Genomic DNA, 115,343 nt, shown 5'->3' on the forward strand with positions numbered 1-115,343 from the left:
GTTCAAACATAGCTTAACATACAAACGTGCCCCAAACGGAACAATGGAGCGCGGTAGTACGTGCGGCATCGCGATCATACTACAGCACACGGTAGAAGTCAAAAAGAACAGGAAGCGTATGCGACAGCCTGCAATCACGCAGTACATCGATACTTATTGGGACAAACTTGTTCGTCAACAGCCGGAAGATCGAAAAACCCTAATTGGCTTGCCCCATACGTTTATGGTGCCAACCCACGACCCAACTTTTCAAGAAATGTTTTATTGGGATAGTTTCTTTATTGCCTTGGGCTTGGGTGGCACGCGCTACGAAGCAGCGATTGTGGGCATGGTTGAAAATATGGCCTATCTCTATCAGCGTTTTGGGGTAATTCCCAATGCCAGCCGCTATTATTTTCTTTCGCGCAGCCAACCACCGTTTTTCACTCAATTGATTTGGCTGGCCTACCAGAGCAAACAGGCTGCTGGCGATGCAGATTGTGCAACCTGGCTGCAAACCATGATGGCCTTGGCCGAGCAAGAGCATGCCAGTGTTTGGTTGGCAACTGCGCACCCGCATCAGCGCCAAGTGCATCGCGGCTTGTCGCGCTATTTTGATATTAATTATCTCGATACCTTGGCCTGCTGTGAAAGCGGCTGGGATCATTCAACCCGCTGCAATGGCCAATGGATGAGCCATTTGCCAGTTGATTTGAATAGTATTTTGTATCTGCGCGAGTGTGATTTTGCCCAAGCTGCTCGTTTGCGCGGCGATCAAGCGGCGGCTGAACAATGGGAAGAACGCGCCGCCGAACGCGCCGAAACCATGCACGCAGTCTTTTGGGATGCAGCCAGCGGCTTTTTCTACGATTACAATTATCTCAACGAAGAACGTGATTTGGAAAACCCCTCATTGGCTGGTTTTTACCCACTGTGGGCTGGCTGGGCAAGCGCAGATCAAGCGGCGCAGGTTGTTGAACAATGGCTACCCCAATTTATGCGCTCTGGTGGCTTGGTCACCACGCTCAAAACCCATTCAAGCTATCAATGGGCAAGCCCCAATGGTTGGGCACCGTTGCAATGGATTGTGGTTGAAGGTTTGCTGCGCTATGGCTATCAACAACAGGCTCGCGAGGTAATGCAAGCTTGGTGCTCGCTCAACGAAACAGTTTTTGAGCGCACCAATGCCATGTGGGAAAAATATAACGTGGTTGATCCAGCAGGCGAGGTTGAAGGTGGCAAATATGGCTCGTTGCCAGGCTTTGGCTGGTCGAATGCAGTCTATCTCGATTTCAAGCGCCGCGTAGAGCAAACGACGATTGAACGTTGGCAACTTGGTGGCTAATTAGATTCCCTTGCCCCAACCCCTCGTCCGTGACTCGGGCGAGGGGCTTTTGTATGTGTGGTGTGTACATGAACTCGCTTTGGAGCGCTGGAACCTCAACAGTTCTCTCATTCTGTCAAAATTAGCTAGCCAACATTATTAATCAGATATTCGATCAAGCGCGCCATCGATGTTAGATCGGCTAAAGCCACGTGTTCATTAATGACCCGTACATTGCTATCTGGGCGCTGAATACCCATTGCCACAGCTGGCACATTCATACCTGCGGTAAAGAAGTGTAATGGCACCGAGAAGGGCGCAAGCGGCACAACTTGCGGGGTAGCACCATAGACCTGCTCAACTGCGGTTGCCAAGGTATTTAATAAGGGCGTGCTTAGGGCATTCATGGCAGGTGGATACGCGCCTTTGACAATTTCCAAATGCACATCGTGGAAATCGGCGCTATTGAGATGCTCGCGCAACAACCGCACAACTTCGGTTGGCCGTTGTTCTGGCACAAGGCTAAAATCGAGCAGCACTTCGGCACTCGCCGGAATCGTTGGGGCGGGGCTATGGCCAGTATCAACGGTTAAATCGGCAACATTGCACGTTGGGTTGAAGGTTTCGGCGCGAGCCAAGCCAGCACCACTCATTCCGAATAAGAATTGAGGCATGCCCCATGCCTTCAGTCGCGTCGCTTCATCAAGCTGCAAACCACGGGTGAGCTTATTGGCCTCGCGCGAAGGTGGCACAACCGCATCATAAAAGCCGTCAATCGTGACTTCTTCACCATCATTTTTAATCTTATTAACTGCCCAGATCAGCCGCCAAGCAGGGTTTGGCACGCTGGTGGCCATATCTGCGCCAATCGGAATTTTGGCTCCCTCAGCGCGTAAACGCACCAACAAGCGCCCACGCACCCCAGCATACAGATACGGCAAGCGTGCATGATCAAGCGTGCCACCATAACCCATAACTAAATCGGCAGTTAAATTGTTGGCTTGATCGGCAATCAAATTGGCCAACGATGGACTACCACTCAGGCCATCGCCTTCAATTAAAAAGGTAATGCCAACTGGTAGCTCGCCAGTTTCGGCCAAAATATGGGCCACTGCTGCAATCCGTGCCGCTAAATTGCCTTTATCGCTGGCAACACCACGCCCGTACAATAGGCCTTCGCGCTCGGCCAAGGTAAACGGCTCATGAAACCAATCACGCCAAACGCCAGTTGGCATCACATCGTAGTGATTAAAAAAGAGCAAGCGTTGAGCGCTTTTGCCAGCCCGATGGGCTAAAATAATCGGCGCACCTTCTGTCGGGTGAACGCTAACCTGAAAACCAAGGCCACGCAAAAGATCAGCAATCGGCGGCGCAGCGTGTTCTAAGGCCGGTTCGTCGCCAGTAACACTTGGTAAGGCTACCAAGGCACGGACATAATGCAAAATTAGGTCATCGAGAGTGGATAGGGGAGCAACCACGGAGCTTCCTCGCAATCGCACGCCGAACAATATCAAGCGGGTATCTTCATTATAACGGATAACCGCCAAGCCAAAACGACAATCACTAGCAGACTTTGCCCCAATCAGCGAATGTCAATAGCGAAGTTCAGCCATGGGTAAACCAATTCAGCCAAAATTGATCATAAGCAAGGGTCAAATTCAGCCAAAAAATCCCACTAGCCTAGCGATAACAAGGCTTGATAGTTTTGACTGTGGTTTAATTGTTGCTGTGGAGGATACCTATGATCGAGCTTAAATTAGCCAATCGCCACCAACTTGCGACAACCAGTACGCAGATTCAGATTCGCCCACTGCATTCATTTGCTGAATTCAAGCAGGTCTTGGATTTGCGCTATCGCGGCTATGGCCATTTTGCTACGCCTGCGCAAGCGCTTGATGCACTCGACATGGCTGAGCATAGTTTAATTTTGGTGGCAGAGTTGGCCAAGCGCGGGATTGTTGGCACGTTGCGGCTGCTCGATGGCAGGCGTGGCCCAATTGAGCTTGAGCAATTTGTGCCAATTAACCCGCTTCCCCAGCTGCATCAGCGCTCGTTTGTGGAAGCAACGCGCTTTACGATTCGCCATTGTCGTGAATTATTGACAGTTAAATTACTTTTATGTAAAGCATTATGGATGTATAGCCTGCAACAAGGCCATGAGTATCTGGTGATTTCGTCAACCCAACGCTTGCGAGCGTTTTACCGCATGCTGCTATTTGAGGATCTAGGCGCTGCGGGCGTGTATCGACACCCAACCTTAGGCCAAAGCGAACATCGCACGTTTATCTTGCCAGTGCAGACGGCGCTTGAGCGCTATCGCGCAGTGCAACACCCGCTCTATGAATTTATGCAGCAGCCACAACCAAATATTAGCCTTGCGCCAAATAATACTCGTTATAATTAATCGCAATTGATTCAACCTAGTGGAGTAACTCATGATTCTTTCGGGAACCCGACCAGCGGTCATTCATAGCGTCCAAGCGGTTAGCTTGCATGGCAGCGTTTTTTATGATGTGATGTTTGCCCACGATGAGCAACCTGAGCGTTTGATCAAAGCGCGGCTTGGTAGCGAAGTGATGTATGCCAACCCACAAGTTGGCGATTTGGTAACGATTAGCTACCTGATGAATATGCCAACCCAAGTTAGCAAACGCGACTAGGAAGCTAGAAAAATCCCCTCACCCCAACCCCCTCTCCCAAAAAAATGCGGGAGAGGGGCTTTAACACCGTATTATTAACATCAACCGTTGACTAGCCCATTGTGTTCACGCAAATCGCCATCAGCAACAGCTTGCGGCGCAGCAGTTGGCAAGCGATTGTAGGGCAATTTACTCAGCAGCGTGCCCATAGCACAGGTGTCGGTCAGCGCTGAAAAGGTTAATCCTGCACCGATTCCGGCGGCAACCCAGCGCAAACGTGGCCAAACCAAGCTGCCAAGCATACTGGTTAAGACAATCCCGCCAGCTACGCCACGCACTTGGCGCTCCAACGCCCAGCGTTGACGACCACGCTTAACCGTTTCGCCAGCGGCCAGCCACGCTTGAATGCCACCATCAAGAATATGCAGGCTCGGCACATCGACGTGCTGTAATATATTCGCTGCTTGCTGCGAACGCTGACCACTGCGGCAGACTAGAACGACTGGGGCTTTGAGGGTTGCGCTCAGCTGTTGACTTTGCTGCGCAAGCTGATCAAGCGCCACATGCAGGCTGCCAGCAATATGCAGGCTTTCAAATTCGGCGGCAGTGCGCACATCAAGCAACACCAGCTCGTTGCCAGCTTGAAGATACTGTTTAACATCTTCAACAGTGAGAATAAATGCTAATTCCATGCCCACAACTCCATAAGTACAAAAAAAGTCGTTAGGCACTCTCATTACACGGTTTGCGCTGGTTCTGGAAGACTTTCCAGCATGTGAGTAGGCTTGGTTCGTGGGACAAGCATAACGCTCTACGTTTAGTATACCCTAAATTTTTTCATGCTAACGTTTTGCGTTCTGTTCTGGCTTGACAAACAAATTTTTCGGCGTACCATTTGATTAGTTAGATTAACTAAGCAAATAGTTGCAATCTATCAGCAGTAGTTTGCATGGTCGCAAGCACCCACAGACTGCTGTTTTTTGATGTGGACGAATTTGGACAGGCTAATTGCGAGGGTATTTCATGGCAGCGACAGCGCAAAATTCAGAGCAATCACCAAAAGGTGGGCTTGACTACAAATGGAAGGTATTAATTTCGGTGATATTCGGAATCTTCATGGTGATTCTGGATACGACTGTCGTCAACGTGGCATTTCGCACGGTGCAGCAAGATCTCGGGGCCACGATCAACGAAGCTCAATGGATTTTGAGCATTTATGTGTTGATGTTGGGAATTAGCACGCCAATTTCGGGCTACATGGCCGATCGTTTTGGCCTCAAACGCACCTATGTGATTGGGCTTTCGATCTTTGTGTTTGGCTCGTTTTTGTGTGGGGTTGCGCCAACGATTGAAACCCTCGTGATTGCGCGGGCAATTCAGGGGCTTGGCGGTGGTTTATCGACTCCGCTTGGCACGGCATTCATCTATGGTGCGTTTCCACCCAACGAGCGTGGTAAGGCCTTAGGTGTGTTTGGGATTGCCATGGTGCTCGGGCCGGCGTTGGGGCCAATTTTGGGTGGATTGTTAGTCGATAACGACCTCTGGCGCTGGATCTTTTTCATCAATGTGCCAATTGGCATTCTTGGGGTCAGCTTGGCAGTACGCTGGCTCAAACCAACTCCGCCAACAGGCAAGCCCAAACTCGACGTTTTAGGCCTGATCACCTCAACCGTTGGTTTTGGTGCTGTGCTCTATGCAGCCACGATTGCCGCCGAACAAGGCTGGGATTCGGGCAACGTAACGCTGTGGTTTATCATTGGTGGCATTAGCTTGGTCTTGTTTGGCTTAATCGAATTGTTCGTCGCCAAAGAGCCATTGCTGGATTTACGCTTATTCAAAAAGCCAACCTTTGCCATGGCCAATTTGGTTGGCTGGGTCAGCGTTTTGGCCTTGTTTGGCGCAGAATTTTTGTTGCCCTTGTATCTGCAAGTGTTGCGGGGCCGCACAGCCTTAGAAACAGGTTTTATCTTGCTGCCATTAGCAGTAGCCGCTGGTTTTGCTACGCCAACCGCTGGCCGCTTGTACGATAAAATTGGCCCCCGCCCATTGATCGTTACTGGCTATGCGATTTTGATTTTGAATACGTGGCAACTTTCGCAGCTTCAAGCAGATACCTCAATTGGCTGGATTATGTTTTTGCTGGCGCTGCGCGGCTTGGCACTGGGCATGACCGTCCAAACAACCTTCGTCACGGCACTTTCGGATGTTGATTTGCCCAAAGTACCCCGCGGCTCAGCCTTGATCAATGCGACACGCCAAGTCATTCAATCGATTGGTGTGGCGGTGTTGGCAACGATTCTGGCCAGCACAACCTCGGTTGCAACCAAAGAATTTCAAGAAGAATCGCAGGCACGGGCTGCTGAAAATGCTCAGGCAGGAATTCATACGCCAGCATTTGGCTTGTGCGAAACGCCGGGCGTTGATCCGGCCAACAATTTGCCAGCAGGCGTGGCGCAAGCTCCAGCCGAAGTGCAAAACCAAGTTCGCAGCAGCATTCAAACCGCTTGTTCTGAACAAGTTGCTGGTTTCGAAAAAACCTATCACTTCACCTTCTATGTCGCGATGGTCGCGCTGATCCTTGGCTTGTTCTTGCCTGGCTGGCCGCTCAAATGGGCTGGCAGAGGTGGCAATGCAGAATCGGCGGTGGCTGCTGGTCACTAGGAGATAACAGCATAACGATTACCGCAATGGCGCAGAGTCTTAATTTGGCTCTGCGCCTTTTGGTTAATTACATTCATTGCACAGAGGCTAATTAATCGCATTTTTGGCCTAAAACTTGTAAACCAAGCCAGTCATTGACGGTATAATACCAACTCTATATCAGGAGGAACTTACAGATGAAACGCCTCAATCTTGTGGCTCTGTTGAGCCTGCTGTTGGTTGTGCTGGGAGCGTGTGGCTCGGAAGCAGCAACCCCAACGACAGCACCAACGACTGGTTCAAGCACTGGTTCAACGACCGCTCCCGCAACTGGCAAAATCGATCTTGCTGGCCGCGAAGTAACCATCGCCGTCGAAAACTTGTACCCACCATTCAACTATATCAACCCCCAAACGGGCAAAGGCGAAGGCTGGGATTACGACGCGTGGAATGCGATTTGTGCCGAATTGAACTGTAAACCAGTTTACAAAGAAGCCTCATGGGAAGGCATGATCCAAGCGGTCAGCAATGGTCAATTCGATGCTGCTGCCGATGGGATTACAATTACCCCAGACCGAGCCAAAGAAGTGGCCTTCTCAGATGGCTATATTAAAATTAGCCAACGCTTGTTGGTGCGCAGCGATGAAACCCGCTTCGCCAGCATGGACGAATTCGCCAAAACCGAATTTCGTTTAGGCACCCAAACTGGCACCAGCAACTACGAAACCGCCAAAGGATTGCTGCCAGAAGCACGCATCCAAGGCTTTGAAACCTTCCCGTTCGCGGTCGCAGCCTTGATCAACGGTGACGTTGACGCGGTGATTATGGACGAAACCGCTGGCCAAGGCTATGTTGGCAATAACAGCGAACAATTGAAGTTGGTTGGCGACCCAATTAAGAGCGATGAATTGGGCTTTATCTTCCCAAAAAACAGCGATTTGGTTGCGCCAGTTAATGCCGCCCTCAAAACGCTGCGCGAAAACGGCAAGTTGGCCGAGCTGGAAAAGAAATATTTCAGCGCCGATTTCAAATTGCCCGAATAAGCTTTCTTAAGCTTCAGTGGTGTGGCCCAGGCTACACCACTGAGTTATTCCATCCTCGCCTATGGATCAACAAGGAGTCCGAATGGCTGCTGACCTTCCGCCTTCAACCTCGCTGAAACCTCCAACCAAAAAACGCTTTAATTGGCGCACATTTCCTTGGTGGCTGGTCGCAATTGGTCTGATCATCGCCTACATGGGCTTTCGGATTATCAGTGACCCTGTATATACCCGGATCTTCGAAACGATTCTGACCGGACTTGGCGCAACGCTGATGGTCACAGTTATTTCATTTATTTGTGCATTAATCTTAGGTTTATTGCTTGGGCTAGGGCGGGTTTCGCGTAACGTACTCATCCGCAATCTCTCAATTGGCTACATCGAATTTATTCGCGGTGTGCCCATTTTGGTGCTGATTTTTACGATTTCATTTGCAATCGTGCCTGCCTTATCCAATGGACTTGGGTTGAATGCCAGTAATGTTTCGCTGACAGTTCGGGCAATTATTGCCTTAGTATTGATTTATGCGGCCTATATTGCCGAAATTTTTCGCGCTGGCATCGAATCAATCAGCCGTGGCCAGATGGAAGCTGCTCGTTCGTTGGGCTTGACTCATGGGCAAGCGATGCGTTATGTCATCTTACCGCAAGCATTTCGCAACGTGCTACCAGCCTTAGGCAACGATCTGATCGCTATTCTCAAAGATTCGTCGTTGGTTTCGGTCTTGGGCGTGCGCGAAATAACCCAAGTTTCACGGCTTTCGGTTAGCTCGTCGTTTAAATACGAAGAAACCTACTTTATTCTGACCGCCTTTTATTTGACCATGACTTTAGTGCTTTCATTGCTGCTGCAATGGTTGCAACGAAAGATGAGCAGCAATGTCCACTAAACTTGCCACTGCCAACCAACCAATGATCAGTATCAGCAATGTTAGCAAGTTTTTTGGCGATTTTCGAGCCTTAGACGATGTGAGCCTCACGGTTGATCGCGGCGAGGTGTTGATGATTGTTGGGCCTTCTGGCTCAGGCAAATCGACCTTATTACGCTGTATCAACTATCTCGAAGTACCTGATGCTGGCGAGATTATTATCGATGGCAAGCATGTCACGCCTAAAGAAATCGATGGCAAGTTTGTCAGGCTCAAAGAACGGGGATTAAACGCAATTCGTGCCGAAGTGGGCATGGTATTTCAGCGCTTCGAGTTGTTTCCGCATCTCACGGTATTGGAAAATATTTGCTTGGCGCAGCAAAAAGTGCGCAAAAGCTCACGCAGCGAAAGCGAAAAGGTTGCCCGTGGCTTGCTCGAAAAAGTCGGCATCCCAGAGCAAGCCAACAAATATCCACCCAAGCTTTCTGGCGGCCAACAACAACGGGTGGCAATTGCGCGCTCGTTGGCGATGCAACCAAAAGTCATTCTGTTCGATGAGCCAACCTCGGCGCTCGACCCAGAGATGATCAACGAAGTGCTCGATGTGATGTTGACGCTGGCCAGCGAAGGCATGACGATGGTGGTGGTTTCGCACGAAATGGGGTTTGCGCGCAAGGCAGCGCATCAAGTGGTCTTTATGGATGGCGGCACAATTGTCGAGCAAGGTACGCCCGACCAAGTGTTTGGCGCACCGCAACATGAACGCACCAAGCTATTCTTATCGCGGATTTTGCACTAAACGCTAGCTAAGGCCAAAATCATGGCCCACACACCCAAGCCGCTAATTCCCAGCCAACGATGCCAACGCGAGCTAGCGCGCCGAAAGGGAAATAAGGCCAGAATTGGCAGAATTAAACTTGCCAGCCACCAACGTTCCTGTTGATACCACCACGCCCACGCTACGGCTGCACCAGTGCTGAGCCATGTGGCAAAAAAAAGCGCATGATGCAGCCAACGCCAACGCCCCAAGCGCAAGTGCAAATATTGCACACTTGCACCAAGCGCCAAGGTACCACAATAGACCGCGCAAGCCAGATAGAGCATTATTTCAGTTGCTCGGCTACATCGGCTAGCGCTTTTTGCAAGCGATCAAGATAGCCGTTGAATGGGGCTTGGTTGAGGTCAATCGTAATTGGCACATTCAAATCGACCGCCACGCTGGTCGAAATTGCTACGGTTTGGTTGAAGGTAATCGGCACGTTGGTCGAAACTGGTATCGTCACATCAATTGGCACAGGGATCGTCAACGAGCCAAAGCCAGTATCAACTGGCAATTCAATCGTATCTTTGATTTTAACTGAGGTATTGATTGGAATATCCAGCGATTGATTGATCGGCACATCAAGCTTGATCGGCACAGTTTGATTGATCGGCACTTGATAGACCAATGGCTCACGACGTGCTTCATCAAGCGCAGTTTGCAATTGGCTTAGTTGTTGGCTAGCGGTTGAGCGCACCTGAAACAGCGTGCTAATGGTCCAAACATGCAGCGCCAACGAACCGATCACCAATAATACTAAAGTCCATAATGAAACACGTCGTTTTTGCATATGCTACTTTCTGGTGGCAGAACGTCGCCGCCACCACCAAATGCCCAAAATTCCCACCAGATTGCCTGCGCCAAGCGCCAGAATCATAGCCCACAGCGGTATATCTTGGGCTACAGCTTGTGCCAACACGATCATTTAACAATCAACTCCCGTGGAAAGTTGGTCAAACATTCTGCGCCATTGGCGGTCAACAACACATCATCTTCAATTCGCACGCCGCCAATTCCGGCAACGTAGGTGCCAGGCTCAACTGTAAAAACCGTGCCAATGGGTAAGGCCACTTTGTTGGTGCTGGCAATATAGGGCGGTTCGTGAATTTCCATGCCCAAGCCATGGCCAGTACGATGGATGAAGTAACGGCCTAATTCTGCATCTTCAACGACTTGGCGCGCCAAACGATCGACCTGTGCGCCACTCATGCCTGGTTTGGCTCCAGCGCAAGCAGCCCGATTGGCGGCTAAAACCGTATCATAGAGCATACGTTGTTGCTCAGTTGGCTCGCCTACGCTCACCGTGCGGGTAATATCCGAGCAATAGCCGCGATACAAAGCGCCGCCATCGAGAATCACCAGATCGCCAGTTTGAATTTGGCGCTCGCCGGTGGTGTGATGCGGATTAGCACTATTTGGGCCACTCGCTACAATCGTGGCAAACGATGGGCCTTCGCCACCAGCAGCTTGCATGGCTTCTTCCCAAATACGGGCAATTTCGCGTTCAGTTCGGCCCGGCTGAATCGCCTCGATTGCCGTTTTCAGCCCAGCCTCGACAATGCGCACGGCCTCGCGCATCAACTCAATTTCATCGCTGCCTTTTTGCATACGCAAGCTGGCAATCGCCGCGCTGGCATCAATGCTATGGATTCCAGCAACTTCTTCTAAGGCTCGCAATTCCATCACGCGCATCGTCGTGTATTCTACGCCAACCGTGCGACCAATCAAGCCAGCGGCAGCGTTGCGCAAGGCATTCATCGGGCCTTCATCATCGCTCCATGGAAACCAACGCACCGCAATCTCGCCGCTATATTCGTCTAAAGCACGCGGTTGCTCCAAGGCTGGCAACACAATATTGATGCTTTGGGCATCGGCAGCGATTAACGCCAAGGCCAAACGCTCGCTCAAATGCAAGCTCAAACCAGTAAAATAGTGTAAATTAGCTCCAGGCATCAGCACCACATAATCCATCCCTTGTGGGCGGGCAGCGCTGGCCAACCGTCGAATTCGCACACCACTCATTATCCAAACCTCCACCAAGATAGAATATGCTCAGTATAGCACTCTCACTCAAGAATTTAGGCAGGCTTACGGCCTAGCGCCAGCAACTCCAAATGGTTGGAATAGAAGCTTGGTTGGTTGAACATACTAGCTGGATTTGTTGGATCAATCAATGTTTCAACTTGGGCCAGCATTGTTGGCTCAAGCTCTGCCTCAACATGGTGCAGCAAATCAATTAAATACTGATGCATAAAGGTTTGTTCATCAACGCTCAAAGGATATTGGTGATCGATGGTATACGAACGCATTGCGCATTCGCTCAAGCCAGCATCAGTGAAATAACCCAGCAAATTACGCCCAAGCTCATATTTTTGCAACTTAATCGGCTCATCGGCAATATCAGCCAATTGGGCATTGCGAATTGCTAGCTCAATTTCCGGCGGCCATGGCAACACATGATGATGCATTGTATCGTTTTCCAGAATTGCCACCCAACCGCCAGGCTTGGTTACCCGCGTCAACTCGGCGATTGCTGCTTGCGGCTCGGGCAAGCTATACAAACTATGTGCACACCAAATGAGATCAAAATAATCATCAGACCATGGCAACTGACGAATATCAACTTGCTCAAAGCTGACGCGCTGGGCAACCTTTGTTGCACCAATTGCGTTTTGGGCCAAATGCAAATAGGCGGGCGACGCATCGGCAGCAACAACCCTGCCACTTGTGCCAACCCGTTGGGCAAGTAAAGCTGAATAAAATCCATCGCCACTGCCGAGATCCAGCACCATCATGCCTTCATTCAGCGGCAACGAATCGACAATTGCAACCAACGAAACTGCACACGCTCGATGAAATGCTTGCAACATGGGGGCATACGCTGGTAATTCATCATCGCCAAGCGCAGCTTCATTGCCAAATGCATGCTCTGCTGCCATCGCACTACTCCTTGCCATCAACAAATGCTAGGCTGGTTAAATCAAGAAGCATACCGCAAATGAGCTTGTTGGATTATTAAAAACCAAATGACGCAAGCATTGCTGCCTGCGCCATTTAGCCTCACCGATATGAGTTTGAAAACTAGCGACCTTGATAGAGCGAGTTGATCAATTCGCCATCAGTGGTGTCGCCGCTTAATTCCCAGAACATCGTGCCGCCAAGACCCTTTGCTTTCACATAGTCGGTCTTGACTTTCATAATGGCTGGATCATCGTAAGTCCAGAATTGGCCGTTGCCGTAGAGCCAAGCAGCGCCAGCAGCGCTATTTGAGTAGCGGGTCAACCCTTTGGTTTTGAGCACTTTGTAATCTTCGATGCCTGCTTCGTAGGTGGCTGGAGCAGCCGAGCCAGGTTGGAACAAACCATTGTTGGTGCTTGGCACATTTTGCCAGCCGCGACCATAGAATGGCACGCCAACCACAACTTTATTGGCTGGAGTTCCACCGTTCAACCAAGCATTCACGCCTGCGTCAACCGAGTAGATTGGGCCTGGATCGCCAGCGATTGAGTACAAGTTTGATTGGAAGTTGGTGTTGGCTTCCCAAGCACCGTGCAAGTCGTAGGTCATAATGTTGATGAAATCGAGGTATTGGTGAATCTGACCAACTTGAATCTTAGCGATTTTAGCTGGGTCTGCTGGAGCAGCAATCGTCAACAGCAAGCCTGGGCGAACTGCATTCAATTGGCTGCGGAATTCGCTCAACAAGGCGGTGAAATTTTGGGTATCTTCTGGGCGGAAGTTACAGGTGTTGCCACATGAACCTGGATATTCCCAGTCAATATCGATGCCATCGAATACGCCAGCCCAGCGTGAATCCTTGATGAACAAGTCAACACATGATTTGACGAAGGCAGCGCGGTTTGCTGGCAACGCAGCATCCGAGAAGCCAGCCGACCACGTCCAACCGCCCAACGAAATCATCACTTTCAAGTGGGGGAATTCTGCTTTGAGCTTGCGCAATTGGCCGAAGCTACCGCGCAATACGCCAGTATCCCAGGTGTCGGCTACTCCATCGACGCTTTCAGCAGCGCTATATGCTCGATCATAATCGGCGTAGGTGTCGCCCAATTGGCAGCGGCTATTGACAACATTGCCAAACGCATAGTTGATGTGAGTCAACTTAGCAGCTGAACCGCTGGTTTTGATGTTGCGCACGTGATAGTTGCGACCATAGACACCCCATTCGGCGAAGTAGCCGATGATGCGCTTGCCGCCGCCTGGCGTGGTGGTTGCGGTTGGCAACACAGGCGTTGCCGTTGCTGGGCGTGGGGTTGCGGTTGGGTTGTTCGGCGTTGGGGTTGCAGTGCCTGGTCGCGGCGTTGCGGTCGCAGGTCGCGGCGTTGCCGTTGCTGGCCGTGGGGTTGCGGTTGGATTATTGGGAGTTGCGGTTGGATTGCTTGGTGAAACCGCACGCCACAACGCTGGCACATCAACCGGATTCCAATTGGGCAATGAGGTGTGGGCTTGAATACATTCATATTCGCCACCAGCATAACTTACCCGATTGCCAATCGCATAGGCGTGATTGTTGCCATCCCAGGCTGGGGCAGCAGCTTGAACTTTTTGCTGACTCAAACCCATCAGCATAACAAGAACGGGAATTAAGATAAAGGCTAGGAACCGAAAACGACGATGGATCACATTCATAATCGTCACTCCTTCGTGCTTATCGAGAGTTCATCCGTCACGAGCGTTCCAAAATGCTAGCCAACTCAGAGGGTTACTAAATAATTTCATTGGAATTACAAAGACTTTAACTGATTTTTAAACATTTGTCAAGGGTTTTAATTAACAAAATTTAAGCTCCTGCACACAGCGAGGTCATGCTGTTAGCAAGCATTTTGGGCTAAACGTCGGTTAGGCAATCAGGTTGAATCGATCACAGCAATCAATTATCTGCATATATTCATAAAGTAATTATTTAAATTGATTAATAAATATCAATTAGCATGGCATTCATGCTAAAAATGTAAGTTTTAGCCTCAAACAGGCTATTTAGCTCAGTACAGAGTAAAAAGCATTTTTTGCAGCAGATTATTGATTAAATTGGGCTTGGGCTGAAGTGAGCTATGCTATAATCAAGCGCACTGAGAGCAGCATCGCCGTAAACAATCACCTTCTGCAATTCAAGCATCGAATTAATCAACGAATCAGCCAATTTCTACGCTAGTGTGCCGCTAAAGCCGCCAATGTAGCCGATTTGGTATATCAATATTCTAGTAATAGAATGGTCTGGTCTGGAGCAAGGAGTCTGGCATGTTAGCCAATGTGTGTCTGGTGGAGAGTACCCGGGTTCTACAAATTATGGCCAAAACCCAATTTCGCGGCGCAGAGCAATTGTTAACTCAATTCAATTTATCAACTGCAATTAGCATTTGCAGCACCAGTTTTCAGCTATTGCAATGGCTTGAATATCAACCGCAAAGCTATGCGCGCTTGATTTTAATTGATCAACGCTTGGCTGACGGCATAGGCATTGCCGAGCTAATGCCACAAATTCGTTCGGAGCATTTCAAGCATCGGGCCTTGGCCGATGATGCCAAAATTATTGGCTGGAGCCGCGATGAACAAGCCCAAGAATTGTTCTATCGGGCGGGACTTGATGGCTTTATTTCCAAAAATCGCCAATCGCATCAATTGATTCGCGATATTGTGACCGTATTTGCCAATCAGACCGAACAACCGTGGCTGCAACTGACTTAAACAAATGCGCCACCAGTTGATGCTGGTGGCGCATTGCATTTTAGGCCAAAACTGCTTGCTCAATCGGTGGCAACGAGCTTTCGTAACGAGCAAAGATGCGGCGATAATGGTTGGATGTGCGCAGCAAGTGTTCGTGATCGCCTGCCGCCACAATTCGCCCACCATCGAGCACCAAAATCACATCGGCCCAGCGAATTTGCGAAAGTCGATGGGTAATCAATAAGGTAGTTCGGCCACGTTGGGCCTCGCGAATTGCGCGTTGAATCTGGTCTTCGGTCGCGCTATCAATCGCGCTGGTCGAATCATCCAAAATCAAAATCCGTGGATTGCTCAAAAAGGCACGGGCCAAGGCGATGCGTTGGCGCTGACCACCAGAGAGGGTTACGCCGCGCTCGCCAATTTCGGTATCGTAGCCATTGACAAACGAGCTAATAAAATCGTGAGCTTGGGCGGCCTTGGCGGCTTCGATAATTTGTTCGCGAGTGGCGTTGGGCGCACCAAAAGCAATATTCTCGCCAATTGTGCGCGAAAACAAGAACACATCTTGCTCGATTTTGGAGATTTGCGAGCGCAAGGTATCGAGATTCCACTCGCGCACATCAATGCCATCGATTAATACGCGGCCTGCTTGCACATCGTAGGTGCGGTTGACCAATTGGGTCAGCGCACTTTTGCCAGAGCCAGTTTGGCCGACAATTGCCACGGTTTGGCCGGGCTTTACGCTGAACGAAACATCATGCAAAATTGGCTGGGCTTCGTAGCCAAATTGCACATTTTCGAAGCGTAGCTCACCTTCAATCGTTGCTTGATGGCCGGTAACATTCTCGTCAAGCTCGGTTTCTTCCTTGATCACATTCAGAATCCGGCCTGCGCTGGCAATACCTGTTTGAACCAAGGTAAAGGCAAATAACGAGATGAAGGTTGGGAAGCGCAACAAGCCAATCAAGCTCATTACGGCAATAATATCTTCGATCTTAATGCGACTTTGATTGAACAAAATCATTGAGTGCAAAAAGGTTAAACCGAAGGTAATGCCAAACAGCAACAATGGAATATAGCGGGCTTCGATGCGCCCTTGTTGCACAAATAAATCGCGGAAACCACGAGCGTGGCGGCGATATTTAAGCCGTTCAAAGCCTTCACGGGCGCTCGCTTTGACCACTTCAATCCCCGAGATGGTTTCTTCGAGGCCAGCATTCAGCTTGCCAAATTGCTCGCGCTGCTCAGCAATAACGGGGTTTAAGCGCCGCACATAGCGCCGAACAGCGATGATATAACAAGCCACAAAACCAAGCGGGATTAAGAGCAATTCAACTTTGATAAAACCTACATATGCCAGTGGAACCACAATCCCCAAAATGCTTTCAAAGATCATGGTGCTGCCAGGCACGATCATGCTGGCAAGCTGGCTGGTATCGTCGGTGGCGCGGGCCATCAAATCGCCGACGCGTTGGCGATCGTGGTAGGCTTGGCTTTTGCCCAACAAACTGGTATACAATTCTTCGCGGGCATCGGCCTCGAAGCGAGCAGCAATAGTTTCGCCAGCCAAACTGCCGAACCACAAACAAAAGCCATCAGCAACCAAAAGGGCCAAAATAATCAGCGACATTCTTAATAATAGCGCAGCGTCGAAGGGTAGAGGCAAGCCGTCAGCATCGAAGGATACATTAAACAAGCCCGCAACATCGCCGATTACGACTCGCGCTTGCGAGTAGGTTACCCACGAGCCAAGAAAACAGATTAACACTACACAGGCTAAAAACCAATAGCGCCAAACATGCGCTATAATCCAGCGAATTGGGCTACTCCGTGGGTAGCTATATTCATGTTCAACCGAAAATTCACGTTTGGCCATTAGGTACTCCCAGATTTAGCACACGATGGCATCGTTTGGCCATCAATCTCGCCATCATTTGATCGTATGCCATCCAACACATTAGAGCTACAGTCTAGCTTAACCAAGTTTGGCCAAGCTGAGATCGGTCTATCTACTGATTCGCTCGTTGTTTGGAGGAAAAAATGCGTCGTCTGATTGGAGTATTAGCGATCGGCATGATTGTGCTTGGAGCTTGGCCACAAGCAAGTTTTGCCCATAACCTATGTTTTGAGCAAACAGGCTTTTGCTTGCAAGAGCCATTTAGCGATTATTGGGATGCCAATGGTGGCCTACCAGTTTTTGGCTATCCGCTTGCAGCAGCTGCCGATGAGGTTAATCGTGATACAGGCCAAACCTATCATACTCAATGGCTTGAGCGCAAACGCTTCGAAGTGCACCCAGAAAACGCTGGCACACCCTATGAAATTCTGCTTGGGCTGCTTGGCAAAACCCGCCTCGAGCAACTTGGGCGGGCAATTGAGCCAACAGTCGAGGCCAAGGATGGCTGTCTGTGGTTCAAAGAAACTGGGCACAATGTTTGTGATCAGGCCCAAGGCATAGGCTTTAAAAGCTATTGGCAAAGCCATGGCCTGAACATCAATGGCTTGAGTGCCTATGAGCGCTCGTTACAATTATTTGGCTTGCCCCTAAGCGAAGCCAACGTTGAAACCAACGCCAACGGCGACACGGTAATAACCCAATGGTTTGAGCGTGCGCGATTTGAGTGGCATCCCAATAATAGCGCTGAATTTAAGGTTTTGTTGGGTTTGTTAGGCAAGGAAGTCAGCACGTACTCAGCTCCTGAACCAAATCCAAGCAATACTCCAATGCCAACCAACACGCCAACAGCAACACCAACAGCACACCCAATTACCCTAACGCCAACCGAAACTCCATTGCCACCACAAGTCAAAGATAGTGATGGCGATGGAATTCCTGATCATCGTGATGAGTGTCCTCGTGATGCAGGTGTGCCATCACGCAACGGCTGCCCCTATACGCCAACCTCACTGCCAACGCCAGAGCCAACCAGTTCACCGCAACCACCACCGCCAACGCCCAGACCGCCAATACCTGCACCGATATTGCCAAACCCCTAGCTTGCCATGCTATTCAAACAGTTTTGGCTAGCGAGGATAGATCGAGAATAATCCAATAATTGTGCTTTAGGGAATGCAGGGAGATTAAAGCTCGCTGCATTCCCCAGCTTGAGGCGGGGCGAAGGAGTGGCGATCATGATAAACGGCTATTCATTCAAAGGGCTGATTGACGAAGAGCGCCAAGGTATGGTAGCATCTAGCACAATTGAATAGCCGAACAGTGATGAGGCCATGTTGTTTGGGTAACACCATCAGGGAAGCAGCGCCATAGATTGCGAGCGTTGCTGGCACGCAACCAAACAATACCCCCTCTGAGTTCATCGCCGAACGCTCCTAGCTAGTAGATCGATGCGTTTTGTCCCCGCTACCGGACAACTTAAGCAAATTAGTGCTTGCTAATTTGGAAATTAGGTGGAACCACGAGGTTTATATTTGCCTTCGTCCTATGTGTGTTGGACGGGGCATTTTTGTTTAACCGCGCTCTAGGAGGTTTTGTATGGGTTATGGCTATGGCTATGCACCACCACCGCCACCACGCCGCCGCCGCGGTTGTCTGTTTGGTTGTTTAACAACGCTGACTGTGTTGGTTTTTTTGGTTTTGGGTGGCTTGTTGGGAGTCTATTTCTATTTACGCCCCATGCTCAGCGAGCAAGCAGGCAACACCTTGGGCGGCCAACTCGAACAGCAAATTGATCGCAAGCTCGATGAGCAACTTGGCGGCCCCAACAGCGAAATTCCTGCTGGTTTTCAAGGCACTGTCCAAGTGACTGATAGCGAAATCAACCAGTTTTTGCAGGCCAATCCCAATGAAATTAGCCCATTGGATAGTGCGACGGTACGCTTTACACCAGGCCGTTTGGGCGCAACTGTTGGCGCGTATGGCATAACTGGCACAGCAACAGCAGGCGTGCAAGTAACTACCGATGGTCGGGTTGATGTTGTTGATGCCCAAATTGATGGCGCACTTGGCTTCTTGCTTGACCCAGAGCAATTATCTCAAACCTTAGAGGCCAAGCTCAACAATCAACTTGCTGCCAATGGCCAACGAATTACCGCAATCGAGGTGAGCGACGGCGTGCTAACCGCCACCGTTGAAGCACAATAACCAAAGGATGAATTATGAGGGATGAGGGATGAAAATATGGCTGATCCGCAAAAGATTTTGGATCTAGCACAAATTTCTTCATACTTCATCCTTCATCCTTCATAATTCCAGAAGGGGGGTGATCGTTCTGGACGAAAGTGATACTGACACCATCAATCACTTAAAGGAGCAGAACTATGGTGGAATACTTAATTGCCTATGCCCCGGTTCAGGGCGACGCTCCCTGTGCTGCCGAAGCTCGTGAATGGTCGGATCGGGCGGCGATGGAAGCCGAACTCCAAGCTGAGGGCTGGCACTTGATCGAAAGCGCTGAATATCGCGCTGCAATGCTCAAATTAGTCTATCAACGCGATTTGGCGCAACGCCCAGAAGCCCCGCGCCATCTCATGCCGTGTTGGTAAGGTTATAAGGATGAATTATGAGGGATGAGGGATGAAATAGCTAAGATTCCGAGCGAAATATGAGTTTCATCCTTCATAATTCATCCTTCATACTTTTATTGAGGAGTTTCCCAATGGCACCAGTTAACCCAGATAATGATCCACTGTATCGCTTGCGTCACTCGACGGCGCACGTGTTGGCCCAAGCTGTACTTGAAATTTTCCCTGAGGGCAAAATTGCAATCGGCCCGCCAGTTGAAAATGGCTTTTATTACGATTTTGATTTGCCACGGCCATTAACGCCAGATGATCTCAAAGACATCGAGGCCAAGATGCGCAAAATCATCAAGGCCAAACATCGCTTTGCCTATCGTGAAGTTTCGGCAGATGAAGCCCGCGAATTGTTCAAAGACCAGCCCTACAAGCTCGAATTGATCGCTGGTTTGGCAAAGGGCGAAGATGAATATGGCGAAAAAGCCGCCGCCGCCGACACGATCATCTCGACCTACAAACATGATTCGTTTGAAGATTTATGTAAAGGCCCACACGTCGAAAGCCTGAGCGAAATTCCCGCCAATGGCTTTAAGTTGTTGCGGGTTTCGGGCGCATATTGGCGTGGCGATGAAAAACGCCCAATGTTGCAACGGATCTATGGCACGGTTTGGCCATCGAAAGAAGAGCTTGATCATTACTTGTGGCAGCAAGAAGAGGCCAAAAAACGCGATCACCGCAAGCTTGGCCGTGAGTTAGGTTTATTTACCTTCTCGCAAAAAGTCGGCGCTGGCTTGCCGTTATGGCTGCCCAAGGGCGCAATTCTGCGTGATGTGCTTGAGCGTTTTCTTCGCCAAGCGCAAATCGACCGTGGCTATTTACCAGTCGTCACGCCGCATATGGGTAAGATCGATCTCTACAAAACGAGCGGTCACTGGTACACCTATCGCGATGGTATTTTCCCACCAATGAGCGAAATTGCCAATGACGACCCGGAAAATCCCGAGGGCGAAATTTATCTGCTCAAGCCGATGAACTGCCCACATCACATCGAAATTTATGCCAGCGAACCACGTTCGTATCGCGATTTGCCCTTGCGCTTGGCCGAGTTTGGCACGGTCTATCGCTATGAGCATAGCGGCGAATTAACCGGCTTGCTACGAGTGCGCTCGTTCACGGTCGACGATTCGCACTTGTTTGTCACGCCCGACCAACTTGAAGCAGAATTTTTGAAAGTTGTTGACTTGATTCTGTTTGTCTTTGGCACGATGGGCTTGAAGGACTTCCAAGCGCGGGTTGGCTTGCGCGAGGTCGGCAATCCCAAGTACATCGGCTCTGACGAAGTGTGGGAAAAAGCCCAAAACGCGATTATTAATGCTGCCGAAAAGAAGGGCTTGAATTATGTGGTGGTTGAAGGCGAAGCAGCATTCTACGGCCCCAAACTCGACTTCATCTTCCGCGATGTGCTTGGCCGCCAATGGCAACTTGGCACGGTGCAAGTCGACTACAACTTGCCAGAGCGCTTTGAAATTGAGTACACGGGCGAAGATGGTCAAAAGCATCGGCCAATTATGATTCACCGTGCGCCATTTGGCTCAATCGAGCGTTTTGTAGGCACGTTGATCGAACAATATGCAGGTGCATTCCCGGTCTGGTTGGCACCAGTTCAAGTCACGTTAGTGCCGATTACCGACCGCCACGTGGCGTATGCTGAATCAGTGGCAGCCAAACTTAATGCTCAAGGCTTGCGGGTTGAAGTTGATGCCAGCAACAACCGCATGAATGCTAAAATTCGCGATGCCCAAAAGCTGAAAATTCCGTATATGTTGGTGGTTGGCGATAAAGAAGAGGAAAACGGTGCTGTCGCGGTACGCCAACGCGCTGGCGGCGACCTCGGCTCAATCAGCGTCGATGAGTTCATCGCCCGCATCAAGGATGAAGTGGCGAACTACCAATAATTTAGCGGCTGCCGCAAGCGATCAGCAATCTGATCGCTTGCGGTTTTTTTATTTACGTGGTCGTGGAACTAGTGGAGTTAAGGAATCGGGATCACGAGAAATATTAAGATCGAGCCTTTCGTTATTTTTTAAATTCCGATCACCAGTTAATATCTCAGGCTCAAATCGCTTCATTTTTCGATAATAATTTGCAATGTATAGAATCATTGCGTCACCAAAGGAAATTTTTTGTTTAGCTAAACCCTTCCACATTTCCGATATTTTTTGTAATTGTTGTTCTAAAATAGTATGTTCGGTAAAGGCTATCCAAGGACTATCACCAGATAATTGTCTTTTTAAGATATCTAAAAATGGCATTGCAATTACATTTCTATCATACTCGTTTTTTATCTGAGCAATATGGTTACCAGTTTCAATAATTGTGGCTAATGGTAAAACGATTGTTTCCTGCTTGCGAATAATTTCTTGAATTTTTTGATCGGCCTTTGAGTAATCCCAAAATATATCATTACTTCCACAAGTATCTTTACCTGGAATTTTCAGATAGACACATAATACCGAGGTGTCCATAATATAAATTTTTCGCATATTATTCCCCTTGCTCCTGCGTATCCTCAATTGCTTGATCAAGTTTGCCCGTTGTTGCCAAATAACCAACGCCACCACTTGCCAAAAGCTTTGGCAGTGCATCCACATTATCAAGCAAGGTCAATTCGCTATAGCCTTGTGGGTTACGATGCGCAACCGTGATAAAGCCAATGTAATCGGGGGTCATTGCATCAAGCAAGGCCGGATTATGGGTTGTAACGAGTACATCAATCTGGCGTTTGACGGCGATTTCGCGCAACATCTCCAATAGTAATTTAGCGCGTGATGGGTGTAGACCATTATCAACTTCTTCGATAATTAAATTGCTGCCTTCTGGCCGTGTCAATAAAGCTGTCAGAATTGCCAAAAAGCGCAGGGTTCCATCAGACATACGACGACTATCAATATTAAAGGTTTGACCATTGGGCCATGTTTCTTCGCAATACAGCATTGCATTTCTGCCAAGAAGGCCAATTTTCTCAACCCACACCTTACCAACATCATTTTCGGGGAGTCGAGTAAGATACTCAGTAAGTTGTTGCTCAATCTTTTGACGTTTAGCATCGTCTAATGCAGCAAGCACTCCGGCGAGATTGGAACCATCATTTTCTAGTAAATCAGAAATTTCTGCAAAGTGATTTATATTTTTTGGTATTACATCTAAATTAAGGATATTTGTAAAAACATTATTAATATATTTAATGTATTTTGATACTTCTTCAGAAAAAAAATAAATTAATGTTTTATTAATAATTGAAATATTTGACGGAATTTTAATTTCAAATTCTCCATCCTTTATTATCTGTAGCTTATTATTCTCGAATAAAATAGGTTTTGTATCAAATTCAATTCCACTTTCTTTTAATTTAATTTTTTCGGCTGTAATTTGAATATTATTCATAATATTAATTCTTATTTTATATGTAAATTCCTTTTCAATTTTATCAGTTTCATTCTGATGAAACTCAACTTCTAATTCAAAGGAATCGCGCCCATACAATGGTGCAAATTCTGCTCCACCCCTTAAATTACTGAGAGCTTTTTCTAATTCTTCGCCATCTGCTAAGGCTTTTAATAAACTCAAAGCATCAAGCACATTTGATTTGCCGCTCGCATTCATGCCAATTAAGACCATAATTTGGTCGAGGTAGAGGGTTGTATCTAAAAAGCTTTTCCAGCGGCGAAAGGTAATTGAGTGAATCATAAGCAACCTCAGGCATAGGGAGCATTTGGCTCATTATACTCTAGATAAAAAAACCGCCAGGTGCTTGGGTTTACCCAAGCGCCTGGCGAGAAGATGAGCCAACGAACTAAAGTTTAGTTGCGGCCAACCACGGGCAAGTAGACAGTGTGAGCTGCGCTGACTTGTTTGGTTACAATCGTCTTGTTGCCATAGCTATCGCTTACTTCCACCCGAACCGTGTAGGTCATGTCGGGGTCAGTATAGGTATGGCCAACTGGCGTGCCAGCTGGAGTGGTAACGATGGCTGAGCCATCGCCGAAGTCCCAGCGATATTCGACTGGCACAGCATCATACTCTGAGGTCAGATCAACATCGAACATGGTTTGTGAACCATTTGCTGTGGTCAAAATCGTGCCGGTTGCATCATCCCACAAGACTTTGAAGAAGGTTTCGAGCAACTCTTGGCGGCTGGTGGTGTCACTCAGGTTGTTGACCCCTTCTAAGCCGAAGGTGGTGTAGATCGAGCGACCCAAATAGCTGATGCCTGGGTTTTCCAAGGTTGGTTGAGCGCGATGGAAGCGACCAGTCGTCGCTTCTTCTTCGCCAGCAATCGAGAACAATGAGCGAATCAACTCATCGCGATTTGGATCGAAGTCGGTGCCATACAGCGATTCAAGTGCATCAACACTGCGTTGGTTGCGAGCGCCGTCGCCCAAGCTAGCATTGATGTTAATTTCCATATCTTGGAATACTTCTGGCGCTTGAGTCGTAGCGGTCAATGGTTTGGTAACCGTAACCACGTTTGATGAGTTGATGTTGGGGCGCAAGAACTCACCACTCAATACACTGGCATAGAAGAATGATTCAGTGTCTGGGCTGGTTGAATTGAGCACTTGAGCCAAATTCTGACCCATCGCGATGATCGTACCGCCGTTATTTGCGTATTCGGTCAAGCGATCCATATCCAAGGCGGTCAATGGAGTGGGAACCGTAAACGCACCATTGCGTTGATCGTAGTTACCAGTGAAATAGACAATGGCTTTATATGGATACAATTGTTCAGCTGGTGGCAAGAAGGTGGTAACAGCGCCAGCCAAATTATCAACATCCAAGACTTGATAGCTCAAGCCAATTTCTTCAAGTGTTTCGGTGTAGTAGCTGGTTACATCGATATACTCTTCACCGATTGATGAGCTACCGTCGTTATCAATTACTAACACATCAACATTGGCAGCAGGCTTGGTTACCCGTGCCCAAGCTGGCATGTGGGCATCGTGGGTTGGGCCATCAAGCACAATAAAGCCTTGATTATCGCCATAGCCACGGCCAGCCAAGCTGTTGAAGGTAACGGTGAATTGAGCGCTGCCATTGGCTGGAACAGCAATGCTGTTGGTTGCTAAGGTAACGCCAGCCATTGGGGTAATGTTGTTGAAACCACCACCAGTATATTGGGTGCTGATGCTATAGGTTTCGGCAACATTGGTTGCGTTGGTGACGGTCACCAAAATTGATTTGGTTGTGCCGCTCAAGACTTGGCCAAAGCTCAAGCTTGGTGGGCTTAAGAAGACACCTGGGTTTGAGGCTTTGCTCAAATCGATCCGGCCAGCGCCCATATCCAATGGTTGGGCTGGTGAACCATCAGCGACTGTAACCCCAATGTACTTCGAGGTGCTCATCAAAGCCGATTTGATTTCGTCGTTGGTCCAGCTTGGGTGGGCTTGGCGTAACAAGGCTGCCGCACCAGCAACGTGAGGTGCTGCCATCGAGGTACCCGATGCAGTGCCATAGCCAAGGTGACGGGCTTCGCCGGTTGCGCCTGGGGTGTAGCCATGTGAAAGGATATTCACGCCAGGAGCGGTTACGTCTGGCTTCAAGACATCGCCAACGCCTGGGCCACGGCTGCTAAAGCCAGCAATTACGTCTGGGGTGCTAGCGGCAACATAGGTCGATGGGTTAATTGAAGCAACTGATGCGCTGCCATGTTGGCCATACCAGTTAAACAAGCCAGTCCCTGGCGTAAAGCCAATCATAATCACTGGGATGGTTACTTGAGCGCCAACAGCACCAGCGCCCATGTTAATCAGCGTATTGCCATTGGCTGCATTGTTGTAAATCACAACGTAGCTAGCACCAGCATTTTGGGCATTGAGGGCCTTGACCCCAAACTCACAATCGCCACGCTGAATCAAGGCAATTTTGTTAGTAAATGTGCCGGCAGCAAATGCGGTACAACCAGTCAAGTTTGCTGGGGTAGCTGCACTGCCTGGCATATATGGTAAGTTTACAATGCTATTAACAGGTGCGCCAAACGCCGCTGCTGCAATCGGAATCGTTTGCAAGGTTGGCGAGATTGGGGTTGGTTGGGTTACATCCAAACGACCAGCAGCAAACGTGCCTTGGGTCGTGCTAGCTGCTACCACAATATACTCATCTGATGGGTGATCCGAGGTGCCTTTGTTGGGGCCAGCATTGCCAGCAGACATTGACACAAAGATCCCAGCATTTGAGGTGTTGATCAAGGCAGTATCAAGGGCATCGAATTCGCCGCCCAAGCTGCCTGGGCCACCACCCCATGAGTTGTTAACCACGTCGGCTTCGTCAGCCACAATATCTTCAAGGGCTTCAATCCCTTCAGCATTGTAGAACGAGCCAATCCCGTTGACACTCGCATAGAATACCCGATAGCTCATGATCCATGCTTTGGGAGCGACACCGCTCATTGATGGCAAGCTCAAGCCGCTAAAGGTTGCGGTGACGACATCGCCAGCTGCAATCCCTGCGGTGTGAACCCCGTGAGGCGTGCCATTGGTGCCTGGCCATGGGTTTTGGTCGCCATTGGCTGGGCCGTCCCAATCGCGGAAGTAGGCCCGTGAAGCAATGATTTTGCCGTTGTTATTTTGGGTCAAACCCACGCCGTTGGCTGGATAGCCATCTGGGTAGCTGTAGCCGACACCGCTGAACATTGGCGCATCTTTGTGCACGCCACCGTCCATCGAGGCAACCTTAATCCCAGCGCCAGCATTGCTACGGCCCCCAATTTCAGCACTATTCCACAGGGCTGGCGAACCAATCAAGGTGTTGCTCAAGTGCAAATCTGCTTGTTGTGGCAAGTCAAGGTGCACAGCTTTGACATTTGGCAATGAGGCTAAAATCTTACGGGCATCGTCACGTTTGGCATCGCCAACGTTAACGGTCATCCCGTTAAAGACCACGCTATAACGCAGTTCGTCTTTAGCACCAAATTCATCGACGAAGGTTGCAACCTTTGAGCCTGGCAATGCTTTGCTCATATCTGCCACAAAGAGGTTTTGTTCAGCCTCTAATTGCGCCAGATAGGCCTTGGCATCAGCAGCCTTAAGATCTAAACGTTGGTTGGCGGTACGAGCCTTGTTGGTGCTTTTGCTCCAAGCAGCCAAAGCAGGTGATTCCAACTCTACAATCAAACGTGGCGAAGCTGACACAGCTTCAGCAACACCATCGCTGGTTATAGGATTTGTATCAACCGTTACTGGAACTTTTTGCGCTGTTGTAGCGACTGGCTGTGCAAATAAGCTAATCACCAAGGTGAGTAAGCTGAAAATTACAGCCCAACGTGGAAGGAAACGATTCACCAGTCCTCCTTATAGCGCTTTGCCAAATCCTACCAAATGACCGTGGTTAGTAGTGGAGTTACCTGTGGATATTTCATTGAGGTAGGCGGCGCTAAAAATGCAGATACTGAATATTATGCACTGAACTGTGGAGTTATGCAAATAGGCTTAGCGAAGCTAGCAGCAACTGAACATAGACCTACGATTAAGTGTCGCAGATGACAGCGAAGCCGCATTGTTAGTGGCTTCGCTCCGCAATTGAGCAGCATGGCCGCTGGGCCTCAAACTAATTTATTGGCCAGCTTGGTTCAAATATTCAACCGCAGCTGGGGTTAATTCGAGCTTGGCGGCCTTGATCAGATCGTTAACTTGATCAAGATTGGTGGCACTTGCAATTGGCGCAGTAATGCTTGGCCGCGCAATTTGCCATGCTAAGGCAACTTGGCCAGGGGTCGCTTGTACCTCAGCAGCAACTTCATCAAGTGCCTTGAGCAGCGCCCAACCTCGTTCATTAAGATATTTTCGCACTCCTGAACCACGAGCGCTTTGGCCCAAATCTGCTTCACTGCGATATTTACCAGTTAAGAAGCCTGAGGCCAAGGTCGAATAGGGAATTACGCCCAAAGCTGCTTGTTGGCAAACTGCTTCCAAATCGCCTTCATAGCGGTCACGATCATAGAGGTTGTACAAGGGTTGCAGGCTTTCGTAGCGGGGCAGATTATGCTGCTGGCTAATATCCAGTGCTGCTTGCAAGCGTTCAGCACTATAATTCGAGGCCCCAATTGCCCGAACTTTGCCTTGTTGAATCAGCTCGCCAAACGCGCTCAGGGTTTCTTCCAAAGGCGTTTCAGCATCATCAACATGGGCTTGATAGAGATCAAGATACTCGGTTTGCAGCCGTTGCAATGAGCCATCAATCGCCTTAGCAATATTGGCCTTCGATAAGCCGGTGCCAGCGCCAACTTTGCTCAAAATAAGCAGATCGTCGCGGCGTTGGCGTTGTTTAATCCATTCACCAATCAGCGTTTCCGATTCGCCACCCTGATTGCCCTCAACCCAGGCCGAATAGACATCAGCCGTATCGATTGCATTTAAGCCTGCATCGATAAAGGCATCAAGCAAACGAAAGGTTTGCGCCCGATCAACCGTCCAGCCAAAAACATTGCCCCCAATTACAATCCGTGGAATTCGCAGTTCCGACTTACCAAGTTGACGTAGTTGCATCAAAAAAATCCTTCCATACGCACAGCAATTGTTGCTAGCTGGTTGATGGATTAATAGTAGCACTAGAAATTCCGCTCAGCCATGCAATTTGCTGTTTAATCAACAAAACCCACCCTTTTTCAGGATAGGTTTTGTTGACTATCAATTAACAGCTGAAACGTTATTGCAACTCAGCCAAGAAACTTGTGCCATGCAATGGTGCTTCCAGCCCAAAGATCTCCGCCAGCGTTGCCGCCAGATCGCTCAGGGTTTGGCGTGTACCTAAATTAGCAGGTTTCGCCAAGGCTGGGCCAAACACCAACAGCGGTACATACTCGCGGCTGTGGTTTGAGCCAGGCGTGGTTGGGTCAACACCATGATCAGCCGTAATCACCACCAGATCGCCATCTTTAAGTTTGGCTTGAATTTCAGGCAAGCGTTGATCGACAGCATGCAAGGCGTTTGCATAGCCAACCGGATCATTGCGATGGCCATAGATCATATCAAACTCGATCAAATTGGCGAACAAAAGGCCTTCAAAATCCGCATCAAGGAATTCGATAATGGCATCCAAGCTAGCAGCGTTATCAACAGTATGGTTTGAAACGCTAATGCCGCGATTGCCAAAAATATCATCAATTTTGCCAACAGAGTAGACGCTTTTGCCAGCTGCTACCAATTTATCCAAAATGGTTGGCGTTTCTGGGGTTAATGCGTAATCGTGGCGGCGAGCTGTGCGTTTAAAGGTTGCTGGGCTATCGCCAATAAATGGCCGCGCAATCACCCGCCCAACTGCATGCTCGCCCACTAACAGCACGCGGGCTGCTTCACACATCGCGTACAGTTCGCTTGGCGGAATCACATCTTCATGGGCTGCAATCTGAAACACGCTATCTGCCGAGGTATAGACAATTGGCGCGCCAGTGCGAATATGCTCCATACCCAATTCTTCAAGAATTTCGGTCCCCGAGGCTGATTTATTGCCAAGCACATCGCGGCCAATCTGTTGTTTAAACGGCTCGATAATTTCAGCAGGAAAGCCATCGGGATAAACTGGAAATGGCGTTGCCAAGACAATGCCCATCATCTCCCAGTGGCCAGAAACCGTATCCTTGCCCTTGGATAAGGGTTGCATTTTGCCATAGCTACCCTGAAATTCTGCTGGGCAAGCGACACCCTTGATTTCGCTGACGCAACCAAGCCCAAAACTGGCCATGGTTGGCACGTTTAAGCCATTGACTGCTGCCGCCGTATTGGCCAGCGAGTGGCTGCCAACATCGCCATATTCAGCAGCATCAGGCGCTTCGCCAATGCCCACACCATCCAAAACAATGACCGTTACGCGCTTAATATCCATCCAAATGCTCCTTATAAGCTGTAAAGGGGTCGGGAGTCAGGGGCTGGGGATCGGTTGCCCGTGCTGTGCCAACCACCTGTTGCCAACCGCAATAATGTTCCGAGAGCCAATAGCCAAGAGCCATCGTTTCTCTGCGCCTCTGCGTTAAAACTCCTCTTCCTGCTCTTCGCGTTCTTCGCGGTTCCGCACGAGGAGCTAGCGGTCAGGGGCTGGGGATCAGTTGCTTGTACAATTCCCAACACCATTGCCAACCCCAATGATTTTCCGCTAGCCGTTAGCCTTTCATCCTTCATCCCTCATCCTTCATCCTTCATCCTTCATCCCTCACTATTATACGAGATCGACCTGAACAAACGAACGATGGTAGAATACTCGCCGGATTCATGTAGTTGAGGATGGATACCACTATGCGGCGTTGGTCGATCACGAGCTTATTATTGTTGCTGATCTTGGCAAGTTGCGGAGCCGAACAAGCTGCCCCAACCACGCAAGGCCAAGCAGGCAAACTCAAAGTTGTTAGCACGGTTTCGCCAATTACCAACATTATCTACAATATTGGTGGCGATAAAATTAGCTTAACTGGCATCGTTCCCGAGGGCGTTAATTCGCATACCTTCGAGCCAGTGCCTTCTGATGCCAAAACCTTGGCCCAAGCAGATCTGATTTTTATCAATGGGCTTAATTTAGAGGAGCCAACCCATAAATTGGCCGAAGCCAACAAGCAACCAAGCGCCGAAATCATTTTGCTCGGCGAGCAAACGATTACGCCAGAGCAATATGTCTACGATTTCTCGTTTCCCAAAGAGGCTGGCAGCCCCAACCCGCACCTCTGGACGCACCCGCTCTATGGATTGCGCTATGCAGAAATTGTGCGCGACAACTTAGTGCGCCGCGATCCGAGCAACGCCGAGTATTACAACGCCAATTATGCCGCCTTCAAAACCCGCATCGAAGCCTTTGATGTAGCAGTTAAAAAGACGGTTGAAAGTATTCCCGCTGAAAACCGCAAGTTGCTCACCTACCACGATTCATGGGCTTACTTTGCGCCGCATTATGGCATGACCGTGATTGGGGCAATTCAGCCAGCCGATTTCTCCGAGCCATCGGCCAAAGATGTTGCCAATTTGATCACCCAGCTTCGCGAGCAAAACGTGCCAGCGATTTTCGGCTCCGAGGTATTTCCTTCGCCAGTATTGGAGCAAATTGGCCGCGAAACAGGCGTAAAGTATATCGATAGCTTGCGCGACGATGATTTACCTGGCGAAGTTGGCGCAGCCAATCACTCCTATCTCGGCTTGCTCACCGAAGATCTACGCATTATGGCCGAGAATCTTGGCGGCGACCCAAGCTTGATTGCCAATTTCGATACCAGCAACATTCCTGGCAGCGATAGCAACGTCATCCAACAGCAATAGGGAGCAAGGCTTGTATGCAGCCAATTATTGAGTTACGCAATGTCGGGTTGCGCTATGCAGAGCGCCTCGTGCTCGATCAGATTAATATTCATCTGCACCATGGCCAATTTGCGGCGCTGGTTGGGCCAAGCGGTGCTGGCAAAACCAGTTTATTGCGCTTAATTTTAGGCTTGCATGCTCCCAGCCATGGCCAGATTTTGACGCATGGCAAGCATCCAGTCGATGGCCAAATCCCCACGATTGCCTATGTGCCACAGCTTGAAACGGTCGATTGGAATTTTCCGGTGACGGTTGAGCAGGTTGTGGCCATGGGCTTGGTGCGCCAAGCGAATCCGTGGCCGTGGTTGCGCAAAAGCGAGCGCCAAGCAGTGCAAACAGTGTTGGCCCAACTCGAAATTGAGCAACTAGCCAAACAGCATATTCGCAATCTTTCGGGCGGTCAGCAACAGCGGGTCTTTTTGGCCCGGGCCTTGGTTGCCAAGCCAGCTATGTTGGTGCTCGATGAACCGACGACTGGGATTGACCCACGGGTGGCCGAAACAATTTTGCACTTGCTGGCCGAGCTAAATCAACAAGGCATGACGATATTAATGACGACCCATGATTTGAATGCGGCGGCGGCCCATGTGCCATGGATTATCTGCATGAATCAAACGATCATTGCCCAAGGCACACCCGAAGCGGTGTTTACGCCCGCTGTGCTTGAGCAAACCTACCATAGCGAGATGGTGGTGGTGCACCATGAAGGGATGTTGTTAATTCAACAACGTCCCCATGGCCATAGCTACCGCGATTTGATTCCCAACCCAATCATTGGCGAAGTGCTGAACCCAGCCATGGAGAATACAAGTGAACCAGCTTTTAGAACCGCTGAGCTTTAGCTTTTTTCGCTATGGCATTGTTGCCGCGCTGCTCATCGGCAGTTTGTGCGGCCTGTTGGGCGTGTATATTGTGTTGCGCGGCATGAGCTACATTGGCCATGGCTTATCGCACGCAATTTTTGGCGGCGCAGTCGTTTCGTTTGTGCTGGCGTGGAATTTCTATCTTGGGGCTGGTTTATGGGGTTTTGCTGCCGCAGTGTTAATTAATCAAACTGCACGGCGCACCAAAATTAATGCCGATGCAGCAATTGGCATTGTGACAACAGCAAGTTTTGCCATTGGCGTGGCCTTAATTAGCCGCTACCGCAACTTTACTCGCTCGTTCGATGCTGCCTTGTTTGGCAATATTCTAGGCGTAACCAGTAGCGATCTCTGGGCAATCGGCGGAGTGTGCATCATGGTTGGGCTGGTTGTATTTTTCAGCTACAAGCAATTGCTGTTTATGACCTTTAATAATGATGTGGCCCAAGTCTATGGCGTGCGCACCAACTGGCTGGATACGCTGTTTTCGTTGATGCTGGCTGCAACGTTAATCGTTTCGATGAAAATTTTGGGCGTGACGTTAATCGCTGCTGCCTTGGTTATTCCACCAATTACTGCACGACTCTTGACCGATAGTTTTCATCGCATGTTGGCGATTTCTACGCTTATTGGCGGTTTAACTGGTTGCGTTGGCATGTACCTGAGCTATTTCTTCGATCTTGCCTCGGGAGCCACGATTGTATTGACTCAAACTGGCTGTTTTATGCTAGCCTTGGGTATCGCAGCCTTGCGCAAACAACTGCGTAGCCGCATGATTCACACCCACGTTTAGCGCGCCAAGGCACGCAACTGGGTCGGATGCTCGATATAACGCGTCAAGATGCCCCGTAATTCAGCCAATGAGAACGGTTTCGCCAGAAAATCGGTAAAACCTGCTTCGCGGCAAGCTTGGCGCGTGTCTTCACCTGCATAGCCACTGACGGCAATCACCGGAATATCAAGGCACTGCGGATAGCCACGCAGTTGTTGCAACAGCTCAAAGCCGTTTTCACCAGGAAACGAGAGATCTAAGAAAATCAACTGGGGATGGAGCGTGGTAAGCGCAGCTCGCATTTCATCGCCACTACTGACCGTAACTACCGTATGCTGCGAGCGCGACAAAATGCGCACCCAAAACGCTTGCATCAAGCCACTGTCATCAATTGCTAAAATAGTTGCCATCGACTTCCTCCTTGGCAATGCTACATCCACTCTAAAATGCAGCCTCGCTCGCAATAGCACAACTTCAATAGGGATAGTCTACCCCTAACTCGTAGTCACAAATGAGGCACAATAGTGTTGTCTTCGGCCTACGGAGAGTAATATGACCATGGGGGACAATTGGCCTATACACTGTAGTTTTTCGCAGATATTGGGATGCAGAGGTTGGAAGATCCCCTCACCCCAACCCCGCTCCCACGCGGCGGGCGAGGGGCTTTCATGTCGTAGTTTTTGCATGATTTGTGGTGAAAACGGGTGCTCGCCCGCGTGTTCAGTGGGAGCGGGGGCTGGCTTTCAAGGGTTGGTGTTAAGATCCCCTCTCTCGTGCGCGGGCGAGGGGCTTTAACGCCGTGGTTCACCCCCAATTCCTTCGTGAAAACCGATGTTCCCCCTCGCCCTCGTCCAGTAGGAGAGTGGCTTTTTTCCGCAGATCGCTGGGAAACTATCGTTGACTCCCCCTCGCCCGCGTTTTCGTGGGAGAGGGGGTCGGGGGGTGAGGGAATACTTGCCACCGTCAATCGCTCAAAACCTGCCCTTGAAAGGCGGGGGCTGGGAGGTCAGGGAATCATCGCTGGTTAAAAACTCATTTGGGCTAAATCGTGAGTGCTGGTTGTCCACAGCAGGCTATCCAAAACGATAGCTTGCACGCCAAGCGCTTGCAGGCTGGGGAGGCTAGCAAGGCTGGGAGCACTACAGATTAATGATTTATCGCTTAGTTCGCGCAGCCGTTCAACCCCCCAAAGCAACAATGGCTCAATCGCCGGCCCGAGCAAGCGCCCATAGTGCGTGCCATGTTTGGCCCGCGGCCCCGAACCAAGCATGATGCCATCGATTGCTTGGGGAATCGTGGTTAATTGGCTAATTTGATCGGTCGCAACGTGCATCAGCAACGGCGCTTCCCATTGATTGCGCACCAATTCGACCCAGCGCGCAAGGTGCTGCAATTCGCTACTTTGCTCCAAATCGAGCACAACCGCCGCCCACTCGCCTTCCTGCAAATTACGCAATAATTCTTGTAAATCGTGCAGGGTGCGCGGCTGTAGCGTTAGCAAAACTGGCAGATCGATGGTTTGCCAATGGGCTGCATCGCGTTGCGCCCGCCGCCATGTGCGCGTTGACGAGCGATACAACACGCCGCCAGTAGTTGGCAGCAGTTGCAACGCTTGATCACGGGTTCCCAGCGGATCGGTAATAATTGCCCCAAGATTAGCCATAGTTGCCAAGCGATCCGTGCCCGCGCCAAAGCCACCACAGCGCCCAAGCACAGCGTTGGTGAGCGTCAAGCCATAGGGGTTGTGCGGCGCAAGATCAATTGGCATCGCTTGGGGTTCCTTGGGTTTGATCGTGCTTTTTCAAGGCTTTTTCAATATCATCGACCAACGTGCGCGCTTCTAAAAGATCCAAGTGGGTTTGTTCATGGGCATATTGAATCGCCGCCAAACGATCGCCGCGAATCAACAAATCCAAAATATCTTGGCGCACATCATCGCGAATGTTGGTTGTGCGCACATGACGATCCATCGCTCGTGCCTGAAAGCGCAAGCGTTCGCGATAGGTTTTGGTGCGCATAATCAGCAGGGTAATTAAGCCAATTGCCCCGATAATGACGACCAGTGCGCTCATAATTCCATCCATATGTATGCCCTCGGTACGTTAAGCTTGCGGCCATTCAAGGCTGGCAAAAGCTTGTTGGCCCGGCCCTTCGGATACCCAAACTCCAACCATTTTGAGGGTATTAACCCCATCGTGGCGCAAGCGCTCGCTTAATTCGGCACAAAAATAGCTTGCCAATAGCTCAGCCGTAGTGTTTTCAATTGGCAGCATAATCACTTCGGCCAACGGAAAAACATAATATTTTTCTTCGTAGCGCACCGTAATGTGCTGCTCGTCTTGGCTATAGGCAATTTTTGCATTCTCAGCGGCCAACAACACCCGATGATCGAGCGTGCGCGCAATTTCAGCGGCATGTTTTTTCAACACGCCAAAATCTACCACATACTTATCTTCACCCAAAAAGCCTTCGACCTCGACGGTTACGCGATAATTATGCCCATGCAGGCGTTCACATTTGCCGCGCATGGTAATAAAATGCGCCGCTGCAAACCCAAGCTGATCCTTGGTTACTTGCAAGCGATAAATACGTTGGCTCATGCCAGAGACTCCTCAATGTGGCAGGTATAACAATGTTGGCACAACCGAAACGGTACGCCTGTATGACACGGAGTAACCAGATTTTCCCGCGAGCCACAACAGCGACAAACACTGAGATTTTCAATATCATCAGCGCGCCAAAGTTGCGCCCGCAGCTCCAATTTGGGAATTGGCTCAGTGCGGAGAATTGCTAAATTGACACAAACCGCCGCCGGAAAAATTTCCTCGACGTTGGCATACAGCAATTGGGGATTCCACACCACCTCGTCACCGACACAAATATCTTTCATGCGTGGATGTTGGCGAATTTTAAATTTCATAATGTCACAACGGCTACTAGGAATGGGCTGATTGATAAACAGTGCTAGTCATATTCTAGCGCATCTGTGCAGCGGTCGCCAAATCCGCAGGCGTTACAGCGCCATGGTTCGTCGTGCGAACGTTCAACCTCGGTTAATGTCAGATCATCACGCATCATGTCGAGCGTATCGATCAACGCCTGATAGAGGTGATCAGTCCAATCGACCTGGAAGGTATGCTGGGCGTAACGCAACAAACCATAGCGCGGGGCAACGCCAGTTGCTTCTTCAAGCAACAAACAATACGCCGCCAGCTGCAAAATATCGCCCTGACGTGGGCTAGTTGCTTGGCGCTGTGGCTTGACCTCAACCGGAATCAAGGCCTTGCCATCAGCCAACACATAATCGGGCTTGCCAGTTAATTGATAACGGGCCGAAAATAAGGGCTTGCTCAATTCACGCCGATTCGTATCGTGATAGACCACCGTGCGCCAAGGCAGGCCCGTGCTGGCGCGCACTACATTGCTTCGTCGCCACAGCCACAGGCCAAGCAATCCCAAGATGATCGCCAGCCAAATCATGCGAATACCAAGGCTAAGGCTGCTAGCAACAACAAACCAATGGCTACAGTGCGCAACCATTGGCTTTGTTGAAGGTCTCGGCCATGGCGTTGATGCGCCACTTCGCCTTGAGCTAAACGTTCAGGAAATCGTCCTTGCCAGCCGCATTCACGCCGCAGCCACCAAGCTCTGGCACAAAAATCATATTCGCCAAGCTCGCTGGCGCGGATAATCGGCTTATGCTCTGGCATTGGCTTACGGTCTAACGATTGGCGTTGGCGTTGGCGGCATGGTAATCGCTGGCTCGCCACTAATGATATTGCGCACGTCTGAAACCGTAACTAACAGCATCAAACCAAGCAACATCATCATCCCAATTGCATGCACCACTGCTTCGCGTTCGGGTGGAATTTTTTTGCGTCGAATGGCTTCAATCAAGGCAAAAATAATGCGGCTACCATCAAGCGCTGGAATTGGCAGAATATTGATCAAAGCCAAGTTCAAGCTCAACAAGGCAGTAAAATTCAGATAATCGCGCAAGCCTGAGCGGGCAACTTGCCCGGTTAAGCGGGCGATACCAACTGGGCCAGCTAAGCCACCTTCTGGCGCTGGATTCGTGCCCAGCAAACCGCCGATCAACATCGCAAAACCCATAAACATTTCGCCGAGCAAGCGAAAACTATAGGTAAAGCCGTTGATGATTGCTTGAAAAATATTAACTGATTCGCGGGGATTGCCCAAGCCAACGCCAAAACGATAGCGTTGCGCTTCGGCACTATATTGCGGCGTAACGCTCAAGGTTTGTTCTACGCCATCGCGTTGGACAACCACACTGACTGGTTTACCATCACTGGTTTCGACCAACTGCCGCACTTGTTCATCGGCGCTAATTGGCGAGCCATTGATCGACACAAACACATCTTCAACCACAAAGCCTGCTTTGGAAGCAAATTCGTCGGTTGAAGCAACCATCACTTTATCAAGGTTGGGGAAGCCCCAAATTGCAAAAATGATTGCAAACATAATGATTGCAGTAATCACATTCGCAATCACGCCCGCAGCCATCACTGGAATTCGGCGGCGCGGCGGCGCAGAAGCAAGGCTATCGGGGTCGTCGAAGCCGCCTTCTTCGCCAGCAAAGCGCACAAAACCGCCAAGTGGCAGCCAGTTGAGCGTAAATGGAATGCCCTTGCGCACGAACAACACTTTGGCGCGTGGCGGTAACCCAATGCCAAATTCTTCGATCTTAATGCCCATTTTGCGGCCAACCCAATAGTGGCCCAGCTCATGAACAACAACTAAAAAGCCTAAAGCGGGAATAACCGCAAGCCACGCCAAACTGCTAAAATCCATAAAGATCTCCCGTGGATAGTGGTGTACGGCTACGCAAGCCGCGATTGAATCTTACTTGAGTTACCTAGTAGCGTCAACCGCTTTTGATGAGCAAGTTGTTAACAAGGATGAAGGATGAAGAGCATAGAGCATAGAACATAGAGCATAGGGGTCGGGGGTCAGGGGCGCAGAGAAAGGATGAAGGATGAAGAGCATAGAACATAGAACATAGAGCATAGGGGTCGGAGGCTAGGAGTCAGGGGTCAGACGCTGATTTTTATCAATAGAACCATCATTCGTGCAATTCGTGGAATTCGTGGCTAAAACTTGTACTTTGTGAATCAATAGCTTAATCGTCAATTCCTATGTTCTATGCTCTTTGTTCTATGTTCTCGTTTGTTCTATGTTCTAACTTTACCCAACTTAGCAATTTGGATTATAATCAACGTGCTGGCCAATACAGAAGTAGGGCTGAATTGGTCTTGTCGTTTTCATTTTTGCGGGAGGTCGAAGATGCCCTTCTACCACAAACTTGGCAACATTCCACACAAGCGCCATACCCAATTTCGCAAGCCAGATGGTTCGTTGTATTCGGAACAGTTGATGGGAACCAAGGGATTTAGCGGGGTCGAAGCCCTGTTGTATCACCATTACCCACCAACTGCGATTCTCAAAGTCGAAGATCTCGGTTCAACCGCGATTGAGTTGGAGCCAGATGGAGCGTTGCGCCATCGCCACCTCAAAACCTTTGCCCACAAACCAGGCGGCGATCCCATTGGTGGCCGACGGATGTTGTTGGTCAACAACGATGTTCGCATGGGAATTGTCCACCCAACCGAGCCTCAAACCTATTTCTATCGCAATGGCGAAGGCGATGAAATGCTCTTCGTTCACGAAGGCGAGGGCGTGCTCGAAACGATTTTTGGCAATATTCCCTATCGCCGCGGCGATTATTTGGTGATTCCGATTGGCACAACCTATCGGGTTAACACCAATGGCACGCCAACCAAAATGTTGGTGCTCGAAACGGTGGGCGAAATCACCACGCCCAACCGCTATCGCAACGAACATGGCCAATTGCTTGAGCATGCTCCGTTCTGCGAGCGCGATATTCGGGTTCCGATGGAGCTTACGCCGCACGATGAAAAAGGTGAATTTGCTGTGCATGTGCGTGCCCATGGCCGCATGACCAAGCATGTGCTCGATCATCATCCATTTGATGTGGTTGGCTGGGATGGTTATCTCTATCCATTTGCCTTTAATATCGAAGATTTCGAGCCAATTACTGGGCGGGTGCATCAACCACCGCCAGTTCACCAAACCTTCAGCGGGCCGAATTTCGTGGTCTGCTCGTTTGTGCCACGCATGTTTGATTATCATCCTGAGGCGATTCCAGCACCATACAATCACTCAAATGTTGAGAGTGATGAAGTGCTGTATTACGTTGAAGGCAATTTTATGTCAAGACGTGGCGTTGATCTTGGCTCAATCACCTTGCATCCATCGGGCATGCCGCACGGGCCACACCCAGGCACGGTCGAGGGATCGATTGGCAAGGCAGCGACCGAAGAATTGGCGGTGATGGTCGATACCTTCAAGCCACTGTACCTGACCAAAGAAGCCTTGAGCATCGAAGAACCAAGCTATACCTATTCGTGGGTCAACCACTAAAAACTGCAACCGCCAAATCGAAGGCTCGCCAATCAATACCCCTCTTCCGTTTGTTGGAAGAGGGGTGTTCGTTTAATAGGTTGAGCATGAATCAGCCAGCATTTTTGCGAATCACACGGCGTAGTACAATTTGGTTATGCAGATCGCGCCAATCCTAACTTGGTAACGATCCCATGCTTAATCAAACTTCGGTGCTGACTGTGGCCTTTGCGCATGATTGACAAGCATTCGACAACTCGCTACAATAGCACCACTAGGCAGTGGTGACACCAATGCACGATGAATCTCTCATTGATCAACTCAGTGATTTAGGCTTAAGTCGCTATGAATCAACGGCCTATTTGGGGCTACTCGGTCGGCAATCGTTCTCGGCGGCGCAGCTAGCAACCCATACCAGCATTCCGCGCCAGCGGATCTACGATGTGTTGCAATCGTTGTCCAGCAAAGGCCTTGCCCATGAACGCATGGGGCCACGCCGCACCTTTGTGGCGGTTGCGCCAGAACAAGCCTTGCCAGCCTTGCTTGCCGAGCGGAGGAGCGTGATGGAACGCGAATTGGCCGATGCCCAAACCATCGCTCAAAGCCTTGTCGCAACCATGCAACCGATCTATACCGAAGGCAGCAACGAAGATAATCCGCTGGATTATATTGATGTGTTGCTTGACCCACGCCAGATTAGCGCTCGTGCTTGGACGTTGGCCCAACAAGCCGACCACGAAATTTTGGCCTGCTTCAAACGGCCACTGGTTTCGAGCCTAGAGGAAAATGTGGCTGAAGTGCGCGAACCACGCTCGCGCGGCGTGCAATATCGGGCTTTGTATGAACTGAGCGCCTTGGAAGATGAGCAATTGCGGCCAGTGTTGGCCCAATTTCGCAGCCTTGGCCAAGAATTACGGTTCGTGCCACAACTGCCAATTAAAATGAATTTATTTGATGGTCGGGTGGCTTTGCTTTCACTGCAAGATCCCATCACGGGGCGACCATCAATCACGGCATTATGTTTGAATCACCCATCGCTAGCGCAAACCCTGCGGGTAGCGTTCGAGGCATTCTGGGCGCAAGCCCAGCCCTATAGCGAGTAATTGTTGCGGCGTTTTCATCAGAAGGAGCCTATCAATGACGATGGCAGAACAAGAAACCACCACTACGACTGATCCTTTAGCGTTACGTGGCATCGATTATGTCGAGATGTATGTTGGTAATGCGCGTCAAGCGGCCCATTACTATCGGACGGCCTTTGGGTTTACGCCGGTTGCCTATGCAGGCTTGGAAACTGGCACCCGCGACCGTGTTTCGTTTGTGATGCAACAGCGGAATATTCGCTTGGTCTTGACTGGCGCGCTCAATCCAGATTCGCCAATTGCCGAGCATGTTAAATTGCACGGCGACGGCGTAAAAGATATTGCGCTCGAAGTTGAAAATGCGACTTCGGCGTTTGAAGCAGCCTTGGCCCGTGGCGCAACCGCTGTGCTTGAGCCAACCGTCTTGGAAAGCAAATGGGGCAAAGTCGTCAAAGCGACCATTCGCACCTACGGCGATACAGTCCATACCTTTGTTGAGCGCGACGGCTACACTGGCACGTTTATGCCAGGCTACAACAAAGTCAAAAATCCACCAAAGTCGGAATCAACCGGCTTGGCAGCAGTTGATCATATTGTGGGCAACGTTGAGCTTGGCAAAATGGATGAATGGGTCAATTTCTATGCCCGCATTCTTGGTTTTAGCCAATTGCAACAATTTACCGACGACGATATTTCAACCGAATACAGCGCCTTGATGTCGAAAGTTGTGCAAAACGGTACAGGCCGGATCAAATTCCCAATCAACGAGCCAGCAGAAGGCCGCAAAAAATCGCAAATCGACGAATATCTGGATTATTATCGTGGCCCAGGCGCACAACACATTGCCTTGATCACGCCTGACATTATTCAAACTGTCAAGCATTTGCGCGATAATGGCGTGGAATTCTTGCGCACGCCAGATACCTACTACTCAGCTTTGGCAGGCCGCGTCGGCCACATCGACGAAGACTACAATACCTTACAAGAACTGGGTATTTTGGTCGATCGCGATGACGAAGGCTATCTCTTGCAAATCTTCACCAAACCAGTTGGCGACCGTCCAACCGTGTTCTACGAGATTATTCAACGCAAGGGCAGCCGTGGCTTTGGCGCTGGTAATTTTAAAGCCCTTTTCGAAGCGATTGAACGCGAACAAGCCAAACGTGGCAATTTGTAATTAATCGCCACAGCAAGCCCGCAGCGCTGCCCTACTCAGCGTTGCGGGCTTGCTGGTTTTAGCCAAGTTTTGGATATTCAATTAGTAGGATTCCCTAGCTTTATTTTAATCTTGCCGATGCTAAGGTATATCTAGCCATACCTACCAAAATAGAGCTGTTGCTCGCTATCGCACGATCAACCAGTTAAGGCCTTAGCAAAGGGAGAATCCTATGCCTCAATGGATGGATCAGCCAACCCCACGTGAGCTAGAAATTGCTGAAATGAGCATTATTGGCTATAGTTGCGAAGAAATCGCATTCCACTTAAGCATTAGTATCACCACCGTACGCACCCATTTGCGCAATATTTACGCCAAAATGCAAGTTTCAAATATTCGCGCATTAACCATATGTTTATATAAACTTGAGCGTCGGAGTGGCTTCGATTGGAAAGTTCAACGGCATCAGTGAGCAACATTCTGCCACTGGAAGCCAATTTGGTCTGGTATTGTAGCCAATGGCAGAGCATTAGAAAAATCTTATTGAGCCAAAATCACAAATGGTAGAACAACCGAAAACTGTGGCTCAGGAACTTCAACAACTGGCACAATTGTCGATTGTACAATCGCGCTGGTTCCTTTGGAATTGCGAAATTGAGCGTATACTGTGTCTGCCTTCGGTAAACTCACATAGTCACTAAATGGTTGCCATTGGTCATTAGGCATTCCATCAATCCAAACGACCATCTCTGCATTCGCTGCTGAATCACCCGCAATTGATAAAGCAATGGTCATATTGGTCTCAGTGCGCTCATAGATCTCAACCGCTCCCGTCAAAGGATTGGGCATGGTTTGGGCTGGCTTAATCAATGGGGTTGAAGCAACTTCATGCTTAGTGAAAACCTTGGCTGGATCAACCATTGGCAATTGGGTGAGCATTGTGGTGCGTTGATAGGTTACAATCCTCTCATACGTCCAATTAGCATAATTCCAATGCAATAAATCTGCAGAGCCACCCATATAGCCAGGATCATTAATTGTGTAGTTCGCAGCGTTTGTGCCAGAACCCTTGTAGACAACGACCCAGTGCGTATTCGAGCCACGTCGCATTCCCAACATTACAGGGCCAACTGCAACCGATTGCTGCAATTTAGCCCAACTAAATCCATGGTTTTGGGGATTACGCGCCGTTCCCATACTACAATTAGCCCCAACACGCCAATCAAAAGGACACGCTTTATTGCCCATACACTGACTTAAGATAGCAGGATTTGTATTGGCCCCATAGTGTTTAAAAATCATGGCGGCTGAGGTTAAGGTACAACCACAGGCCCCGATTTTATTACAGGGAGCAGAACAACCACCCAAATTGGCATTGCGCCACGCAGGGTCAACTTGCGAAAAGAAAGGCATCTCAGTTGATGGCGGTGGTGGGGTTGGTACTGGTGTAATGCCACAACCAGGCTTTTGATAGAGCGTAAATGAAGAAGCACTATCATTAACTACTGAGCCATCACTATAGAGATTATCGTTAAGAAATGTATCAGTTGTATTTAAACAAACGCTAGGACCAGCTTGGTTTGGATCGCGAAAAAGCCAGATCGACCAGCCTGGCCGTACATTTATCGACGAAATTGCATTATCACAGATAGCATGAAAATTAGCACGCTCAGGGCCATTCGAAAAGCAGGTTTGGCCTTGAAAACTCGGATCATTAAAGACTTCTAAAGGGTTTATTGGGCTACAAACTGGGCTATTACTTACAACAAATGACGACATCGAATCATTTAAGCTACTTCCATCCTGATAGGTGTTATCGGTCAAAACTGGATCGTTTTCAATAAAACAACGGCTTGGACCTGTTAAATTTTGATCACGATAGACCCGAACCGACCATCCAGCCAATACTTTCAATGAAGAAATTTGATCATTACAACTTGCATGAATATTACTTGATTCTGCTCCCGTTGACCAACAATGTCCGCCACCAAAATTTAAATCAGTGTATACATCAAAAACGTTAACAAACGCTTGATCAACCTGATTTAGCTGCTGATTGGAGGCAGCAAGCGAGCTTGGCATGGCAAAGAGCAGGCACATGAGCAAGGTGATCACTAATACGAAGCGTTTTTTCATTAAGCAACCTCACTGACTAAAATAATGAACGCTATGGGGCAATAACGGCTCCTTATTACCCCATAATCACTATAGTCAATGCTTAATCGCCAGTACATCGTATTAATTAGGTATTATTAAAAATTGTTACTCAGCTATGCTCAATTTTGCATGTAATTTATTGATTTAGATTTGATTAAATCAGTCAGCACTTTCGATTACATTCATGGGTGTTGACTGATTTATCCTATGCTTAAACCGCTGCCCAACCAGCATCGGCGGGAATAATCGCTCCGTTTATGTGGCGCGACTCGTCCGAGGCCAAAAATAAGGCCAAATTGGCAATGTCGGCAGGTTCAAGGTAGGCTGGCGCAAGTGCGGTAAATTCGCTCACTCGCGCTGCATCAGTTGGATCGATTGAGCTGCGATTCATCGATTCGACGATGTTGGTTTTGGTTGCACCTGGGCAAATTGCGTTACAGCGAATATTGCGCTTGGCATACATCCAAGCGGTGTTGCGGGTTAGCCCAACCAAGGCATGCTTCGATGCGGTGTAGGCTGCGCCCGCCGAACCGCCGTGAATTCCCGCTGTTGATGCAACGTTGACAATCGCTCCGCTCCCACGCTCCAACATATAGTTAAGCGCTTGGCGACTGGTAAACATAGGGCCTTCGAGGTTGATGCCCAAAACTCGCCGCCATGTTTCATCGGAAACCTCGGCGATGCCTTGCATCGAATCCATCACGCCAGCATTATTGCAAAGCACATCAATCTGGCCATAGCTGCTAATCGCTAAATCGACCAAGGCTGCGGCAGTTGCTTGATCGGCAATATTGCCTTGTGCCCCAACCACCGCCGCGCCAGTGGCTTGAATGCTGGCAAGCGCCGCCTCAAGCCGTTCAGCATTCCAATCGCCTAGCACCAATTTGGCTCCTTCGGCAGCAAAACGGGTGGCCATCGCCAAGCCCATCCCCGAGGCGGCTCCGGTAATTACCACAACTTTATCGTGTAAACGCATCGATCAACTCCTGTGGGTAGAATGAACATTTGATAGCAACAGCGAGCTAGAAGTTTACCGGTAGGGCTTTGAGACCACGTAAATTGACGTTATCGCGCCAAGCGATTTGCTCACGTGGCACGGCTAAGCGCAAATTGGGCATACGTTGCAACAACGTGGTAAAGGCAATTTCGCCTTCTAAGCGGGCCAACGGTGCACCCAAACAGAAATGCACGCCATGGCCAAACGCCAGTTGGCGGCTAATTTGACGCGCAACATCTAATTCTTCTGGATTACTGAAAACGCTTTCGTCGTGATTGGCTGAGCCAAGCGCCACCAATACTAAATCGCCCCGCCGAATCGACTGGCCTGCCAGCTCCAAATCTTCGAGCGCAAAGCGTGGGGCGGGACTGAAAATTGGCCCATTGAAGCGTAATAATTCTTCAACTGCCGCCGGAATTAAGCGTGGCTCAGCTTGTAAGCGCGCACGTTGCTCAGGATGATCAAGCAACATCAACGAGCCAATGCTCAATAAATTCGAGGTTGTTTCGTGGCCTGCGAAAATTAGCAAACCAGCAGTTGCCAATAATTCCGATTCGCTGAGTGCATCGCCAGTTGCTTCCAACTCGACCAATTTGCTAATCAAATCGTCTTGCGGGTTGCGGCGTTTATCGGCGATCAGCTTTTGCACATACATGGCAAATTCGCGTAATTGGCCTTGGCTTTCTGGGCTGTGGCTGGTCAGCGCATCCGACCACAAACGCATCTGATCACGCTCATCAACAGGCACGCCCAACATCTCAGAGATGACGTTAATCGGCAGTGGATACGCATAATCGTGGACTAAATCCATCGAGCCTTGGGCCTGCACCTGATCAAGCAATTCGTCGGCAAGCTCTTGGATACGTGGGCGTAAATTTTCGATGTAGCGTGGCGTAAACGCTTTGGCCACCAAGCTACGCAAACGCGAGTGCTCGGCTCCATCAGCGCTAACCATCGATTTTGCACCCAAAAAGCTGCGATCTTCGGCTCCTTCTGCGGCGGTTTGGCCAAATACGCCAGCCTCAGGGTTGAGAATGGTCGCATCGACCGTAAAGCGATTATCTTTTAATACCTGCACAGCTTCTGCATAGCGCGTTACCAGCCATGCATCTGCTTTGATAAATGGATACGGCGATGGAACGGCCAAAACTGCTACTTTGGCACGCATTTCGGCAAACAACGGATACGGATTTTCAATTGAGCTTGGTTGAAAAATTTGGGCCGTTGTTTGATCGGCATATATGTGGTCTTGTTGTTGGGTCATTTGAATTATATTCCTTTATATCAGGCAAAAAATGCCATTAAAGTCCGCTGGTTGCGACGATGCCGCGCAAGAAGATCTGGCTAATATGGGGAATCAAGTCGGCAGGGCTAAATTGGTTGCTCGCGATTAATTGCTCGTAGCCACGCAACGATAACAAGCCAATAAATGTGGCCACCATAATTGGCGTTGGCATCTGTGGATTGAGTTCGCCGTTGGCTTTACCTTGCTCAAATAAGCTACTCAGGCGATGCGTGGCCTGGGCAACTTGCGCTTGGAGCTGAGGGCGTTTTTCAATCACAGCGGTGGGTAGGCCAATCCGATGATGCAGTTCGAGCAGCACCCCGCTGTGTTGGCTATTCAAGCCAGCATAGGCATGGGCCAAAATCTGCTCAAGCCGCGCGCAAACCGAGCTAGGCGCTTGTAATACGCGATCGAGCATAGCCAGAAAATCGCTAATTTGTTGGGCAATCAGGGCCTCAACTAAATCCTCTTTGCTGGCAAAATGTTGATAGATCGCGCCTTTGGAGATGCCAACTTGGCCTGCAATCTCGTCAATCGAAGCTTCGTGATAACCTTTGGCAAGAAAAACCGCATGCGCAGCCGCCAAAATCATGGCCTCGCGCTGCTCACGCTGCCGTTCTTTCAACGGACGTACCACCGAATGAGAATGATCGCTTGCTTGATTCGCTGCCATATTTGCCTGCTTCTGACGCTATTCTTGATTATTTTCGACTCATCAGTATTTCCATGACTAATTAGTCATAAATATACTCGTCATTCAAAGAAAGTCAATACGCAAAAGATTAAGGATAGAGAAGAGCAGAGAGCCGAGGGATGAAGGATCAAAAGGCAGAAGGCAAAAGCCAAAAAGAACCGAGAACAGAGCTGTAGGGATGAAAGATCAAAAGTCAAAAGTCAAAAAGAACCGAGAACATAGGGGTTCGGGATCGCTTATAATGGTAGGTTTTGAACGATTGGGATGTTGTGGAGCATGCCCTCACCCCCCAGCCCCCTCGCCCACTGAACGCGGGCGAGGGGGAGCCGACCCTTGTTTCGCAACCCATGGCGGTTAAAGCACACGATTAAAGCCCCGCACCACGAGAGCGGGGTTGGGGGTGAGGGGATCTTAAAACCTACCCTTGTAAGGTTGGGGATCGGGTGTCAGGGGTCGGGGATTAGGATTTAAACACAGAGAAAGGATGAAGGATGAGGGATGATGTATCAAAAGTCAAAAAGAACAGAGAACAGAGCGCATAGGGACATATGTTAGCAAGCTATTTTTTGGGTAATTCGTGGCAAAAAAACCAAACCTAAAGCATCTGTACCAATCTGTGGCGAAAAACAGCCTTCGCACGCTTCGCGATCTTCGTGGTTTCGGTGCTTCGTGTTCTTCGTGCGCTTCGTGCGCTTCGTGGATCAAATTTAACGCAGAGGCCCAGAGGAACGATGGCTTTTGGCTGGAGGCTATGGGCTGGCGGAAGTTTATTGGTGGAATTGAGTTTGTGGCTAAGCAGAATATCATCACGCTAATCTGTGCCAATCTGTGGCTAAAAACTTAACTTCGCGCCCTTCGCGTTCTTCGTGGTTTCGGTGCTTCGTGGATGAAATTTAACGCCCAAAGGACACGAAAAATGATGCTTCGTGCCCTTCGTAGTAAAAATTAATCTACCAGTCCCCAATCCCCAACAACCGATCCCCAATTATTACAACGGCATATTGCCATGCTTGCGCGGTGGCAGGCTTTGGCGCTTGGTACGTGATAAACGCAGCGCTTTGATCAAAGCTGGGCGGGTTTCGCGTGGCTCGATTACCGAATCGATATAGCCGCGTTCGGCAGCAATGTAGGGGTTGGCAAAACGTTCTTCATAATTGTGAATTAGCTCGGCGTTGGTTGCCACCGGATCTGCTGATTCGGCAATTTCTTTGCGAAAGATGATTGAAACCGCGCCGCTTGCACCCATCACGGCAATTTCGGCGGTTGGCCAAGCAAAGTTGAAGTCGGCACGAATATGCTTCGAGGCCATCACATCGTATGCGCCGCCATAGGCCTTGCGGGTAATCACGGTCAGCTTTGGCACGGTCGCTTCGCAATAGGCATACAGCAGTTTTGCGCCGTGGCGAATAATTCCACCATACTCCTGATTGATTCCAGGCAAGAAGCCAGGCACATCCACAAAGGTGATCAACGGAATATTGAAGGCATCGCAAAAACGCACAAAGCGTGCACCCTTAACCGACGAATCAATATCCAAGGTTCCGGCCAAAGCAGCTGGCTGATTGCCAACGATGCCCACCGACATGCCGTCAAGCCGTGCAAAGCCAATCACCAAATTGGGGGCGAAATGCGGCTGCACCTCGAAGAAAAAGCCATCATCAACGATCAACTCAATCACGGCTTTCATATCGTAGGGCTTTTTGGGCTGATCGGGAATGATGCTTTGCAGTGCATCTTCCATGCGCTCCGGATCATCGGTTGGCTCAATGCTTGGTGCATCATCCATATTATTGAGCGGCAGGAAGGAAAGCAGGGTGCGCAACTGCTCGAAACATTCATCCTCATCATCGGCAGCAAAATGGGCAACCCCAGATTTGCTGTTGTGGGTCATCGCGCCGCCCAATTGCTCTTGGGTCACTTCCTCGCCAGTTACGGTTTTAATCACATCTGGACCAGTAATGAACATCTGCGACGAGCCTTTGACCATCAAAATGAAGTCGGTCATGGCAGGCGAATAAACTGCGCCGCCAGCACATGGCCCGGCAATAATCGAAAGCTGGGGAATCACGCCAGAAGCCACAACATTGCGATAGAAAATTTCGGCGTAGCCACCAAGCGCGACCACACCTTCTTGGATGCGAGCGCCGCCGCTATCGTTGATGCCAATCAGCGGCACGCCCATGCGCATTGCCAAATCCATCACTTTGACGATTTTTTCGGCAAACACTTCGCCCAACGAGCCACCAAGCACCGTGAAATCTTGCGAAAATACACAAACTTGGCGACCATCGATGGTGCCATGGCCAGTAATGACCCCATCGCCAAGAATCCGCTTGTTTTCTAGGCCAAATGCGGTCGAGCGGTGAACCGCCAAAGCATCGAGTTCAACAAACGAATCAGGGTCAAGCAAACGCTCGATCCGCTCGCGAGCAGTCAATTTGCCACGGGCATGTTGCTTTTCGGCAGCTTTGGGATCGGTGGTTGCTGCTTGTTCACGTCGTCGCCGCAACTCAGCGATTTTTTCTGCTGTTGTCGTCATTGACAGATCTCCCACAGGATAGCGCTAGCCGTAGCAGGTTGGGCTGGAATGCAATGTCTACGGCTAGGGCGGAATTTAGGCAACAGTTTGCGCTAGATTGTTAATTACTTCAACTAAAATTCGTCGTTCAGCTTGTTTGATGCGTTCATGTAAGCTGGCTTGGTCATCATCGGGCAAGACAGCTACTTCAACTTGGGCCAAAACTGGGCCAACATCAACGATTGGAGTAATTTGGTGCACCGTACAACCAGTGACTGGCACGCCCAAGGCCAAGGCATCGCGCACTGCATGCGCCCCGCGAATCGCCGGAATTTGGCGGCCATCGCTGAGCGTGTAGCATTCGCCGCCGTCGTCGGGCAACAAAGCTGGGTGCTGATTGATGATGTTGGGAGTCCAACGCTCAACAAACGAAGCTGGCATTACCTTCATCCAGCCAGCCATCACAATCAAATCGGGCGTAAAGGCCGCCAATAATTGGCTAATTTGCTCGGCCCATTGCTCGCGGTTGGCTTTTTTGGCCAATGGCACGCAAATCACGGGAATGCGGGCGGCCAAAGTGCGGCTGATTGCTTGAGCTTTGGGCTGGTCGCAAATCACCACATTGATCGTGGCGTTGAGGTGCTGAGCTTTTTGGGCATCGATCAAGGCTTGTAAATTCGAGCCACTGCCCGAGACCATCACAGCAAGCCGCATCATTCTGCTAACCCCCGTGCGGCGATGTCGCTGCGTTGATATTTGCCAGCAAACTCCACCAATTCGCTTGCGGCGTAGGCTTTATCGCGGGCTTCCTGCAAACTTGGAGCAACTGCGGTGATGCCCAAAACCCGTCCGCCTGCGGTTACCAAATCGCCTTGAGCGTTGGTTGCCGTACCAGCTTGGAAAGCCAAAACATCACTGGGCAAGCGATCCAAACCAGTAATGACATCGCCAGTGCGGGGTTTAGCGGGATAGCCTGCAGCTGAAAGCACCACACACACCGCCGCGCCGTCGTGCCACTCGATGCTGACATCGGCCAAATTGCTGGTGGCAACTTTATGCAGCAGTTCGAGCAAATCACTTTTGAGCAAGGGTAGCAGGGCTTGGGTTTCGGGGTCGCCAAAACGGGCATTAAATTCGATAACTTTTACGCCGTTAGGTGTGAGCATCAAACCAGCGTACAACACGCCACGATAGGGAATATTGCGCGCAGCCATGGTGCGCAATACTGGTGTGAAAATCACATCGACCAAAGCTTGGGCTTCGGCGTAGGGCAAAATTGGGGCTGGCGCGTATGCTCCCATGCCGCCAGTATTGCCGCCAGTATCGTTATCGCCGATGCGCTTGTGATCTTGGGCGGCAATCAGCGGTAGTGCTCGTTCGCCATCGCACAGGGCCAAAAGCGACACTTCGGGGCCAGTTAAGATTTCTTCCAACACCAAGCGGTTGCCTGCATTCGTCGCCACCAATTCACGAATTGCGCTGATCGTGGCGGCGACATCGCCAGCAGCAGGTACGATTACGCCCTTGCCAGCAGCCAAGCCATCAGCCTTAACCACCCACGCTTGTTGCTCGGCTTCAACAAAGGCAATCGCGGCGGCGGGATCATCGAAGGTATGGGCGGCGGCGGTTGGCACGCCAGCCTCAAGCATAATCATTTTGGCGAAGGCTTTGCTGCCCTCAAGTTGCGCCGCCTCGGACGAAGGCCCAAACATCGCCAAATCAACCGCATCGCAGACTTCGCCCAAGCCTTCGACCAAGGGCGCTTCTGGCCCAACAACCACTAAATCTATCTGTTCGCGGGTTGCTAAACCCACAATTCCCGCAGCATCGTCTGCGGCTAAATCGACATTTGTACCAAGCGTTGCCGTGCCGGGATTACCAGGGACGATCCACAGGTGTTCGCATAAAGGCGATTGGGCGATTTTCCATGCCAAAGCATGTTCACGTCCGCCGGCTCCAACAAGTAATACTCGCATTGCGTTGCTATCCTCAAATAGGCTCGTAACGGGTTCAAGCCCTATTATAATCCGAGAACAGCCAGTTGCTGATCGGGGCCTAGACTCGTGGTTCGAGGCTTTCGAGCAAGCCGCGTTCGCGGGCAATATAGGCCGCCGCGCTACGGGTCGAAACGCCAAGCTTGCGATAAATTGCTCGCAAATGGTTGTTGACGGTAAACGGGCTAAGCACCAATTCGAGCGCAATTTCGCTATTGCTTTTGCCTTGAGCAATCAATGTAAGCAATTCGTGTTCGCGCTTGGTCAATAATGGCGTGGGATGTTGGGTAGTTGGCTGGCGCAAGGTTACCATATCAAGCTCAAGTTGCTGGCCCTGCTCCCAATCGTGCTGATATTGCTGCTCGCCAAGCAAGCGTTTGGCTTCATCCAACAAGTGTTGTTGAATACGCTGCTCGGTGGCTGGCATTGGCTCGCCACTTTGCAAGCGCAGCGTATCGGCCCGGCTGCTCAATTGCACTGCCCACGACCAATGTTGTTGGGCTTGAGCCACACGCGCCAAGGCTTCCAACGAACTGGCGATCATTGGTAATAATTGATGTTGGCGGCGCAGATTAAAGCTCTCGTAGAGCGAGGTTAATGCTTGATCGTGCTGCTGACGAGCCAGCGCAATTAAGCCTAATTGATGCAAGCCCTCGGCGCGATGCCATGGGTCGTGCAATTGCTCGGCAATCGCAATGCTGGCTTCGATAAATTGCTGCGCTTGATCATAATCTTGCTGGGCGGCAGCGACGATACCGCAGTGATTGAGCGCAAACGCATCGCCCCACAAATGGCCTAAGCGCGAAAAAAGCTGATGCGCTCGTGCAAATAGCAGTGCGGCGCGTTTCCATTGGCCTTGTTGAATACAGGCCCGACCCAAATGATCCAGCGACCAAGCCAATTCATTATGATCATCAAGCTGCTCGAAAATTTGCACACTTTCTTCGTAGAGCGTGATGGCTTGGGCATAATCGCCGCGATGATAGGCAATTTCGCCAACGCCATGCAGCGCCAAGCCAATGCTCATGGGAATTTGCAAATCGCGGGCGAGGCTCAGCGCTTGCTCAAAAATTGTTTCTGCTTGGGCAAACAAGCCTTGATTGAGAATAAACCAGCCAGCGGTCGAGAGCGTTTCAACTCGTGCGCCAGAGCGAATTGTGCTGCTGGCCTCAAGCATGCGCTCGATCCACCAAACATCGCCATGGCGGCGGCGATAGGTAATCCACAAATTGATTGATGGAAACAGCTCGATCGATTCAGCCACTGCGTGATCAAGTGTCCATTGTAAGGCGGCGTAAATATTGCCCTGCTCTGCATCGAGTTGGCGCAACCAATGGGCTTGTTGCTGATCGCGCAAATGGGGCGCTGCTTGGGCAACCATCTGCAAATAATAGCGGGCATGGCGTTGACAGATCGTCTGAAAATCTTCGCGCAGCACTGCTTGTTCACGGGCAAATTCGGCGATCGTTTGCAACATCGTAAAACGGGTTTGGCCATCGTGCGTGATTTGCTCGACCACCAAGCTTTTGTTAACCAAGGCTAAGACTGTGGCTACAACGTTGGCTTGGTCAGCGCACATCTGCTCGACGGCGGCCATTGTCCAACTGCTCACCAGCACACTAAGATAGCAAAAAACCGTTTGTTCCTCAGCGGTCAGGCGTTGGTAACTCCAATCGATGCATTGGCGCAGAGTTTGCTGGCGATTAGGCAGATCGCGTGCGCCGCCAACGGGCACATCGAGGCTATAGCTGAAACGATTTAATAATTCTTGCGGCGTAAAAACTTTGGTATAGGCCGCGACCAACTCAATCGCCAAGGGCAGGCCATCGAGGCGCTGACAAATGGTGGCGATACTTTGAGCATCGTTGGCATTCAGCGGAATATGCGGACGCGCAGCTTTGGCGCGTTCGATAAACAGGCGGGTGGCGCTAAATTCGCTTAATTGTTCAATCGCCATGGGTTGGCTGCTCGGTGGCAAGCTGAGCGGCGGCACGGGCAAGCGGTATTCCCCCTGCACATTCAGCACCTCGCGGCTGGTGGCCAAGATGGTTAATTTGGGAGCCAAGGCCAACAACTGCACCAACAACGAGGTAACGTCAATCACCTGTTCCAAATTATCTAAAATCAACAATAATTCTTGTTCGGCCAACCACGCCCCAACGCTGGCCAAGAGCGATTGGTTGCCCAAGCGACTAATATTGAAGGCTTGGGCGAGGGTTGGCAAAACTAAATCAACATCGTAGACGTGTGCCAAACTGACAAATAACGCGCCATCGGCAAACTGCTCACAGACGGTGCGGCCTGCCTCAAGCGCTAAGCGGGTTTTGCCTGCGCCACCAGGCCCGGCCAAAGTAACCAAACGAATCGTGGGATCGGGCAAAAGTTGCTCAAGCTGAGCCATTTCCTGAATGCGACCAAGCAGCGGTGTAACTGGGAGTGGAATATGGCGTGGAATTCCCATCGGCGTAATCCTATCAGTGATGCACAACACACCTCACACCTCTATTATAGTGCAAGCCTGCCGCAGAAAATAGATGAAATTAAGCGCATAGAGCATAGAGCAAAGAACATAGGATTGAGGGGTTGAGGCATTAGGCTATGGGCTATAGGCTATCAGAATATTTTCGGGAAAGTCATGGTTAAAGAGGATCGGTTGTTGGGGTCGGGGATTGGGCTAAAGCCAAAACCTAACTTCGCGCTCTTCGTGGTTTCGTGTTTGTGGCTATTAGCTATTGGCTTTTAGACATTAATAATCTGAGCGAATCTGTGTCAATCTGTGGCCAAAAACCTAACTTCGCGCGCTTCGTGTTCTTCGTGGTTTCTCGTCCTTCGTATTCTTCGTGCGCTTTGTGGATCAACATCCAATTCATGTTCTCGTACTAGAGTATGATTGATCTTTTAAAAACTTGACGTACAATTTGTTAGTTCAACTAACTAATTGAAATTGTAAGGATGTGCAACGTGCAAGCACAAATGGGAAAACCCCAAGCACAGCGTGGACAGAAAGCTGGCGGTGGATCGGGGGGGCTTGGGCGTGCGATCGCCTACCTTGGTGCCCAACGTACATCGGCAATTCTGGCGTATGTGGCCTTAGCGCTCGCAACCTTGGCCCAATTGGCAGTGCCGCAGTTGGTGCAAAACATGATCGACGCGGTAACCGATGGCTCAATTGCGCGCATCATTTTCAAGCAAGTGCCTGAGCCAATGCAAGCTGGCGCAGCCCAACAAGCTGGCACAACGATCGAGCAACTACGGCTTGCCCAAACCAATGGTGAATCGTTGTTGATTAATGCCGCTTTGATTATTGTGGCCTTCGCCTTTATCCGTGGCATTTTCTCGTTTGTGCAAGCCTATATGGCCGAAAAAACCTCGCAAGGCGTGGCGTTTGATTTGCGCAACCAGATTTTTGCCCGCGTGCAACGCTTATCGTTTTCCTATTACGACCAAAATCAAACTGGTCAATTGATGATTCGTGCCACCGATGATGTGGAGAAAGTGCGAACCTTCATCGCCCAAGGTTTGATTTTAACTGCCCAAGCGTTGTTGCTCTTGGTTGGAGCGTTGGTGATTTTGTTCTTCACCAATTGGCAGCTTGCCTTGGTCGTTGTGCCCTTGCTGCCTGTCGCCATGGTCATGTTTATGATCTTTGGCAAGGTCAGCCAACCCTTGTTTGGCGTTGTGCAACGCAAACTTTCGGCACTCAATACAGTTTTGCAAGAAAACTTGGCTGGGATCAAAGTTGTCAAAGCGTTTACGCGCGAGCCATTTGAAGCCAAACGCTTTGATGTGGCCGCAACCGATTTGATGGCGCAACAACTGCGGATTAGCCGCGTTTTCTCGTTTTTGTTTCCGGTGATCTTCTTGGTGGCGCAGCTTGGCCAAGCGGGAATTCTCTATTTTGGCGGTCGCCAAATTTTGGGCGGCACTCTTGATCTTGGCGAATACCAAAAATTTAGCTTGTATTTGGTCTATGTGTTCTTTCCCTTGGGCCAGCTTGGTTTTATTATCTCGCTGATGGCGCAGGCTGGAGCTTCGGCCACGCGCATTTTCGAAATTCTCGATGCCAAGAGCGAAATTACCGACAAGCCTGAGGCCAAAGAATTGCCAGCGATTGAAGGCACAGTTGAATTTCGCAATGTGACCTTCCGCTACTTTGGCAGCAGCGATCCAGTATTGCGTGATGTCAGCTTTGAGGCCAAGCCAGGCCAAACCATCGCCTTGCTGGGCGCAACTGGCAGCGGCAAATCGACGATCATCAACTTGTTACCACGCTTCTACGATGTCAGCGATGGCGCGGTGTTGATCGATGGCTATGATATTCGCGATGTAAAACTCGATAGTTTGCGCTCGCAAATTGGGATTGTGCTACAAGAAACCAACCTGTTTAGCGGCTCAATTCGCGATAACATCGCTTTTGGACGACCTGAGGCAACGATCGAAGAAGTTGAAGCTGCGGCCAAAGCTGCTTCGGCGCACGATTTTATTATGACCTTTGCTCAAGGCTACGATACCTCGGTCGGCGAACGTGGCACAACCTTGTCTGGTGGGCAAAAGCAACGGATTGCAATTGCACGGGCCTTGTTGCTCAATCCACGCTTGTTGATTTTGGATGATTCGACCAGCAGCGTCGACTTGATGACTGAATATCGCATCCAAAAGGCGCTTGATCAATTGATGCAAGGCCGCACCAGCGTCGTGATTGCCCAACGGATTAGCACGGTGCTGAATGCAGACCAAATTTTGGTGCTGGAAAAAGGCCAAGTGGTGGCGCGTGGCAACCATGAAGAATTAATGGAAACCAGCGCCGTTTACGCCGAAATTTACAATTCTCAACTGGTCGGCGATGCCGACATTGCAGCGCTTGAAGCCTCAAGCGTTGAGGAGGCCTAGCGCTATGATGGGTGGATTAGGCGGCCCCCGCCACTTATTAGAAGCCGAAACCGAAAAACCCCAACGGTTGGGCGCAACTCTGGCGCGGTTTGGCCATTACTTTCGCAAAAAATGGTTTGGCTTTGCTTTGGCAATTGTGTTTATCATCATTGGCACTTGGGCGCAGGTAGCTACGCCCGATTTAATTGGCCAATCGATCGATTGCTATTTGTTGCCCAATCCAAGTGCTTGCTGGTTCGACACGATTACCACTGAAATTAGCAGTGCCGATCGCTTGAGCGGGCTTGGCAGTTTGGTGTTGCTGTTGTGTGGCATCTTCATCGGCGCATCGATTTTGCAGGGCATGGCGTTTTATGCCATGAACTGGTCGGGCCAACATGCATTACGTCAAATGCGCGAAGACTTGTTTGCCCAAATTCATCGCTTGTCGCTGGGTTTTTACACTCGCAACGAAGCTGGCAATATTATGAGCCGCATCACCAGCGATACCGATACGATTCAGCAGATGCTGGGTTTTGCCTTGCTCAACGTGCTTGGCGGGATCTTGCTAATTGGCTGGGTCGCAATCAAAATGATGCAGGAAAATCTGCAATATGCCTTGTTGAGTTTAAGCGTTGTGCCATTTATGGCAATTGCAACCTTCTATTTCTCTGGCCAAGCGCGCAAAGCCTTCCGCAAAACCCGCCAACAAATGGGTAGCGTCAATGCTGGCTTGCAAGAAAGCATTGCTGGCGCGCGCGAAGTGCAGGCCTTCAATCGCGAAGAAGAAAGTATCGCTCAATTTGTGCGTACCAACGCGGCCAATCGCGATGCCAACGTGCGGGCTGCAACCTTCACCAGCGCGCTCAACCCAGTGCTCGAAGCCTTGGGCTATGTGGCAATTGCGATTGTGGTGGTGGTTGGTGGGCTTTCAGTGTTGCGCGATAAGCCGCTTTTTGGCTCAAGCGCAATTTCGTTGGGCTTGGTTTTTGCCTTTTTGCAATATGTCCAACGCTTCAACCAACCAATTCAGCAAATTGCCGTAATGTGGACCAACGTGCAAAATGCAATTGCTGGCGGCGAGCGCATTTTCAATTTGCTCGATGAAATGCCCGATGTCACCGACAAGCCCGATGCGCGCGAAATGCCGGAAATCGTTGGCAAAGTCGAGTTGATCGATGCTAAAGCTGAATACACCAAAGGTCAACCAGTCTTGCGTGGCGTGAGCTTTAGCGCCGAGCCAGGCCAGACCGTGGCCATTGTTGGGCCAACTGGCGCAGGCAAAACCACGATCATCAACTTGCTGCCTCGCTTCTACGATGTAACCAGTGGCACGGTTAAGATCGATGGGATTGATGTGCGCGATGTAACGGCTGCTAGCTTGCGCCGCCAAATTGGCATCGTGTTGCAAGATTCGTTCTTGTTCTCCGATACCGTGATGAACAACATTCGTTATGGGCGGCTTGATGCCAGCGACGACGAAGTGATTGCAGCAGCCCAGTTGGCTTCGGCGCACGACTTTATCGAACGCTTGGCCAATGGCTACCAAACCGTGCTTGGCGAACGTGGCGGCGGCTTGAGCCAAGGTCAACGCCAACTGATCTCGATTGCGCGCGCGGCGCTAGCCAATCCACGCATTTTGATTTTGGATGAAGCGACATCGAGCGTCGATACCCGAACCGAGCGCTTGATTCAACAAGCCTTCGATAGCTTGCTCCAAGGCCGAACCAGCTTTGTAATTGCCCACCGTTTGAGCACCATTCGCAACGCCGATTTGGTACTGATGCTCAAAGATGGTGCTGTAATTGAGCGCGGCACGCATACCGAACTCTTGGGACAACGCGGCGCATACTATGATTTGTATATGAGCCAATTCCGCCGCGAAGAGGAAGTTGCAGTTTAGAGCATAGAACAAAGGTTGATTGTTGATCCACGAAGGACACGAAGCATTATGTTTCGTGTCCTTCGTGGGTTAAATGGGTTAAAAAATGAAAAGTACGGAGTTGATCAAAGGAACATTTTGCCGTACTGCTGGCCCTTCAGCAGGAGAATTGGCTGCACTCAAGGAATGAGTTTTAGTAAGGTACTGGTTTCAGATACCCATTATTCCTACCCTGATACCTATAACTGCAATAGTGCTATATTGACAGCGACCTGCCGACTAATACTCGGCAATTAGTCTCGCGACATCCCCATCCGGACTGTAATTTTGGCCGAGCCATTGATCACTGCCGTCTCGAACCGCGACCACGTTTTAAAACCTAGTGCTTGGGCTGCATCATCTAGCGCCTCATGGCGTTTGCGTTGGCGCTCGGCTGTAGATAGTGGCCGCCATGCAATGTCCTTCGGATCAATGCCCGTTATTCCAAGCAGCATCGCCCGCTCCTCTGTCGAGAACTCTCGCTGCAACGCCACGCGGGTCTCCTCGCTCACTGCCGTCATTGCCTCGCTAAGCCGGACACCCATGAGCGGCGATTTGGACTGGACTGATTTGAGCAGGGTAAGCGCAGCAAGGCTCCCATCTTCACGTCGCACAAGCCATTGCGCAAAACGTAGCATCTCCTGCTGATCGATGTATTGCATGCATCCTCCTTAATATTGAACGTTATATAACGAATCATATCATCGTTATATAACGTTGTCAAATTTCTAGCCAACGCAAACTGAAGGTTCGCATGCCCATTCGGCAAAAACGGTCTTAGGATTAAGAAAAATGAAAATTACATGGTATTCGATTTGGTAAAACGAAACCACGAAGCTATTTTGATCTACGAAGCGCACGAAGGGTAAATGGCTATCGGCTTTTAGCCTTCATCCTTTTATTTTAGCCACAGATTGCCACAGATAACCACAGATTATGTTCCCATAGCCCATAGCCATGCATTCTCTGCGCCTCTGCGTTAAGAATGTGATCCACGAAGCGCACGAAGGACACGAAGCCCTATGGTCTACTAGCTTCATCCCTCATCCTTCATCCTTCAACTTTAGCCATCATTACGCCGCTTAAAAACTGAAACCGCAAAGCATATGAAGCCTGCGGTTCCAAAAGCCAAAAGCCTAAGTCGCTATGTTTTATGTTCTATGTTCTATGCTCTCTGTTCTATCTGTGCCAGCCGCTCCAACACCCCACGGGCGAGCGCACAGGCTTGGCCGCGATGACTAATCCGATTCTTTTCCTCAGGGTCGAGTTCAGCCAAATGCTTATCGTAATCCAAGAGATAAAACACCGGATCATAGCCAAAGCCGCCGATCCCGCGTGGCGCTTCGGCAATTACGCCGGGCAAAATCCCCTCGACAACCTCGGTTGGCTGGCCGGGCCATGCAATCGCAATCACACACACAAAGCGCGCAATGCGATCATGAAACGGCTTGCCCTTGAGTTCTTCCAACACCCGCGCATAGGCCCGATGTGGATTGTTTTGGTCGGGCAAGGCCCAGCGTGCGGTGTAAATGCCAGGTTTGCCATCGAGCGCCGCCACTTCGAGGCCAGAATCATCGGCCAAGGTCGGCAAACCACTCATTTGGGCATAGGTTTCGGCCTTGAGCTGCGCATTTTCCACAAAGGTCGTGCCTGTTTCATCAACCTCATAATCGATGCCTGCCTCAGCCAAAGTCAACAACTCGAACGGCAAACCACTGAAAATTGCCCGTAACTCGCCAACTTTATGGGCATTATTGGAACCAATTAATAGCTTTTGCATAAATCCTTACCTTAGGAACGCACATTTTGATGTTGCAACACATAGCGATGCACCGCAACCGCAACCCCACCAAAGCGCGCCGAAGGTGCAACCCAATCGGCGGCCTCGATCGCTTGCTGCATACTGCCAGTTAATGAAACCCCAACTCCGGCCCAGCGCAACATGCCCACATCAGCATCGGCATCGCCAATGGCTAGCACTTCGCTTTGTTGAATGCCCCAGGTTGTGCAGAGATGTTCCAAAGCGCGTTCTTTGGTAGCATCATTGTGTGAAATAACAGTTGAATAGACCTCGCCGCTGCTGCGCAAATAGCGAAATTGCTTTAATTGTGAGTTGCGGCCCAAAATTTCATCGACGGCGCGGGTTGCCAACTCGCCATGGCATAAAATGCGCGTAGGAGCCAGCCGCACGATTAATTCGAGTGACGAAACGGGCGTAGATACAGTGCGCGAACCAACTAAATTCGCTGCTTGCGCGGTGACAAAATTCGTTTCATCAATCGTAAATACAATCGGCAGGCTGCGCTTATCAGCCATGGCGGCAATGCGCTGAGCCAACTCTAAATCAATCGTGTGATGAGCAATCTCCCGCCCACGTTCATCCCAAACACGTGCGCCATTATGGCAAACCAGCGCGGTTGGAATATGCAAACGGTGGGCAATTTCTTGGGCAGCTTCACGGCGACGGGCAGTGGCTAAAACCACGCGAATCCCTTGACGAGCGGCTAAGGCCAACGCCTCGATATTGGTCGGGGGCAATTGGCCGCGATCATCAAGCAGGGTAAGGTCAATATCGGTTGCAATCATTCGAATTGGCATAAGCCCTACCGTAGACAGTTCATGCGAAGCGCATCAACCATCGATTACACCGGCCACACACGTTGGCCAAAACGCTCGATGTGATAGCCGTGTGTTTCCAACATGTCAATGATAGATTGGCCATGCGCTTCATCGCGCACTTCGAGAATCATCTCAATTCCCACCCGATCAAGCGGTAGTTGCCAAACCGCCCGCCGATGGTTAATGTCGATCACATTCGCGCCAGCTTGGGCAATCGCATTCACCACGGGAGCAAGATTTCCCGGACGATCAGGAACGCTGGTGCGAACCCGCAAATAGCGGCCTTGTTTGACCAAAACCTGTTCAATAATCCGCGCTAGGAAATTGCCATCGATGTTGCCACCGCTCAGCACCACCAAGGTTGGTTCATTCGGGCGCAAGCGAATTGCGCCTTCGAGCAGTGCCGCCACGCCAACCGCTCCCGCGCCTTCAACGACCATGCGGCTATATTGCAACACATGGACTAAAGCGCGCGCCGCAGCATCATCATCAACGGTCACAATATCGTCAACCAATTGAGTAATAATCGGCAGCGTCAGTTCGCCTGGGCGTTTGACCGCAATCCCATCGCAGATTGTCGCTGCATGGGGCACGGCCACCGGCTTGCCCGCTTGTTGCGAGGCGATCATCGAAGGGCAGCCTGCGGCTTGAACGCCGATTAAGCGCACATTGGGGCGCAACGAACGCAAGGCCAGCGCAATTCCAGCCATCATTCCGCCGCCGCCAATCGGCACAACCACGGTTCCACCTTGGTCAGGCAATATATCGGCAATTTCTAGGCCAAGTGTGCCTTGGCCAGCAATCGTAAACGGATCATCAAAGGCATGCACATAGGTCGCGCCAGTTTTGGCTTGCAATTCACGGGCATGCGCGCCAGCATCATCAAACGATGCGCCATGCAATATCACTTCTGCGCCCATGCGTTGGGCTGAGGTAATTTTGGCCAATGGCGCAAACTCGGGCATGACCACGGTGGCTTTGATCCCATTTAATTGGGCAGCCAAGGCCACGCCTTGGGCATGATTGCCTGCTGAGTGGGTAATTACGCCGTGGGCTTTTTCCTCAGCCGTCAGCGAATTGATTTTGGTATACGCGCCGCGCACTTTGAATGACCCGGCGCGTTGGGTATTTTCAGCTTTGTAAATAATTTGGCCGCCAAGTTCTTGGCTCAGTTGTTCTGCTGGCAAGAGTGGAGTTTGGGTGATAATTGGGCCTAAAACATGGGCCGCAGCATAAATGTCATCAATCGTTGGCATAGACTTTTCTACCATGGTGAGTTCAATTCCTCCACAATGAGGATTGACCCGCATCGTTGCGAGTCAATGCGTTTATTGTACCATAGCCACTTTAAATTCCAGTTGCTTTGCCAACGATTGAGCGCGCTTAAACACTCAATGAATAGAAGTATTCATCAACAGTTTTTTGCCAGCCATGCTGCTCGTAGAGGCGTTGTGCCTGTACATTCGTAACTTCGGTTTCGAGCACAAGGCCTTTGCTCTTGGTGCTAATCGCCCAATCGCGCGCTGCATTCAGCAAACCCGAAGCCACACCTTGGCCCCGCGCATACTCAGCCACAAACAGATCGTTCAAAATCCAAAGCCGTTGCATTGAAACCGAGGAAAAACTAGGGTACAGTTGACAGAAACCTAAGCCAGCTTCAGGAGTTTGCGCCAAAAAGATGATCGATTCACTCTTGCTCAGCCGATCGTGCAAAAAAGCGCGCGCGGCAGCACGATCGCTGGCTTGACGGTAAAATTGGCGATAGCCATCAAATAATGGCACAATGCGCTCAAGTTCATCCAAGCCCGCTTGGATAATTTGCATCGCAACTCCTTTGTGCGGCTGCACACAATCAATGTCGGTCTTTAGTAGCTAGTATCGTACCATATTTCGCCGTAGAATAGCAGTCAAACCATTTGTTACAGATCGCACAATCGCTGACCGTTAATGATTGCTGATTGCTAGCGTGATCTGTGCTAACCATTAATCATACTTTAGCGAGGAGCTCGCACTTATGAAACCATTAATCTTTGAAATTAGCGGAGATATTGAAGCCCCAGCCGAGACGGTGTATCAAATTATTGCCGATTATCGCGATGGGCATCCGCATATTGTGCCAAAAAAATATTTTAAAAGTCTCACCGTCGAGCAAGGTGGCATTGGCAAAGGCACGATTTTTGTGACCGAAACAGAGGCTTTTGGGCGCAAACAGACCATGCGCATGCACGTAACCGAGCCAAGCCCAGGCAGCGTTTTGGTTGAAACCGATTATGATTCGGGGATTATTACAACCTTTACAGTCACGCCCAATGGCGAAGATCGCTCGAAACTGACCTTGCACACCCGCGCCGAAGCTAAACCTGGCTTGATGGGATTGATCGAGCGACTACTATCGCCCGGGTTGTTGCGCAAAATGTATTTGGCCGAGTTCGAAACCTTCAATCAGTATCTGCGCAGCAATCAATATCGCGCTCAAGGCAAATAACAATTTACTGCATGCCCTCACCCCCCAGCCCCCTCTCCCACTACACGTGGGCGAGGGGGAGCCGACTCTTTTTCACCAAGGAATTGGAGGAGAACTACGGTGTTAAAGCCCCAACCCCGCCGCGTGGGAGAGGGGTTGGGGAGAGGGGATCTTAACACCGACCCTTGAAAGCTAGCCCCCTCTTCCACTGCACGCGGGCGAGGGGGGAGCCGACTCTTTTTCACCAAGGAATTGGAGGAGAACTACGGTGTTAAAGCCCCAACCCCGCGCCACGGGCGAGGGTTGGGGTGAGGGGATCTTCATAATGATGAAATTCTATTGCGAAAGATGCTGCAATTTATGCGGATTGAGCATAATGTAAATTCCACCAATCTGTTGATCAAGCAGATCTAAGATTAATGTGCCGCTGGCGTGGCCATCGACCATTGCGACAAACCCAGGTTGACCGTTGATCATGCGTGGCTCGAAGATACTATTTACTGGCAATTTTGGCAGCACGCCCAGCAAGAAGCGCCCAACCGCCGATGGCCCATAAATTGGATTGCGCGCTGCTTGCACCACGCCGCCGCCATCGCTGCGCAACACCACATCTTCAGCCAGCAAACTCATCAAGCTATTTAAGTCGCCAGTGGCACAACTTTGCAAAAATTGCGTGCTAAGCCGTTGCTGAACGCTTGGCTCCACCTTGAAGCGTGGGCGGGCTTGCGCCACATGCTCTGCTGCGCGATGGCCAAGTTGGCGACATGCAGCAGCACTTTTGCCCACAATTTCGCCAATTTCGCTATATTCGTAGCCAAAAACTTTGTGCAGCAAAAAAACTGCGCGCTCCGCTGGCGAAAGCCGCTCTAGCAGCACCAAAAATGCCGTCGATAGCGATTCTGCTTGCTCAAGCTCGCTGCTTGGCGCTGGCGTAATCAATGGCTCGGGCAGCCATTCGCCAATGTATTGCTCGCGTTGATGGCGCGCCGTGTTCAGCTGATCGAGACACCAACGCGTGGCCACGGTTGCCAGCCAAGCCCGTGGGTTTTCGACGGCCTCGGCATGGCTTTGCCAGCGCAAAAAGACCTCTTGCAAACAATCTTCTGCATCCATCACGCTGCCAAGCATGCGATAGGCGATGCCGAATACATAGCCGCGATAGCTCTCGAATAATTCGATTTGGTTCATGCAATGGCTCCTACAGTGCGCATGTAGCTTTGGGGCGCATGCTGAAGCATGGTTTTGGCCGCAGTATAGCCACTGGCAAAGCTGGCATCGGCCAACTGACCTTCTGCGCCAACCCAATCGCCTGCCAAGTAAATATTTGGGCAATCGGCCAAAACCACTGGCGTGCGCCCAGCCAAACCACCAAATTGGGTTTGCGGCAGATCATAACTGACGGTGATTGAAGGCAAAAATCGGCTGGTGATCAGCTGATCGCGCCAACCAGCCTGATATTGATCAAGCAAGCTTTCCAATTCGGCGCGGGTTTGCTTGGGATCGTTGGCTTGGCGCTGGTCGAGATATTTCATCACATGCAACATCGTTTGGCCCTGCGGCGCGAGTTTGGCATAGCGTGAGTGAGCCACCGCATAATACGGTTGATCAACGCCCAACAAAAATTGGCGCTTTGGTTGGGGCAATTGGCGCAAGCCCAAATCCAAGGTTGCAGCGGTAACTGGCTGCATCCGTTGATAATGACGTTGAAAAAGCTGGCTATTGGACCCAATCAACTCGTTGGCTGCTTGCGGCGTGACCGCCAACACCACTGCCTCGGCCTGAATGCTGCTGCCATCTGCAAGCTGAATGCTAACCCCAGCATGGTTTGGTTGGATGGCTTGAACCCGTTGGCTGGTGCGCAAATCAACGCCAAGCTGGCGCGCATTATCAACTAACGCTTGCACAATCGTCAACCAGCCATGATCAACATACAACACGCCAGCAAGGCCAGTTTTGATATTTTCTAGGGTGGCGGCGGCGCTTTGCAAATCATTGGCAGCGCCGTAGGTGGTCAAACGGCCAAACATCGCCAACAATTGACGGGTGCGTGGCTCATCGGCTTGTTGCTCAATCCATTGGGCAAAACTGCGATCTGCATAATCGGCTGGTTTGATGAATTGGATTTTGGCAAAGGTACGCAAAAATTGCCATTTAGCGCGGCGGCTGAGCAATGATGTGGTCAGCGCTGCCTTAATCGAGTTAGTTGGATAAAGCTGCTGCTCAGCCCACAGCACATCGGGCGCAACCGGCTTCGAGCCAGTTGGCATGAGCTTTAACTCGCGCAAGACCCGCGCGCCAGCACCCTTCAAATACAACGCATGCGGGCCGAAATTCAGCTCAAAGCCCTCTTCGCGATTGGTGCGGGCACGGCCACCAAATTCTTTGGCCCGCTCCAACACGATCACCTGTTTGCCAGCTCGCGCCAGATAATTGGCCGCCGTCAGGCCTGCTAAACCGCCACCGATCACAACCATTGGTTTTTGGCTATTCATGCTAAAACTCCAGTTTGTAAAAACGTTCTGGAGTCAAGACGGTTCAACAACGCCAGATGTGACATGGAAGATTAGCGATTTTCAACAGCTTTTTTTGCTTGATATGCAGTCAGCTCAGCATTGACCACTCGTTCGTGAAAATCGTTGGCAGTGGTTTGAATTTGGGCTTGCCAGGCGCTTGGGTTGCGGCGTAATTTGCGGCGTTGCCAACGATTTGCCAGCACAACCAACGGCACGAGCGCACTTATCCACGAGCGTTTGATGCCAAGTTGGCGCGAAAGTTGCCGACCATGAAAATGATGAGTTAGGGCAGTGACCAAGGCAAACGAAAATTTAAACGAACGATTGATCAGCGGTTGGACCAACTCGCTGACCGCTTGAATCATGGCGGCGGTCAAGCGGCGTGAGCTAGCATTAGGCGGTTGCATGCTGCTATCAACCCAATCTAATAAGTGCGCAGCTGAAGCTTGATCAACGACACTTTGATAAATAGTGGGATCGATTCCGAGCAAGTAGCCAATATAGCGCCAAAGATGATACAAATCGCCTAATTCGGCGCTCGTAAAATCAATGCCAAAGCGGGCCAGCGCGGTGAATGGCACATAGGTAAAATCCAGCCATGTGCGCACCATTTCCAATTGATTGATTGGCAAGCCAGTTTTGGTTGTATCCCAATTGCGTTTGAGCAACGAATGACGAATTTGGGCGTGCAACAAGCGCACTTGCAAACTATGCACATAGCCAAGCCCGCCGCGTTGTAAGGCTTGAGGAATCGCAATCGCCATGCCCCACGTGCCGGTTTCGATGATCCGCTTGGTCGCCATGTGTTCGAGATCGCCAGTTTGCACCAACAGATCGGCGATTGTTGGCGCGCTGTAGGTATGCACCAACGAGCCTGGGCCAAGCGCCAAGGTCAGCCAAAGCACACCAATCGAGCAATAGGCTTGTGCGCCACGCTCCAACTTCGCAGCATCAACCCAGGCAGGCAAGGTTTCGGCGGCAGCCAAAAAGGCGCGAACTGCCGGAAAATCGCCGTTGATTTGTTCAAGTCCATCAGTTAAGCCTGTTTGCAAGGCGTGGCGGGCAGCACTACCAGCGTGGGCAAATTCAGCAATCACTTCATCAGCCAAGGGATCGCCTTGATAGGTAGCTTGGACTAATTGCTCAAAACTGGCTTGCCCAAAGGTTTGTTGGATTTTGGCGTGATTGATGACACTTGCTGGTGCTTGCATGAACGTCCTCGTGGCTAGACTAAAAAAAGCACGCAGCAGCCGTAGCCACTGCGTGCTCCATAGTAGCAGTTTATTTCAATTCGCGTGACGAGAAGCCCAAAATCCGGCGGGCAATAATCAAGCGGTTGATTTGGCCAGTGCCTTCAAAAATGTCGTTGATCTTAGCATCGCGCATCCACTTTTCGGCCAAAAGTTCGCGGGTGTAGCCCAATGGCCCCAAGAGTTCAACGGCTTTTTGGGTAATCACGGTTGCGGCTTCGCCAGCTTTAACTTTGCAGGCTGAGGCTTCGACCGTGTTGGCTTCGCCTGAATCCATCATCCAAGCAGCCTTGAGCGTCAGCAACCAAGCAGCTTTGTGTTGGGCTTCTAGCTCCAACAAATCGCGTTCGACGGCGCTCATCTCGTGGACTGGCACATCGTCGCGAATTGCCACTCCAGCGGCGGTCAATTGTTCGCGCAACAATTCCAATGCAGCGCGGGCAATGCCCAAGGCCGAGGCCGCAACCGCAGGTCGGGTTGCATCAAAGGTTTTCATTGCGCCTTTGAAGCCCTTGGGAGCGTCGGCACTAGCGGCAGTTGCTTCAGCTTTGGGAATTTCAGGATTGCCAAGCACGTTATCGAACGGAATGCGGCAATCGGTAAAGACCACGGCAGCGGTATCGCTGGCGCGAATCCCCATCTTGTGCTCAAGCTTGGTTACTTCCATGCCAGGCGTGCCAGCTTCGACCACAAAGGCCTTCATGCCAGCGCGGCCAAGCTTGGGATCGACCGTAGCCCAAACCACCACCAAACCTTGCGATTCTTCGAGCGACAAACGGCCACCAGTACAATAGATCTTTTCGCCATTTAAGATCCACGAATCGCCATCGCGCACGGCGGTGGTACGAATCGCCGAGGTATCCGAGCCAGCTTGCGGCTCGGTCATGGCCATCGATCCCCAGACTGGAGTTTCGCTATCGGCGAAGCGGGCCAAGAAACGGCTTTTTTGCTCGCTTGTGCCAGCGGCGGCAACGGCAGCGCCACCCAAGGCTCCGCCTGGCGTGGTCAAATAGATACCAGCATCGCCCCATGAGAGCGCTTCGATCAAATGCACCATGCGCACGTTGCCAGTTTTGGGCTTTTTAGGCTTGCTGGGGTCGACCGCCGTTTCGGGCTTATCGACCACCCCAAACATAGGATTTTGGCGCATAATTGGCCACATCGCATTGATGTAATCCCATGGAATATCGTGTTCGTGCTCATCGAAATGGCGCGAGACAGGCCGCATCATTTGCTCGGCCACCATCTGCGTCATTTGGCGTTGGGTATCAATGCTTTCCGATAATTTAAAATCAATCGCCATGAGAACCTCCGTTGTTTAAGGATGAGGTATGAGGGATGAAGGATGAATAAAAATAAAATATGAAGGATAAGGGATGAAGGATGAATATTTAATCAATGAAGTTCAAATATTATCCTTGGAATTATTCATCCTTCATATTTTCCTAGCCCATTACCAAATCAATGATGGAACATGAAGGATTTTGGATGCATACACCTCATCACGTTCTTTCAATGATGCTATTCATCCCTCATCCTTCATCCTTCATATTTTCCTAGACCATTGCCAAGCCGTCGAAGGTGGTGAAGCCGCGGGCGTTGCGCAGCCACAACTCGACAGGAAACTCGCGGATGTAGCCGTGACCGCCAAGAATTTGCAAGGCGCGGTCGCAGACCATCAACACCGTTTTGTCGGCGTTATGTTTGGCCATCAGCGCATCGCGGGTCACGTCTTGGTTGTTATCGAGCTTCCAAGCTGCTTCCCACACCATCAAGCGCGCGCCATCAATTTCGACCAGCATTTCGGCCAACATAAAGGCAATTGATTGACGTTGGCCAATCGCTTCACCAAAGGTTTGGCGATTGCGGGCGTAATCGAGCGCATATTCGTAGGCTCCACGCGCAACCCCAATCGCCAAGGCAGCCAGCGCAACTTGCGAACGAGCATACACTCGACCAAAATCGATGCCTGATTCGCCGCCAAGTTTGGCATCTGCTGCAACGTTGACGTTATCAAGGGTCACGCGGGCAACTTCGAGCGCACGCACGCCCATCAATTTTTCGCGTTCGCCAACGCTGAGACCAGCAGTTTTGGCGGGCACAATAAAGGCTTGGGTTTGGCCATCTTCCGCAGCGTAGATCAAGAAATGTTCGGCGCTGCTAGCCAATGGCACATAGCTTTTGACCCCATTCAACACATAGCCATCGCCATCGCGAGTGGCCGTGGTTTGCAATTTGCGCGGGTTGAATTGCAGGCGTGGCTCAATCAAGGCCGAGGTAGCGTTGACAAAGCGTTCTTCACTAAATTGCGGTAAAAGGGCTTCGCGCTGGGCTTCCGTGCCAGCAGCCAAAACTGCAAACGCAAAACTGGCGGGCGCGCTCAAGGCCAAAGCACTCGCCAAATCGCCCCACGCCAATTCTTCCAATGCCAATGCGCCGGTTACTGCCGAAAACTCGCCGAAGCCGCCGTATTGCTCAGGAATCGACGAACCGACCAAACCTAATTCCCAGCCCTTGTTCAACAGGTCGGCTGGCAATTCGCCATTTTCATCGGCCTCGCGAAAAATCGAGCGCAGGCGATCCTTGGCAAAACGTTTGAGTGTATCAACAATCAGGGCTTGTTCTTCAGATGGAGAGAAGGAAATCATCGTTGCTCCCTCAAAGAAAGGATGAAGGATGAGGGTTGAGGGATGAAAAAGTAACAAAATTTCATCCTTTATCCTTCATCCTTCATCCTTCTGCAATTACATGAGTGTGCCGAGCTTCATGAGGAAATTCATGTCGCCTTTGAACTTGAGTTTGCCGGTCATAAACGCCATTTGGCTATTGAGTTCGCCCTTGAGGATTTTGGCGTAATCTTCGGCCTTCATCATGAGGGTAACTTCTGGGGTATCAACGCCATTGAAGGTGGTGGTCGAGTAGACCACGCTGCCATCGGCTTTGGTCAATTCAAGATTGAATTTACCTTTGAGATTTTGCAATTTTTCGAGCCGGCTGGGGCTCATTTTGGCTGGGCTAACCATTGCATCTGCCGAAGCGGTTTCTTCGGTAATCACACCGCGCCAGGTTGGCTCGTCAAGCGTTACCGTCATTAAAGGATTTTCGACCGTGCCAGTGACAACTTCGCCGCGACCACCGCTGTAGCTCACAGCGTAGGCCGTTCCGTCGACCAGATATTGAATTGCATAGGTTGCATCTTCCAAGCCACTGCTTTGGCTGGCCAATTGTTCCGGCAGGGCGGTCGCAATGTAATCACTAACAGTTATCGTGCTGAGGTCTGCCATCGAAGGTGCTCCTTTGCAATTGACGCAGATTAAGAATTGATTTGAGAGGTTTTTTGGTTGCTTAGTTTGAAGTATATCATTGATTTATGACATACTGCGTCATGATTATAACGAGTTTTAAAAATGCTGCAATGTTGCACCAAATTTCACAAGGGCTTAGGCTTGGCAAGGGTTTGCTTAGGCTGAAGTTGGAGCCTTTTGATCAAGCAATTGTTGCTGAAGTTCCTGAAAATGCTCAAGCCATGGGCTTGGTGGATCTTGCTCACCAAGCTCTTTAATCAATGCTTCGGCAAGTACAAGCGCTGGTTCAGGCTGCTGATTATTGCTCAAACTGGTAATATAGTTGAAGGCCACATGATAGACAAAAGGATCATCGGTAGCAAAATGGTCATTTAAATGCGGGTAAATTTGCTCCAATAGTTCACAGGCTTCGGCAGGTTGCCCCGTCTCATCAAGCACTACAGCGCAGAAATGACCTGTCCTTAGATAATACTTGTTATCCTTGCCATATTTACTGATAATTTCAGCTAATAAATTACGATATTGTTCGATCGCCAATTCAGGATTATCCATAACTGCATATTGGGTGAATGCTAAACGCTCTTTTAAATAATATTCAAACTGCGGCTGATCAGCAAAATAGATTTTTTGTAGCTCCAATAAGCGTTGATACTGTAACAATGCTTCCGTCGATTTTCGCTCGACGAGGAAATTTGCAAACTCTACTAAGCTAAAAAATAAAACCTCTCCTTTAAGATCATTAGCTGAGGCTAAATCATCAAAACTATGAATAATTTGGCGATAATAGCTTTCGGCCTCGCTGTAGCGTTCGCTAGCAAGCATACATTGCGCTAAAGTTTGAATAGTGCTCAGCGTATTATCATGATTGGCACCAAGTAACGCGGTTTGTTTGGCTAAAATATCGTTGAGATGATGTTCGGCTTTGCTGATTTCGCCTTGTTCAAGCAGCAAAACTGCATAATGTTGCCAAGCAACTAATACATTTGCTTGATTAGCTGGATCGAATTTCTGATAATAATGCATAATCCGCTGGTAAATTGCCTCGGCCTCAGCATATTTTTGGGCTTGAATCAGCTTAATTGCCTGATTTTGTTGCGCAAAAATATATAAAATATGAGTATCGCCAACCGTATAATCCAAATTTTCACGCACAACCCGATCAGGATCGGGATCAAGTGCTGCATAGCGAGTTTGCTCTTCAATACTCAAACGCCGATATTGCTGATATAACCACCAGCCGCCGCTCAGCCCAACCGCAAGCAGCATAATCCAGCCACTCCAGTGCATACACTTCTCTCCAACGCTTAATCATCAACGCCCGCTACTCAATAACTGAATAGCGGGCGCATTGAGTCAAGCAACAAGGCTAAACTTATTTCAAGGTTGCGTTCAATTCGATGCTTGGCACTGCTGCCAAAGCTTTCGAGATTGGGCAGTTGACTTTGGCTTTTTCAGCGATTTCAGCAAAGGCTGCTGCATCGATGTTTGGCACTTCGGCTTCGGTGTGCAATTCGATTTTGGTGATGCTAAAGCCACCTTCGCCGCGTTCGAGATGCACCTTAGCAACGGTGTGCACGCTCTTTGGTTCGTAGCCACCGCGACCAAGATCAGCGGTCAAGGCCATTGAGTAACAACCAGCATGCGCTGCTGCAATCAGTTCTTCGGGGTTCGTGCCAGTGCCATCTTCAAAGCGTGAAGGAAATGAGTAGCTGCCTTCGACTGCGCCACTGCCAGTTTTGACCGAGCCAGCGCCTTCGCGTAAAGAGCCAGTCCATGTTGCTTCAGCTGAACGTACTGCCATAGGAATCATCCTCCATAACTTAATCGTGGTTGTATGGTAACAGAATTTTGCTATTGTGTGCGCTGATTGAGTATAATATTTGCTGGCTAGGTTGCACCAAATTGTGCTTGTGCCCAAGCCTTATCATTCTAGGAAAATTCATGTTAATTGATACCCATACCCACGTTCATAGCGATCAATTTAATGATGATCGGGCGGCTGTCTTTGAGCGTGCTCAAGCAGCTGGCGTAACCCGTATGATCAATATTGGCTACGATTTGCCCTCATCGCGCGCCAGCGTTGCCTTGGCCCAGAGCAATCCCATGGTGTGGGCCAGCGTCGGAATTCAGCCCCACTATGCGTTGAACACTGGCGAAGCTGAATTAGCTCAAATTCGCGAGCTATTGGCTCAGCCACGGGTCGTAGCTTTGGGCGAAATTGGCCTCGATTATTACCATGATCGCGCGCCGCACGCTGTTCAAGAACAGCTGTTTCGTCAGCAACTGGCTATGGCTCGCGAGCTTGATTTTCCAGTGGTCATCCACAGTCGCGATGCAGTGGACAATACGGTACGAGTTTTGGATTCGGCAGCGCGCGGCCAAACTGGCGTGATGCATTCGTTCAGCGGCGATTGGGCCTATGCAGAAGCCTGTTTGGATGTGGGCTTTTATCTTTCGTTCTCTGGGCCAGTGACATTTAAAAAGGCTGTTGAATTGCAGGATGTAGTGCAACGTGCGCCGCTTGATCGAATTTTGATTGAAACTGACGCGCCCTATCTTACGCCGCACCCATATCGCGGCAAACGCAACGAGCCAAGCTATGTGGCTTATGTGGCCGAGGCAATCGCCCGTTTGCGCGGTTTAAGCCTTGATGAAGTTGCCACCATCACCACTGCCAACGCCGAGCGCTTATTTAAACGCTTGCTGGCCTAAGCCGATGCTCATCAACTACTAACCCAGCAAGCCCAAGAGCCATTTTAAAATAGAAGTAGCCCGCATGCTAGATTGAGGAATCCCCTATGCTGCAACGAGTTCGCGCTTTTTTTCAACCAAGCTATGGTTTGCTCACTTGGACGTTAGCCAGCATTATGGCCTTGCTGGTCGTGACCAATGTGGTTGAATCGGAATGGGTCGAAGGCTTTGAACGCATGCGGATTGTGGCGCTTGGCGGGTTGGTGGTGGCAGCATTATTTGCCCGTTGGCAAGCCTTGCCCTCGTTTATTGCCCATGTGCTGAGCTTTTTTATGGGCTTGGCATGGGCAATCCGCTTTGTGCCACTTGATCCACGCCTCGAAGGCCAAGTTGATCGCTGGACGGATCTGCTGATTCGGGGGATTGCAGCAATTCGCGCAGCCAAAACTGGCGAACGGATCGAAGATTATTATCTCTTTTCGCTGGCTGGGTTACTTTTGGCCTGGATTTTTGCCTACAGCACAATTTGGTTGCTCTTGCGCTGGCGCTGGAATTGGCGCTTGGTGATGCTCAATGGTGGGCTGCTGATGGCCAATTTGACCTATGCAGTTCCCAAGCCAATTGCTTCGTTCTGGCTGTTTTTGCTGATTGCGCTGCTCTTTGTGGTAACCCAAACCTATGCCCAACGCCAAAACGCTTGGGATGCTGGCTTTTTAGAGCAGCAGGAATGGCTTTCGTTGCGCTACTTGTGGGCGGGAGTTTTGGCATGCTTTAGCTTGGTTTTGATGGCTGCCTTGATGCCAGCCAATATCACCAATGCTCAATTACGGATCTTTGGCGAGAATCTGAGCCGCCCAATCGATTTCTTCCTGCCCGACAATGGTGCTATTCGCGCTGATCGCGGGCCGCAAGGCGTGGGCAATGTGGTCGTGCCAAATGGCAACGGTGCCAATTTTTCCAACAATACGGTGCAACTTGGTGGCGCACGCTCGGCAACCAACGAGGTTGTGCTCGAAGTCAAAGCACCTTCAGCAGAATATTGGCGCTCGAATGCCTGGGATTTGTACGATGGCAAAGGCTGGCAAAACACCACAGGCGACATCGCGTGGCAGGTGCGGCGCACATCAACCCGCCGCGAAGCGCTGACTCCGATTAATCCCGATGATACGCTAACCCAAATTGACACGAATGGCCGCGAGCCATTTACCCAAACCATTAAGCTGATGCAAACCCGTGGCGACCAGCAACTGCCTGCTGCAACCTCGCCGCTGACGTGGAGCGTGCCCGTGTTGGTCCAGCACACGTTTATCATCTCCGATAGCGAGACGACGCTACCAAACTTTGCCGATAGCGCGATTTATTTCAATCAAGGCCCAGCTAACCGCGATTTTGAATATAGTGTGGTTTCGTTGATTAGCAATGTCGATAAGCAAAGCTTGCGCAATGCGCCAACTGAGTATCCGGTTTGGCTCCAGCGCTATCTGCAATTGCCCGATACCCAAGCGATCCGCAATATTGGCGGCTTGTCGCGCCAATTAACCACAGCTGCCGGAGCAGAAACTGCCTACGACAAAGCAGTGGTGATTGAAAATTATCTGCGCCAAATGCCCTATGATGATCAAATTCCTGCGCCGCCAGCAGATGCAGACCCAATCGAAAACTTCTTGTTCAATTTACGCCGTGGCTATTGCGATTATTTTGCAGGCTCGATGGTGTTGATGTTGCGCTCGCAAGGAATTCCAGCACGCTGGGTGCAAGGCTATGCAACTGGCGATTATGATGCTGATCGCCAAGTTTACGTTGTGCGCGACTCGATTGCCCATAGCTGGCCCGAAGTTTATTTTATGGATTATGGCTGGATTCGCTTTGAGCCAACGCCGGCGGGCTATGTGACCGTGCCAATTCGGCCTGATGGCCCAGCGCAAGCAGAAGACAACAGCGAAAACCCCGACGATATTGGGCCAAATGCAGGCCAAGTTCAGCAACCAGCCACCGATTTTGATGCCTTGCAAGATCTGCGCGAGAACTATCAAACCACGCCAATTCCAACAGTGGAGCCGCAAGCCTTGCCAGTTGACAATGCAGCGCCCCCAGTTGTCGAACGCAGCCCATTTTGGCGTTGGCTAGCAATTATTTGTGCAATGATTGGCATGGTTATTTTGTTGCTCTGGTTATTGTTGCAACGCGAATTTCGTGGTTTGCGGCCTGCGGCGCGAGCCTATGGCTTTATCGGCCTATTAGCGCGTTGGGCTGGCTTGGAACAACGCCCAGAGCGCACGCCCCAAGAATTTGCCAGCGAATTGGCCAAAGAAATGCCTGGCCAGCGCCGAACCTTGCGCCGTTTGGCCGATGCCTACACCGCAGAGCAATATGGCAGCCACGTTCGGCTTGACCCTGAGGAAATTGAAAACGATCGCGCGATGGTCAGTAGAACCTTATGGCCACGCTCGATTAGTCGGGGTTCGCGCTCAATCGTGAAACAAATGTTGCGGCCTCGTTGGCGACGCTAGTTGGCCTAGATCTTGCTTTAACATACTATTGGCACAACCCGTAGCTGCTGTTGTTCCCTCAGAGGGGTGATAACAGCAGCTTTAACTCGACATAGGATCACAATTTATTCACCTATATGGGTGTTGTGCCAGTACCAGCCACACGTTACAATAGTACCTATATGATACTAAAGTACTTGTATCAGTGTGGGTGGGGATGCTAGCAGCACAGTAGGAGACCAACCATGACCAAACGCATTTTAATTGCCGAAGATGATACAGCGATTGCCATGACCTTGATCATTGGCCTCCGCAGCATCCCTGACGTTGAAGTTGTTCGGGCCTATCATGGCGAGGAAGCGCTGAATTTATGGCTGCAAGAGCCAGCCGATATTCTGCTGACTGACCATCATATGCGTGAAATGTCTGGTTTGGATCTGATTCGGGCGCTACGTTCGCAAGGCGCAACCCAACCAATGTTGATGATTACTGCCTATGATAGTGTCAAATTGCAACGCGAAGCCCGCGAGGCTGGAGTAACCGAGATGATTGCCAAGCCTTTTTTTATTGATCAATTGATCGATAAAGTGTCGGAGAAGTTGCTCGATGTAACGGTGGTTAACCAAGCCTAACTTGGTCTAGCTAGCTCAAAACTGTATATTTCGGTGTGGAGGACACGGCCTACCTGAAGCTTCAAGTAGGCCGTGTTCGGATTTTAGGGCTGTTTGGTCGTCAATGGCAAGTACACCACCGAGTTCGTTGGGGTCGTCGTGACGGTTGGCGTAACTGTGGTTGAGGTTGGCGTAACCGTAGTGGCGGTTACTGTTGGTGTATTGGTTGGTGTTTCCGTAGTTACATTGGTTGGAGTAACGGTTGCATTGCTGGCGGTTACGGTAAAGTTGGCATTGCCAATATCAAAGAAAATATTGTTAGCACATTGAACTTTAATCCGACCTGTGGTGGTTGCAACATTTGGCACGCTGATGCTTTGGCTACCATCGTTTGGCGTATTACTCAACACGGCGCTAAAGCTCGTGCCGCCATTACTTGAGAACAAAATATTAACATTGCTACAGCTGACTGGAGCCGCCGTGGTATTGGCAACGTTCCAAGTAACGGCTTGGTTGCTAAAGCCAGCCCAGGTTACAGCGGTATTTGGCGCAGTAACTTGGAAGGGACCAGCAGCATTAACCGTTGTTACCCGCGCCGTATCAAAGCTATAACCACCGCCGCCAGCGCGATTGTCGCGCACAGTCAAGCGGAAATTCATGGCGCGATTCGTCGTCGCCATCACTTCACCAATCGTTGTGCTGTTGTTCAGAATATTGGTCAAGCGTGGGAAGGTGCGGCTGGTCGACGTGCTTGAATTAAAGCTACGGAAAATTGGCCGATTGCCATTATCGGTGCTTGGTGGCGAGGCCGCGCCCAAATCGTATTGTTCCCAATTGTAGGTCAAACTATCGCCGTTGCTATCGCTGCCGCTGCCAGTTAATTCAAATGGCGTGTTGGCAGGAATCGTGTAATCTGCGCCAGCATTGGCGGTTGGTGGCGTGTTGCCAGTTGCGCTGGTCGTGCCACAGCTGGCCCCAGCCCCAGTTGTAATAAAGGCACTCATTTCTTCCAAGCTCTTGGCGTGGAAGTAGGGATCGCTGTTTGGTTGTAAGTTTTCTGAGCCACAAATGCCTGCGTAGGCCATAATCGTGGAGCCACTGCCTGGTTCGTAGGCGGCTGGGCCTTCACGATTACCATCACCACAAGCATCAAGCGTGCTATTAAAGGTGTGGTTGCCACCAAATTGGTGGCCAATTTCGTGGGCCACATAATCAATATCAAATGGATCGCCAATCGGAGCCGACGAGCCAGTTACGCCTTGAGCTTTGACACTTGACACACAGACTGAGCCAAGTTCGGCAACCCCACCGCCGCCGGTGCTAAAGACGTGGCCAATATCATAATTGGCGTTACCAATCACGGTGGATAGGTTGCTCTGATTTTCGCCAAGCATCTCAAAGCCATCATCATTCATATATGGGTCAGTGTTGCCATTGGTATAAACAATTAAGTTATTGTTGGCAACCAAGACCATGCGCACCGACAGATCGCGCTCGTAAACACTATTAACCCGATTGACGCTGGTAACGATTGCGGCCATTGCCTGATTGACCGAGCCGCCATGGAAAACGGTATATTCACCAGTTGCCGCCATGGCAAGGCGATAGGTGCGCAAGGTTTCGCCAATCGCAAACCGTTCAGGGAACGGATTGGTGATTGGCGTTTCGCCAACATAATCAAGCTGGCCTTTGCTCGCCAGTTTGGCGGGGTCGGCCACAAAATTACGGCTATCGTACACAATGTAGTTAGCTGTATCATTGCGGCTGTAGGGGTCGATAAAATAGCGACCTTCTGGAGCCAAGATCAAGCCATGGAACCCTGCTGGAGTCAAATCAAGCCGCGCAACCATTTCTGGGTCGTCGTAGCCTTGCGCCAAGTAGGTGCGCAATTCAGGAAATTTGGCAGCTAAAGCTGGCTCCATAATTGGCGATTCGACCACGCGAAATTGGCGAAATTCGCCGTTGGGCAAGGGTAAATTTAGCAAAAATGCTGATTGCTGAACCTTAACCGCGCTTTCGAGCGGCGCTTGTGCTAGGCGTTTGCCCAAGCCAGCCAAATCGAGGCCGACCGTACGATACACCAGCGGCACAATTTCGCGCTGGCCTTTGAGCGTAATCCGTTGTTCAGCAACGTCTTGCCAAAGCCCATCCGACGATGAGGCAGCGCTTGATGAGCTGAGGCCATTGGCCGCAAACACACTCAACAAAGCGATAGCCAAGGCGAGCCCAATAGCAACCAACGATCGTTTGGTTTGCATAACCCATCCTTTTGAAAAAACACAGCGTTATTTATTATAGCTGCTGTGCTCTTCAATGGGAAGGTGAATTGAATCACCCACATGGCGCGTAATAAGGCTCAAGCTGTAGCATCATTGCTCTAAAACTAAGAAATCGCTCTTAGCATCGAAAAAGTTATAGCGCTGATCATCAGGTTCGATGCTGATCAGCACATCGTTATACACATGAATCAGATAATCATCGCCGTCATGCTTGCAAACTGGGCAATCTTCGGAAATTGCTGAAATAACAACATGCGCCGATCCTGGCTTGCCATCATTATAGCGAGGATGGCGACTATTCCAACGCAATTGGTCATTAATTTTATACGCGTGCTGCCAATTTTCTGCATACTTAAATTGCAACACCAGCGGAATTTCGACCCCACAACCCAAACATGGTGCTGGCAAATGTAATGTGTTAAATAAGCCCATGGGTTATACTTCCTTCAGTTAATTAATTATTTTCAGAGGAGAACATAGCGTTATGTATCAAACGCCATTTGATCCAATTCCCCAATTAAAACGTGACCAACAGCGTTTCTTTTGGTCGCGTTGGCTTGGAACGATCATTATGAGCATTCTGTTCTTCGGTTGGTTATTGGGTGGCTTAGGCTTAATCATTGCTTTAGTGATTAGTATTGTTAGTGGCAGAATACTATGGAAATACAGCATGAGCCAACTTGAAAAGCAGAAACATAGTCAACCCTAAATCAAAAATGTGGCGATCAAATTATCAAAATCTTCGATCGCCACATTTTTGATCAGTACTTATCCGTAAACCTCGCTAGGTTTTTTTTAATCTATAGCTACTTAAAAACCATAATCCTGATGCTAAGACTGCGGCAACAATGCCAAATTGAACCCCAAATAAACTCCAAGAAAATAAACCAGCATAGAACAAAACATCAGCTCCAGCACCTAATTCGCCTTGATTATAGGCAAATCCGTACATTGCCCACATCCCGATGATCCCACTCAGCATTCCAACAATAAAACGATAAAACGTTTTAACAGGAACGGCAGCAGATAGCGTTACAAAACCACAAAACAGCATCCAGCGGACATAATCGCCCAATGGATCAAGCGTCATTTCAACCACAGTTCCGTAGATAATTCCCAACGCAAGTGCCAGCACCAAAATGATTGAGCGTTTGGTATTCATTAAAGGATCATCCTCTCACTAAGAAATTAAGTAATTTTTTAGAATTAACCAACTTCATTAAGGAAATTTTAAGTTAATCGGGCTATACTGGCGGCAACGTGAGCAATCACGCAGGCTATTTTCTTCAGTGGAAGGAGCATGGATGCTGCGCAGATTAACATGGCGCTGGTTGGGTATGCTAAGTTTGGCATTGGGTTTGTTGATTCAACAGCCAATTTCGGCCCAAACCCGCAACCAGCAACGAGCCAATTTGAGCGTGACGGTCACCAGCCCTGATGGCAAGCCATTGAGCAATGCCATAGTTTCGGTAGCAAGCTTAGGCCTAACAACCACCACCAACGAAACAGGCAGTGCGCATTTTACCGTATCAACCAACGCTAGCCAAGCGATTGAGGTTGCGGTCGAGGCGCAGGGCTATCGTGCTTGGCACTTACGCAATGCGCAGTTGATTCCAAATGATACGCTGTTGGTTGCTGCGCCGCTTTCACTGGCAGATAAAACCGTTGATCAACAAGCTGAAATTATCGATGTTCAACCACACCGTTTAAGTAATAATGCAGCGCAAGAGCCAAGCCTCAACGACGCTGAATTGAACCACGTGCTAGCAGGCACGAATACCACACCACCAGCCACAATTCGCGTTTATCGCGTCAGCCTTGGCCGCGTTGATACCGTTAATTTCAAAACCTATGTCAAGCATGTGTTGCCCAATGAATGGGTTGCTGGCTGGCGCACTGAATCGTTGCGTTCTGGCGCGATGGCCTCGAAAACCTATGCTTGGTATCGCACAATGTACCCCAAATATCCGGGCAAAGGCTACGACACCAAAGATACCACCGCCGACCAAGTGTATAACCCCAATGTTTCGTATGCTAGCACCAACGCAGCGGTTGATGATACGTGGAACTATCGCTTGATCAAAAACAATGCAATTTTCCAAAGCCAATATTGTGCTGGCTCCTACAATGGCAGCCGCACTTCGGGCCAATGCAGCCAAAATCATGGCTGGACAGTTGGACTGTATATGAGCCAATGGGGTTCGAAATATTTAGCTGATAATGGCTCAACCTGGCGTTCAATTCTCACCTTCTATTATGATAATGTGGCGATTGGCACGATCTCAGGTGGCACAACCCCAAGTTTGCCAGCATGGCCAACCTTGCGCAATGGCAGTTCGGGCAACGATGTTAAGGCAGCCCAATATTTGTTGCGCTCGCATGGCCATTCACTAACTGCCGATGGCGATTTTGGCGCTGGCACCGAGCAAGCAGTGCGCAGCTTCCAAAGCGCCAATGGATTGACCGCTGATGGCGTTGTTGGCGCGCAAACCTTCGCCAAATTGATCAAAACCGTGCAAAATGGCAGCAACGGCGATGCAGTGCGCGCAATTCAGACGTTGCTCGGCGTGACGGTTGATGGCGCGTTTGGCGCTGGTACTGAACAAGCAGTGCTCAATTTGCAATCGACCTATGGCCTAACCCGCGATGGAGTTGTGGGGCCGTTGACGTGGCAAGCGGCATTTGGCAAATAAGCTTGCAACAATCTAATCATGTTTAAGCATTTGCCCACCAGTTTTGGTGGGCAAATTGCATTTAACGTGCTTAATTTGACCGAGTTTACTCCTTTGACTTATCGCGTCATGCAAAGTATGCTATGCGCAGTTTTACACCAGAGATCCTAACAAGGACAACGCTGTGAGTATTGAAACAACGACCCTCATTAGCGAGTTGGAAGCGATTCATGCGACCCGCGAAATCGCGCTCAAATCTGCTCGCGAACTCATTCGTCAATGCGCAAACACAATTCGGGCAGTCCACCGCCATGAATGGGCTGTGGCCGAACCACTTTTAGCAGAAACGGCGGCAGCAGCCCAAAGCTTGCGCGAACGCCTCCAACCGTATCCGGCATTGCTCTATGCTGGCTATACCCAAGATGCCTTCAAAGAATATGCTGAAGCTGCCTTGACCTTGGCTTTGGTGCGCGGCGAAAGCTTGCCCAGCCATCAGGCCTTGGGCGTTGAGGCAGCAGCCTACTTAAATGGTTTAGCCGAGGCTGCCAGCGAACTGCGTCGCTATATTCTCGATGGCCTGCGCCATGGCAAGGTCGATAGCGGCGAACGCTTGCTCGATCAGATGGATGAAATCTATAGCTTTTTGGTAACTGTCGATTTCCCCGATGCCGTGACCAGTGGCTTGCGCCGCACCACCGATGCCCTGCGGGCCGTGCTCGAACGCACCCGTGGCGACCTGACCAGTGCCGTGCGCCAAGAACAGTTGGTTGCAGCGCTTGCCCGCTTTGAACACCACATGGGGATGCCCCCCGCCGCAATTCAGGAGTCAACGCCCGATGAAACAGACAGTTAGTCATGCCAAGCGTCTACGTGGCGCATTCAGCGTACCTGGCGATAAGTCGATCTCGCATCGCTCGGTGTTGTTTAATGCCTTGGCCGAGGGCAACGCCGAGATTACCGGCTTCTTGCCAGGCGCTGATTGTCTTTCATCGATCGCCTGTTTGCGCCAAATGGGCGTTGAAATCGAACATACCGACGATAAAGTGCGGGTGTTTGGGCGCGGTTTGCGTGGCCTGCGCGAGCCAAGCGATGTTTTAGATTGTGGTAATTCGGGCACAACCCTGCGCTTGCTTGCTGGGTTGCTTGCTGGCCAGCCATTTTTGAGCGTGCTGACTGGCGATGCCTCGCTGCGTTCACGGCCTCAACGCCGAATTACCGACCCATTACGTCAACTTGGAGCCAACTTAGATGGCCGCGACAATGGCAATCGTGCGCCGCTGGTGATTCGCGGCACAACGATTCATGGCGGCAATTATGAATTACCAATTGCCAGCGCCCAAGTTAAATCGGCCTTGCTCTTGGCTGGCCTCACTGGCGATGCCCCAATGCGCTTGACTGGCAAGATCGTCAGTCGCGATCATACCGAGCGTATGCTGATTGCAATGGGTATTGATCTGACGGTCAAAGATGATGAAATTGTGCTCTATCCACCAAGCCATCCGGTTTTCCCCTATCCGCTTTCGTTGCACGTACCTGGCGATCCCTCGTCGGCAACGTTCTGGTGGGTCGCGGCGGCAATTCATCCTGATGCCGAAATTACGACCTTGGGCGTGGGCTTGAATCCAAGCCGTACTGGCGCGCTTGATGTGCTCAAAGCCATGGGCGCAAATATCACCATTAGCAACGAGCGCAACGAAGGCGCTGAGCCAGTTGGCGACGTAACTGTGCGCGGCGGTGGCTTGCGGGGCACCCGCATCGATGGCGATTTAATTCCACGCTTGATCGATGAAATTCCGGTGCTGGCGGTAGCCGCAGCTTGTGCCGTTGGCGAAACAGTCGTCGCCGATGCAGAAGAACTCCGCGCCAAAGAAACCGATCGGGTGGCGACGGTTGTGAGCGAATTGAGTGCGATGGGCGCAAGCCTCGAAGCCACGCCCGACGGCATGGTTATCGCTGGCGGCGGTGAACTCCACGGAGCCACGGTTCAATCGCATGGAGATCATCGCATCGCTATGGCCTTGGCGGTCGCTGGTTTGGTGGCCGAAGGCGAAACAATTATCGACGAAGCCGAAGCCGTGACCGTCTCGTACCCAACATTCTGGCAACATTACGCGCAGATCAAAGAAGCCTGATCGCGCCGATAGCCCAACAAGGAGGTTGTGCATGTTTCGTTCAGATCTGCTCAAAGACAAGGTAATCATCATCACTGGCGGGGGTTCGGGCTTGGGGCGTTCAATGGGTGAGCGCTTCCTAGAGTTGGGCGCAAAATTGGCGATTACCAGCCGCAACGCTGAAAAATTGACCAATGCTGCCAACGAAATGATGGCCGAAAAAGGCGGCGAAGTCTTTACCGTTAGCTGCGATGTGCGCGACCCAGAAGCTGTTGAACAGATGATCGATAGCGTGTGGAATCACTTTGGCACGGTTGATATTTTGGTCAACAATGCTGCTGGCAACTTCATCAGCCCTACCGAGAAGCTTTCGCACCGCGCCGTTGATGCAGTGTTAGGGATTGTATTGCATGGCACGTTCTACTGCACTTTGGCTTTAGGCAAAAAATGGATCGAAGCTGGGCGCGGTGGCCAATGTTTGAACATCGTCACCACCTATGCTTGGACGGGCAGCGGTTTTGTGGTGCCATCGGCAGCAGCCAAAGCTGGCGTGCTCGGCATGACCCGTTCGTTGGCGGTCGAGTGGGCACGCTACGGCATTCGCATGAATGCAATCGCACCCGGCCCGTTCCCAACCCAAGGTGCGTGGGAACGACTGGCTCCAACGCCCGAACTAGCTGAACAAGCGCTCAATCGTGTGCCGCTACGACGGGTTGGCGAGCATAGTGAGCTAGCCAATTTGGCAGCCTATATGTTGGCCGACGAGGCAGGCTACATCAACGGCGAGTGCATCACGATCGATGGCGGCGAGTGGTTGTATGGCGCTGGCCAATTCTCAGGCCTCGATCGTTTGCCCAACGAAATGTGGGATATGCTCTCCAAAATGACCAAGAAAAGCGGGAGTTAAGAACAGAGAGCATAGAACATAGAACATAGGGTTTTGAGCATTGGGCTATTGGCTGTTGGCTATCGGAGATTGATTTGATTTGCCAATCATTCTTCCGATAGCCGAGGGATCGGGTGTGAGGGGCTGGGGATCGGTCGGTCATACCAGCCCAACGCCGCTAGCCAACAGCCACATCCTTTTTAACTTTTGCCTTTTGATTTATGTTCTATGTTTTTTTTGATTTTTGCCTTTTGACTTTTGATTTGTGCCTTCATCCCTCTGTTCTATGTGTACTGGTTCATTGGATTAGCAATCATGTTCCCTCACCCCCCAACCCCCTCTCCCACTGGACGCGGGCGAGGGGGAGCATGCGTTTTTCACCAAGAAATTGCGGTAAACAATGAATTTAAAGCCCCTCGCCCGCGCCACGGGAGAGGGGTTGGGGTGAGGGGATGAAATCGTGGTTAACCTGATGAACCAATACAGCTACGTTCTCTGTTCTTTTTGCCTTTTGACTTTCTATTCATCCTTCATCCTTCTCTCATCCCTCATAATTCATCCTTCATCCTTCTCACTGGTTCCCACTAGGTAGTGAGTGCTAAAATAGCAATTAATCACCAGTATGGGCCTATTGCCGAAGGAGCATGGCATGTTGGATAATTGGTTGGGGCGCGATAAAGCATCGTCACAAGCGCCCAAGGAGGAATCCATGAGTAGTAACGATGCGTCTCGCCCAACACCACCACCACGCCAGCCAGATGATGGCTTGATTCGCCGCCCACGGCCTAACGATCGCGATAATGCCTTTAATTTGGCGCTCGAAGATTTGCGCCGCCAAGTGCAGTTGCTCTACGAAAGCATCGGCGCATTGGCCGAACACTATAATGAAACCGGCGGCGACCCACGCCGCGCCCGCGATTGCCGCGATTGCAGCCATTTTCGGGTTGGCTTGCACGTTCCATGCGTGATGGGCGTTGATCCGCATACCGCGCCATATTTGGCCGTGCGTTGTCCCAAATTCGAAGAAACGAGCGAGAATCGTAAGCTGATCAATCGTGATGAAGCTGGCTTTAATGCAGCGGTACGGCGTGCTCGCGAAGGCTAAATGTTAGCAATCCCGTAATGTCATCCTTCTAAGATCACGTCAGCACCCATTGCTCGACGTGATTCTTTTTGTTCATGGTGGGCAATAACGATAGGGCATAGGCAATGACGCAAGCAGCAAACGATTCAGCAATTATCAAATTATTACAACGTGGCGACCATGCAACATGGCGCATGCTGGCTGAGCAATGGTCGGGCGAACTTTATAATCTGGCGTGGGCTGCGGTCTATCAAGCACCACTCGCCCAAAACTTGGTCAATAATGTCTGGGCAACCGCCATTCGCACGATCAATAGCGTCGATCAGCGGCTTGGGCTACGCTTATGGCTCTTCACCCTCACCTGCCATGTGCTGCTCGATTATTGGCGTGATTATGGCCATCAGCCCCAATCGAATAGCCTAATTCGCGAACTTCAGCGCTTGCCGGAGGCTATGCATTTGGCGGTGTTATTGCATCTGCGCCACAACCTAACCGCTGCCATGATTGGCGAAATTCTAGGCCGTACCCAACGCGCAACCGAACAATTATTGCAGCAAGGCCTGCAACGGCTTAATCACCAACTTGCAGCAGTAGAGGGATTGTATGAAACCAACCAAGCAGCAGCTTCAGGAAGCGATTAATCAGGCCCTGCCAGAGCAACAACTCAGCCAAAGCCAACAACACGCCATTAACCAAACGCTTGAGCAACAACTTGAGCAATTGAAGCCAAGCCAACCAAGCGCCAAGCGGCGTAAAGCAGCCAAAACCAAGCGGCGCTTGTGGCAATGGCAATGGAGTCGGCCTCAGATTTTTGCCTTATTCGTCGCCAGCGCAATTTTATTTTTTGTTGGTTATGCCACGCTCGCCAGCTCTACGCCAAGCGTGCCGCACAACGCTAGTGTGCAAATTTTCGATGGCACAGCAGTGATCAATAATATACGCACTGGTGCTGAACGCCGCTTGAATGCTGGCGATGTAACTATTTTAGAGCCAGGCGATACGATTCAAACCGAAAGCGCCACTGCATTAATTACCTATTTCGATGGCCAAACAACGGCCTTGCAAGCCAATGCCCGCATGACCCTCGAAACGATGGACGATGCCAACGCTGGCCAGCAAATTCGGCTTAAAGTCTGGTTTGGCCGTACGCTCAACGGGGTTAAGCGCTTGCTTGGGCCAAATGATCTGTTTGAGGTTGAAACGCCATCATCAGCAGCTTCAGTCCGTGGCACAGAGTTTACTGTGGAATCTCGTAGTAACACCACAACTTTTTATGCCACCGATAAAGGCAATGTGCAGGTAGCGATGGATGGCCAAAGCGTGTTTGTGCGGGCTGGCGAACAATTACTGGCCGAGCAATCGAAGCCCTTGGTGGTGCAGCCGCAGATCTCGCCAACGCCAACGCCAACCAACACGCCAACGCCAACGCCGACGGCGACCCCAACCAATACACCAACCAACACGTCTACGCCAACGGCCACCGCTACGGCGACCCCAACCAATACGCCAACCAGTACACCGACGGCAACGCCGCAGCTGTATGTCACGCAAGCTGGCGATACAATCAATGGCATTGCCCAACGCTTTGGCATTACGCCCGATGCGTTGATCAACGCCAACCCAAGCATCCGCGATCGTAATGAAATTCCGGTTGGCCTCACGTTGATTATTCCGCAGCCATAGGAGCAACCTGGTGCTAAGTTCGCAACAAGTTCGCCGAGGATTATGGTTTAGTGCAACAGGGCTGGCATGCTTGCTGGCCCTGTTGTTGAGTGATACATGGACATGGCGCAGACAGCTTGATCGTTCAGCAGCCGATTTGTTGGTGCGCCAATTGGCCACCCATAGCCCGCAACCAGCGATTGTGATTGTCGCGATCGATGACCAAGCGCTGAGCAACGACACCGGCTTTGGTCGGCTCACCGAGTGGGATCGCAGCATCTACGCCCAATTATTAGCCAAAGTCAAAGGCGCACGGGTAATTGTGTTTGATATGCTGTTTACCGGAGCCAATCCTGCTGGCGATCACGCCTTTGCTGAAGCCCTAGAGCCATTAGAACACCCAATTTTGGCGGTTTCGCGCGATAGCAAAACCAAGCAAATGATTCAGCCAGCCCAGCCATTGCAAACTGGCAGAGTGGTTTTGGCCCATAGTGACATCATCGCCGACTCCGATGGCGTGGTGCGCCGCATCCAAACCCATTATGATCAGCCTGAGCTTTATCCGGCAATCGCCTTGGCCAGCGCCCAAGCATGGTGGCATCTTCCAACTGGCTTGAACATCGAGCCAACAGCAACCACACTTGCCAATGGAGTTACAATTCCGGTCAATAACGCCAGTTTTATGTTAAATTATGCAGGCCCAAGCCAAACCTATCCCCAAGTCAGTTTGCTGGCAGTGCTCAATGGCGCGGTTGATCCTGCGCTATTCAATGATAAAATCGTGCTGATTGGCTCAACCGCCGCAGCTCTTGGCGACCGTTACACCACACCAACCAGCCCATTAATGGATGGAGTCGAGATTCACGCTAATGCAATCGGCACAATTCTGCATGCCAATGCCCTGCGCGAACAAAGCCCAGCTGGTCGGCGCGGCATTCTCAGCGGCTTGGTGATCGCACTCACATTAATCGCCATGATTCGGCGGCCATGGCTTTTGTTTAGCGCCATGGTCATCGGCACAAGTGTGATGGTCATTAGCGCCGTTAGCGGGCTGCAACAACAATTAATCCGCATCGATCTAGCAAGCCCATTATTGGCGATTGGCGTAACTGGCTTGGTGATGCTGTTGGTTCAAAACAACCTGCAACGCCAAGATCACACCCAAGTGCTCGACCTGTTTGCCAAACGTACGCCGCCCAGCGTGTTGAATGAGCTGTTGAAGGCCGCCGAACGTGGTCAATTGAAACTTGGCGGCGAACGGCGCGAGGTCAGCGTGGTGTTTATGGATATGCGCGGCTTCACCAATTTATCGGAGCGCTTGCCACCAGAAGCCATGATGCAGATTATCAATACCTATCTTGATCTAATTGCCAAGGCATTAATTCAGCATGGCGGCACGCTCAATCAATATGCTGGCGATCAAGCGATGGCGATTTTCAACGCCCCCGTTGGCCAACCAGACCATGCGCAGCGAGCAATTCGCGGGGCAATGGCAGCTTTAACCGCAGTCGTAGCCTTTAATCGTTCAGCGGCAGCCCGCGCCTTACCAGCTCAAGCCTCGTTTGGCGCTGGCATTAATACAGGCATTGGCGTGGTTGGTAATGTTGGTGCTCACGAGCGCTACGACTACAGCGTGATTGGCGATGTGACGAATGTGGCAGCGCGTTTGTGTGGCGCAGCTCCAGCCAACACAATCTATCTTGGCCCCGATACGCTAGCTGAGGATTTGGGCGATTTACAAAGCAGCATTCAACGTATTGGCCCGTTGGTGCTCAAGGGTAAGGAAACTCCGCTCGAAGTTGCCGCAATTGTAGTAGCTGAGTAAGCAGGCATGCAAGGATTCAACCGTTTATTGATCACAATTATTGCGCTCGCTTTGGCCGTTTTGGCAATCACGATTGCGCTGTTGCCATTGCAAAGTTTTGATCTGGCCTTGCGTTTGTTCCAATATTTGCGTGCTCAAGCGTTAATTTATAGTCAAACGACGCGCATTGTGGCTGGAATTGTGGGCTTGCTCATGCTTGGTTTGGCTTTGGCGCAGATGTTTATTCGCCAAAGCCAATATGTGCCAGTGCGCAATACTGGTTCGGGCTATGCCCAACTCGATCTGCAAACAATCCAGCGCGCCGTCGATCAAGCCTTAGGCCAAGCGCTTGATGTGCGCAGCGGCAAAGCCAACGTTCAAGCTTATGGCGAAGGAGTGGCAATTTATAGCGAGCTTGAGTTGCACCCAACCGCCCATCTCAACGATACCTTGGCCGATTTGCATCAACGAATTCGCGAAGAAGTTGAAGAACGCTTGGGCGTGGCGATTTTAACGCTCAAAAGCAAAGTCAAAACCAAGCCCTATCCCAATGTGCCGCATAGTCAGCAAAGCGGCGCTGTGCCAGCCGATCTCGACCCACGCCAACCAGTTTGGGATGTGCGCGAGTTACGCCGCCGCTTAGAACGGGGCATTTTGAACCAACCAAATGTGGTTGATCTTGAGGTAGTGCTTGGCTATCACCCCGATGGGGCAAGCGTGTTTGTGCAATTATTTCTCGAACAAACTGCGCCAGTCCCAAGCACCATAGCCAGCGTCGAGCGCTTAATTCACACAATCGTGGCAGATGATTTTCGCCTGAGCGTCTACGATTTGCGTGTGACCAGCCAAACAATCGACTAATGAGTGAGCAACGAACAACGGAGTAGGAATTTAGTCCTATAATTACGCCGCAATTTGCCTCTCGTGGGGGATGGCAAAAGAACTATTGATTGCATACAATACGCTAGACTTATTGTGGCTCTTAGCAACCAGCATTGTTGATAATTCCCAAGAAAATTGTAAACCGGTTTGTTAAGCCAATTGCGATAATGACGGTATTTTATTGGTCAAGGAGTTTTTATGGGCCGGCAGCCGTTTCGCTATCAACGCCTCGCACTACTCAGCCTTGTGGCTTTGCTGGGGTGCATCACACCAACCAAAGCCGTCGAAATTCCGCCAGCAGGCGCGTCGGTCTATTTGCAAACCAACGGCCCAACCAATGCGCTCAGCAATGGCGATTGGTATACGAATAACACTGCTGGAACGGGCAATGGTTCACATTATTTCACGGTCGAAATCCCGTGTAGTGTCAACACAACCACGACAACTGGTGGTTGGCCGACCAATCAGCCAGTCCATATCGATATTTTTAGCCCTGAAATGAATAGTACGACCACGCTCAGCGACGAGCAACGGGGTGGCACATACGATAACACCCAATTTGAGTTTTATGCAGCTGGCACGCCAATTGGCCCAAGCCCAGCAGCACCCGCTCCAGGAGCTGCTGGCAGCTTGCATCAACGTACCTTTGTGCCAGCTGCAACCGCGCCTGCTTGGGTGCGCTTGTATACGATCGCTGCGCCTGTAACCTGCGGCAAATATGTGTTGCGCTCATCAACCTTCGGCAACGATGAAAATGGTTGGCGCTTGCGGGTTGGTCGCGATGATGATAACGATCCCAATACTGCGCCACCAGCCAACACCGATAACTTCGATGGCGTTGCTGGCACTGGCGATGAAATTACGATTGGGATGCGCCAAGCCTCGTTCCAACACGATGCAGGTGGAGCTGATACCGTCGCAACCTGTTTGACCTTGTATGAATATGTTACGCCTGGCCAACCAAGCGTCAGCTTCAATAACTTCGACATCGATAATTCGCGCCGCGTCCGCTATTATGCGCCCGGTGATACGAGTTACACGCCAATGGGCAATACTGGCGGCATTGCAGGCACTGTAAGCGGTGATCAAGTGTGGAATGGTGGTAGCTCATCAACCCGCGTTGGCAATACGATCAATAATCCAACTGCGGGTTGGTGGCGGATCGTCACCTGTACCAGCGATCACAACCAGTTTATTCAAGAAGGCCAAACTGGCGTGCAAGCCTATTATCAGCAACCACCAACCCCAATCATGGCCTTGAGTAAAACCGATGGGGTTACGTTGGTTATGCCAGGCGATACGCTTAACTACACAATTACCTTTACCAATACCTCAAACACCACGGCCACGCCTGGCACGGCTACCAACATGACCTTGACCGACAATCTGCCACCGTCAACAACCTTTGTTAGTTGTGCGATTAATGCACCATTCACTGGCACATGTAGCCATTCCAGCGGGGTTGTAAGCTTCAATATCAACCAAGTGGTGCGGCCAGGCGAAATTGGGCGGCTGAATGTTCAAGTGACGGTCAACAATCCAATTACTGTCGTGCCTGTGGTCAATAACGTAACCTTGAATTTCAACGATAGCTTGAATAATATCTTCCAACCGTTGACAGCCAGCGATAGCGATTTGGTCAATCCAACCGCTGTTAATGTGGTCGGGTTGACTGCTTTGGCTCGCACGAACGCGATTCAAGTTCGTTGGAGCACTAGCAGCGAAGTCGATAGCCAAGGCTTCCACATCTATCGCAGCACCAGCGACGATGAAGCGACTGCCGTGCAAGTCACCGATAGCTTGATTCCAGCCGTGGGTGCACACAGCAGCTATCAATGGCTTGATACCGATGTTGCGCCAAATGTGCGCTATTACTATTGGCTAGCCGAAGTTGATACTAATAACACGCTGACGATGGTCGGCCAAACCGAGGCCCAAATCAATAGCTACAGTATTTTCAGCCCGCTCGTTATTCGCTAAACGATTGGCTTGCTAAATTGCTAAAACACACAAGGCCACGTTATTTGACGTGGCCTTGTGTGTTTTTATGTCAATATATTATTCACCATTGGCCAAAATTACGCTTGGCTCAACGTCGGGCAGGCTCGGCGGGGCAATTGGCAGCGTCCAATAGAAGCGCGAGCCTTTGCCAACCGTACTATCAGCCCACATGCGGCCACCATGGGCCTCAATAATTGATTTGGTCAGATACAAGCCCAAGCCAGCACCCTGCGTCTCGCGAGCCAAGCGATTATCAACCCGATAAAATGGCGAAAAGAGCTTGGGCAATTCTTCTTGGGCAATGCCGATGCCTTCATCGGTAATATAACTCAGCACATGACCATTCTCCGGCCAACCACCCAAGCGAATTACGCCACCTTCTGGCGAATATTTAATTGCATTCGAGATCAAATTGGAAAGCACCATGCGAATCCGCTCTTGATCGGCATAGACATGCGGTAGTTTTGGCTCGAAACGCAGCTGAAACTCAAAGCGTTGATCAACCGTTGAGGCAAACGCTGCCACCACATCAGCCGCCAATTCACTCAGATCAAACGGTGCTGGGTGCAAGCGCAACCCACCAGCCTGCATGCGCGAAACTTCCAGCAAATCGCCAATCAAGCGCGCCAAACGATCAGCTTCTTCTTCGATGCCGGTTAGCATTTCGGTTTTCGTGGCTTTGTTGAGCTTAACATCGGTGCGGCTGAGCGTGCTGGCATAGCCTTTGATAATCGCAACTGGCGTTTTTAGCTCATGCGACATCACCGAAATGAAGGTTGATTGCTGCTGCTCATCGCGTTTTTGCTTGGTAATATCGCGAATATTGGCAATTGCGCCGCCAAAACGGCCATTGGTTTCGCGCACCACGCTATACGAAGAGCCAACATAAATCTCATGACCATCGCGATGCGTTACCCAGCCCTCGACCGAAGGATGATCATTATCGGGAAAGAGTTGCAGCGGGCAGGCGGTCAAGCAAATATTAACCCCTTGCTGGTTGTGAATCGCCAATACTTCGGCGCATGGCCGACCCAAGGCTTCTTCACGCGACCAACCAGTGAGCCGCTCCATGGCAGCATTGAAGCGGGTAATTCGCCAACGGGTGTCGAGCATCATCATGCCATCGGCGCTGGATTCGATAATTGCATCGAGCCGACCACGTTCGGCAATCGCCTCGGCATAGAGCTGTGAATTATTAACCGCAATTGCCGCAAAATCAACAAACGCGCTTAGCAATTGACGATCATCGGCAGTAAATCCCACGTTGAGCGCGGCACGCAACACCAACATCATGCCCAATTGTTGGTCGCCAGTGACCATTGGCAAGGCCACAACTTGGCGCAACGGCACATTTAACGCGGTCGCCAGCTTGCTCAATTCATCAGACATCCGGTTTGATTGCGGGCCTTCACTTTGCAAAACATGCAAAATTTCATCGAAGGCCGACCACAAACTAGGCGTAAGGCCATAGGCGGCGCGAATTTCCAGCCGTTGATTGGGGTTGTATAAGGCGATCAGGCCATAGTTTCCCGCCAACAACTCCACCGCTTGGGCAATGACCAAATTGAGCAACGGCTCAGCATCAAGCTGGGCAGCCATTGCCCGCATCAAACGCAAAAGATAATCGCGTTGGCGTAATCGCAGATCCTGAGGCTCTAACATGGCTCTAACGCTCCATAGACGTTGTTCTAACACTGCCAGAGTATTATACAAACAGTTACGAAATTGATTGATGCAGACGAAATCGACATCAAAAAACAAAAGCTGTATTGCAAGGAGAATACCACAATGGCAACTATCAATCGTTGGTCACCAGTCGAAGAAGCCCTGAGCTTGCGCGATGCAATGAGCCGTTTGTTTGAAGAAAGCTTTGTTGCGCCATCAGCAGCAACCCGCACTGGTTTGAGCGTCGATATGAACGTTTTGGAAAATGCCAATAGCTATATCATCGAAGCTGCCGTGCCAGGCCTCAAAGCAGAAGATCTTGATATTACGTTGCAAGAAAATGTTTTGACCATCAGTGGTGAAATTCGCAACCAAAAATTAAGCGAAGGCACGACTGCCCATCGCACCGAGCGCCGCTATGGCCGCTTCAGCCGCTCAATTACCTTGCCAATGTTGGTCAAGGGCGATGAAATCAACGCCACCTTGGAACATGGCATCTTGCGGCTTGACGTTCCTAAGGCCGAAGAAGTCAAACCACGCAAAATCAGTGTGCAAGTTGGCGCTGCCAAAGAACTCGAAGTCAACAAGTAAGCCCTAAAACAGTAAAAGCCCTGTGCGAGAACCTCGCACAGGGCTTTTTTTAGTTTACTTCGAGGCCCAAGGCAGATAAATGTGATGGGTTGCGCCAGGAGTTGTAGTTGCCGTTGGCGTGTGGCTTGGCGTAATTGTAATCGTGCCAACCGGAATCGTCGCGGTTGGCGTAGCCGTATCGGTTGCCGTTGGGACTGCTGTCGTCGGCACAGCAGTGGTGGGCACAGCCGTGGTTGGATTAGGAACCGTGGCCGTTGGCGTATTGGTCGCAGGCTCGGTCGTTGCCGGATCGGGTGTGGTGCTTGGCGTAGCCGTTTCAGTTATGGTTGGCACAACCTCGGTCGCCGTTGCTGTATTCGTCGGCGTATCGGTTGCGGTTGGTACAACCTCAGTTGCCGTTGCTGTATTCGTCGGCATATTGGTTGGCGTATTCGTCGCTGTGTTGGTTGGGGTATTGCTTGGGGTATTCGTCGGCGTATTGGTTGGGGTCCCAACGGTCGCGGTTGGAGTCACTTGCCCACTGCCAGGCACGAAATTCGCATTGGTCGTCAGATAGACTTGATCAACCCGAAAACCATCTTCGCGCATCCAGAGATTCAAGGTATGCACGCCAGCACTTGGCACATTGATGCTTGAAACTACACCGTCGGTTGTATCGCGGAACCACTGCCAGCCGCTGAAAATTGGCAGCGACATTTTATCCGATGTGCTTGATTGCTGACCATTGAGGCCAACATGCACCGAATTATCGCCGCCGCTATCAGCCCAAGCCCGCAACCAAACATAGTACGTACCAGGCGTGGTGAACTTGATTCGATAATCAAGTTGGGGAGCGCGAGTTGTATAGTTGGTATCCGAAAGCGTGCCCGTATTTGGCAACACTGCTAAATACCCAGTGCCATTGAAACCAGTTCGATCAACATCGTTGCGAGCTTGCCACGACCACTGGCCACGGGCAAGATTGCCATGCAGTTGCTCGGAATCGAAGTTAACTTGACCATTGGTTTCGAGGTGGGCATTTTCGTCAGCAGCTAAGCCAGGGTTATAAATTTCGGTCGTATTCGCTTGGCTGAAACCTGAAACCGTGCCACCACCAGCAATATAAATCCGTCCGCCGTTAATCACTGGGAAGATGCCATGACGTGCGGTTGGCATTGGCGTGCCAAGTCGCCAGCGGTTGAGAATCGGATTATAAATATCAACCCGATCATACACATTGCCGGTCACTGCACCAGCGCCATCAAGCGTTTCGCCGCCAAAAATATAGAACTCGCCATCATAATAGACGGCCTTGCCCATGCCGCCACGAGCTTGAGGCAACGGCGCAATCATTGAATCGGTCATGCTGGAGCGCCATGAATTGGTCGCAGGATCGTAGATTTGGACGGTATCAAAGCCGTTGGCAACATTATTACCATCGCCACTACCCGGCCCACGCCCACCAAAGACATACAATTTGCTGCCATCGGTCGCCGAAGCTGCGTGATTACGGCCTCGCGGCATTGGCGCTACTTCGGTCCAGCTATTGGCCAGCGGATCATAGCGCGCCACGCGAGTTGTGGTACTGCCATTGACAATCCCACCAGCAACATAGGCATAGCCATTGATCACCGCCGAGGAGCTTGCCCCAGCAGCAAACGGCATATCAGCGCCCATGGCCCACGTATTGTTGGCTGGATTATAAATTTGAACTTTGCCATCACTACTATTATCGAGGCCGCCAAATAAATAGAACTTGCCGTTGATCACTTCGGCAGCGTGGTGATTGCCACGCAATGCGCGTTGGGCCAAGGTCGTGGTTGCGCTATAAGTACCAGTCGTCAGGTTGTAGCGCAAAGTTGCGGCGTTACCTTGACCAACCACATACATTTTATTGCCGATGATGCCTGTAGCGACCTCGCCGAGCGCAACCGGCATATTGGCGTTGGTTTCCCATGAATCGGGCAGCGTGCCAATCCATGTCGTATCAGTTTGGCCATAACCGCCGCCAGTCGTCACCACCAACTTGTTATCCCAAACATCGGCAACTGGGGTTTTACGATAGGCTGGCAACGAAACCAACTTCATCCAAACATCGCTTTTAGGGTCGTACATCAGCACATCAGCAGAAGCAAGACCGCTGGTACCGCCGTTGATCGAGCCACCGATGACCAACAAGCGCCCACGATAGCCAAAGGTTGATGATGATGTGTGGCCTTTGGCTATCGGCATATCGGCAACGCGGGTCCACGTGTCGGTTGCTGGATCATAGCGATCAACTTCGGCCTGATTGGCTGATTCTTCGGCTTTGCCATGCTGGCCACCGACCGCGTAGATTTTGCCATCGACAACGCCAGCAGCGGTGTGGTTGCGGGGGTTTGGCATTGCGGCTCGTGGAACCCAAGTTGGGTTGGCGAGGCTCAAATCGAGCATATAGTGGTCGCCGAAATCGGTATCATCAAAAACTCCAGCGGTACGTACTGCGCCACCGAAGAAATAGATTTTACGATTAACGATCGACGCACCAGCGCCACCACGGGCAATTGGCAAATCGATGCCACGGCTCCAAGTGTTATTGAGCGTGTTCAACTTCCAAACGTGGTTGGTGCTGCCACCTGGGTTGTTGCCCGAATAGCCGCCCAGCACATAAATATCGGTGCCATCGGCAACGACTGGGGCATGGCTAATCGCTTCGGGAATATTGGCGATCCGTTGCCACGTGTTATTGGCCAAATTATAAACATCGACCAAACTGGTAGCATTGATTTGGGTACAGCAACTAATAAAACCGCCAATTACATACAACTTACCATTAACAAAGACCCCTTGCGATTCAAAGCGTGGTTGGGGCACGGTTGCGCCATCTTGCCAACTGAACATAGTTGTGGTGGCACTGGTGGCAACAGCCTGTGGTTGGGCAGTTTGGGCCTTGGCCTGCGACTGAACCAAGAACCCCGTCAACAGCAAGGTCAGCAGCAGCATACCGCTAAGGCAGCGGGCCAGCAACTCCCTTGAACGAGCGAAAAAGACCATAGAAACAAATCCTCCGCGAAGCTTAACAACGACAATCGCTAGTAGAATTAAAAAAGGACAACGGGCTAAACACAATAAAGCTCAGGCAAGATCGCCCGTGATCTAGCCTGATCATCTCATGGCAGCGATAATACCACGCTTTAGGGTTGATCCCCATAGTACTTTGGGCGTGGTTCGCCAGGACTTTGCCAGTTAATCAATCCAACGAACGGTTAGAAATGGGGGATATTAAGTGCAAAAGTGTCAAGACTTACGTTGGTTGAGGGGGCTAAAATAGCGCGTTAGATTGATTACAACGTGGCTAGTACCCCAAAAGTCCTAGGTATTACTATTTACAAATTCCTCTAGACACCCTGTCTATCCTATGCTAAGATGAGCCACCACAATTCGTCCAAAGCACAACGTTGGGTCTGTACCATGAAGAGGAGCGCTCCATCGGCAATCCAAAGGAGCAAATGGCATGCAATTTGATCGAGCGGGTAAACGTGCCAGCAAACTGATCAATGATTATCAACTCACCGACGAGGAGATACACCAAATTATCGCCTCGGCGCGGATCAACCTTGCCACCTTCGACCCTGACTACAAAACCAACGTCACGCAACTTGCTCACGAGTTGAGCAAAAGTCGGCCAACTATTTATGGCTGGGCGGATCGTGCGATAGTTGCCACAATTGATTCGCTGCGGAATATCCGAACGGGGCGACCGCCCAAAGAAGCCCGTAGCCGCTTAAAACGGCTGCGCGCGCGACCAACGGCACGATTAAGGCGACGATCCTCGGATTCTTCATTCTCGTAGTTCGAAGGAGAGCACACCTCCATGAGCAAGACACTGCGTGATGTGCTAAACCAATTTCGCACACTGGAAAACGTAGAACTGGCTGCGGTTGCAGGAACCGACGGCCTGTTAATTGAAAGCTCGGCCCGTTCTGGGGTTGATGTTGACGCGATCTGCGCGGTAGCATCGAATGGCTTGGCCATGGCCGAAGCACTTGGTCGCGAAATCAACAAAGGTGGATCGGTGCAAACTGTGCTCGAATACGATCAAGGCTTGATCCTACTCGAACCAGTCAGCAGCGATGCTATGCTGGTCGTGCTAACCAGTTCCCGCGAACTGTTAGGCAAGTTACGCTATATGGCCCAAGCCCACCGTGCCCACTTAGATGCAGCGCTCGCCGCAATCTAGGCTGCTTAACAGGCTATTTTTGGCAAAATAACCAAGAAAGCATGTTATATTGGAACGTCCTGTGCTATAATGAGCCGTAATCGCTCGTCTTTGCTTGGAAAATACTTCGCACTCCAGACCATGGATAGGTGGCACGTATGGATCCACAACTAGCAAGTTTAATTGTTCCGCCAGAGGAAGTCGCCCATATTGACGAATGTTTAGCGCGCCTTGTGGAAGACACTGGCGGTAACTATGCGTTGCTGCTCGACAAAAGTGGCCAGGTAATTGCCGCTTCGGGTGATGGCAATCGCCAAGATACCACGGCCTTGGGCGCGTTGATCGCCGGATCGTTCGCCTCATCTCAACAGATCGCGAAGCTCTTGCGTGAGAAGGATTTCCGCATGCTCTTACAACAAGGCGTGCGCGAAAATCTCTTTATCGCCTTGATCGATGACCAATGGATTCTGACCATTATTTTCAATAAGGGTACCCACATTGGGCTGGTGAAGGTCTTGACCAAAAAGGCGACCGAAGAACTCGCCTCCGTCTTGGAGCGCGTGCGGAAGCAACACAAATCGCGAGATGAAGTGTTGGGGAGCAATTTCCGTACTTCCATGGAAGATACGATTGATTTGCTTTTCCGCGACTAGCTCGCTTCGGCTTAGCTAGTCGGTTGCTGTCTGGGGTTTTTTAGCATACGCTTCAGACTATGTTTTGAGAGGACCTATGGCGATTATCAACGTAGGGGTTCGCGAAATTCACTGTAAAATTGTCTATTATGGCCCTGGTATGTGTGGCAAAACGACCAATTTGCAGTATATTCACAGCCAAGTACCCCGCGAAGCAAAAGGCGATCTATTGTCGATTGCAACCGAGACCGAACGCACGCTCTTTTTTGATTTCCTACCGCTCGACCTTGGCAAGGTGCGCGGTTTTTCAACCCGTTTCCATCTGTATACGGTTCCCGGCCAGATTTTGTACGAACGCACCCGCGTCGCCGTACTCAATGGGGCCGATGGGGTGGTATTCGTCGCCGACTCACAACGCGATAAGCTCCAAGAAGATATTAAGAGCTTGCAAGAGTTAGCCCGCAATATCACACGCCAAAACAAAAAGTTCAGCGAATTCCCTATCGTATTGCAATATAATAAACGCGATATGCCCGGCGCATTGCCAACCCCCGTCATGGATAAATATTTAAATCCATTGGGCTGGCAACGCTATGAAGCCGTCGCAACCACTGGCGTAGGCGTGTTCGATACGCTCAAAGCCATTAGTAAACTCGTCATTAGCAAACTCTAAACCATGTCTCAACTGGCAGCTCTGTCTGCCAGTTATTGTCCGTAGGGTCACCGTATGGCACTTGAAGGTAATTTGCGAGATCTGAGTATCTCCGACCTGATTCAACTCGTTGATTTGAGTAAAAAAACAGGCGCAACTCATGTTCAAGCGCTGCAAGGCGATGAATCGGTTGAGGGCTACCTGTATTTTCGTGATGGCCGGATTACTGGTGCAACGCTTGGCAACTTGGAGCCGCTTGAGGCTGCCCTGACCTTCTTTACCTTCCACGAAGGTCAGTTCCGCTTCTATGAGCAAACCCCACCACCGCCAACAATTACTTCATCCAACGAGATGATCATTATGGAAGGCATCGATCGCCAGGATCGCTGGGCCGAAATTGAAAAGTATGTGCCAAATACTAATGTGGTGCTGCGCTTGGTCCAAAATCCCGATACTGGCTCGCGGGATATTAATCTCGCTGCCGATGAGTGGCGCGTGCTCACGATGATCAATGGCAAAAATAGCGTTGCCTTGATCGCCGAACGCACTGGTTTAGGCTGGTTTCGCTCGTGCGAAATTGTGGTTAATTTGCTTCGCAATGGCTTGATCGAGAAAAAAGAGGTCAATCTGGCTGAATCGTTGTTTCCTCAATTCGAGGAGATGGCCCGTGGAGCCCTAGGCAATTCAGCCAGTGTCTTGCTTTCTGAGGCCTATCGTCGCGTTGGCATCGAGCCAACCGCCAATAATGCCACCAACGAGCAAGTTCATGCTGCGATCTCTGCCTTCGAGGAGTCGATTCGGCTGTTGGTTGGCCGTCCAAACGCTGGCCAATTGGCCGATAAATTGCGCGAACGAGCCGTGCGCATCCTTGGTAGCCGCTAAGCGTTCTTTTCCAAGCAAAACGCCCAGCAATTGCTGGGCGTTGTTTCTTTTTAGCTGCTCAAGCTCGCAAGCCAATCGCTCAACGGCGGGGTGAGTTGGCTATCTTCAAGCAAAAAGGCATCGTGGCCTTTGGTGCTATGAAAGGGATAATGCACAACGCTGCGGCCCGCTGCCTGCGCCGCTTGACGAATACATTCGCCATCACGCTCAGGGTAGAGCCAATCGCTGCTCCACGTTGCCACAAAAAATTGGGCTTGGGTATTGGCAAAGGCTGCATCCAACCCACCAGGCTGTTGACTCAAATCAAAATAATCCATTGCTCGTGAAATCACTAAGTAGCTATTGGCATCAAAGCGCTGCACAAAAGCCCGACCTTGATAATCGAGATAGCTTTCAATCGCGAATTCTGGCTGATGGCTCCATTGCGGCCCTTGGCTGTGTTGCCAGCGCCGATCGAATTTTTCTTCCAAGGCTTCGGCGCTAAGATAGCTAATGTGGCCGATGCGTCGCGCCGTTGCCAAGCCATTAACTGGGCCAGCAGTGCCATAATAATCGCCAGCCAACCAAGCAGGATCGCTGACAATCGCTTGACGACCAGCTGCACTCAAGGCCATGGCCAGCGCCGATGAGCGGGCGGTGGTGGCCAAAGCAATGACACCCCGCACCCGATCGCCCCAATTTGCTGCCCATTCAAGGGCTTGCATGCCACCAAGCGAACCACCAGCAACCGCCAACAAGCGTTCGATACCGAGCGCATCAAGCAAACGCACTTGGGCTGCCACCATATCGCCAATCGTCAAAACTGGAAAACGGCTACCCCAATGCGTGCCAGTGTGTGGGTGCAACGACGATGGCCCTGTTGAGCCACCGCAACCACCTAAAATATTCGAGCAAATCACAAAATAGCGTTCGGTATCAAAGGCGCGGCCTGGGCCAATAAATGGCTCGCACCAGCCAGCTTTGCTATCGTGAACACTATAACGGCCAGCGGCATGGGCATCGCCCGAAAGCGCATGGCACAGCAAAATCACATTTGAACGATCGGCATTCAGCGTGCCATAGGTTTCGTAGCTCAACTGCCACGGCGCAGGAATCAAAGCGCCGCTCGCAGTGCGAAACGGCTCAGTAAAGACATGCAGGTGGGGCGTTACAAAACCAACCGACCGTCCCCAAGCTGGTTGGGTAACGGTCGGTACATCGCCCAAGGTGACGGTATCGGTCATAGCCGCGTACCTCCTTGGCGCAAGCGGGCGGTTTGTTCGTGATAGTACCCGATGATCGCATCGACCATGCTTGAACCGCACTCAACTGCATCCGCTGGTAAATCGCGGACGGCAGCCCCCAAATCAGCACAGCTAGCAGCCAATTCGGCAAGCATTCCACTAACATCGGCCATGGTGCTGGACGCAGGGGGCGTTGCTCCAGCTCGCTGCGGCACGGCGCGGAGTTGTGCCACAGCCCAGCGATTGTGGGCTACCAATTGTTCAACTAACGGGGCTGGATTTGCCGCTTTGGCCTGAGCAAGCACTGTCGTAACAAACTCGCCATGAGCCGAGCGTAAAGGTTTGAGTAAATCATGATTATGCGACATCGGGAACTCCTTGGTCTGTGGATGCTCAGCAGCAGTTGAGCATCCACCCGTACATATTTCGGTTAGGGTCGCAACTCCCTGGCATGCAGCAGTTCAACACACTCTCACTGCTGGCACGAGCGATTAAGCAAGGGCTTGTTCCAAATCGGCGAGAATATCGTCGATGGCTTCAGTACCCACTGACAAGCGGACGTAATCGGCGGTCACGCCAGTTGCCAAGCGTTCTTCGTCGGTCAATTGTTGGTGCGTCGTAGTAGCTGGGTGAATCGCCAACGACTTCGAATCGCCAATGTTGGCCAAGTGCGAGAACAATTGCAGCTTGTCGATAAAGCGCCGACCAGCGTCCAAACCACCCTTGACCCCGAAGCCAATCAAGGCCCCAGCACCCTTGGGCAGGTATTTTTGGGCCAATTCGTATGATGGATGGCCGGGCAAACCTGGGTAGTTGACCCATTCGACATTCTTATGTTCGCTCAAGAACTTGGCCACAGCTGCGGTATTTTGCACGTGGCGTTCCAAGCGCAGGTGCAGGGTTTCCAAACCTTGCAACAGCAAGAACGAGTTGAACGGGCTGAGACATGCGCCAAAGTCGCGCAGCAATTGCACCCGTGCTTTGAGAATGAAGGCTGGTGCACCCAAATCGGCAAACCGCAAGCCGTGATACGATTGATCAGGCGTGGTGTATTGGGTGAAGCGACCGCTGGCAGCCCAATCGAACTTGCCTGCATCAACAATCACCCCGCCAATCGTCGTGCCATGGCCACCAATAAATTTGGTCGCCGAGTGCACTACGATGTCTGCGCCGTGCTCGATTGGCCGCAACAAGAATGGGGTTGCAGCAGTGTTATCAACAATCAACGGCACGCCAACTTCATGAGCAATTTTGGCAATCTTTTCAAAATCAGGAATTTGCAACTTGGGATTGCCAATGCTTTCCAAGTAGAAGGCTTTGGTGCGATCGTCAACAGCAGCGCGGAAGTTTTCGGGGTCGGTCGCATCGACGAAGCGGGTTTCTACGCCCCAACGTGGCAAGGTATGGTGCAACAAGTTGTAGGTGCCACCATACAAGTTGGTTGCTGAAACAATGTTATCGCCAGCTTCAGCCACGTTCAAAATGGCGAATGTTTCAGCTGCTTGGCCCGAAGCCACTGCCAAAGCGCCAATCCCGCCTTCGAGCAAAGCAATGCGTTGCTCAAACACATCGTTGGTTGGGTTCATGATCCGGCTATAGATGTTGCCAGGCTCGGCCAATGAAAACAGCGCCGCAGCATGGTCGGTATCGCGAAAGGCATACGAGGTGGTCTGGTAAATTGGCACAGCCCGCGAACCAGTGGTTGGATCTGGTTTTTGACCACCGTGGAGTGCTAAGGTTTCGAATCGGGTGAATTGCACTTCGTCTGCCATGATCAGGACTCCTTGTAGATAATCTTCAATGCTACGGTTGTTCCGATTCGCGCCATTGCGACCCCAGGCGACACCGCCTATGAACAAAAAAACCTCTCATCAGGTGATGAGAGGCTGTTAGTAACCATCGAAAGATAGGTTTGTGCGCCGCCCCTCATCTCCCAGAATCATTCTGTCGGAATTAGCACCAGGCCGAACATTGCTGCTCGCGGTTGCCGGGGTTTCATAGGGCCGATCCCTCCACCCCTCTGGATGAGTTACGCAAGTGATATTTATTTGTATGGGCTATTTATAACATAGTTAAACAGAATTGTCAAGAATCAATTTCAAGTTACTTAACAATCTCACTCAACAATCAAAAACCGCCACTAGAAGATTAATCTAGCAGCGGTTTTGTGGCTTTCTAATCAGCTATTCCCAGCGAAAGAGTTTGGCTGCCGAGCCAAGGCTAGCCACGGTCAATAGCGCTAACACGGCCAAACTGGGCCAGATATTGAAACTTAATCCGAGCCAATTTGCTTCGAGCAACTGCACCAAATGGCGTGCAGGAACCCATGATCCAATCTGTTGCAACAGGCCGGATTTGCCGGTATTGCTCGAAACTAGCACCACCGCCATGGCACCAAATACCAAAATACTGATCACTTGAATGCTGCGGGTGTTGCGAATGCGGCTGCCAAGCAAGGCTCCCAGCGCCGAAAAGGCAATCGCTCCTGCCAGAAAGCTGATAGCTAAACCAAACCAATTAGCAGGCAAGGGCAATTTCAACACCACAATGCTGAGGATCAACACCACCAGCCCACCCAACAGCACCAATAATAAGCCAACCAAGGCTTGGGCCAATAAATAGCGCATTGGCGAGATGGGGGTGATTTGCAAACGCCGCAACATGCCACGCTCACGATAATTGACCAAGCTCATGGGAAAAGCCATAATGCCAAAAATCATCGGGCCAAAGGCCAACATCATCAGAGCATTGGCGGTTTGGCTCGGGCCTGAGGGCATTTGCAAGCCCAAAATCAAGGCCATCAAAGCCGGAAAAAAGACAATAAAGCCAAGGTTGGTCAGATCACGCCCCATCAAGCGCAATTCAGTGCGTACAATTTGCCAAAAAGCGTGCATACTTCCTCCTGAATAGGTGCAATGGTTGATCGGTTTCGTTATCCACAAACTTACTGTCAAAGCTTGGTTTTCACCAAAGGTTGCTGATTACCACCCTTCCGTCCCGCCAGCGGGAAACGCAGGGGGCTTTAATCCCCCTGCACCCCCTCAAGGGCAATCCGCGACCAAACCACATTGGTTGATGAACCTGCGGATTGGTGGTGCGAAGGGGTTGGGGCTGAGAAGCAGATAACGGTTATGCATCCGATCAGCCATTCCAATTCGTTGCAATTAATGGGCGGGCTGGCCGATCAAGCGCAAAAAGACATCTTCAAAGGTCACTCGTTCTGGGTGCGGCAGGTCGCGGCTGGGGGCTGGCTGTTGGCGCAAATCGTGTTGATAGGCCGCAATCATGCGATCTGGCGTATCGAGCGCAATCACCGTGCCTTGATCGATTACGGCAATGCGATCGCACAAACGCTCAACTTCTTCCATAAAGTGGGTCACGAGCACCACGGTTTTGCCGCGCTTGCGTACATCTTGAATTAAGTTCCAAGTAATGCGCCGCGCCTGGGGATCAAGGCCAGTAGTCAATTCATCGAGAAAAACAATTTCTGGGTCGTGAATCAGGCTGAGGGCGATAAACAAACGTTGTTTTTGGCCGCCAGAAAGATTGGCAAAGGCGGTTTTGGCTTGCTCGGCCAAGTCCCATTCTTCGAGCACTTTTTGCCAAGGCCGCGCTTGAGGATAAAACGAGCCAAACAATTGCAAGGCTTCAGCAACCGTCAGTCGATCGGGCAAGGTCGCTTGTTGCAGTTGCACGCCAATTTTGCTGCGAATATACTGACCATGCTGCTGCAAATCGCGGCCCAAAATTTGAATCGTGCCAGCAGTGGCGGGCCGGAGGCCAATAATACATTCCACCGATGAGGTTTTGCCCGCCCCGTTGGGACCAACAATGCCAAAAATCTCGCCAGCCTCGACACTAAATGACACATCTTTGACTGCTTTATGCTTGCCATAGTGTTTTTGTAGCTGTTCTACGACCAATACTGGAGCCATAGCTTCCTCCTTGATTTAGGTATGTTGCTGGCTCCATTAAACAATTTAGCCTCCCGCAAAACGAGAGGCTCAGCGATACCAAAAGTGATACAAGTTCTAGCGCGGCTCTAAAATCAAGGGCACGCTGATTAGCTCGGCAGGCAGCTCGGCAAGCAGCACGCGATACAACATATACAACAATTGCAGCTCTTGCATAATGCTCAGGCCCAAACGATTTTGCACCAAATGCAGATAATTGGGCACAAACAGCAAGCCAGTTAATGGATATTGGGCCACAATCGCTGGCAATTGGGCCTGATAACGCCCAAAATGCTCGATCACGCTCGATTGCAAGTGCTGGTTGGCTTCAGCAGCTTGTAAATCGGCAAAATGGTTGTGCAGATGCGCGCGCCAATCAGCAAACAACGAATACTGATTATTATGCCGTAAACTGCCCAAACGCTGGCGAATTGCCGGAGCTTGACGATCAAAATGCTGCTCCAAGCCACGCATAAACGCCGCCCGATCACCAACGACTTGGCCAATCCAATAATCGAGGTAGCTGCGCACAATCAAGGCTTGCACAGAGGGATCAGGGCTAAATTGCTCCAGCAGATCATGCACTAATTCGAGCACCCAAAACGAGCGTGCCACGCCGCTCCCAGCGCTGGCTTGCAAGACCCGCAGGCAAATTGTGCTGGAATAGGCAAAATGTTGTTCGGCTAAGGCCATGCCCAGTTTGCCAGCATATTTGGCATACTCCGGCTCGTAGGTCAAATCGCGCAGATAGCCAGCAGCATACAATTCATCAATCGCTTGCGGCGTGTGCTGCAAACCAACGGTCGCTGCATGATCTTGGAAAAAGCGCAACAGCTCTGCATCAAGCAAGGGATCGATCGTGGCAGCACGGTTTTCGGGCGGGCTTTGATAGCGCAAACGCACATGGTAGCCGCCCTCGCCGTAGCGAATAAAAAACCAGCGATCGATATGTGGGCGCAAGCTGCCGTGCTCGCCAAAGGTGCGTTCCCAATCGATCAGCATTTGGTCGCAAACTTGGCGCAGATCGGGCTTGGTTGGAGTCGGAGTGTTGGGTGGCTGCAAAAATACTTGGCGATAGTGCCATTGGCTTGGATTCGGCATCGGATTCCCCTTTCCAGCGCAAAAATCAATATTGATTGACCAGCAGTTGTTGCAAGCTTTGCTCGGGCTGTTGTTGGCGCTGGCGCTCTAGCGAAAGCAACAGGCTACACAAATGGGCTTCCTCGGCGATGCTAATGCTCAGGCGATTGTGGGTCAGGTGAAATAGGGCTGAAAGCGCTGCATAGCTCGAAAAGGTCAATTCTTGCTGTTGATCACGTTTGATCACCGGCCCAGCATAGCGGCGCAAACCCTCCAGCCCAGCCTGCACAACAGCGTGCAGCGCTTCGGGCAATAAACTTAAGCGCTCAGCCAAAGGTCGTTGATGAAAACGCCAATTACGCTCCAGCGATTGCGCCACCAAGGCATCGGATTGTTGAATAAACTCGCCTGGAAACTCAAAATAATCGACCCACGTTTGGCGCAATCGTTCAAGCAAGCGGCTAATTTCGATGCTTTGCAAAAACCCAGCATGCAACAGTTCATCCAAAAAGATGCGGCTGAAGATTTTGCGCGTCACCAAATCGGTTGTATGTGGAATCACATCGAGCGTGCTGCGGGCAATCGCAGTTTGCAAGGCATAGTAATGGTGCAAATCTGCGAGCGAATCGTGATCGCGGCCAATCGCCAAGTCGTGGCTAATTTCCAGCTCAACTGAGCCAGGTTGGGCCAAGGCACTGACATCGGTATCAAGCCCTAATTTGCGATTGAGAATCGCAGCTTGAGCCGAAAGTGGTTGGGCCGCACCACAAAGCTCTGGGTTTTGGGCAAAATAGGCCGTAAAACGCTCGCGAATCAAGGGAACCGCAAACTCGCGCAAGACGTGCTCATCGGCAAAACAGGCGATTCGCAGCTGGTAGCCGCCTTCGGAAAAGCGCAACCAGGTAATAAACTCGATCTGTTCGCGCAATTGATCGAACAGCGGGGTCCAGGCTTCGGCAAGCAAGCGATCAGCCCGTGGATCGTATGGCTCATCGACTCGCTCTGGGCTGTAGTAGATTTTGCCATTCAGCACAGCGAAACTCATTGGCCACCTCCCCGATTGAACTCAACCTGAAATTCAATCACATATGCTTGTTGATCGAGGTCAAACCACTGCTGCTGCGGGCTGGGCAGCATTTCTTCGAGCGTCAAGCTCACCTGATCATCGGCGATCACATGGCGCAACATCTGAATGCTGAAATAATTTTCAAAATCCAGCGCAAGTGGTTTGTGGTTCGTCCACATATTGAGATGCTTGCTGCTGAGTGGCCGTTGGATGCGCACAAAAACTTCACTTGGCAAGCCAGCTTGTTCGGCCCAGCTATACCAATTGAAAAAGCTCAAAAATTCGTCGTTGGCGACGCTGCTTGGGATGGCTGCGCTTGGCACATTCCAACTTTCGCGTTGCAAAACGAGGCGGCCAATCCGCAAGCGTGGCGTATGGCTGATGGTGCTCGCTGAGTGCTTAAGCGCCACCAGCGTTTGCTCACGCGGGCGCAATTGCTCCATGTGATAGCTGCTGGGGCTGAGTTGGGCCAGCACGCGTTGCAAAATTGGCAACGAAACCATGTGCAAAAAGCCCATGTAGAGCGGCAAAAGCTCTTGTTGGCTGCCATCGGCGGCGCGACCATACACCCGCAATTGATCGGCAACTGGGTCGTGGGCAAGGCTCAAAGCGCCAACGCCATGCTGCGTGGTTTGGTTGCGATAGGTTGGCTCGTCGGGCGGCACAATCACGTTTGCGGTAAATGGCACATGCACTTGGGCATTGTGTTCGAGAACCGAAACGATTTCGGCTGGCAACGCTTGGCTGGCTTGGGCTTGCAATGGTTGCCATGCCGATTGAACGTAGGTTTGCCAGCTTGGATCGGGCAAGAGGCTCAAATAGCGGGTCAGAAAACGCCCAAAGCCAGGCAAGGTGTAATTCAAGGCCACCAAATAATCGCCTTGCTCAAGCGCTGCTTGGCTACTCGCGGCGACCTGAAATTGAATGCTGGTCGAGCCATAATGATTATGTTGACCAAAATCAGCTGCCAACTGCCAAAATACCTCGGGATCAAGCACCGTTTCGCGGGCTTCAGGTGCAGCATCAAGCGTTTGATGCAAAAACTGGCCATAGCGGCGTTGGCGCTGCTGAATCGCGCTAATGCGTGGCATCGGCAGCTCGGCTGTGTTGGAAGAAAGCCGATTGTATTCGGGCGCAAAACCCAACAGTGCATCGGTCTGGCCGCCTTCGCCAAAGGCATGGGTAAAAATATCGAGCAGCCAACTTTGCGAGGGGCCACGGCCATCGCGCTGAAAGCCACATTCCAAGACCGGAGCCAAATCGCTGGCCAAGGTGTTGAGCAATGGCTGGCCCAAGTGAACGGCCAGATCATCCCAGACCACATCTTCGACGATCAGCTGGCCAAGTTGGCTGCTAGTTTGCTGTACTTCGGGTGCAAATGCCAGAATCTGATCGATGGTTTGGCGCATCTGTTGCTCAATTTGCCAGCGCTCGGCAACTGTGGCGTGAGCATAATGCTGGGCTGCTTCAGCCAACGATTGCAATAACTCACGCACCTGGCCAGCCTCAGCTGTGGGAATGTGAGCCAATTGCTCAGCCAAAGCCAACAATGGGTCTTGATAATCAGAAGGTAAATCCAAATCGTAAAACAACAAGCCGCTAGTAATTAATTGATTGAGGGTTTGGCTCAATTTGGCGGGATTGAGCGTTGGATGCTGGGTTTGCAGCAGCTCAGTCAGATCAGCATAGCTCCATTGTTGCTGCGTGGCAAAGGCAGCCACTACGCTATCGAGCAAAGCCGAACGCTTGCCACGCCGTTGCCACGAGGCAAAGAATTGATTGGGATCGTCAAGTTGTTGGCGTAGCCGCGAGAACACCAAATCTTCGCCAGCAACAAAGCTGCTGGGATTCAAGCGCAATGGCAGGTAGGCGTTGATTGCTGGCACCCGCACCAAGGCTTTGCGAATTGCGCCAACCACCGAGCGCCGAAGTTGGCTGACCGCCCGTGCTTGCGGCGTTTGGCCTTTAATCGCGATTGGTTGAGCCAAATTAGGCTCAGCCGAGCCAAGCACCAACGGGCCAAAATGGCTGAATGGGCTGGTTTTGCTGGCCATGCGCATCAAATATTGGTAAGCGCCGACTTCGGTTTTGCGTTCGCGGCTGCGCAATTGGCTTGGGTCGGCGTTGATATAGCGCGGCAAGCTGCTGGCCAAGGTTGAGCTTGCCACTTGCACGGCCTTTTGAAAAGCAGGCTGGGCGTAGCTTTGTTGCAACAAGCGACGTTTGGCTTGCAATTCTTGTTCGAAGGTTTGGCGCGCTTCACGCCAAGCCCGTTGCAATTGTTGCAAACTGCGCCGAAAACGCAACACTTGGCCGCGCAAACTTGGATGATCGAAGCCGCGCAAGCTGGCAACATCGCTGAGCAATGGCAAACGACGATTGAAAATATCACGTTTCAAGGCCACTAAACTACTTTTGAGCGGGCCTTGGGTCGTGCCAATTAATGTGTACAGCAGATCAACCAGCGCCTGGGTGTGGTTATCAAGCCAGCGTTGTTGGCGCAAAATTCGCTGAAACAGACCGATTGTGCGTTCGAATTTGAGCTGGTGTAGCTGGTTGTAGCTGGTTCCACCTACGCGCACTAGCACAGGCGAAGCAGGCTGCCAGCTTGGGCGAGCCGCTTGCTCAGCGGCGATCACGATGCTTGATTGATACAAATCAGTCATGGCCAAGCTCCTTATAGCGCTGCGGCGTACATCCGCACAATCGTCAGGCCATAGCTGGCAAAATGCAGCCCGAGATTGGCGACAAAGAAAATCGTCCAGATCAACGAAACCAGCGCATACAGGTTATAGGCCCATTGCCAGCGCCCAGTTTGTTGCTCGCTGAGCGGGTCGATAATCGGCGCACGGCCAAACCAAGCGCGAACCTTGTTGCCGATGTTGCGCACCGTGCGTTGGCGCAAATTGGGCTGCTCCAGCAGATTGGTCATAATCCAATAGCCATCCATGCGCGAAACAAAGGGGTTGAGATTGATCAGAAAGAGCAAGGCCGGAATGCCACTGTAGGCCAAAGCAATCGCATAAATCAAGCTATCGCTAGGCAACAGCCAAAGCAAACTGGCAATCACCCCAAACCAGAGCGCATCGACCAACGGGCCAGCAGCAGCCACCGAAGCCCGTTTATATTTGCTGGAAACACGGTAAATATCGCTGGTATCGGTGAAGAAAATTGGAATAAACCACCAGAGCAAGCCCATGCCAAAGCCTGCTGGCTTGGCTCCCGCCATTTTGCAGGCCACGGCGTGGGCCAATTCGTGGGTTGCAATCTCGGCCAAAAATAGCCCAAAGATCCAGAAAATTAGCTGTTTGTTGGCATCAGGGTGGGCTAACATCAAGGGCGAAACCAAAATCACGCCTTTGGCAATGATGTAGCTCAAGCCAACCCCAAGCAGGCCAACAATCAACAACCAGGTGGCCGGATTCCACCACCAGCGCCGCCAAGCCACCACCCGATCAATCACCCCATCGCCGCGAATCAGCGTCCAATACAAGCCGCTACGACGACCCAAACGCGGCGCATCAGCAGAATCGGGCGTAGTGTTGGCCCAGGTTTCATGCACCAGCAAGCGATGGCGAGCACATAAATCGCAAAAATGGCGAATCTTTTCGAGGCTCACGGCGATGTTATAGCGTTGCTGCAACTCAGTTTGGAGCTGCTCGATTGAGCGCTGGCCATTGAGCAATTCGAGAATCCGCACGCCAATCACATTGGTGCGCAAAAACGACGACGAGGCGGCGCGGCCAACCACATATTGGTTGGTTTGCTGCTGGCTGAAGGGCGAAACATGAACATCATCAACAACCTGCGGGCGATATTCTGGGCTGGCCTCAAGCGCAGCAAAGTCGTTCATGGTTAGGGCTGGGTTAGTCATGGGTTTGCTCCTTGTGGGGATAGCCAACAGCAAAGCCGATTAAGACGTGAGTTTGATAGCTATCAAAACCCAGCCAACGGGCTAGTTGTCCTTGAATTAAGCTGCCGGTCGCGCAACCAATCATGCCGACGCGCTGCGCTGCAACATACAAGCGTTGCAACTGAGCGCCTGCATCAAGCAAGGCCTGGCGATAGCCGCGATCACCAGCTTGGTTGATTGCATTGGGCAGCGAACTAAGCACTAAGACAATTACTGGCGCTTGCAAAAACTCGCGCTGGAAGCAATAGCGCTGCAATGGCTCCTGCGGATCGGCGGTACGCAGCACGGCCAATTGATGGGCATTGGGATTGTAGGCATAGCCACCCAACGCCAGATCAGCTGAGTTCAAAACCAACGGCGCAAGCAAACTCACTGGCTTGGTTGCTTGGTTAAGCGGGCGGCTGGCATACTCCAAAAAAGTTGCCAAATCGGCCAGATTAATCGGGCGCTCAGCATATTCGCGCAGGCTTTGGCGTTGATCAATCAACTGCTGATAGCTCAATTGGGTTGGGTAGGCCGCTGGTAAGTTAATTTTGGCCTTGGCTTCAAACAAATCGGGCCACCAATCGCCTGCTGGTTGGTTAGGCTCAGGCAGAGCATTGCCCCGTTGCAGGCTCGTCCATTCATGCATATAGGAACTGGCACTCACACCAGCACCAAAGAAATGTTCGCTCATTGCAGCACCTCTGCATTGGGCGCAACCAGCCGCAGCACCAGCAACGGGGTTTCGCTTGGGCTATAGACCTGAAGAACATCGCGCAATTCTTGATCGTAGAAGACGCTGATTTGCTCGACTTGCCAGCCTGCTGCGCCAGCCAACAATTCAATTGATTGGGCGGCTGCACCACAATCGTAGAGCGCCAAACGATAGGATTTTGCGCCATACTTGGCTTCAACGCGACCAATTGCCACCGTCAGCACCAGCAAGCCCAAGGTTTGCGAATCCAATGGATCGGCTGGAAAAACCTTGGCAACTTCGTCCCAGCTGAAACTTGGCCGAATCGCTTCCAGCGTGGCTTCATGCTGGTTAAGATGATAGATTCCTGTCGCCAAACCGTTGAGTTTATGGTTGAGCAGATAGACTGTTTGCGAGGCCATATTGCCGCCCGACGGCACAAAGCGCTGGCCAGCACCAAGCGTTTGGCTGGCGGGCTTGCGCACAAATGCTTGCTCAAGCAACCAAGCCAAGGGCGCAATCGAGGCCTGAATCGGCAGCTGCGCACTAATATCAAACGCTGAATCAGGTTGCCATTGGCCTTGCAATTGACTGAGGGCATGGTGTTGAACATTGGTGTAGCCCTTGGCTCCGCTAACAATCGCCAGCGCATTTTTTGGCGCATAATGTTGTTGATGGGCCTTGGGGAAAATCGCGTAGCTGCGTTCATCGGTGTTGGCGTGATACCACAAAGCCAAATTCTCAAAATGGCCAGCGCCAACCAACAAATCGCGCGGCGCATCAAGATTGGGCTGGCCGCACACTGGACAATGCACCAAACGATGAACCGATTGGGCCACAAACTCCAGTGAAACGGGGTCGAGCACATAGCGCACGCCGCCGGTAATAATTGGGCTCAAGCCAGAAATAAGGTTGCCAACCACAAGGCTAGCTTGGCTCAGTGCCAATTGTTCGTTAAGGCTCAAGGGTGCGTTTGGCTCGCTCAATTGCGGCTCGGCGCTCTCAACCGCTTCGGCGCAGGCATAACAACCAGCTTCATGGGCAAAGGTGGTTGGGCCAAGCTCAATATGCTGCGGGTGTAGCCACAAGCGGGTAAAGCGGGTTTGGGTCTGAATCGCCCGTTGATTGAGCGTCTGGGTTAGCTCAGTTTGGGCCGTGCTGGTCAACAAACAGATCAGGCCATCATTATGTTCAGCTAACCAGTGCTCAACTGCATCGAGCAAGCCATCGGCAGCTGGCACGTGCAGCTCTAATTCCAAATGTGGCAGCGCGTAGGTTGTGGTTGGAGCAACATTCGCCAACCAGGTTGCCCGCCCCAAGCCAGCTTGGGCCAATTGATGCAGCAAGGGCGCAACCAAGCGTTCGCCGCCAAGCAAGAGCAACGGCGTTGCCTGCAAGCGTTGCAGCACTTCATAACGATTGCGACAAATGCGAGTTTGGTCGACAAAGCGGCTGTAGAAGGCCAATTGTTGGCTGAAGGCCCGCGCTACTTGTGGATCAAGTGTGTTGCTTGGCAAGGGGCCTTCTTCGAGCACACCCTGCACATGCAACAGCTGCAAGGTATCGTCAATCGTGGCGGGCTTGAATTGGGTCAAGCGTTCGCCAATCGTTTCACGGCTGTTGAGGCCATTCAGCAAGGGCAATAATTGCGGCAGCAGATTGCGTACCGATTTGCCACGCAACACCACATCGTGCGGCCCGCCTAGCAACAACAACAATTGCTCGTTATACCAAACCCGCGCAATTTCATCGGAGATGCGCGGACGAGTTGGCATTTGCACCTGCGGATCGCCCTGCAAATGGGTGTGTAAATCAAATGCTTGGGTCATAATGCCACCTCGCGAGCTTGCAAGGCCAAGTTAGCCACAACCTGGGCCAACTGATCGCGGCCAATCCAGGTTGTATTCTGTTGGCCACCACAGGCTGGGCAGTTTTCAAATGGCTCGACATGGTTGCGGCTCACGCCAAGATTGAAGCTATCCCATTGGACTTCGCGGCCAAGTGCCAAGGGTGGTTGTTGGCCAAGCAAAAGGCGTTCTATTTCGGCCAAGCCATAGCTGGCAGCCAAGTTCGTTAGCGCGGCAATTGAGGGTTGAAACAACGCTTGTTGCTGTTGGCGCAAAAAGCCATCGCGCGCTTGCCACACATCGTTGCGGGTTTCGCACGAGCGCAAACGAGCTTGATAGCAGGCATAACAGGCGGTATGCTCGGGCAAAATCGTCGGCCCCAGCGTAATCTGCGAACCCCACAAACTGAGCGCAGTCCATGGTGTTGCTGCACGAAGGCTGGCTTGATTGAGCGCATCGGAAAGCGCTGGATAAGGCCGCTGCGTGATTAGCGCTGCTGCGTGATAGCGACTGAGCAGCAAACCCAAGCCGCTCGTCGCAAAAGGTCGCGCCAAAAGCTGAATTGGATAGCTGCTGGTCATTTGGCGAATCTGCTGCGAAATTTGGCTATGATCGGCGCTCGATAAAGCTGCAACTGTCACCAGTGCCAAGGGCAGTTGCCCCAAGCGGGCGAGCAGCGCTTGCGCCATCACTGCATCGGTTACCAATAGCAAGCGCGCCGAGCGTTTTTCGTGCAAACCTTGGGCAAACAGCCATTGCTGATGGGTTGCCACAAGTGTTGAATAAAGTTGATCCATTGGGCAATCCTTTCAAACTAGGCAAATGGCTGAGGCCAGTGGTTCAAATCGGCTTCGGCCAAAACTGGGTAGCCCATGCGCTCTGGCACGCTATACAACCGTGGCGTTGCCAAAAAGCGCGCATTATAGTTACAACTGAAGGGCATCAGTTGCGGCGCAATCACTTTGATCGTGTACAAACCAACTTCGCGCAAAGCTGGCAAAGTCAAATCGACCACAATCAGCTCTAGCCCAGCTCGCCGAAAAATATCGATCAGGCGTTTGGCTTCAACCGCCGGATCAGGATGATCGAGCCGTGGCAGCTGGCTGAGGCTGCGCCAGCTGGTTTGTTCAAATAAGAAATCAAAGGCGGGCGCGGTTGCTGCATCTGCATAGTAGGCAGCGCCATCGCTCAAGCGAATGAAGCTGCGATAATCTTTAGGGTTGAAGGGCAATGGTTGGCTCAACGAATGCTCGATGCCAATCCGCGAGGCTGCCGATTCGTCGAGCACTTTGCTGGGCAAGGCAGCCGGATTGGTGCGCGTGGCCGACATCACCATTGTGCGCAAGCGACCATGAGGCGCAACTTGCACCGCATACATCGTTGCAACACCAAGATCGGTAGTTGCATCAAAAAAATAGCTCTGAATATTTGCAGCTTGCACCCGACTCAAGCGTTCTTGGAAGGCTGGGTCTTGCACGTCACTCAAATCAACTTGGGGCAAGGCCAATTTTTGCCACCAGGCAATACTCAGGGCATCGCGTTCAATCGCCTCGCCAATGCCGGTGACAATTGCTTGTTCGTAGCTGGCGGCGAGTGCCGTGCCAGTCGAAATCGAGGTTGTAAAGGTTTCGCCAGCATATTCTGGCTGCATGCCAACATAGACCGCAATCGCTGGCACATACATCGGCTGGCCCGAAATCAGCGAGTAGCCTTCGACCCAGCGCATCCGTTCGCGGTTGCTCGGCGGAGTTGTAGGATTGGCGGGGTTGCGATATTCAGCATCGGAGCAGCGCGGAAACAATTCTAAATCAACGGCCTCGATGCCAAGCTCTTGACGGGTTGCCACCTCGAAGCGTTGATGGGCATGCTTGACATTGCAATAGCGTTCGAGGGCTTCACAATATGATTTCGCCTTGGCCCATTCACGTTCCAAAAACACGCCAGTACCAGCTGGTGGCTCGCTCATGGCAAGCTCGGCGCAATGCACATTGGTGTTAAAAACGGGAATCGCTGGATTGCCAGGCGTGCGCGGCAGTTCGGTCGCAGAACCCAAGATGCCAGTACGCGGATTCACCAACGGCGCAACCCTGGTCAAAATGTCATCAATTGATAAAAA

Annotated in this window: 103 protein-coding genes and 1 riboswitch (1 of these 104 only partly in view); of the genes, 42 read left to right on the forward strand and 61 right to left on the reverse strand. The window is 50.9% G+C overall.

Annotated elements, in window-relative coordinates; genetic code table 11:
* Window positions 1–118: 118 nt before the first annotated feature.
* Window positions 119–1,324 (forward strand): trehalase family glycosidase, encoded by a 1,206-nt coding sequence (locus C5S61_RS11740; protein ID WP_110515246.1) that lies wholly within the window; start codon window positions 119–121, stop codon window positions 1,322–1,324.
* A 125-nt stretch (window positions 1,325–1,449) separates the two neighbouring features.
* Here C5S61_RS11740 and C5S61_RS11745 read toward each other — a convergent pair whose 3' ends face one another.
* Window positions 1,450–2,781 (reverse strand): M20/M25/M40 family metallo-hydrolase, encoded by a 1,332-nt coding sequence (locus C5S61_RS11745; RefSeq protein ID WP_110515247.1) that lies wholly within the window; start codon window positions 2,779–2,781, stop codon window positions 1,450–1,452.
* A 263-nt stretch (window positions 2,782–3,044) separates the two neighbouring features.
* Here C5S61_RS11745 and C5S61_RS11750 point away from each other — a divergent pair, with 263 nt between their 5' ends.
* Together C5S61_RS11750 and C5S61_RS11755 are read left to right on the forward strand one after the other, a co-directional pair.
* Window positions 3,045–3,707, forward strand: a complete 663-nt coding sequence (locus C5S61_RS11750) for an N-acyl amino acid synthase FeeM domain-containing protein (RefSeq protein ID WP_110515248.1) — start codon at window positions 3,045–3,047, stop codon at window positions 3,705–3,707.
* Window positions 3,708–3,738: 31 nt separating this feature from the next.
* On the forward strand, window positions 3,739–3,963 hold the full coding sequence (locus tag C5S61_RS11755; RefSeq protein WP_110515249.1) for a hypothetical protein: 225 nt from the start codon (window positions 3,739–3,741) through the stop codon (window positions 3,961–3,963).
* Between the two features lie 80 nt (window positions 3,964–4,043).
* Here the strand turns inward: C5S61_RS11755 and C5S61_RS11760 are convergent, their stop codons facing one another.
* Complete coding sequence (locus C5S61_RS11760) at window positions 4,044–4,634, reverse strand: rhodanese-like domain-containing protein (protein WP_110515250.1); 591 nt, start codon at window positions 4,632–4,634, stop codon at window positions 4,044–4,046.
* A 331-nt stretch (window positions 4,635–4,965) separates the two neighbouring features.
* Here C5S61_RS11760 and C5S61_RS11765 point away from each other — a divergent pair, with 331 nt between their 5' ends.
* From C5S61_RS11765 to C5S61_RS11780, 4 genes are all read left to right on the forward strand, one after another.
* A complete protein-coding gene (locus C5S61_RS11765; protein ID WP_110515251.1) occupies window positions 4,966–6,603 on the forward strand; it encodes a DHA2 family efflux MFS transporter permease subunit in 1,638 nt (545 codons plus the stop codon).
* Window positions 6,604–6,779: 176 nt separating this feature from the next.
* Window positions 6,780–7,625, forward strand: coding sequence for a substrate-binding periplasmic protein (locus C5S61_RS11770; protein ID WP_110515252.1), 846 nt, complete (start codon window positions 6,780–6,782; stop codon window positions 7,623–7,625).
* An 82-nt stretch (window positions 7,626–7,707) separates the two neighbouring features.
* Window positions 7,708–8,511, forward strand: a complete 804-nt coding sequence (locus tag C5S61_RS11775; RefSeq protein WP_110515253.1) for an amino acid ABC transporter permease — start codon at window positions 7,708–7,710, stop codon at window positions 8,509–8,511.
* On the forward strand, window positions 8,501–9,289 hold the full coding sequence (locus tag C5S61_RS11780; RefSeq protein WP_110515254.1) for an amino acid ABC transporter ATP-binding protein: 789 nt from the start codon (window positions 8,501–8,503) through the stop codon (window positions 9,287–9,289). Before C5S61_RS11775 ends, C5S61_RS11780 begins: the two co-directional genes overlap by 11 nt.
* Here C5S61_RS11780 and C5S61_RS11785 read toward each other — a convergent pair.
* From C5S61_RS11785 to C5S61_RS11805, 6 genes are all read right to left on the reverse strand, one after another.
* Window positions 9,286–9,594 (reverse strand): hypothetical protein, encoded by a 309-nt coding sequence (locus C5S61_RS11785; protein ID WP_110515255.1) that lies wholly within the window; start codon window positions 9,592–9,594, stop codon window positions 9,286–9,288. The two genes, C5S61_RS11780 and C5S61_RS11785, sit on opposite strands and share 4 nt — an antisense overlap.
* Window positions 9,594–10,100 carry a hypothetical protein gene (locus C5S61_RS11790; protein WP_110515256.1) on the reverse strand — a complete coding sequence of 169 codons (507 nt, stop codon included), beginning with the start codon at window positions 10,098–10,100 and terminating at the stop codon, window positions 9,594–9,596. The genes C5S61_RS11785 and C5S61_RS11790 overlap by 1 nt, the downstream gene beginning before the upstream one ends.
* 3 nt (window positions 10,101–10,103) lie before the next feature.
* A complete protein-coding gene (locus tag C5S61_RS27420) occupies window positions 10,104–10,235 on the reverse strand; it encodes a hypothetical protein (protein WP_276309105.1) in 132 nt (43 codons plus the stop codon).
* Window positions 10,232–11,332 (reverse strand): M24 family metallopeptidase, encoded by a 1,101-nt coding sequence (locus tag C5S61_RS11795; protein ID WP_110515257.1) that lies wholly within the window; start codon window positions 11,330–11,332, stop codon window positions 10,232–10,234. The genes C5S61_RS27420 and C5S61_RS11795 overlap by 4 nt, the downstream gene beginning before the upstream one ends.
* Window positions 11,333–11,388: 56 nt before the next feature.
* Window positions 11,389–12,249 carry a class I SAM-dependent methyltransferase gene (locus tag C5S61_RS11800; RefSeq protein ID WP_164689400.1) on the reverse strand — a complete coding sequence of 287 codons (861 nt, stop codon included), beginning with the start codon at window positions 12,247–12,249 and terminating at the stop codon, window positions 11,389–11,391.
* Window positions 12,250–12,391: 142 nt separating this feature from the next.
* Window positions 12,392–13,957, reverse strand: a complete 1,566-nt coding sequence (locus tag C5S61_RS11805; RefSeq protein WP_110515259.1) for a glycosyl hydrolase family 18 protein — start codon at window positions 13,955–13,957, stop codon at window positions 12,392–12,394.
* Between the two features lie 609 nt (window positions 13,958–14,566).
* On the opposite strand from C5S61_RS11805, the gene C5S61_RS11810 reads away from it, so the two are divergent.
* Window positions 14,567–15,013 carry a response regulator gene (locus tag C5S61_RS11810; RefSeq protein WP_110515260.1) on the forward strand — a complete coding sequence of 149 codons (447 nt, stop codon included), beginning with the start codon at window positions 14,567–14,569 and terminating at the stop codon, window positions 15,011–15,013.
* 40 nt (window positions 15,014–15,053) lie between these two features.
* Here C5S61_RS11810 and C5S61_RS11815 read toward each other — a convergent pair whose 3' ends face one another.
* Window positions 15,054–16,868: an ABC transporter ATP-binding protein gene (locus C5S61_RS11815; protein ID WP_110515261.1), complete on the reverse strand. Its 1,815-nt coding sequence runs from the start codon at window positions 16,866–16,868 to the stop codon at window positions 15,054–15,056.
* Window positions 16,869–17,032: 164 nt separating this feature from the next.
* On the opposite strand from C5S61_RS11815, the gene C5S61_RS11820 reads away from it, so the two are divergent.
* The 4 genes from C5S61_RS11820 to thrS all read left to right on the forward strand — a co-directional run bounded on the left by C5S61_RS11820 (window position 17,033) and on the right by thrS (window position 21,423).
* Window positions 17,033–17,989 carry a hypothetical protein gene (locus C5S61_RS11820; RefSeq protein WP_205701387.1) on the forward strand — a complete coding sequence of 319 codons (957 nt, stop codon included), beginning with the start codon at window positions 17,033–17,035 and terminating at the stop codon, window positions 17,987–17,989.
* Between the two features lie 496 nt (window positions 17,990–18,485).
* A complete protein-coding gene (locus C5S61_RS11825) occupies window positions 18,486–19,094 on the forward strand; it encodes a hypothetical protein (protein WP_110515262.1) in 609 nt (202 codons plus the stop codon).
* Between the two features lie 176 nt (window positions 19,095–19,270).
* Entirely contained in the window at window positions 19,271–19,495 is a 225-nt protein-coding gene (locus C5S61_RS11830; RefSeq protein ID WP_110515263.1) for a hypothetical protein, read from the forward strand.
* Window positions 19,496–19,608: 113 nt separating this feature from the next.
* Window positions 19,609–21,423 carry a threonine--tRNA ligase gene (gene thrS / locus C5S61_RS11835; RefSeq protein WP_110515264.1) on the forward strand — a complete coding sequence of 605 codons (1,815 nt, stop codon included), beginning with the start codon at window positions 19,609–19,611 and terminating at the stop codon, window positions 21,421–21,423.
* 48 nt (window positions 21,424–21,471) lie between these two features.
* On the opposite strand, the gene C5S61_RS11840 is transcribed toward thrS, so the two are convergent.
* The 5 genes from C5S61_RS11840 to C5S61_RS11860 form a co-directional block, all read right to left on the reverse strand.
* A complete protein-coding gene (locus tag C5S61_RS11840; RefSeq protein ID WP_110515265.1) occupies window positions 21,472–22,011 on the reverse strand; it encodes a PIN domain-containing protein in 540 nt (179 codons plus the stop codon).
* Window position 22,012: 1 nt separating this feature from the next.
* Window positions 22,013–23,215: an AAA family ATPase gene (locus C5S61_RS11845; RefSeq protein ID WP_110515266.1), complete on the reverse strand. Its 1,203-nt coding sequence runs from the start codon at window positions 23,213–23,215 to the stop codon at window positions 22,013–22,015.
* Window positions 23,216–23,328: 113 nt separating this feature from the next.
* Entirely contained in the window at window positions 23,329–26,805 is a 3,477-nt protein-coding gene (locus C5S61_RS27425; protein ID WP_110515267.1) for a S8 family serine peptidase, read from the reverse strand.
* A gap of 270 nt (window positions 26,806–27,075) precedes the next feature.
* The gene (locus tag C5S61_RS11855) at window positions 27,076–28,008 is read right to left on the reverse strand and encodes an aldo/keto reductase (protein WP_110515268.1); all 933 of its coding nucleotides are present in this window, start codon (window positions 28,006–28,008) and stop codon (window positions 27,076–27,078) included.
* 160 nt (window positions 28,009–28,168) lie between these two features.
* Entirely contained in the window at window positions 28,169–29,344 is a 1,176-nt protein-coding gene (locus C5S61_RS11860; protein ID WP_110515269.1) for a phosphopentomutase, read from the reverse strand.
* Between the two features lie 407 nt (window positions 29,345–29,751).
* Between C5S61_RS11860 and C5S61_RS11870 the strand changes: the two genes are divergently transcribed.
* The 3 genes from C5S61_RS11870 to C5S61_RS11880 are packed head-to-tail and all read left to right on the forward strand — an operon-like array spanning window position 29,752 to window position 32,454.
* Window positions 29,752–30,759, forward strand: a complete 1,008-nt coding sequence (locus tag C5S61_RS11870; RefSeq protein ID WP_110515271.1) for a metal ABC transporter substrate-binding protein — start codon at window positions 29,752–29,754, stop codon at window positions 30,757–30,759.
* Window positions 30,760–30,773: 14 nt separating this feature from the next.
* On the forward strand, window positions 30,774–31,640 hold the full coding sequence (locus tag C5S61_RS11875; protein ID WP_110515272.1) for a metal ABC transporter ATP-binding protein: 867 nt from the start codon (window positions 30,774–30,776) through the stop codon (window positions 31,638–31,640).
* Window positions 31,609–32,454, forward strand: coding sequence for a metal ABC transporter permease (locus C5S61_RS11880; RefSeq protein WP_110515273.1), 846 nt, complete (start codon window positions 31,609–31,611; stop codon window positions 32,452–32,454). Before C5S61_RS11875 ends, C5S61_RS11880 begins: the two co-directional genes overlap by 32 nt.
* Here C5S61_RS11880 and C5S61_RS11885 read toward each other — a convergent pair.
* From C5S61_RS11885 to C5S61_RS11920, 8 genes are all read right to left on the reverse strand, one after another.
* Complete coding sequence (locus C5S61_RS11885; protein ID WP_110515274.1) at window positions 32,451–32,843, reverse strand: response regulator; 393 nt, start codon at window positions 32,841–32,843, stop codon at window positions 32,451–32,453. The two genes, C5S61_RS11880 and C5S61_RS11885, sit on opposite strands and share 4 nt — an antisense overlap.
* 614 nt (window positions 32,844–33,457) lie before the next feature.
* Window positions 33,458–34,201, reverse strand: a complete 744-nt coding sequence (locus C5S61_RS11890; protein ID WP_110515275.1) for a hypothetical protein — start codon at window positions 34,199–34,201, stop codon at window positions 33,458–33,460.
* The gene (locus C5S61_RS11895) at window positions 34,191–34,505 is read right to left on the reverse strand and encodes a hypothetical protein (RefSeq protein WP_054533597.1); all 315 of its coding nucleotides are present in this window, start codon (window positions 34,503–34,505) and stop codon (window positions 34,191–34,193) included. Before C5S61_RS11895 ends, C5S61_RS11890 begins: the two co-directional genes overlap by 11 nt.
* Before the next feature lie 30 nt (window positions 34,506–34,535).
* Window positions 34,536–35,033 carry a 6-pyruvoyl trahydropterin synthase family protein gene (locus tag C5S61_RS11900; RefSeq protein ID WP_110515276.1) on the reverse strand — a complete coding sequence of 166 codons (498 nt, stop codon included), beginning with the start codon at window positions 35,031–35,033 and terminating at the stop codon, window positions 34,536–34,538.
* A complete protein-coding gene (locus C5S61_RS11905) occupies window positions 35,030–35,353 on the reverse strand; it encodes a hypothetical protein (RefSeq protein WP_110515277.1) in 324 nt (107 codons plus the stop codon). Before C5S61_RS11905 ends, C5S61_RS11900 begins: the two co-directional genes overlap by 4 nt.
* Before the next feature lie 44 nt (window positions 35,354–35,397).
* Window positions 35,398–35,913: a CRISPR-associated protein Cas4 gene (locus C5S61_RS11910; RefSeq protein WP_110515278.1), complete on the reverse strand. Its 516-nt coding sequence runs from the start codon at window positions 35,911–35,913 to the stop codon at window positions 35,398–35,400.
* Entirely contained in the window at window positions 35,910–36,143 is a 234-nt protein-coding gene (locus C5S61_RS11915; RefSeq protein ID WP_110515279.1) for a hypothetical protein, read from the reverse strand. Before C5S61_RS11915 ends, C5S61_RS11910 begins: the two co-directional genes overlap by 4 nt.
* A 4-nt stretch (window positions 36,144–36,147) precedes the next feature.
* The gene (locus C5S61_RS11920) at window positions 36,148–37,245 is read right to left on the reverse strand and encodes a M50 family metallopeptidase (protein WP_110515280.1); all 1,098 of its coding nucleotides are present in this window, start codon (window positions 37,243–37,245) and stop codon (window positions 36,148–36,150) included.
* Window positions 37,246–37,737: 492 nt separating this feature from the next.
* Between C5S61_RS11920 and C5S61_RS11925 the strand changes: the two genes are divergently transcribed.
* From C5S61_RS11925 to C5S61_RS11940, 4 genes are all read left to right on the forward strand, one after another.
* The gene (locus C5S61_RS11925; protein WP_110515281.1) at window positions 37,738–38,895 is read left to right on the forward strand and encodes a homogentisate 1,2-dioxygenase; all 1,158 of its coding nucleotides are present in this window, start codon (window positions 37,738–37,740) and stop codon (window positions 38,893–38,895) included.
* A gap of 272 nt (window positions 38,896–39,167) precedes the next feature.
* Complete coding sequence (locus C5S61_RS11930) at window positions 39,168–39,977, forward strand: TrmB family transcriptional regulator (protein WP_054533590.1); 810 nt, start codon at window positions 39,168–39,170, stop codon at window positions 39,975–39,977.
* A gap of 34 nt (window positions 39,978–40,011) precedes the next feature.
* Window positions 40,012–41,133 carry a 4-hydroxyphenylpyruvate dioxygenase gene (gene hppD / locus C5S61_RS11935; protein WP_110515282.1) on the forward strand — a complete coding sequence of 374 codons (1,122 nt, stop codon included), beginning with the start codon at window positions 40,012–40,014 and terminating at the stop codon, window positions 41,131–41,133.
* A 211-nt stretch (window positions 41,134–41,344) separates the two neighbouring features.
* Entirely contained in the window at window positions 41,345–41,584 is a 240-nt protein-coding gene (locus tag C5S61_RS11940; RefSeq protein ID WP_110515283.1) for a helix-turn-helix domain-containing protein, read from the forward strand.
* A gap of 68 nt (window positions 41,585–41,652) precedes the next feature.
* Here the strand turns inward: C5S61_RS11940 and C5S61_RS11945 are convergent, their stop codons facing one another.
* The 8 genes from C5S61_RS11945 to C5S61_RS11985 all read right to left on the reverse strand — a co-directional run bounded on the left by C5S61_RS11945 (window position 41,653) and on the right by C5S61_RS11985 (window position 53,218).
* A complete protein-coding gene (locus C5S61_RS11945) occupies window positions 41,653–43,248 on the reverse strand; it encodes a peptidase inhibitor family I36 protein (RefSeq protein WP_110515284.1) in 1,596 nt (531 codons plus the stop codon).
* 232 nt (window positions 43,249–43,480) lie between these two features.
* The gene (locus C5S61_RS11950; RefSeq protein WP_110515285.1) at window positions 43,481–44,245 is read right to left on the reverse strand and encodes a glucose 1-dehydrogenase; all 765 of its coding nucleotides are present in this window, start codon (window positions 44,243–44,245) and stop codon (window positions 43,481–43,483) included.
* A gap of 46 nt (window positions 44,246–44,291) precedes the next feature.
* The gene (locus C5S61_RS11955; RefSeq protein ID WP_110515286.1) at window positions 44,292–45,530 is read right to left on the reverse strand and encodes a cytochrome P450 family protein; all 1,239 of its coding nucleotides are present in this window, start codon (window positions 45,528–45,530) and stop codon (window positions 44,292–44,294) included.
* A gap of 37 nt (window positions 45,531–45,567) precedes the next feature.
* The gene (locus tag C5S61_RS11960) at window positions 45,568–46,224 is read right to left on the reverse strand and encodes a TetR/AcrR family transcriptional regulator (protein ID WP_110515287.1); all 657 of its coding nucleotides are present in this window, start codon (window positions 46,222–46,224) and stop codon (window positions 45,568–45,570) included.
* A 1,009-nt stretch (window positions 46,225–47,233) separates the two neighbouring features.
* Complete coding sequence (locus tag C5S61_RS11970) at window positions 47,234–48,784, reverse strand: acyl-CoA carboxylase subunit beta (protein WP_110515289.1); 1,551 nt, start codon at window positions 48,782–48,784, stop codon at window positions 47,234–47,236.
* A gap of 75 nt (window positions 48,785–48,859) precedes the next feature.
* On the reverse strand, window positions 48,860–49,480 hold the full coding sequence (purN, locus tag C5S61_RS11975; protein WP_110515290.1) for a phosphoribosylglycinamide formyltransferase: 621 nt from the start codon (window positions 49,478–49,480) through the stop codon (window positions 48,860–48,862).
* On the reverse strand, window positions 49,477–50,739 hold the full coding sequence (gene purD, locus C5S61_RS11980) for a phosphoribosylamine--glycine ligase (RefSeq protein WP_110515291.1): 1,263 nt from the start codon (window positions 50,737–50,739) through the stop codon (window positions 49,477–49,479). Before purD ends, purN begins: the two co-directional genes overlap by 4 nt.
* A 79-nt stretch (window positions 50,740–50,818) precedes the next feature.
* Window positions 50,819–53,218: a tetratricopeptide repeat protein gene (locus tag C5S61_RS11985; RefSeq protein WP_110515292.1), complete on the reverse strand. Its 2,400-nt coding sequence runs from the start codon at window positions 53,216–53,218 to the stop codon at window positions 50,819–50,821.
* A gap of 491 nt (window positions 53,219–53,709) precedes the next feature.
* Here C5S61_RS11985 and C5S61_RS11990 point away from each other — a divergent pair, with 491 nt between their 5' ends.
* Together C5S61_RS11990 and C5S61_RS11995 are read left to right on the forward strand one after the other, a co-directional pair.
* On the forward strand, window positions 53,710–55,647 hold the full coding sequence (locus tag C5S61_RS11990) for an ABC transporter ATP-binding protein (protein ID WP_276309106.1): 1,938 nt from the start codon (window positions 53,710–53,712) through the stop codon (window positions 55,645–55,647).
* A gap of 4 nt (window positions 55,648–55,651) precedes the next feature.
* Window positions 55,652–57,529, forward strand: coding sequence for an ABC transporter ATP-binding protein (locus C5S61_RS11995; protein ID WP_110515293.1), 1,878 nt, complete (start codon window positions 55,652–55,654; stop codon window positions 57,527–57,529).
* Window positions 57,530–57,801: 272 nt separating this feature from the next.
* On the opposite strand, the gene C5S61_RS12000 is transcribed toward C5S61_RS11995, so the two are convergent.
* The 5 genes from C5S61_RS12000 to C5S61_RS12020 form a co-directional block, all read right to left on the reverse strand.
* A complete protein-coding gene (locus tag C5S61_RS12000) occupies window positions 57,802–58,209 on the reverse strand; it encodes a hypothetical protein (RefSeq protein ID WP_110515294.1) in 408 nt (135 codons plus the stop codon).
* Window positions 58,210–58,712: 503 nt separating this feature from the next.
* Complete coding sequence (gene rdgB, locus C5S61_RS12005; RefSeq protein ID WP_110515295.1) at window positions 58,713–59,327, reverse strand: RdgB/HAM1 family non-canonical purine NTP pyrophosphatase; 615 nt, start codon at window positions 59,325–59,327, stop codon at window positions 58,713–58,715.
* Window positions 59,328–59,338: 11 nt separating this feature from the next.
* Entirely contained in the window at window positions 59,339–60,145 is an 807-nt protein-coding gene (locus C5S61_RS12010) for an HAD family hydrolase (RefSeq protein WP_110515296.1), read from the reverse strand.
* A 44-nt stretch (window positions 60,146–60,189) separates the two neighbouring features.
* Complete coding sequence (ilvA, locus tag C5S61_RS12015) at window positions 60,190–61,422, reverse strand: threonine ammonia-lyase (RefSeq protein WP_164689402.1); 1,233 nt, start codon at window positions 61,420–61,422, stop codon at window positions 60,190–60,192.
* 127 nt (window positions 61,423–61,549) lie between these two features.
* Entirely contained in the window at window positions 61,550–61,990 is a 441-nt protein-coding gene (locus C5S61_RS12020) for a GNAT family N-acetyltransferase (protein ID WP_110515298.1), read from the reverse strand.
* A gap of 190 nt (window positions 61,991–62,180) precedes the next feature.
* On the opposite strand from C5S61_RS12020, the gene C5S61_RS12025 reads away from it, so the two are divergent.
* Window positions 62,181–62,651 carry an SRPBCC family protein gene (locus C5S61_RS12025; RefSeq protein ID WP_110515299.1) on the forward strand — a complete coding sequence of 157 codons (471 nt, stop codon included), beginning with the start codon at window positions 62,181–62,183 and terminating at the stop codon, window positions 62,649–62,651.
* Window positions 62,652–62,966: 315 nt separating this feature from the next.
* Here C5S61_RS12025 and C5S61_RS12030 read toward each other — a convergent pair whose 3' ends face one another.
* From C5S61_RS12030 to C5S61_RS12065, 8 genes are all read right to left on the reverse strand, one after another.
* Window positions 62,967–63,818: a sigma-70 family RNA polymerase sigma factor gene (locus tag C5S61_RS12030; protein ID WP_110515300.1), complete on the reverse strand. Its 852-nt coding sequence runs from the start codon at window positions 63,816–63,818 to the stop codon at window positions 62,967–62,969.
* A complete protein-coding gene (locus C5S61_RS12035) occupies window positions 63,815–65,122 on the reverse strand; it encodes a phytoene desaturase family protein (protein ID WP_110515301.1) in 1,308 nt (435 codons plus the stop codon). The genes C5S61_RS12030 and C5S61_RS12035 overlap by 4 nt, the downstream gene beginning before the upstream one ends.
* A gap of 71 nt (window positions 65,123–65,193) precedes the next feature.
* Complete coding sequence (locus tag C5S61_RS12040; RefSeq protein ID WP_110515302.1) at window positions 65,194–66,354, reverse strand: oxygenase MpaB family protein; 1,161 nt, start codon at window positions 66,352–66,354, stop codon at window positions 65,194–65,196.
* Between the two features lie 70 nt (window positions 66,355–66,424).
* Complete coding sequence (locus C5S61_RS12045; protein ID WP_110515303.1) at window positions 66,425–67,696, reverse strand: acyl-CoA dehydrogenase family protein; 1,272 nt, start codon at window positions 67,694–67,696, stop codon at window positions 66,425–66,427.
* Window positions 67,697–67,949: 253 nt separating this feature from the next.
* The gene (locus C5S61_RS12050) at window positions 67,950–69,041 is read right to left on the reverse strand and encodes an acyl-CoA dehydrogenase family protein (protein WP_110515304.1); all 1,092 of its coding nucleotides are present in this window, start codon (window positions 69,039–69,041) and stop codon (window positions 67,950–67,952) included.
* Between the two features lie 96 nt (window positions 69,042–69,137).
* Window positions 69,138–69,677 (reverse strand): SCP2 sterol-binding domain-containing protein, encoded by a 540-nt coding sequence (locus C5S61_RS27090; protein ID WP_205701389.1) that lies wholly within the window; start codon window positions 69,675–69,677, stop codon window positions 69,138–69,140.
* 177 nt (window positions 69,678–69,854) lie between these two features.
* Window positions 69,855–70,985: a tetratricopeptide repeat protein gene (locus C5S61_RS12060; RefSeq protein WP_110515305.1), complete on the reverse strand. Its 1,131-nt coding sequence runs from the start codon at window positions 70,983–70,985 to the stop codon at window positions 69,855–69,857.
* Window positions 70,986–71,070: 85 nt separating this feature from the next.
* The gene (locus C5S61_RS12065) at window positions 71,071–71,499 is read right to left on the reverse strand and encodes an OsmC family protein (protein WP_110515306.1); all 429 of its coding nucleotides are present in this window, start codon (window positions 71,497–71,499) and stop codon (window positions 71,071–71,073) included.
* A gap of 140 nt (window positions 71,500–71,639) precedes the next feature.
* Between C5S61_RS12065 and C5S61_RS12070 the strand changes: the two genes are divergently transcribed.
* The 3 genes from C5S61_RS12070 to C5S61_RS12080 all read left to right on the forward strand — a co-directional run bounded on the left by C5S61_RS12070 (window position 71,640) and on the right by C5S61_RS12080 (window position 75,510).
* Window positions 71,640–72,410, forward strand: coding sequence for a TatD family hydrolase (locus tag C5S61_RS12070; protein WP_110515307.1), 771 nt, complete (start codon window positions 71,640–71,642; stop codon window positions 72,408–72,410).
* Between the two features lie 86 nt (window positions 72,411–72,496).
* Window positions 72,497–74,899 carry a transglutaminase TgpA family protein gene (locus tag C5S61_RS12075; RefSeq protein WP_110515308.1) on the forward strand — a complete coding sequence of 801 codons (2,403 nt, stop codon included), beginning with the start codon at window positions 72,497–72,499 and terminating at the stop codon, window positions 74,897–74,899.
* 224 nt (window positions 74,900–75,123) lie between these two features.
* Window positions 75,124–75,510 carry a response regulator gene (locus C5S61_RS12080; RefSeq protein WP_110515309.1) on the forward strand — a complete coding sequence of 129 codons (387 nt, stop codon included), beginning with the start codon at window positions 75,124–75,126 and terminating at the stop codon, window positions 75,508–75,510.
* Window positions 75,511–75,593: 83 nt separating this feature from the next.
* Here the strand turns inward: C5S61_RS12080 and C5S61_RS12085 are convergent, their stop codons facing one another.
* Window positions 75,594–77,747: a reprolysin-like metallopeptidase gene (locus tag C5S61_RS12085; protein ID WP_110515310.1), complete on the reverse strand. Its 2,154-nt coding sequence runs from the start codon at window positions 77,745–77,747 to the stop codon at window positions 75,594–75,596.
* A gap of 111 nt (window positions 77,748–77,858) precedes the next feature.
* The gene (locus tag C5S61_RS12090; protein WP_110515311.1) at window positions 77,859–78,200 is read right to left on the reverse strand and encodes a hypothetical protein; all 342 of its coding nucleotides are present in this window, start codon (window positions 78,198–78,200) and stop codon (window positions 77,859–77,861) included.
* Window positions 78,201–78,252: 52 nt separating this feature from the next.
* Here C5S61_RS12090 and C5S61_RS12095 point away from each other — a divergent pair, with 52 nt between their 5' ends.
* Window positions 78,253–78,477 carry a hypothetical protein gene (locus tag C5S61_RS12095; RefSeq protein WP_110515312.1) on the forward strand — a complete coding sequence of 75 codons (225 nt, stop codon included), beginning with the start codon at window positions 78,253–78,255 and terminating at the stop codon, window positions 78,475–78,477.
* Window positions 78,478–78,552: 75 nt separating this feature from the next.
* Here the strand turns inward: C5S61_RS12095 and C5S61_RS12100 are convergent, their stop codons facing one another.
* Window positions 78,553–78,930 carry a hypothetical protein gene (locus C5S61_RS12100; protein ID WP_110515313.1) on the reverse strand — a complete coding sequence of 126 codons (378 nt, stop codon included), beginning with the start codon at window positions 78,928–78,930 and terminating at the stop codon, window positions 78,553–78,555.
* Between the two features lie 142 nt (window positions 78,931–79,072).
* Here C5S61_RS12100 and C5S61_RS12105 point away from each other — a divergent pair, with 142 nt between their 5' ends.
* From C5S61_RS12105 to C5S61_RS12150, 10 genes are all read left to right on the forward strand, one after another.
* The gene (locus C5S61_RS12105) at window positions 79,073–80,461 is read left to right on the forward strand and encodes a peptidoglycan-binding protein (RefSeq protein ID WP_110515314.1); all 1,389 of its coding nucleotides are present in this window, start codon (window positions 79,073–79,075) and stop codon (window positions 80,459–80,461) included.
* 163 nt (window positions 80,462–80,624) lie between these two features.
* Window positions 80,625–81,293 carry a translin family protein gene (locus C5S61_RS12110; RefSeq protein WP_110515315.1) on the forward strand — a complete coding sequence of 223 codons (669 nt, stop codon included), beginning with the start codon at window positions 80,625–80,627 and terminating at the stop codon, window positions 81,291–81,293.
* A complete protein-coding gene (aroA, locus tag C5S61_RS12115; RefSeq protein WP_110515316.1) occupies window positions 81,277–82,572 on the forward strand; it encodes a 3-phosphoshikimate 1-carboxyvinyltransferase in 1,296 nt (431 codons plus the stop codon). The genes C5S61_RS12110 and aroA overlap by 17 nt, the downstream gene beginning before the upstream one ends.
* 31 nt (window positions 82,573–82,603) lie before the next feature.
* Window positions 82,604–83,458, forward strand: a complete 855-nt coding sequence (gene fadH, locus C5S61_RS12120) for a 2,4-dienoyl-CoA reductase (RefSeq protein WP_054532954.1) — start codon at window positions 82,604–82,606, stop codon at window positions 83,456–83,458.
* Window positions 83,459–84,146: 688 nt separating this feature from the next.
* Window positions 84,147–84,542, forward strand: a complete 396-nt coding sequence (locus tag C5S61_RS12125) for a hypothetical protein (protein ID WP_124033424.1) — start codon at window positions 84,147–84,149, stop codon at window positions 84,540–84,542.
* Between the two features lie 104 nt (window positions 84,543–84,646).
* Window positions 84,647–85,162 carry an RNA polymerase sigma factor gene (locus tag C5S61_RS12130; RefSeq protein ID WP_110515318.1) on the forward strand — a complete coding sequence of 172 codons (516 nt, stop codon included), beginning with the start codon at window positions 84,647–84,649 and terminating at the stop codon, window positions 85,160–85,162.
* Window positions 85,125–86,204 carry a LysM peptidoglycan-binding domain-containing protein gene (locus C5S61_RS12135; protein ID WP_110515319.1) on the forward strand — a complete coding sequence of 360 codons (1,080 nt, stop codon included), beginning with the start codon at window positions 85,125–85,127 and terminating at the stop codon, window positions 86,202–86,204. The genes C5S61_RS12130 and C5S61_RS12135 overlap by 38 nt, the downstream gene beginning before the upstream one ends.
* Window positions 86,205–86,214: 10 nt before the next feature.
* A complete protein-coding gene (locus C5S61_RS12140; protein ID WP_110515320.1) occupies window positions 86,215–88,008 on the forward strand; it encodes a CHASE2 domain-containing protein in 1,794 nt (597 codons plus the stop codon).
* A 6-nt stretch (window positions 88,009–88,014) separates the two neighbouring features.
* Complete coding sequence (gene amaP, locus C5S61_RS12145) at window positions 88,015–88,848, forward strand: alkaline shock response membrane anchor protein AmaP (protein ID WP_110515321.1); 834 nt, start codon at window positions 88,015–88,017, stop codon at window positions 88,846–88,848.
* 219 nt (window positions 88,849–89,067) lie between these two features.
* Window positions 89,068–90,849 carry a DUF11 domain-containing protein gene (locus C5S61_RS12150; protein ID WP_110515322.1) on the forward strand — a complete coding sequence of 594 codons (1,782 nt, stop codon included), beginning with the start codon at window positions 89,068–89,070 and terminating at the stop codon, window positions 90,847–90,849.
* A 78-nt stretch (window positions 90,850–90,927) separates the two neighbouring features.
* On the opposite strand, the gene C5S61_RS12155 is transcribed toward C5S61_RS12150, so the two are convergent.
* On the reverse strand, window positions 90,928–92,532 hold the full coding sequence (locus tag C5S61_RS12155) for an ATP-binding protein (RefSeq protein WP_110515323.1): 1,605 nt from the start codon (window positions 92,530–92,532) through the stop codon (window positions 90,928–90,930).
* A 126-nt stretch (window positions 92,533–92,658) separates the two neighbouring features.
* Between C5S61_RS12155 and C5S61_RS12160 the strand changes: the two genes are divergently transcribed.
* Window positions 92,659–93,126: an Hsp20/alpha crystallin family protein gene (locus C5S61_RS12160; RefSeq protein WP_110515324.1), complete on the forward strand. Its 468-nt coding sequence runs from the start codon at window positions 92,659–92,661 to the stop codon at window positions 93,124–93,126.
* Between the two features lie 54 nt (window positions 93,127–93,180).
* Here the strand turns inward: C5S61_RS12160 and C5S61_RS12165 are convergent, their stop codons facing one another.
* Window positions 93,181–96,138 carry a Kelch repeat-containing protein gene (locus tag C5S61_RS12165; RefSeq protein WP_110515325.1) on the reverse strand — a complete coding sequence of 986 codons (2,958 nt, stop codon included), beginning with the start codon at window positions 96,136–96,138 and terminating at the stop codon, window positions 93,181–93,183.
* A gap of 460 nt (window positions 96,139–96,598) precedes the next feature.
* On the opposite strand from C5S61_RS12165, the gene C5S61_RS12170 reads away from it, so the two are divergent.
* The 5 genes from C5S61_RS12170 to C5S61_RS12190 all read left to right on the forward strand — a co-directional run bounded on the left by C5S61_RS12170 (window position 96,599) and on the right by C5S61_RS12190 (window position 99,469).
* The gene (locus C5S61_RS12170; RefSeq protein ID WP_054532964.1) at window positions 96,599–96,937 is read left to right on the forward strand and encodes a hypothetical protein; all 339 of its coding nucleotides are present in this window, start codon (window positions 96,599–96,601) and stop codon (window positions 96,935–96,937) included.
* Between the two features lie 21 nt (window positions 96,938–96,958).
* Window positions 96,959–97,324: a roadblock/LC7 domain-containing protein gene (locus C5S61_RS12175; RefSeq protein ID WP_054532965.1), complete on the forward strand. Its 366-nt coding sequence runs from the start codon at window positions 96,959–96,961 to the stop codon at window positions 97,322–97,324.
* A gap of 137 nt (window positions 97,325–97,461) precedes the next feature.
* Entirely contained in the window at window positions 97,462–97,956 is a 495-nt protein-coding gene (locus C5S61_RS12180) for a roadblock/LC7 domain-containing protein (RefSeq protein ID WP_054532966.1), read from the forward strand.
* A 76-nt stretch (window positions 97,957–98,032) separates the two neighbouring features.
* Window positions 98,033–98,608, forward strand: a complete 576-nt coding sequence (locus C5S61_RS12185; protein ID WP_012188486.1) for a GTP-binding protein — start codon at window positions 98,033–98,035, stop codon at window positions 98,606–98,608.
* 54 nt (window positions 98,609–98,662) lie between these two features.
* Window positions 98,663–99,469 (forward strand): DUF4388 domain-containing protein, encoded by an 807-nt coding sequence (locus C5S61_RS12190; protein WP_110515326.1) that lies wholly within the window; start codon window positions 98,663–98,665, stop codon window positions 99,467–99,469.
* A gap of 50 nt (window positions 99,470–99,519) precedes the next feature.
* Here C5S61_RS12190 and metX read toward each other — a convergent pair whose 3' ends face one another.
* The 13 genes from metX to C5S61_RS12255 form a co-directional block, all read right to left on the reverse strand.
* Window positions 99,520–100,692 (reverse strand): homoserine O-acetyltransferase MetX, encoded by a 1,173-nt coding sequence (metX, locus tag C5S61_RS12195; RefSeq protein WP_110515327.1) that lies wholly within the window; start codon window positions 100,690–100,692, stop codon window positions 99,520–99,522.
* Window positions 100,689–101,060, reverse strand: coding sequence for a hypothetical protein (locus C5S61_RS12200; protein ID WP_110515328.1), 372 nt, complete (start codon window positions 101,058–101,060; stop codon window positions 100,689–100,691). Before C5S61_RS12200 ends, metX begins: the two co-directional genes overlap by 4 nt.
* 123 nt (window positions 101,061–101,183) lie before the next feature.
* The gene (locus C5S61_RS12205; RefSeq protein WP_110515329.1) at window positions 101,184–102,464 is read right to left on the reverse strand and encodes a homocysteine synthase; all 1,281 of its coding nucleotides are present in this window, start codon (window positions 102,462–102,464) and stop codon (window positions 101,184–101,186) included.
* Window positions 102,465–102,615: 151 nt separating this feature from the next.
* Window positions 102,616–102,723, reverse strand: a riboswitch (SAM riboswitch).
* Window positions 102,724–102,875: 152 nt separating this feature from the next.
* Complete coding sequence (locus C5S61_RS12210) at window positions 102,876–103,586, reverse strand: ABC transporter permease (protein WP_110515330.1); 711 nt, start codon at window positions 103,584–103,586, stop codon at window positions 102,876–102,878.
* Window positions 103,587–103,856: 270 nt separating this feature from the next.
* Window positions 103,857–104,627, reverse strand: coding sequence for an ABC transporter ATP-binding protein (locus C5S61_RS12215; RefSeq protein ID WP_110515331.1), 771 nt, complete (start codon window positions 104,625–104,627; stop codon window positions 103,857–103,859).
* A gap of 96 nt (window positions 104,628–104,723) precedes the next feature.
* Window positions 104,724–105,746, reverse strand: a complete 1,023-nt coding sequence (locus C5S61_RS12220) for a thiopeptide-type bacteriocin biosynthesis protein (protein ID WP_110515332.1) — start codon at window positions 105,744–105,746, stop codon at window positions 104,724–104,726.
* A 25-nt stretch (window positions 105,747–105,771) separates the two neighbouring features.
* Window positions 105,772–106,770, reverse strand: a complete 999-nt coding sequence (locus tag C5S61_RS12225) for a lantibiotic dehydratase C-terminal domain-containing protein (RefSeq protein ID WP_110515333.1) — start codon at window positions 106,768–106,770, stop codon at window positions 105,772–105,774.
* Window positions 106,767–109,457, reverse strand: a complete 2,691-nt coding sequence (locus C5S61_RS12230) for a lantibiotic dehydratase (protein WP_110515334.1) — start codon at window positions 109,455–109,457, stop codon at window positions 106,767–106,769. The genes C5S61_RS12225 and C5S61_RS12230 overlap by 4 nt, the downstream gene beginning before the upstream one ends.
* An 11-nt stretch (window positions 109,458–109,468) precedes the next feature.
* Window positions 109,469–110,665 (reverse strand): M50 family metallopeptidase, encoded by a 1,197-nt coding sequence (locus C5S61_RS12235; RefSeq protein WP_110515335.1) that lies wholly within the window; start codon window positions 110,663–110,665, stop codon window positions 109,469–109,471.
* On the reverse strand, window positions 110,658–111,380 hold the full coding sequence (locus C5S61_RS12240; RefSeq protein ID WP_110515336.1) for a nitroreductase family protein: 723 nt from the start codon (window positions 111,378–111,380) through the stop codon (window positions 110,658–110,660). The genes C5S61_RS12235 and C5S61_RS12240 overlap by 8 nt, the downstream gene beginning before the upstream one ends.
* Window positions 111,377–113,209, reverse strand: coding sequence for a nitroreductase family protein (locus tag C5S61_RS12245; RefSeq protein ID WP_110515337.1), 1,833 nt, complete (start codon window positions 113,207–113,209; stop codon window positions 111,377–111,379). Before C5S61_RS12245 ends, C5S61_RS12240 begins: the two co-directional genes overlap by 4 nt.
* A complete protein-coding gene (locus C5S61_RS12250) occupies window positions 113,206–114,024 on the reverse strand; it encodes a TOMM precursor leader peptide-binding protein (protein ID WP_110515338.1) in 819 nt (272 codons plus the stop codon). The genes C5S61_RS12245 and C5S61_RS12250 overlap by 4 nt, the downstream gene beginning before the upstream one ends.
* A 17-nt stretch (window positions 114,025–114,041) precedes the next feature.
* Window positions 114,042–115,343: the 3' portion of a YcaO-like family protein gene (locus tag C5S61_RS12255; protein WP_110515339.1), read on the reverse strand. The gene runs 12 nt beyond the window's last position; the window shows 1,302 of its 1,314 coding nt (coding positions 13–1,314); its start codon lies beyond the right edge, outside the window — the gene reads right to left on this strand; it ends in the stop codon at window positions 114,042–114,044.

This window comes from Herpetosiphon llansteffanensis, from assembly GCF_003205875.1.
Taxonomy (GTDB): Bacteria; Chloroflexota; Chloroflexia; order Chloroflexales; family Herpetosiphonaceae; genus Herpetosiphon; species Herpetosiphon llansteffanensis.

Excerpts from the sequence above, each read along its gene's own strand:
- C5S61_RS11940 (WP_110515283.1), top strand. The coding sequence starts at position 41,345 with ATGCCTCAATGGATGGATCAGCCAACCCCACGTGAGCTAGAAATTGCT.
- C5S61_RS27090 (WP_205701389.1), bottom strand. The coding sequence starts at position 69,677 with ATGGCAGACCTCAGCACGATAACTGTTAGTGATTACATTGCGACCGCC.
- C5S61_RS11930 (WP_054533590.1), top strand. The coding sequence starts at position 39,168 with ATGCACGATGAATCTCTCATTGATCAACTCAGTGATTTAGGCTTAAGT.
- C5S61_RS12075 (WP_110515308.1), top strand. The coding sequence starts at position 72,497 with ATGCTGCAACGAGTTCGCGCTTTTTTTCAACCAAGCTATGGTTTGCTC.
- C5S61_RS12045 (WP_110515303.1), bottom strand. The coding sequence starts at position 67,696 with ATGGCGATTGATTTTAAATTATCGGAAAGCATTGATACCCAACGCCAA.
- C5S61_RS11950 (WP_110515285.1), bottom strand. The coding sequence starts at position 44,245 with ATGCGTTTACACGATAAAGTTGTGGTAATTACCGGAGCCGCCTCGGGG.
- C5S61_RS12170 (WP_054532964.1), top strand. The coding sequence starts at position 96,599 with ATGCAATTTGATCGAGCGGGTAAACGTGCCAGCAAACTGATCAATGAT.
- C5S61_RS12250 (WP_110515338.1), bottom strand. The coding sequence starts at position 114,024 with ATGGATCAACTTTATTCAACACTTGTGGCAACCCATCAGCAATGGCTG.
- purD (WP_110515291.1), bottom strand. The coding sequence starts at position 50,739 with ATGCGAGTATTACTTGTTGGAGCCGGCGGACGTGAACATGCTTTGGCA.
- C5S61_RS11995 (WP_110515293.1), top strand. The coding sequence starts at position 55,652 with ATGATGGGTGGATTAGGCGGCCCCCGCCACTTATTAGAAGCCGAAACC.
- C5S61_RS11755 (WP_110515249.1), top strand. The coding sequence starts at position 3,739 with ATGATTCTTTCGGGAACCCGACCAGCGGTCATTCATAGCGTCCAAGCG.
- purN (WP_110515290.1), bottom strand. The coding sequence starts at position 49,480 with ATGATGCGGCTTGCTGTGATGGTCTCGGGCAGTGGCTCGAATTTACAA.
- C5S61_RS11920 (WP_110515280.1), bottom strand. The coding sequence starts at position 37,245 with ATGGATTTTAGCAGTTTGGCGTGGCTTGCGGTTATTCCCGCTTTAGGC.
- C5S61_RS12105 (WP_110515314.1), top strand. The coding sequence starts at position 79,073 with ATGCTGCGCAGATTAACATGGCGCTGGTTGGGTATGCTAAGTTTGGCA.
- fadH (WP_054532954.1), top strand. The coding sequence starts at position 82,604 with ATGTTTCGTTCAGATCTGCTCAAAGACAAGGTAATCATCATCACTGGC.
- C5S61_RS11815 (WP_110515261.1), bottom strand. The coding sequence starts at position 16,868 with ATGGCCAAACGTGAATTTTCGGTTGAACATGAATATAGCTACCCACGG.
- C5S61_RS11970 (WP_110515289.1), bottom strand. The coding sequence starts at position 48,784 with ATGACGACAACAGCAGAAAAAATCGCTGAGTTGCGGCGACGACGTGAA.
- C5S61_RS11765 (WP_110515251.1), top strand. The coding sequence starts at position 4,966 with ATGGCAGCGACAGCGCAAAATTCAGAGCAATCACCAAAAGGTGGGCTT.
- C5S61_RS12200 (WP_110515328.1), bottom strand. The coding sequence starts at position 101,060 with ATGTCGCATAATCATGATTTACTCAAACCTTTACGCTCGGCTCATGGC.
- C5S61_RS11845 (WP_110515266.1), bottom strand. The coding sequence starts at position 23,215 with ATGATTCACTCAATTACCTTTCGCCGCTGGAAAAGCTTTTTAGATACA.
- C5S61_RS12245 (WP_110515337.1), bottom strand. The coding sequence starts at position 113,209 with ATGACCCAAGCATTTGATTTACACACCCATTTGCAGGGCGATCCGCAG.
- C5S61_RS11860 (WP_110515269.1), bottom strand. The coding sequence starts at position 29,344 with ATGGATATTAAGCGCGTAACGGTCATTGTTTTGGATGGTGTGGGCATT.
- C5S61_RS12210 (WP_110515330.1), bottom strand. The coding sequence starts at position 103,586 with ATGCACGCTTTTTGGCAAATTGTACGCACTGAATTGCGCTTGATGGGG.
- C5S61_RS11925 (WP_110515281.1), top strand. The coding sequence starts at position 37,738 with ATGCCCTTCTACCACAAACTTGGCAACATTCCACACAAGCGCCATACC.
- C5S61_RS11750 (WP_110515248.1), top strand. The coding sequence starts at position 3,045 with ATGATCGAGCTTAAATTAGCCAATCGCCACCAACTTGCGACAACCAGT.
- C5S61_RS12180 (WP_054532966.1), top strand. The coding sequence starts at position 97,462 with ATGGATCCACAACTAGCAAGTTTAATTGTTCCGCCAGAGGAAGTCGCC.
- metX (WP_110515327.1), bottom strand. The coding sequence starts at position 100,692 with ATGACCGATACCGTCACCTTGGGCGATGTACCGACCGTTACCCAACCA.
- C5S61_RS12165 (WP_110515325.1), bottom strand. The coding sequence starts at position 96,138 with ATGGTCTTTTTCGCTCGTTCAAGGGAGTTGCTGGCCCGCTGCCTTAGC.
- C5S61_RS11885 (WP_110515274.1), bottom strand. The coding sequence starts at position 32,843 with ATGGCAACTATTTTAGCAATTGATGACAGTGGCTTGATGCAAGCGTTT.
- thrS (WP_110515264.1), top strand. The coding sequence starts at position 19,609 with ATGGCACCAGTTAACCCAGATAATGATCCACTGTATCGCTTGCGTCAC.
- C5S61_RS11830 (WP_110515263.1), top strand. The coding sequence starts at position 19,271 with ATGGTGGAATACTTAATTGCCTATGCCCCGGTTCAGGGCGACGCTCCC.
- C5S61_RS12060 (WP_110515305.1), bottom strand. The coding sequence starts at position 70,985 with ATGCACTGGAGTGGCTGGATTATGCTGCTTGCGGTTGGGCTGAGCGGC.
- C5S61_RS11945 (WP_110515284.1), bottom strand. The coding sequence starts at position 43,248 with ATGAAAAAACGCTTCGTATTAGTGATCACCTTGCTCATGTGCCTGCTC.
- C5S61_RS12065 (WP_110515306.1), bottom strand. The coding sequence starts at position 71,499 with ATGGCAGTACGTTCAGCTGAAGCAACATGGACTGGCTCTTTACGCGAA.
- C5S61_RS12100 (WP_110515313.1), bottom strand. The coding sequence starts at position 78,930 with ATGAATACCAAACGCTCAATCATTTTGGTGCTGGCACTTGCGTTGGGA.
- C5S61_RS11785 (WP_110515255.1), bottom strand. The coding sequence starts at position 9,594 with ATGCTCTATCTGGCTTGCGCGGTCTATTGTGGTACCTTGGCGCTTGGT.
- C5S61_RS12190 (WP_110515326.1), top strand. The coding sequence starts at position 98,663 with ATGGCACTTGAAGGTAATTTGCGAGATCTGAGTATCTCCGACCTGATT.
- C5S61_RS12160 (WP_110515324.1), top strand. The coding sequence starts at position 92,659 with ATGGCAACTATCAATCGTTGGTCACCAGTCGAAGAAGCCCTGAGCTTG.
- rdgB (WP_110515295.1), bottom strand. The coding sequence starts at position 59,327 with ATGCAAAAGCTATTAATTGGTTCCAATAATGCCCATAAAGTTGGCGAG.
- C5S61_RS11910 (WP_110515278.1), bottom strand. The coding sequence starts at position 35,913 with ATGATTTGGCTGGCGATCATCTTGGGATTGCTTGGCCTGTGGCTGTGG.
- C5S61_RS11855 (WP_110515268.1), bottom strand. The coding sequence starts at position 28,008 with ATGCAACTACGTCAACTTGGTAAGTCGGAACTGCGAATTCCACGGATT.
- C5S61_RS12225 (WP_110515333.1), bottom strand. The coding sequence starts at position 106,770 with ATGAGTTTCGCTGTGCTGAATGGCAAAATCTACTACAGCCCAGAGCGA.
- aroA (WP_110515316.1), top strand. The coding sequence starts at position 81,277 with ATGAAACAGACAGTTAGTCATGCCAAGCGTCTACGTGGCGCATTCAGC.
- C5S61_RS12010 (WP_110515296.1), bottom strand. The coding sequence starts at position 60,145 with ATGCCAATTCGAATGATTGCAACCGATATTGACCTTACCCTGCTTGAT.
- C5S61_RS11960 (WP_110515287.1), bottom strand. The coding sequence starts at position 46,224 with ATGGCAGCGAATCAAGCAAGCGATCATTCTCATTCGGTGGTACGTCCG.
- C5S61_RS12155 (WP_110515323.1), bottom strand. The coding sequence starts at position 92,532 with ATGTTAGAGCCTCAGGATCTGCGATTACGCCAACGCGATTATCTTTTG.
- C5S61_RS11810 (WP_110515260.1), top strand. The coding sequence starts at position 14,567 with ATGTTAGCCAATGTGTGTCTGGTGGAGAGTACCCGGGTTCTACAAATT.
- hppD (WP_110515282.1), top strand. The coding sequence starts at position 40,012 with ATGACGATGGCAGAACAAGAAACCACCACTACGACTGATCCTTTAGCG.
- C5S61_RS12235 (WP_110515335.1), bottom strand. The coding sequence starts at position 110,665 with ATGACTAACCCAGCCCTAACCATGAACGACTTTGCTGCGCTTGAGGCC.
- C5S61_RS11760 (WP_110515250.1), bottom strand. The coding sequence starts at position 4,634 with ATGGAATTAGCATTTATTCTCACTGTTGAAGATGTTAAACAGTATCTT.
- C5S61_RS12020 (WP_110515298.1), bottom strand. The coding sequence starts at position 61,990 with ATGCAAATTATCCAAGCGGGCTTGGATGAACTTGAGCGCATTGTGCCA.
- C5S61_RS11915 (WP_110515279.1), bottom strand. The coding sequence starts at position 36,143 with ATGCCAGAGCATAAGCCGATTATCCGCGCCAGCGAGCTTGGCGAATAT.
- C5S61_RS12080 (WP_110515309.1), top strand. The coding sequence starts at position 75,124 with ATGACCAAACGCATTTTAATTGCCGAAGATGATACAGCGATTGCCATG.
- C5S61_RS12135 (WP_110515319.1), top strand. The coding sequence starts at position 85,125 with ATGAAACCAACCAAGCAGCAGCTTCAGGAAGCGATTAATCAGGCCCTG.
- C5S61_RS12230 (WP_110515334.1), bottom strand. The coding sequence starts at position 109,457 with ATGACTGATTTGTATCAATCAAGCATCGTGATCGCCGCTGAGCAAGCG.
- C5S61_RS11895 (WP_054533597.1), bottom strand. The coding sequence starts at position 34,505 with ATGAGCGCACTGGTCGTCATTATCGGGGCAATTGGCTTAATTACCCTG.
- C5S61_RS11775 (WP_110515253.1), top strand. The coding sequence starts at position 7,708 with ATGGCTGCTGACCTTCCGCCTTCAACCTCGCTGAAACCTCCAACCAAA.
- C5S61_RS11955 (WP_110515286.1), bottom strand. The coding sequence starts at position 45,530 with ATGACCCAACAACAAGACCACATATATGCCGATCAAACAACGGCCCAA.
- C5S61_RS12085 (WP_110515310.1), bottom strand. The coding sequence starts at position 77,747 with ATGCAAACCAAACGATCGTTGGTTGCTATTGGGCTCGCCTTGGCTATC.
- C5S61_RS12125 (WP_124033424.1), top strand. The coding sequence starts at position 84,147 with ATGAGTAGTAACGATGCGTCTCGCCCAACACCACCACCACGCCAGCCA.
- C5S61_RS12090 (WP_110515311.1), bottom strand. The coding sequence starts at position 78,200 with ATGGGCTTATTTAACACATTACATTTGCCAGCACCATGTTTGGGTTGT.
- amaP (WP_110515321.1), top strand. The coding sequence starts at position 88,015 with ATGCAAGGATTCAACCGTTTATTGATCACAATTATTGCGCTCGCTTTG.
- C5S61_RS12030 (WP_110515300.1), bottom strand. The coding sequence starts at position 63,818 with ATGAACCAAATCGAATTATTCGAGAGCTATCGCGGCTATGTATTCGGC.
- C5S61_RS11780 (WP_110515254.1), top strand. The coding sequence starts at position 8,501 with ATGTCCACTAAACTTGCCACTGCCAACCAACCAATGATCAGTATCAGC.
- C5S61_RS11770 (WP_110515252.1), top strand. The coding sequence starts at position 6,780 with ATGAAACGCCTCAATCTTGTGGCTCTGTTGAGCCTGCTGTTGGTTGTG.
- C5S61_RS12095 (WP_110515312.1), top strand. The coding sequence starts at position 78,253 with ATGTATCAAACGCCATTTGATCCAATTCCCCAATTAAAACGTGACCAA.
- C5S61_RS11795 (WP_110515257.1), bottom strand. The coding sequence starts at position 11,332 with ATGAGTGGTGTGCGAATTCGACGGTTGGCCAGCGCTGCCCGCCCACAA.
- C5S61_RS12070 (WP_110515307.1), top strand. The coding sequence starts at position 71,640 with ATGTTAATTGATACCCATACCCACGTTCATAGCGATCAATTTAATGAT.
- C5S61_RS12220 (WP_110515332.1), bottom strand. The coding sequence starts at position 105,746 with ATGCCGAATCCAAGCCAATGGCACTATCGCCAAGTATTTTTGCAGCCA.
- C5S61_RS11900 (WP_110515276.1), bottom strand. The coding sequence starts at position 35,033 with ATGAGCCAACGTATTTATCGCTTGCAAGTAACCAAGGATCAGCTTGGG.
- C5S61_RS12035 (WP_110515301.1), bottom strand. The coding sequence starts at position 65,122 with ATGAATAGCCAAAAACCAATGGTTGTGATCGGTGGCGGTTTAGCAGGC.
- C5S61_RS12025 (WP_110515299.1), top strand. The coding sequence starts at position 62,181 with ATGAAACCATTAATCTTTGAAATTAGCGGAGATATTGAAGCCCCAGCC.
- C5S61_RS12215 (WP_110515331.1), bottom strand. The coding sequence starts at position 104,627 with ATGGCTCCAGTATTGGTCGTAGAACAGCTACAAAAACACTATGGCAAG.
- C5S61_RS11800 (WP_164689400.1), bottom strand. The coding sequence starts at position 12,249 with ATGGCAGCAGAGCATGCATTTGGCAATGAAGCTGCGCTTGGCGATGAT.
- C5S61_RS11790 (WP_110515256.1), bottom strand. The coding sequence starts at position 10,100 with ATGCAAAAACGACGTGTTTCATTATGGACTTTAGTATTATTGGTGATC.
- C5S61_RS11990 (WP_276309106.1), top strand. The coding sequence starts at position 53,710 with ATGTGCAACGTGCAAGCACAAATGGGAAAACCCCAAGCACAGCGTGGA.
- C5S61_RS11825 (WP_110515262.1), top strand. The coding sequence starts at position 18,486 with ATGGGTTATGGCTATGGCTATGCACCACCACCGCCACCACGCCGCCGC.
- C5S61_RS12050 (WP_110515304.1), bottom strand. The coding sequence starts at position 69,041 with ATGATTTCCTTCTCTCCATCTGAAGAACAAGCCCTGATTGTTGATACA.
- C5S61_RS11870 (WP_110515271.1), top strand. The coding sequence starts at position 29,752 with ATGCGGCGTTGGTCGATCACGAGCTTATTATTGTTGCTGATCTTGGCA.
- C5S61_RS11905 (WP_110515277.1), bottom strand. The coding sequence starts at position 35,353 with ATGAAATTTAAAATTCGCCAACATCCACGCATGAAAGATATTTGTGTC.
- C5S61_RS11875 (WP_110515272.1), top strand. The coding sequence starts at position 30,774 with ATGCAGCCAATTATTGAGTTACGCAATGTCGGGTTGCGCTATGCAGAG.
- C5S61_RS12150 (WP_110515322.1), top strand. The coding sequence starts at position 89,068 with ATGGGCCGGCAGCCGTTTCGCTATCAACGCCTCGCACTACTCAGCCTT.
- C5S61_RS11805 (WP_110515259.1), bottom strand. The coding sequence starts at position 13,957 with ATGAATGTGATCCATCGTCGTTTTCGGTTCCTAGCCTTTATCTTAATT.
- C5S61_RS11985 (WP_110515292.1), bottom strand. The coding sequence starts at position 53,218 with ATGGGAATTCCACGCCATATTCCACTCCCAGTTACACCGCTGCTTGGT.
- C5S61_RS12175 (WP_054532965.1), top strand. The coding sequence starts at position 96,959 with ATGAGCAAGACACTGCGTGATGTGCTAAACCAATTTCGCACACTGGAA.
- C5S61_RS11840 (WP_110515265.1), bottom strand. The coding sequence starts at position 22,011 with ATGCGAAAAATTTATATTATGGACACCTCGGTATTATGTGTCTATCTG.
- ilvA (WP_164689402.1), bottom strand. The coding sequence starts at position 61,422 with ATGCCAACGATTGATGACATTTATGCTGCGGCCCATGTTTTAGGCCCA.
- C5S61_RS12000 (WP_110515294.1), bottom strand. The coding sequence starts at position 58,209 with ATGCAATACATCGATCAGCAGGAGATGCTACGTTTTGCGCAATGGCTT.
- C5S61_RS12130 (WP_110515318.1), top strand. The coding sequence starts at position 84,647 with ATGACGCAAGCAGCAAACGATTCAGCAATTATCAAATTATTACAACGT.
- C5S61_RS11740 (WP_110515246.1), top strand. The coding sequence starts at position 119 with ATGCGACAGCCTGCAATCACGCAGTACATCGATACTTATTGGGACAAA.
- C5S61_RS11890 (WP_110515275.1), bottom strand. The coding sequence starts at position 34,201 with ATGCCAATTGATCTTGCGCCGCACAACCCCTATGGCTTGACGCTCACC.
- C5S61_RS12240 (WP_110515336.1), bottom strand. The coding sequence starts at position 111,380 with ATGAGCGAACATTTCTTTGGTGCTGGTGTGAGTGCCAGTTCCTATATG.
- C5S61_RS11820 (WP_205701387.1), top strand. The coding sequence starts at position 17,033 with ATGCGTCGTCTGATTGGAGTATTAGCGATCGGCATGATTGTGCTTGGA.
- C5S61_RS27420 (WP_276309105.1), bottom strand. The coding sequence starts at position 10,235 with ATGATCGTGTTGGCACAAGCTGTAGCCCAAGATATACCGCTGTGGGCT.
- C5S61_RS12205 (WP_110515329.1), bottom strand. The coding sequence starts at position 102,464 with ATGGCAGACGAAGTGCAATTCACCCGATTCGAAACCTTAGCACTCCAC.
- C5S61_RS12040 (WP_110515302.1), bottom strand. The coding sequence starts at position 66,354 with ATGCAAGCACCAGCAAGTGTCATCAATCACGCCAAAATCCAACAAACC.
- C5S61_RS12185 (WP_012188486.1), top strand. The coding sequence starts at position 98,033 with ATGGCGATTATCAACGTAGGGGTTCGCGAAATTCACTGTAAAATTGTC.